This is a genomic window from Metabacillus malikii (assembly GCF_030813355.1).
In the GTDB taxonomy this organism is placed as follows: Bacteria; Bacillota; Bacilli; order Bacillales; family Bacillaceae; genus Metabacillus; species Metabacillus malikii.
The window spans coordinates 57,672-138,948 of record NZ_JAUSUD010000012.1; the positions used below are offsets into that span (position 1 = coordinate 57,672).

Here is an 81,277-nt window from a genome sequence, read left to right on the forward strand (position 1 = left end):
ATTTAGGTCTTGCAAATGATGAGCCAATTACAAAAGAAAAGTTAGCTGATTTAACACGTCTTTTTGTCGCAGATTCGAATGTTACTAGCTTAGAAGGTTTGGAGAATGCAATTAATTTAACAAACTTGACGTTAAGTGAGAACAACATTTCAGACGTTAGCCCACTTAAGGAATTAGTTAACTTAGAGCATCTAGACTTAGAAAACAATGAGATTACATCAATTGAACCATTAAAGAACCTAGCAGTACAGACGCTCTTTTTAAGTCATAACCCAATCACTTCCCTTGAAGCACTTGGGGAAATGGATACACTAGTCTATTTAATGGTAGATGGTACAGAGATTGCCTCCATACAAGAACTAGAGCAGTTAGAAGGATTACAAGAAGTATATCTTACAAATACTCCTTCTTTAGAAATGAATGGACAATCTGCTGCATATGCAGTTGTGCAAGCACTTGAAAACCGTGGCGTTTATGTTGAATATGATTTTGCAGAAGGAGTACCAGCAACAATTGATGTTTCTGCAAAGCAACTGAATGAAGATTCGAATACTATATCATGGACGTATTCAGGTACGACGGTCGTTTCTTATTATCGTGTTATGACATATAACACAGATTTTAATACGTCAGAACATGAATATACAGTCTCTGGCTTAGAAGAAGGACAGACATATGATGTAACGATTCAGGCTTATGATGAGAATGACCAGCTTATTACAGAGGTTAATCATAGCTTCCAACATCATCCTGCTCCAGAAGGTGAGATTGTTTCATTTGCCGATGAAAACCTTAAAAATTCAGTAAAAGCTGCATTAGGTATTTATGAGCGAGAGATATACGAAAGTGATATGGAACAATTAATTTCACTACATGCTTCCTATCAAAATATTACGAGCTTAATAGGCTTGGAGTTTGCGAAAAATTTAGAAAGTTTATCTATTTACGGTAATCAGATTACTGATTTAACACCACTTAAAGATTTAACGAATATTTCTTATTTAGATATTGAAAGAAACGAAATTACTTCAATTGAGGCGCTTGCAAACTTAACAAAGTTACAAACGTTATGGCTTGACGACAATCCAATTGAGGATATTTCAACTCTAGCTCAATTTAACAATTTAACAACATTATATTTGCATTATACAGAAATTGATAATATTGATGTTCTATTAGAGCTGGATTCATTAACGTATGTATCTCTAACTGCGACCAATTTATCGTTTGAACCTGGTTCAGCAGATATGAATGTGATTCAGGAACTATTTAAGCGAAATGTAAGAGTCGATTATACGAATAATGTTGACATTTCGATTGATATGGGTCAAATAACAAAGAACTCAATTTCGTTATCGTGGACTACTTATTCTGAGGATGAGTACTCTTATGTATTGTACTTAAATGGAGAAGAAGTAGCTTCAACGAAAAATAATGCCTATACATTTGAAGGTCTTACACCTGAAACAGACTATCATATTGCTATTCACGTATTAAACGAAGAAAATCAAGTAATTGATTTATTGAGTGTTAATGCAACAACAGAAATGGAGTTAGGTGAAGTTGTTCAATTTGCTGATAATCGTCTAGAGAAGGCAGTTAAAGATTTCCTAGGTATTTATGATGGGGATATTTATGAAAGAAATCTTCAAGACATAACATACCTTAACCTTCCTGAGATGAATATTAGTGACCTTACTGGTCTTGAACATGCGACAAATTTAGAAAGCTTATATGTATGGAATAACAACATAACAGATGTTACACCATTACAAAATCTAACGAAATTAATGTATGTTGACATTTCAGACAACAATATTACCGATATTAACCCCTTGAGCGGGTTAACGAATATTGAACAGCTCACTCTTAATGGAAATGATATTCAAGACATTTCTAGCCTATCCCAATTAGAACATTTGAAGCATTTATCATTTGAGCATACGAATGTTGATGATATATCAGCATTGCTTGAAATGGAAAACTTAGAATCTGTCTATATGGAAAATTTATCAACAGATATTAGCAGCGAAATGTATGAAGTCATTCAAACGTTACAGAGTCAAGATGTGTATGTAAGTTATACGAATCCGTATGAGAATTTTCCGATTTGGCTTGATGCAAAAACAGAAAGCCTGATTAGAATTTCGTGGAGCTTATATGATGAGAGTCCGTCTCGTTTCGCTATTTATCTCAATAATAAAAAGATAGAGGATATAAATAATTGGCAATACGAATTTACCGGACTAGATGCAAAAACTAGCTACACTATACGCGTTGACGCCCTAGATGAATCAGGAAACGTGCTACGTTCACATCCAATTACAGTAAAAACAGATGAAGCACCATCAGGAAAAGTTGTTGACATCCCTGATAGTGAATTGAAAAATATCATCATGAACCATTTAGGTATTTACGGCCGTGATGTATATGAAAGCGACATGAACAAGCTAGATTACTTAAATATTTATGAAGCAACGATTAATGATTTAACAGGCTTGGAATACGCTAAAAACTTAGAATCGTTATCGATTCAAAATAGTGGAATAACGAATATTGAGCCATTAAAAGGTTTAGTGAACCTTCGCCATTTAGATTTAGCAAATAATGAAGTGAAGGACCTAACTCCATTATCAAGTTTAATTAATCTTGAATATTTATGGATATCGAATAACCCAATCGAGAACATAAATGCTTTAAATACTTTAGAGAATTTGTATGGACTTGATATTACGTATACAAATGTAGAAGACATCACAATATTACCTACATTGCCTTCTTTATCATGGGTAGCTCTATACGGCTCTAAAGTAGATTTGGACCGTAATTCCGATGATTGGTCAATTATTGAACAATTACAAGATGATCATGTAGACGTTGAATATGAATATCACACGATTAATAGTCTAGATATTTATGCAACAGAAGATTCGGCAACAATTAATTGGGCATATCAATCTGATGTTGAGCGTTTAGGTTCATATCGTATTTCTATTGAAAATGGTGAAACATTTACAATAGATAAAGAAATTACGGAGTATGTATTGAAGGATTTAGAAGCAGATACCGGTTACTATGTAGAAATCGCAGCCCTTGATGAAGCGGGTGAAGTCCTTGCATATACGAATACGTATTTTCATACATTAGGTGAGCCAACTGGAGAAAAAATTGAATTTAAAGATAAAACTCTTGAAGAGGCACTAAAACGAGAACTTTATTTAACACATCGTGACCTCTATACGGGAGACCTTGAACAAGTAACAGGACTTAGTTTAGGATATGAGGGAATTACTGAATTAACAGGCTTAGAGTCTGCAGTGAATTTAGAATTCTTATATTTATCAGGTAATCAAATTACCGATATTAGCGTATTAAAAAGTCTTGAAAATCTACACGATTTATATATAGATAACAATAACATCAAGAATATTGAAGCATTGGCACAGCTTACGAATCTAGTAAATGTATCGATTGCTTACAATCCAATTGAAACCATTACAGATTTTGAATTGCTGCAAAAGCTTGAGTATATTGATACAAGTGATACATTAATCGATGATATTCAAGTATTAGCTAATCTACCTGTTCTTAAATATGTCTATCTATATAATCTGCCAAATGTAGACCTTTCAGCAGATTCAGAGAATCGAAGCGTGATTAAATCGTTACTAGAGCGAGATGTTGAAGTGAGCTACAGTTATAGTACGATTATTGATATCGGCTTGGAAACTGTAACAGATAACAGCATTGCGATTCAATGGTCATACACTGGTATTGAAGAAGTGGATGAGTATGTTGTTTATTTTGAAGGGGAAGAAGTAAGTAGAGGGCTAGAAACGTCATTCGTGTTTGAAAACCTTGCTCCTTCAACAGAGTATTATTTTGAGATTATTGCATTTAATAAGGATGGCTTTGATATTGGCTCAACTACTTATTATGTCATGACAAATGAACCACCAGCAACTGGTGAAGTTGTAACATTTAAAGATGAAAATCTTGAAGCTGCGATTAGAAATACACTGTATATTTATGATCGTGATATTAGAACATCTGATATGGAAAACTTAACATATCTTTACCTATCTAATGTAGCAGGTGTATCAAACTTATCTGGATTAGAATACGCGATTAATCTATATACATTAGATGCGGCATTTAACGAGATTGAATCTGTTGAACCGTTAAAGGATTTACAAGCATTACAAAGCTTAACATTATGGGGGAATCCAGTTGCGGACATCTCTCCATTGGCTAACCTGACTAGCTTAACACACTTAGATTTAGATGATACAGCTGTAAGCTCAGTAGATTCCTTAAGTAAGCTTGTCAATTTGGAAACTCTCTATTTAGCTAACAATGACGTGAACGACATTGCTGCACTAGAAAGCTTAACAAATCTTGATTATTTAAATATCTCTGGCAATCCAATTGATTTTGCAGAAGGCACAGCATCATACAATGTTTTAAATAGTCTAATGAATCAAGGCACATATGTGTACTATGACCAACAATTTGATATGGTTGACAGCTATGTGTATGTAAATGAAGTTCGTGATACAACAGCAGCTATCGAATGGGGAATTGAATTAGAAGCTTCAGAAATTGAATCTGTTGGCGTGTATGTCAACGATGCATATATTGAATTACCTAAAGAAGCATATGCAAGCTATACACTTGAGCAATTAGTGGCAAATAAAGAGTATGAAGTTATGCTTGAAGTTGTTGCAGTAAATGGTTCTCACTACACGTCGTGGACAAGCTTCCGAACAGAACGTTCTCTCGAAGAGTTAACGACTGCTTCATTTGAAGCAACAATTAAAGATGAAATAAATTTAACAGGCTTAGAATTTACAATTGAAGGTATTGAAGCGAGCAATCAAGATATCTTCTACTATGGTAATCTGGCAAAAGATGGCCAATTTAGAAAAGGATATCGTACAAATAATGAATTCAATCTCCCTTATGGAAAATATGAAGTCATTGTTCATGGTCAAGGTATCATTAAAAGTAAAATCGAAGAAGTCGAAATCACAAAAGATGCTTCTTACCCGATTTCAATTGCGCTCGAAAGCATTGAAAAAGAAATAGGTGAAGCGATAATCAAGGTAGTTGATGAAAATGGAGAGCCGATAACAGAGTTAGAATCTTTATCTCTTTATAGTCCATCAATCTATCAAGCCTTTGATTATTCGGTTGGATCTTATTATGAATGGGGCATCACAAACGCAAATGGTGAGTATACAATTGCAGATTTTGTTTACGCAGATGATTATTATGTGAACATCGGTGCGGAAGGATATAAGCCATTTTATAATGAAGCATCCATCTCTAAGGAAAATAATGAACTTACGATTACACTGAAACAAGGCGCAAAACTTGAATTAGAGGTCATTGATGCCAATACAGGTGCGGCACTAGGTGCAACCTATAACGTATACGGTAATCAGTCCTATGCATATGGCGAAGTTCAAGCAGGTTCATATACAATCGGTGGCCTTGAAGAAGAAAATCTTACAGTTGAAGTAAGCATGGAAGGCTATCAAACTGAAACATTAAATGTCACTAAATCAGATTTCGTTGATAAAAAGGCTGATTTAGGAATAGTAGAATTACAAAGAGAAAAATTCATTGAAGGTAAGCTTTATAAAGCAGACCGCACAACACCAGCAACCTATGTTTATGTCTATCTGTATGATGAACAAGGAAACTATGCTGGTTCAACAAGAACAGATACGTCTGGCTACTTCAAGCTTCGTAATGTGGAAGCAGGTAAATATACTCTAAAAACAGAGGATTATTACTTGCCAAATATTGAAGCAAAAGTAAATACAGATGAGTCTTACTACACGTTCTACCTTGAAGAAAAGCAAGAAGGTTCTTTCTCAGGAGATGGTAACCTCTTTGCATCGTCAACTCGTACCGTTGTTCCAGGTAAAACGATTAAATATCGTTTTGATTATAAAAATAATGGCGACGAAGCGGTAGATGACGCATCATTTAAGATTGAATTACCTGACGGTGTGACATTAGTAAAAGAATCAATCTTAGTAAATGGAGAGCCTGCCGTATATAATAAAGGTCTCGATTTACCAGAAGTTGCTGCTGGCGCTACAGGAGAAGTAACATTTGAAGCGACAGTTGTAGCAGAATATACAAGTCCAGTTGTTGCTGCAAATGCTGTTTTAGAAACAAATGGTCAGCAATTTGTAAAATCAGCTTCAACAAATGTATTATTTGTTACAATAAATGCACCTAAGAAAACAGCTACATCAACAATTAAAGTATATGGTGAAGCAAAAGCTGGCGGTAACGTAACGGTTGAAGTATATGATGGAACAGTTAAGTTAGCATCAACTAAAGTTTCAGGTCGATGGTGGTATGCTGATGTTGCCCTTCCAGTTAAAAAGGGAGAAGAAAGTTCACATCGACTCTATGCAAAAATTATTGATGGTGAAACGTCAAATGTTACAGAGCATGTTGAAGTAGCATATGAACCATCAATCCCTACGCTTGAAGACGTTACGATTCAAGCAGGCTGGAACAAAGATATTAAACCAAATCCTTATACTGGGATCGCAACGTTTGCCATTACCGAATTTACACAAGTAGATTTTGAATTGAAGTTCGATAAACATGTCGAAAAAGCAAAAATTCACTTTATCGGTAAGGAATATGAACTTTCATCAGAGGATGGACTACATTTCACCGGATATATTCCAGGAGACTGGAGCTCATATGGTGAGCAACTAATGGAAATTGAATTTGATGGAATAAAAATTCCACTTATGGAAGTCATTGTGCTAATCGACCCTTCAGGTTATGTCTTTGAAGGTAGCATCGACAACAAACTATCAGGTGTCACAGCAGTTGTCGAAGAAAAACAAAACAATGTATGGAAAAACTGGAACGCGCAAAATTTCGGACAAATCAATCCGCAAGTAACTGGTGAAGATGGAAGATACGGCTGGGACGTACCACAAGGCCAATGGAGAGTTATCTTCAGTAAAGATGGCTATAGCACTCACATAAGCCGAATTGTCACTGTTCCACCACCAGAAACAGAACTAAATGTACCATTAATTCGTGAGGACGACCCAATCGTCACAGCTGTAACACCAGCAAACAAATCTGCTGATGCAGCTGTAGACAACAGCATCAGCGTTGAATTCGATCGCCTCATGAACCAAGAACATGTAAATGAAAACATCCAAGTCATCAATAAAGCAACCGGTAAGACAATAGAAGGAAGCTTCACATATGAAAATCTGTCTGGATACAAAACACAAAAACGTGCAGACGGCTACATCGACTATGTTGAAGACAGTACTAAAAAGCTATCAAGCTGGTTCGAATTCACACCAACTGAACCACTTGCAAACGATACAACCTATCAAATCGTCATCAAAGCTGAAATGGCCGATTATGACGGTAAAACACTTGGGGAAGACTATGCAACTGAATTTACGACTGCAGTAGCTGTTGAAGAACCAGATGCAGGAGAAACTCCAGGCGAAGGAACAGACGAACCAGACGCAGGAGAAACTCCAGGCGAAGGAACGGAAGAACCAGATACAGGAGAAACACCTGACGAAGGAACAGACGAACCAGGTAAAGGAGAAACTCCAGGTGAAGGAACGGACGAACCAGATACAGGAGAAACACCTGACGAAGGAACAGACGAACCAGGTACAGTAGAAACTCCAGGCGAAGGAACGGAAGAACCAGGTACAGGAGAAACTCCTAACGAAGGAACAGACGAACCGGATGCAGGAGACAAACCAGATGATGGAACTGCAAAGCCACAGCCAGGTGAAGAGATAGAGAAACCGGCAGATGAACAGGAGCAAGATCATAATAAAAGTGAAGGCTTAATCGAGAATGTTTCAGCATTCGAGAAGCAAGATGACATTTATGTCTATCATAAAGCTGGAGATACATTTACAATTAAAGCTGCTGTACTAGATAAACTGGATAACAATTCAAAAATCCAATTAACAAATGGTAACGTAAAGGCATTAATACCAGTGGCACTCATGAAAAATAGGGCAGATGCAACATTTACATTTGGGGATGTAACGCAACATGTTGCAAACAAAAATAATGATGCGTTAACTGAATTAATTGACTTTACATTATTAGTTGATGGTAAACAAATTACTAATTTCGCTTCTACACCGATTACGCTAACATTTAACGTAAATCCAAGCGAAATAAATAATTGGGATCACCTCCGTGTATACTATATAAATGAGAATGGTGATAAAGCTGAAGAAATAGAAACAAGCTTTAACCTATCAACAAATGAAGTATACGCAACTGTCACACACTTTAGTGTATATGGTGTATTTGAAGTTAACTCAGCAACACCTGTAGAAGATACTCAAACACCTGATGCTGATAAAGCGACAAACACTGATAAAACACAAACTATAGATAAAGTGCATCCAGTGAAACAAGATACTGAAAAACAAACTGAACTTCCGAACACAAGTACAAATATGTTCAATCTAATTTTACTAGGATTCATCATCTTGTTAATTGGTACTGCAATCGTATTTATACAAAAAAGAAAAAATGCATAAATAAAGAGGGGGACTGGCATCAACATGATTGCCAGCCCTCTTGCTATTAATCATGATAAAGAAAGCGTGGAAATTATGTTAAAAAAGAAAATAGTAGCTATCGGTATGATATCTGCAGCATTGCTTACTTCTGCTGTAGGATGTTCAAATGAAGAAGAAAAGGCAAAGGAAGAAGCAAATAGCACAGAATTGAAGAAGGAAATACAAGATTTGAAATTGGAAAATAGTGAATTGAAGACTGAGAATGAGAAGTTGAAGAAGAAGGTTGAGATTTTGCAGAAGAGTAAGTGAGAAATAATTTCTAGGAAAATACATTTCACCCACAGTCAAGGCTTCTGTGGGTATTTATTATTTTGTTGTATATTTATAATGGATCTATTATCCAGTATCATTGTCTTTTTGATTAAAGTTAAGTATATTATACTAAGGTTTTGTTTTAAAAAGGATGTGTATATATGACGATATCAGTTGTAATTCCAACTTTTAACAGAGCTCATATAATTGAGAGCTCTATTAAAAGTGTACTAAATCAAACAGTTCCACCAGAAGAGATTATTATCATTGACGATCATTCAACAGATCATACGTTAGACGTCATTAAATCTATTAAAGATGTAAGAATAAAATATGAGTTAAATAAAGGCATTAAAGGAGCGAACGGTGCCCGAAATACAGGAATTAAAATGGCAAAAGGGAAATATATAGCATTTCAAGACAGTGATGATGTTTGGTTACCTACTAAGCTGGAGAAACAAAAAAACTACATGATGGAAAATCCAAATGTTGATATGGTTTTTTGTAGTTTAAATTTAAATAAGGGTGAAAGAGAAATACCATCTCGTAAAGTTAGAGGGAACGAGATACATGACCAATTAAAACGTGGTAATTTCATAAGTACACAAACCATCTTTATAAAGAGAGATGTTGCGTCAGAAAACCTATTTGACGAATCACTTATGCGCTTCCAGGATTGGGACTTTTGCCTAAGGGTAGCAAAAAACTATACTATTGAACATTTAAATGAAGCATTAGTTATGGTAGAACAACAAACTGACAGTATCTCTAAGAAAGTAAATGGAGCAAAAGCACTTGAGGAGTTATTTGAGAAACATCCAGAGTTAGCTAATTATGATTTAAATATCAAAGCAATGTATATTAATGAATTGGCTCACAAAAATAAGCTTGAAGGAAAGCTGATTAAGTCAGTTTCACAAGAAGTATATTCAAACTTATTGAAAATATATGAAAGAATATTTATTCGAAGTCCAAAAATATAATATTTCTAAAAAATCTTTTCAAAAAAGTGTTATTAGAATTTACTTTGATTAGCCGAATATAAAAAATTCAGTATTGTAGAATGAAGCAAACTTTATTTAAGTGTGATTTATCACTTTAATGTAAATTATTTATTCCTGAAACGGGTTAATATTTTGTATTTAACCAAATGTCATTATTTGAAAAGTATCATATTTATTAATGTTTCCTTTGAAAAAAACTTCAGTTAGGGAGAGTATGCAATGGATAAGGTAGATATTCTGCTGCCAATATATAATTCATATGAAGAAACGAAAAACTGTATTGAAAGTATATTGGCACATACTTCAGAAAACAGTTATAACCTATTTTTATTAGATGATAAAAGTCCGGATGTAAGAATTGAGCAGTTAACAAAAGAGTATTCGAAGCTACATGCTAATATATTTGCTGTTAGAAATGAAACTAATCTTGGGTTTCCTGGTAATGTCAATAACGGCTTTAAAATAAGCGAAAATGATGTGATTGTGTTAAATAGTGATACATTAGTTTCACCGGGTTGGTTGGAAGGCTTATGGACAATAGCTAATAGCGATGAAAGAATTGCTGCAGTTAATCCTATGAGTAATTATGGTATTATCTCGGGTTTACCAACAGCTAACTCAGAAATTAACAGTCTTTTCACTTTTGAAGAGATTTACAAATTGTACATAAAGTATAGTAGTGTACAAAGGTCTGTTGAAAGTCCGTTATTAATTGGTTATTGTATGTATATGAAGCGATCAGCATTAAATTCTGTAGGCTTATTTGATTCTGAAACTTTCAAAAGAGGTTATGGGGAAGAATCCGACTGGTGTATGCGTGCTAGAAAACAGGGTTTGAAATTAGTAGTAGCTACTAATGCGTATGTTCATCACATTGGTGGTGTTTCATTTGGTGCTGAAAAAGAAAAGCTAAGAAGTACATCCAGGGAAATTCTTTTAAAAAGGTACCCTAACATTGACTTTGAATTAGAACAATTTGTAAAAAATAATTATTTTAAAGATATGAGAAAAGGAATTATTAAGGAACTTGGGTTTGTTAAAAGGAAAACAACCGTACCACTAAAACTGAAAATGATAAAACATTATTTTCTAAATCTTAAAGGATAATATGTAAAAGAAAATAAAATAAAGGTTTGAAAAAAATCAATGAAGAAACTAATTTCAAATTATCTATATACTGTATTGTATCAGCTATTATTAATGCTCACACCCTTTATTACTACTCCATATGTTGCTAGGGTTTTAAAAGCTGAAGGTGTAGGGATAGATGCCTATGTATTATCTATTGTACAGTTATTTATCGTTTTTATCGTATTAGGTATTCCTTTATACGGAAGTAGACAGATAGCTGTTAAAAATAATAAGGAAGAAACATCGAAGGAATTTTGGTCGATTTTTTCATTTCAGGCGATTATTTCGCTTTTGAATATAGTCGTGTTCTTACTATTTATCCTATTACTAGATAATTATACAAACTTATTTTACATACACTTTTTAACACTTCTAGCATACAGCTTTGATATTTCATGGTTTTTTATAGGTAAAGAACAAATTAAGAAAATCTCTATAAGAAATATGATCGTGAAAGTTTTGGGGATTATTTTAATTTTTTCTTTTGTGAAAGATGCGGATGATTTACCCTTATATGTCCTGATTAACGGTGGGACCCTATTTTTTGGCCAACTTATTATGTGGATCCCTTTATTAAAAGAAGTGAAACTTGTAAAAATAAGTTTTGATGATATGAAAAAACATGTTAGTCCAATAATGGTGTTGTTTATACCACAGCTTCTCATACAAGTTTATGTATTGGTTAACCGAATTATATTAGGGAATATCGCTGGAGAAATTGAAGTCGGCTATTATAATCAAGCAAATAAAGTAATAAAAATTGCATTAGGGGTAATTAGTTCAATTGGTACAGTGTTATTACCAAGAATGGCGTCAGAATTTTCTAAAGGGAATCAGGATATGGTTAAAAAGTATACAACATATACTCTTCAATTCGTATTAATGATTACCTTACCTATGACACTCGGTATGATGGCAATAGCACCAAACTTTGTAGTTTGGTTTTTAGGTGATGAATTTTTAGATGTATCGACTATTTTGATATTAATGAGTCCGGTGATTTTTTTTGTGGGGCTAGCAAATGTTTTTGGTATTCAAGTATTAGTGTCAACGAATCAACAAAAAAAGTACTCATTATCTATAACAATTGGCGCTTTATTAAGTCTAATTATAAACTATTTATTAGTATCTAAATATGGTAGTATTGCGACAACAATTGCATTGTTAATTGCTGAAGCAACTGGTGCTCTAATCCAAATGTATTTTGCAAGATCTTATTTTATATTCAGAGAATTTATTACGTTGTTTATAAAGTACTTCATTCTAAGTGGATTTGTTTATGTTTCTGCAAGTACAATCGGAGAATTTGTTGAGATAACACCGGTTTTATTAACACTGCTACAAGTCTTTGTAGGAGCGATGATATACCTACTAGGTTTATTTGTTATTAGAGATACATTAGTATTAAAATTAATAGGGTCAATTCAACATAAAATAAGAAAAAAAGTAAATGAATAATAACATTATGTATTGTTGGAACAGTATTTTATAAGTATTAAGTTATTTTGACAGGTTATTGCTGAGTAGATAGGCTCTGTAGGAATCGAGATTTCTTATTATTGAAAGAGGTGCTTATTTTGAAAATAAAAAAAGCTATTATTCCAGCTGCTGGTTTAGGTACTAGGTTCTTACCAGCCACAAAAGCGCAACCGAAAGAAATGTTACCTATTGTTGATAAGCCAACTATTCAATATATTGTAGAAGAAGCTGTCGAATCTGGAATAGAGGATATCATTATTGTAAGTGGACGCGGGAAAAGAGCAATAGAAGACCATTTTGATAAATCATACGAACTCGAGGAAACTTTGGAAAAAAAGGGAAAGTTAGATGTTCTAGAGGAGATGCGTTCAATTTCTAATATGGCAAATATTCATTATATTCGCCAGAAAGAACCGAAGGGACTTGGACATGCTATATATTGTGCAAGAAGATTTATAGGCAACGAGCCATTTGCTGTAATGCTAGGTGATGACATCGTCCAAAATGAAAGTGAACCATGTCTAAAGCAGTTGATAAATATGTATAATAAATATTCCTGCTCGGTTGTAGGTGTACAAAAGGTTCCAAATGAAGACGTGTCAAAGTATGGAATTATCGGATTGGATTCAGAGAGCAGTGATGATCGTTCTTTTTATATAAATACGCTTGTTGAAAAACCTAGCCTTGAAGTTGCTCCATCAAATTATGCTGTCATGGGCCGGTATATTCTGGAACCCGAAATCTTTAGTATACTTGAAAATCAATCGCCTGGTGCGGGCGACGAAATTCAATTGACTGATGCTCTAAGAACATTAAATGAATCTAGACAAGTTATAGGTTATCATTTTGAGGGAAAAAGATACGATGTTGGTGATAAGCTTGGTTTTATAAAAGCACAACTAGACTTTGCACTTGATAGAAAAGACTTAAGAGAGAACTTAATAGAATATATTAAAGAAATCCATAATTCTTATAATTAAGATATAAAAGAAAAGTCACACCTGTAATTACTAGGTGTGACTTTTCTTTTTGTTCAGATAATATAAATATTGAAATTTCATGCATATTTTGAGTATAATTTCCTAAAAAGAGGATAATGAAAATGTCTAAATTTGTGTTATTATGTAGAAGTAGATATATTTTAATATATCGATTTAACTATAAATTAATAATCTAGTATATTAGAAGGGTGTGATTCATAGTTTGTACAAAAACCTTATAAAATATGTCAGTATGTTTCTACTACTCGTAAGTTTCATGTTTTTATCATCAAATGGAACTGTGAAAGCTAATACTGACAGGTCTATATATCAACCATCGCCAAAAAAAGAAGTCGAGTATAATTGGGGAAATAGTGGCCCGCCTGGGATGCCTGTTGATAATTTTGAAGCGATATTTGACCAATCAGGGTCCTATAGTGGAGATTATTTTGTTCAGACACATGCAGACGATGGGATTAGGGTAGAAGCAGATGGAAAGTTACTAATTGATCGTTGGAGCAAGTATACTGGATCGATAGATAAGGCATTGTGGTTAAATGTACCTAAAAAAAATCATGCAGTTAAAACTCATTACTTTGAGGGTGGGTATGGAGCTGCTGTTTTTTCGCATGTCGTTCCATTAGATTCATGGCTTGCCTACTATTATCCGAATCAATCATTATCAGGTATGCCAACATCAGCAAAAGTTATCTCACCAGTTGGAAGTTTTAAAAAGCTGTATGAAGATCATGGAACTAAAAGTCCCGGTTCAGGTATACCCACAGACCATTTTTCAGCTCGATATACAACTGCGAAGAAAATAAATGCTGGGGAATACATTGTAAGGGTTAAAGCTGATGATGGAGCACGTGTATATATAGATGGGAAATTAGTAATAGACCAGTGGAAAAATGGAGGTTATAGAGAAACTGCTACGAAACTGGCAATTTCAGACCAAAAAAATGCTCCAGCAGAAGAAAAGGATATTCATTGGATAGAAGTACAATATTATGATTATACAAGTGCAGGTAAAGTAGAATTTTCACTAGAACCAGTTGAGAAGGCCACTGAAAATACATGGCTAGGTGAATTTTACTCAAACAGCAACTTTGAGGGAAATCCAATAATTGTTGGTGGGGCCAATGCTTTATCAAAGGTGCATAATATTCAATATAATTGGGGGAATGGTTCTCCATTATCTAGTGTACCAACTGACTATTTTACAGCTAGGTTTACGAAAGTGGAAAACTTTGAAGAGGGGACCTATCTCTTCAATGCCCTCGCTGACGATGGTGTTCGCGTATATATTGATAATAAGTTAGTGCTAGATGCATGGCCTAATAGTGATTATAAGGATAAGAAAACAGCAATTGATATTTCTAAAGGTAAACATGAAATAGTAGTTGAATACTATGAGAAAACGTATGCAGCTTATTTAACTTTTAATTATACTAAAATGGCTGAAAGAAAAACAGAAAAGGTAAAGAATGTTCAGTATAACTGGGGAAATGGTAGTCCCTCAGGAATGCCAGTTGATAACTTTACAGCAAAGTTTGACCAGTCTGGGACGTATAGCGGAGATTACTTTATTCAGTCATTTGCAGACGATGGTATTAAGGTAGAAGCAGACGGAAAGTTCTTAATTGACAGATGGGGAAAATATGCGGGCTCGGTGGACCGTGCTTTATGGCTTGATGTTAGCAAAGGTACACATAATGTAAAGACGCATTATTTTGAAGGTGGATATGGTGCAGGTGTTTTCTCGCATATCGTACCACTAGACACCTGGCTTGCATATTACTATCCAAATCAGTCACTGTCAGGAATGCCAGTAGCAGCAAAAGTATTAACCTCTGATAAAGATTCACATAGACTTTATGAAGACCACGGTACAAAGAGCCCTAGTGCGGGTGTACCAGCAGACCGATTCTCTGCTAAATATACTACAGCAAAGCGTGTAAAAGCTGGAGAATATATTGCTAGAATAAAAGCAGATGATGGAGCACGTGTATATGTAGATGGAAAGCTAGTGATTGATCAGTGGAGCAACGGTGGGTATAGAGAAAAGGCTATTAAGTTATCAATTTCTGATAATAAAAATGTACAAGCTAATGAAAAAGATATTCACTGGATAGAAGTACAATACTATGATTATATTAGTGCAGGAAAAGTAGACTTTTCCTTGGAACCAGTCAAAGAAGCCACAGAAGCCACATGGTTAGGTGAGTATTATCCTAGCAATAATTTTAAGGGGACACCAGCGATAGTTGGTGGAACGAATGCTTTAACAAAGGTGGACAATATTCACTTTAATTGGGGAAATGGTTCACCATTATCCGGGATACCAACGGACCACTTTTCTGCTAGGTTTACGAAAGAAGATATCTTTGAAGAGGGAACTTATCTTTTCAATGTTCTTGCAGATGATGGAGTTCGTGTATACCTTGATGATAAAATAGTGCTGGATGCATGGCCTAATAGTGACTATAAGGATAAGAAAACAGCAGTAGATATTTCACAGGGAAGACATAAAATTGTAGTAGAATATTATGAAAAGACATATGGGGCCTATTTAACATTTAACTATACAAAAATGTCCGAAAGACAAATTGAGAAGGTAAAAAATGTTGAATACAACTGGGGGAATAGTGGTCCTTTGGGGATGCCTACAGACAACTTTACTGCATTATTTGACCAATCTGGCACATATAATGGTGATTACTTCATTCAATCGTTTGCGGATGACGGTATTAAGGTAGAAGCAGATGGCAAGCTTCTTATTGACAGATGGGGTAAATATACTGGATCTGTTGATCGAGCCTTGTGGCTTGGAGTAAGTAATGAAAACCATACAGTTAAAACTCATTACTTTGAGGGAGGATATGGTGCAGGAGTATTTTCTCATGTCGTTCCTCTTAACTCATGGCTTGCATATTATTACCCTAATAAGACATTAGAAGGAATGCCGACAAAGGCAAAAGTGATACAACCAAGTATAGACAATCAGAAATTAGTAGATGACATAGGGAATGCAAGTCCTGGAACTGGGGTGCCAACTGATAACTTCTCAACTCTCTATAGCTCTGCACAAAGATTAAAAGCGGGCGACTATGTATTAAGAGGGCTTGCAGATGACGGTATTCGTGTTTATGTTGATGGAGAACTTGTCATAGACCGTTGGACAAACTCGGCGGAAGCTAAAGAAGATGCTGTCAAAGTTAAAGTTGCAGACTTGAACGGTGCACCGAGCGGACAAAAAGATATTCATTGGATTGAAGTTGAACACTATGACAATACAGGTGCTAGCAAACTAGAATTTTCTATACAACCTTTTGAGGATGAGAAGGTGAATACTTGGATTGCGGAGTTTTATCCAAATGATAGCTTTACAGGTACTCCTTATGTAATTGGTGGGAAGAGTAGTACACAAACTAGTCTTACAAATATTAATTTTGATTGGGGAAATGGCACACCACATCTAAAAATACCTAAAGATAATTTCACTGCGAAATTTACTAAAACTGTAAACTTAGAAACAGGAACATACATCTTTAGTGCAAATGGTGATGATGGAGTACGTGTTTACCTGGATAATAAGGTAGTATTAAATGCATGGCCTAATACAGATTCTAATGGAAAAAAAGAAGCAGTATTTGTAAGCGGTGGTGAGCATACAATTGTTGTAGATTATTTTGAAAAGACCTCTTCTGCCTATTTAGCTTTTGACTATAAAAAGATAAGGTCAAATAAAGTATTCTATCAATATGCAAAAGAAATTCAATATAATTGGGGGTCTGGGGGCCCTGCCAACTTCCCTGCTGATGGTTTTGAAGCAGTTTTTGACCAATCTCAATTTTTATCAGGAGACTACTTTATACAGACATTTGCGGATGGTAGAGTATCGATGGATATTGATGGTCAGGAAGTTATTAATCGAACAACTGATTCAAATGGACAATTAGACCAAGTTTTATTATTGGGTAAACCAACAGGGAATCATGAGATTGAAACAACTTATTATGAAGAAAAGGGCAATGCTATGATTTTCTCTAACATAGAACTCTTGGATACATGGATTGCCTATTATTATCCTAATAAAACATTAACGGGGCAGCCAGTAGCATCAAAATCGATTGCTCCAGTTGGGAACTATAAAGCGTTAGTAGAGAATAATGGTACAGAAAGCCCTGTAGTTGGTAAAGTGCCAACTGATAATTTCTCTGCTGTTTATCGTACAGCGAAGAGATTAGCTGCGGGTGACTATATATTACGTGCGAAGTCAGATGATGGTATAAGAGTTTATGTAGACGGTAAACCAGTGCTAGACAGGTGGGTTGATGGAACTGGTGAAGAAACTGCAATTTCTCTAACTATTGAGGATAGGAATGTAAATAAACCGAATGAAAAGAATATCCATTGGATAGAGGTCCATTATTATGATGGAACTGGTGCAAGTAATGTAGACATTGAGTTCCAACCGATTGAAGATGTTTATAATACTGACCATTGGGTTGGTTTTATTTATCCAACTAAGGAATTGACCGGTAATCCAGTTATTTTAGGTGGTAATGGTTCTGAACTTGAAATAAAAGATCTTAATTTTACATGGGGGTATAATAGCCCACATAAATTAATTCCATTAGATAATTTCTCAGCAAGATATGTTAAAAAGACACATTTCGATGCAGGTAATTATCAAATAAAGACAGTATCAGATGATGGTATTAGAGTATATGTGGACGGAATTAAAAAAATTGATTCATGGATTGACGGTGGTAATAATTTACAAGAAGCGGTGTTTTCACTTAGTGAAGGGGTTCATGAAGTAGTAGTTGAGTACTATGATAATACGTCAAGTGCACAATTAAATGTGGATATCATCTCGTTAACTACTCATGGTTCGAAAGTGGTTACTTCAATTAGGCTTCCAGTCTATCGAAGCTTTGATGAATTATCGAATTATGCTTTGCATATACCAATGTATAACCCTTCTTATACAAGGTTATTCGAACTGCATTACGGAGACAATGTTACAGTAGTTGATGAATATTTATATGCATCAAAAGTTAGAACTGAAGATGGAAAACAAGGGTGGGTTCATAAAGATTATTTAGAAAATAGTGTCCTAGATGATAGTTGGATTGTTAAAGAAGGACGAGTTCTAAGGGGGACGCCTTCTGCTTCCGGCGCAAATCTTGGCTCATTACCGTCTGGTGCTAAAGTGTCGCTTTTAGAACATGTTACAACAATTGATAAGACCTATTCCGAATGGTATAAAGTCATTACAGATACAGGAAAAGTGGGTTGGATTTGGGGAGCGAGTAACCCTGGTGGAAATGAAGGATATAATGTCATTAAATATGAGTTTGAAAAAGCAAATAAAGTAACAAACCAAGTAGGAGTATTTACTCCGTTATATTCCAAGGCAAATGTTACAGCTGACCAAATTAATCGTTTCATAAGTCTGAAAACGAACGGTGAGAAAACAGTGATGACTAATATGGGATATGCATATTTGAAGGCTCAAGAACAAACAGGAGTAAATGCAATTTATCTACTAGCTCATTCAGGACTTGAAACTGGATGGGGGAAATCTGCAATTGTGAATACGAAATATAATTTTTATGGCATAGGAGCAATTGATTCTAAACCTGCTGAAGGTGCGTATGATTTCAACACACCAGAGGGAGGAATTATCGCAGGAGCTTCATGGATTAAACGTAATTACATTGACCGATCTTGGGATACGAATACAACATTCCCATATTCTAGTAAACCAACTCTTGATAATATGAGAAATGACAATAGTTGGCATCAATATGCGACAGATGAAGCTTGGGCAGTTAAAATTGCATATTTTTCAAACCAATTTTACCAATTTATTGGTGGGAAATAATTGAACTAAAATAAAAGCTGTAGCAAAACCATAAGGTTTTGCTACAGCTTTTATTGCTTTATCCATTGTCATCTATTTTGAATAAGAGCCCTTATTTCTCATACTATTAACAATAAAAAACAACATCCGATCTCGGATGTTGTTTTTTTAATAATTACTTATATTAATTTCATCAACGGAATCAGCACTTAAACCCAAATGTGTTCTTAACTCATCAGATAAAGTTTGTCTAACTTCGTCTTCAACTAAAAAGTACCAGATACCATCATTTAGACGTTTTCCTTCACCTTCAATTTCAAGTTTCTTAATCGTTTTAGCAGCTGACTTATATTCCATTTGTATACCAATTATCTCATTAAGTGTCAAATTAGTTTTTATGTTATCTTCTAAAGCATCCAAAATATCGTCGTAATTTGTAAGAGTTGATAGGGAAGCACCCTTATCAATTACTTTAGAAATTACTTCGCGTTGCCTTTCTTGTCTTCCGAAGTCACCAAGAGGGTCCTCATTTCTCATTCTAGCATATTGTAATGCTTCTTCACCGTCTAAATGATGCTTACCTTCTGAGAGATACGTACCATCTAATTCGAATTCATGTTTGTTATCAACGTCAATACCACCCACCGCATCGACGATATCCCTAAATCCTTCCATGTTTACCTCTGCGTAATAGTCAATGGGAATGTTTAAGAAATGTTCTATTGATCGTATTGTCATTTCTATCCCACCAAATGCATAGGCATGATTCATTTTATCGATTTCAATATCTCCATCTTCATCGATAAGCTCTGTCCGTGTATCACGAGGTATACTAACAATATTTGTTGATTTGGTATCAGGGTTTATAGTTAGAACTAACATTGAATCTGTTCGACCAGAATCACCTTCACGTTCATCGATACCAACGACTAAAATTGATAATGGATCTTGTAAATCGAATTGTACCTTTTCTTCTCTTTTTTCTGATTTTTCTCTATCTAAAGATTTATGCATTTTATCAACAGCATTTGCGATATCATTATATACATTGACTCCGTATATACCTCCGCCTATTAGTAACAGAACAAATAGCAATAAAATAATGCGCAAAATTCGTCTTTTTTTGTTCTTTTTTCTATTTAATCGATTATTCATTTATTATCCCTACTTTATTGTAGTTTCTTTTATAATCCCTTGACTATCATATCAAAGATTATAGTTTTAAACCATGATATTTTCAAGGCATTTATTATAATGACCTTAATAGTACATGAATTATTATACGAATTTTCGAGGAGAGGTTAGTCAATTACGTATAGAATGGAAAGATAATGACAATGGGTACAAAAGTATGATGGAAGGTGTTATAATTTGTCTTTGGGGATAAAAATGTCGAATTATACTATAAAGAATGTCAAATAATAATATTACGTCAGATTGTTATGACAAATGAAAGTGTGGGAAAATAGTGGGAATTGTGAAGGTAGCTATAAGTATCGTTACATATAACAGTAAGCATATTTTTAATGTACTTGAACATTTAAAAAAGGAATTTGCAAACGATAATCAATTTAGATTTCTCATTTTTGATAATAACTCAACTAGTGAATATAAAGAACGATTAAGTGAATACAAGGATTTTGCAAAAATTACTTTTCATCATGAAAATAATGGTTTTGGTTTTGGACATAATTATAATTTATTACAAGCTGAAGAAGATTTCTTTCTTATTTTTAATCCTGATGTAATATTGCTGAAAAATGACCTTATAACTATGTTAGCACAGTTTGAAAAGGATAACACTATCTCAATGTTAGTACCTAAGGTTATTAATGAGGACGGGTCTACGCAATATTTGATAAGAGACCGTGTAACTGTTTTTGATTATGCATTACGATTTATTCCATTTCAATTTGTTAAGAGAATATTTGATAAACGATTAGCATCGTATGAATGTCGAGATTTGCCGGATGACCAAAATGTTGATATACGTATTGGTTCAGGCTGCTTTATGTTAATGAAGGGAGAAGTCTTTAAAGAAATTAAAGGTTTTGACGAGCGTTATTTCATGTACTTTGAAGACTATGATTTATGCCTGGAATTAGAAAAACGAAAAAAACGAATTGTTTATACACCATTCACAAAGATTATTCACTATTATGAAAGAGGAGCTCATAAAAACTCAAAACTATTTAAGATATTTATGAAATCAATGTATAAATTTTTTAATAAATGGGGTTGGCGCTTTTTTTAAGATTGGATAGATGTAAAGTTAGTTTTGTTTATTTAAGTAGGGGAGAGGATTGGTTTGAATAAATTCGAGAAAATTTTACTTACTATATTCTTCATCGAGGTATTTGTTGGTGGTGGAGGGAGGCTAATTGACTTTGGGATTTTGTCAATTCGCCAAGTTATTTTCTTAATACTTCTAGTAACATACTGTATAAGAGTACTTAAAATGAAAGCATTCCTAGATAAAGAGGTAAATACATTTATAAGATTTAACCCTTTGACAATAGGGGTTTATTTATTAATAGGTTGGTTTGGAGTAAGTGCTGTTATCGGGTTAATAAATAATCATCCCATATCTATTATCGTAATGGATTTCTTTAGAGTATCTTACTTTTTAGTTTATTTTCCGCTTGCTTACTATATTTCAAAGGATAAATTTTCAATTAATCGTATTTTAGGAATTCTAAAGTATAGTGCTTTTGCTGTAGCTTTATTTACGATTGCTGTCTCATTGCTTGGTAAAACAGTGTTTAGTGCTAATTTTTCCGTTTTTTACGATTTCATGAATACTATTATGAACGACGATTTATTCTTTAGACCAAGTAACAGTGTCTTTTATAAAAGTCATCTTTTTGTTGTGATTGGTTTGGTATTATCTCTTAATGCTGTACTTAGCAAAAAACACTCTTGGATAGATATTGCAAATTTAGTATTTTGTTCTTTCTCAGCGATATTATCTGAAACAAGAGGCTTTTTATTAGCATTCATGATTAGTATCTTGATGATTATTATCATTGATACAAAGATAATAATTGACCCAGTAAAAGGGTTTATCGAGAAGTGTCAGACGTTATTTCGTACGAAACAATTTCTTAAAAAAATGGTTATATTAGTGTTTGTATTTATTTCTGTTCCGTTTTTATATGAGCATATGACATTAGACCGCTTTGAGGAAGAAGTGGTTGTTGAAGAAGAACCTGCGGATACGACGCTAGAGGAAGATGCAGGGAATGAGGAAGGAAATTCACCAAAAAAAGAGGTAAAGAAAGAAGTAAATGACATTAGCGTTAACGCTAGAATGAGTTTTATTTTAGCATCAAAAGAGATACTTCTAAGTGATGTAAAGAATTTAATTATTGGAACAGGATATGGTACAGAAATTGATGGAAGAGTGAATGGTATTGAAATGAGTTTCCTAGATATTTTAGTTGAACAGGGATTAATTGGATTCACATTTTGGCTATTTCTATTTTTGTTACCTTATTTCAATTATTATTCTATATTCAAACGTGGAGCAAAATTATCTGCGGTCGATATCTCATTAATGTCAGCATTTATGGGCTTGTTATTATTAACAAATATAAATCCTTTCATTAACAATCCGATAGGTATAAGCTTTTTCCTAATTGTATTAATTGTTTCTCAAGCCAAAAGGACTGAATTTATGAACAAATCCCGTAATGAGGTTAGACAATGAAAACAGCAGTCATTGTTTTATATAAAGTCAAAGTAAATGACAGCAAGACTATTCAATCATTAAGTAAAAGTTTGTTAACTCATAAAGATTTAAATAATAAAATTGAGTTCATTATTTATGATAATAGTCCAGAAAAACAAGAAATCGACCCTAATTTGTTTGGGGATTGTAAATTAATTTATGTCCATGATGAAAGAAATGAAGGAATAAGTACTGCCTACAATTATGCCTTAACTGTTGCTAACAATACTAAGAGTAAGTGGCTTCTCCTACTGGATCATGATACTAATCTAACTAACGATTATTTAGATATGATTATAGATTATAATGAAGCGGATAGGCATGTTGCTGCAATTGTTCCGACAATTTATTCAAGTGGGAAAAAAATATCCCCTGTCTTTTCTAATACTTTTAAACCATTACAAGATGAACAACCAGGTGTTGGAGTTCAATCCGATCCTGTTATGGCAATAAATTCCGGGTCATTGATAAAAGTTGATTTTTTAAACAAAATAAGTGGGTTTAACAGAGAATTCCCTCTTGATTACCTTGATCATTGGCTATTTTATGAAGTCTATAAATCAGGTTATTTTGTAAATGTGTTGAATGTAGAATTAGAACACGACTTATCTGTAATGGATTATAATAATGTATCATTTACCAGATATAGAAGCATCTTAGATTCAGAATATACATTTTATAAAAAGTATAAAAAGGAACTATATCCTGCATATAAAAAGCAATTAGTGAAGCGACTATTAAAGCAGTTTATTCTGGTGAAAAATAAAAAGATAGCACTTTATACGTTAAAGCAAATCTTATTGAGTTAAAGGGAGTAATAATATGAAGGTATCTGTTGTAATTGCTACCTATAATGGAGCGAACTATATTCAGAGGCAATTAGATACAGTTATTAAGCAATTGTCTGAAAATGACCAAATAATTATTGTGGATGATTGTTCTAAAGACGAAACAGTTTCGGTAGTGAAGGAAAATTATGGTGACGGAGTAGAAGTATATGTAAATGAGAAAAATTTAGGGGTCATAAAGAGCTTTGAAAAGGCTATTTTACTTGCAGGAGGAGATGTTATTTTCCTTTGTGACCAGGATGATGTTTGGGAAGGCAATAAAGTTGAACGCATGTTAAAAGCTTTCCAAGATGAAAATGCTTCTTTAGTTGTTCATGATGCTACAGTAGTAGACGGTAACCTTGAAACGTTGCATCCTTCATGGAATGAGTACAATGGAAATAAGAAAAAAGGTTTAATTGGCAATGTGATAAAAAACTCTTTCACTGGTTGTTGTATGGCTTTCAAAAAAGATTTAGTGTCAGAAGTAACTCCATTCCCAAACTCTATTGAAATGCATGACCAATGGATAGCGCTCGTTTGTTTAAAAAGGAAAAAGAAAATAGTCTATATTAATGAGCCTTTAATAAAGTATGTAAGGCATGGGGGCAATGTAACAGGCGTGAAAAAACGTTCACTATCTACAAAGATAAAGGGGAGATTAGGGACAATATCTGCTTTAACTCGAGATAAATAGGATGTAGTATATTTAAAGATTGATTGTCATTTTCAAAAAAACATGATTATAATAAGGATTGAAAAATATTAGCACTAATTAAAGAGGAGCTGATTTTCTTGAAAGGTATTATTTTAGCTGGGGGAAGTGGAACGAGACTTTACCCATTAACAAAAGTGGTATCCAAACAGTTATTACCTGTTTACGATAAACCGATGATTTATTATCCACTATCTGTCTTAATGTTAGCTGGTATTAAAGATATTCTAATTATTTCAACTCCACAGGATATATCACGTTTTGAACAAATTTTAGGTGATGGGTCAGATTTAGGAGTTAACTTTACTTATGAGGTACAACCTGAACCAGGTGGACTAGCCCAAGCATTTATAATCGGTGAGGATTTTATCGGTGATGATAATGTTGCACTTGTACTTGGAGATAATATTTTCTACGGGCATGGTTTAACAGAGTTATTACATAAGTCTGTCTCAAGAGACAAAGGGGCTACAGTGTTTGGTTACTATGTAAATGACCCTGAAAGGTTTGGGGTTGTTGAATTTAATCAAGATGGCAAAGCTATATCTATTGAAGAAAAACCAAATGAGCCAAAGTCTAGCTATGCAGTAACTGGCTTATATTTCTATGATAATCGTGTTGTTGAGATTGCGAAAAATATTGAACCATCAGATAGAGGAGAGCTTGAAATAACAGATGTAAATAAAAAGTATCTAGAAATGGGTGAACTTAATGTCGAGTTACTTGGCCGTGGTTTTGCATGGTTAGATACTGGTACACATGAATCGTTACTAGAGGCTTCACAATTTATTGAAACTGTTGAAAAAAGACAATCATTAAAAATTGCTTGTTTAGAAGAAATTGCATATAAAATGGGATACATATCTAGAGAGAAATTAATTGAGCTTGCAGAACCATTAAAGAAGAATCAATATGGACAATACCTTTTAAAGATAGCTAACCAAAATTTATAGGAGAGGGTGAGAGCATGAATATAATAAAAACTAAATTAGATGGTGTTCTAATTCTTGAGCCAAGTGTGTTTGGAGACAATCGTGGTTATTTTATGGAAAGTTATAATCAAGAATTATTTGAAAAGAATGGATTGAAGTATGACTTTGTTCAAGATAATCAATCCCTGTCTAGTCAAGTAGGGACTATTCGTGGACTACACTTTCAACTTAATCCAAAGGCACAAACAAAGGTAGTCAGATGCCTAACAGGTGCTATTTATGATGTAGCAGTGGATATTAGATCAGGTTCACCAACTTATGGAGAATGGGTTGGAGTAATATTATCTGAGCATAATAAGCGGCAGTTAGTAGTTCCAAAAGGGTTTGCACATGGATTTTGTACAATAGTTCCGGATACAACAGTTGCTTATAAGGTAGATGAATATTATTCTCCAGAACATGACGGTGGAATTTTATGGAACGATCCTGCATTGGGGATTGATTGGCCGACTAATAAAGCAGTTCTTTCTGAAAAGGATGCAAAACAACCAACTTTAGCTGAAGCAGAGCTTAATTTTATTTATCAATAATAGGAGGATTCAAATGAATATTTTAATTACAGGTGGCGCAGGGTTTATTGGAAGTAACTTTGTTCGTTACATGGTAAATAAATACCCAAATTATCAAATAACAAATTTAGACGCGTTAACATATGCAGGAAATTTAGAAAATTTAAAGGATGTTGAAGATTCTTCAAACTATGAATTTGTAAGAGGGGATATTGCAGACAGAGATTTTATTCAGAACCTCTTTGAGTCAAAAGAATTTGACTATGTAATTAATTTTGCGGCAGAATCACACGTTGATAGAAGTATCACACACCCGGACGTTTTTATTAAAGCGAATATTCAAGGAACTCAAGTACTATTAGATGCTGCGAAAAGTATTAATGTAAAAAAATATCTACAAATTTCAACTGATGAAGTATATGGAACATTAGGAGAAACGGGCTATTTTACAGAAGAAACACCTCTTGCACCAAACAGTCCATATAGTGCAAGTAAAGCAGGTGCGGATTTATTAGTACGTGCTTACCATGAAACATATAATTTACCAGTTAATATAACACGTTGTTCAAATAATTATGGACCATATCATTTTCCAGAAAAGCTTATACCATTAATAATCATTAATGCATTAGCTGACAAAGATCTGCCAGTATATGGTGATGGTTTAAATGTTCGTGATTGGCTGCATGTTGAAGACCATTGTCAAGCTATTGATTTAGTACTTCATAAAGGTGTTAATGGAGAAGTTTACAATGTAGGTGGAAATAATGAACGTACTAATATTGATATTGTTAAAACGATATTGAAACAATTAGGCAAACCAGAATCATTAATTAAATATGTAACAGATCGTCCAGGTCATGATAGACGCTATGCCATCGATGCGACCAAGCTTCGTAATGAACTGGGATGGAAACCTAAATATACATTTGAAACAGGTATTGAACAAACGATAAACTGGTATTTAGAAAATCAAGATTGGTGGAAAAATATTATATCAGGCGATTATCAAGAATATTTTGAGTCTCAATATGGTAAAAGATTAGAGGAAGAAAAATGATTGTTGTCGTTACAGGAGCAGCTGGACAATTAGGTCAAGACGTTGTCATAAACTTAGAGAAAAGTAACCATGTAGTTTATGGAGCAAATCGTGAAACTCTAGATATTACAAATGAGGATAATGTTAAACAATATATAGCTAATATTAAACCTGATGTTATCATTCACTGTGCTGCTTACACTAATGTTGATAAGGCAGAGGAAGAACCAGATGTTGCGTATGAGATTAATGCTCTAGGTTCTAAATATCTTGCTGAAGCAGCTAGTTCAGTTGGTGCTAAGATGTTATATGTGAGCACTGACTATGTATTTGATGGAAGTGCAAATGAACCGTACGAGGTTAACCATCCAACAAATCCACTAGGTGTTTATGGAAACACAAAGTTAGCGGGGGAAAAATTTGTTGCAGGCACTCTAGAGGAGCACTTTATTATACGTACTGCGTGGGTTTATGGCACTAAAGGAAATAACTTTGTTAAAACGATGATAAGGTTAGGTGCCGAACGAGGGCAGGTTGGTGTTGTAAGTGACCAAATAGGTTCACCTACATATACTGTCGATTTGGCTAATTTTCTTATTGAGTTAATGGTTACAGATAAATACGGGATATATCATGCAACTAATGGAGGAGAATGTTCATGGTACGACTTCGCAAAGGAAATTTTCAGACAAGCAGATTTACAAGTAATTGTGAACCCATTAACCACAGAACAGTTTCCACGTCCTGCTAAAAGACCAAGTTATTCTGTGCTAAGTAAACAAAGAATTGAATCAGAAGGATTAAAACCTTTGAGGCATTGGACTGAAGGTTTAACAGCGTATTTTAATGAATGATTTTATAAAACATTAAGTAAACCCCGTAGGTTGAACATCTACGGGGTTTTATTATTAATAAGAGATTTACAGGGAATAGATGATAATTGCGATATTATTTCAATATAGTTTTACTATAATATGCATTTAATACTTTCATTTTAAATTAGAAAATATATCTTCTGTATCTATTAAGTCATTAAGAGTAGTACTTGAGATTTTTATAATAGTCAATAACTTCAAAATATTAAAATTTTACGATGAAAATATTCACTAGAATGAGAGTTCGAAAAATTGTAACAATTAACAGGTGTATAAATTTTATATTGCATTTAATGATTAGGATTAGGTTTTGGTTCACTAATTTCTTCGATATTTGGTTTATCTATGTTTTTCCTATTTGTGCGCTGACCTATTTGGATATAAATGCATAATAGAAATATATAGATGAATAAAAAAACTGTCCAAATCATAGGGCTGAGAACGTAACTACTCTTGAATATAATTAGTAAAGCACCAGTTAAAAAGACAGCTCCGATATATATTAAAAGTCCATAATTAAATAACCATCTCACTTTGTTATACCTCCCTTATTACGAGAACTAAAAATATTACATACTCCCAAAGTATTAACAAAATGAACAAAATTAATGCAAATTTTCCATTAATATGTTGAAACTTTATATATATATAATCTGTCTAATAATATAAGATGAAGTACAAGGGTAACTTCATGTTACAAAAAACCATTTCAATAATATATTGGATTGTGCTATAATTTTATAGGATTTGTGATTTGTGGAATAATTAGTAACAACAGATTATTCATTAATCTAGGGAATCATATTTGGAGGTCTTTGGCTATATGTTACTGTTAACAATATTAATATGTTTTGTCTTATCCATACTATTAACACCTATTGTAAAAAAGTTAGCGTTCAAAATAGGTGCCACAGATAAGCCAAATCAAAGAAAAGTCCATCAAAAGATTATGCCTAGATTAGGTGGATTGGCCATTTTTTTAAGTTTTTTAGTTGGTGTAATTATTCATCAACCTCAGAAAAATTATGATTTACCTTTTATTCTTTTGGGGGAAAATGTCCATATACCAATTATCCTAGGTAGTTTAATTATTGTAATTACCGGTATTATTGATGATATGAAAGAAATTTCAGCGAAGTTTAAACTTTTTGGTCAAGTTGCAGCAGCCTCCATCGTGGTGATTCTTGGGGGAATAAATGTAGAGTTTATTAACTTGCCATTTGGTGGCGAAATAAACTTTGGGATATTTAGTATTCCTATTACAATCATATGGATTGTGGGGATAACAAACGCTATTAACTTAATCGATGGTTTAGATGGATTAGCTGCAGGCGTATCTACTATTGCTTTATTTTCCATAGCTGGTATGGCTTTATTGATGGGAAATCCATATGTCATGGTGATGGCGTTACTACTAGCCGTGTCTACACTAGGATTTTTAATCTTTAATTTCCACCCGGCTAAAATTTTCATGGGAGATACAGGTGCTTTATTTTTAGGCTTTATGATTTCTGTACTTTCATTATTAGGCTTTAAGAATGTTACATTTGTTTCTCTCATTATCCCGATTATCATTTTAGGTGTCCCAATCTCGGATACAATATTTGCTATTATAAGAAGGATTGTAAATAAACAACCTTTATCATCACCAGATAAGTCACATTTACATCATTGCTTAATACGAATTGGATATAGCCACAGACAATCAGTATTACTAATTTATGCAATGAGTGCAACATTTGGATTAGCAGCATTTATATTCTCTCAAGCAACTTTATGGGGATCGCTTATTATCCTGCTTACTTTAGTGATTGCAATAGAAGTGATTGTTGAAAAAGTTGGTTTAGTAAGAGATGATTATCGACCACTATTAAACCTTTTAAAGGGTAAAAAGCCAGTTGGCATTAGGAATAAGTGAAAAATAAATAAAAAATCCATAATAAACACAAAAAGATGACTTTTTTAAATAAAAAGTCATCTTTTTGTGTTTATCTAAATTTATTCAAGCAAACGTAAATGTAATTATAAGTTACTTAATTTACATTTTTGATAATTCAGTTTCGAGATATATGTTGTTGCCCTCAACACTCTCACACTGCCCATTCGTCATCTCCGTCATCCAGGCAGCAAACTCATCCTTTTTCTCTTCTTCTACATATACTTCCACTTCTACATCATTTAAATAATGAATTTCCTTTATTAAATATATGGAAGCTCTTAATTCATTTTCCACTTTCCCAAGCCACGTGTAGTCAATTTTCGTATGCATGACACGCATTAGCTTCCGTTCGACAATTCCTGTCGCGTTCAGCCCTTCTGAGACCGATTTGCCGTAAGCGCGTATTAAACCTCCTGTGCCAAGCTTAATTCCCCCGAAATAACGTGTCACGACAACAACTGTGTCTTTCAAGTCACGCTTTTTTAAAACTTCTAGCATCGGAACTCCGGCAGTGCCGCTTGGTTCGCCGTCGTCATTTGCTTTTTGGATTTGGTTGTTTTCACCAATTAAATATGCAGAGCAATTATGATTTGCATTAGAATGCTGTTTTTTTATTTTTTGAATGAACTCTTGAGCGGCTTCTTCGGTTGTGACGCGCTCGGTATAGCAAATAAAACGTGATTTTTGGATAATTAGTTCATGCTCTCCATAGCCTTTTACGGTATAATAATGTGAAAGCATGCTTGTACACCTCCTGACAAGCAAGCAAAAGTAAATAACACATTCTTATATTATAAAACGACATATTTCTTACTTCAATCGTTATTAGAAAAGATTTACGTAGTGAAATGTAAATTTTTGTAGAAAATATAGATAAATACATAATGTTTGACATAAAATCGGAGGGAAGCAGATGAACCCCCAAAAGCTTGATAGCAAAATTTTGGATGAAATATTAGATAAAATGATTCAAACGGTCGACTCGAGTAAGGGTGAGATTTTTCAAATTGGTGAGCAATCAAGACAGCAATATGAGTCTCTCGTTGAAGAGCTTGAAGATATAAAAAATCAAGTGAGTACCGTCATTGATGAAGGTGATAAGTTAGAAGTATCGACAAGACAGGCTAGAAACCGTTTAGCTCAGGTTAGTAAGCATTTTAAGCAATATAGTGAAGAAGAAATACGAGAAGCTTATGAAAAGGCGCATAAGCTCCAGGTCGAACTATCGATGATTCAACAGCATGAAAAGCAATTGCGCGTACGGCGCGATGACCTGGAGCGAAGACTATTAAGTTTCCAAGAAATAATCGAGCGTTCAGAAACACTTGTCAGTCAAATTACTGTCGTTTTGAACTATTTGAATCGAGATTTACGCCAAGTCGGCTTGCTTCTAGAAGATGCACAGCAAAAGCAGGATTTCGGCTTACGAATTATTGAAGCACAGGAAGAGGAGCGAAAACGGGTTTCAAGAGAAATCCATGATGGTCCTGCTCAAATGCTCGCAAATGTGATGATGCGCTCAGAATTAATCGAACGGATTTTCCGGGAGCGGGGTGCAGAGGAAGGGTTTAATGAGATTCGTACTCTTAGAAAAAATGTGCGTAACGCGTTGTATGAAGTACGACGAATTATTTATGACTTAAGACCGATGGCGTTAGATGACTTAGGGCTTATTCCGACACTTAGAAAATATTTACATACGATTGAAGAATATGATGGCTCAACAAAAATTACCTTCCAAAGCGTTGGCTGTTTAAGTGACAAAAGATTGCCACCGCGCTTCGAAGTTGCCCTATTCCGGTTGGCCCAAGAAGCTGTCACGAATGCATTGAAACATGCTGAAGCAACCGAAATTTCGGTCAAAGTCGAAGTAGTCGAAGAACTGATTACGATGGTGATAAAAGATAATGGAAAAGGCTTTAATATCAAGGACGTTAAAATGAATAAAGATAAAAAATCATTTGGTATCATTGGCATGAAGGAACGTGTCGAGCTACTCGAAGGAAAGATTACAATTAACTCTAAAAAAGGTCTAGGAACGTTTATTATGATAAAAGTACCTTTAAGCGTAGGAAATTCGTGATTTTTGTAAGATAATAAAGGATTTTTTGGTATAATGTAGAAAATGGATGCTAAAGACTTATTGACACAATAGATGCCTAATAGACTAGAATATAATGGGGAGGCGTGAACATATGAAAACAAAAATCGTTATCATAGATGATCATCAATTATTCCGTGAAGGTGTAAAAAGGATTTTAGATTTTGAACCAAGCTTTGAAGTCGTTGCTGAAGGTGACGATGGGGAAGAGGCATTAGAAATTGTCGAAACACATAAGCCGGATGTTGTAATCATGGACATCAATATGCCAAAGGTTAACGGTGTTGAGGCGACAAAGCAATTAATTGAAGCAAATCCAGAAACGAAAGTTATCATTTTATCAATTCATGATGATGAGAACTACGTCACACATGCGTTAAAGACAGGTGCAAGAGGCTACCTACTAAAAGAGATGGATGCCGATACACTTATTGACGCAGTCAAAGTTGTTGCAGACGGTGGTTCATACTTACATCCACGCGTAACACATAACTTAGTGAATGAGTTTAGACGTTTAGCGACTGCGAATGGACAAGCATCGAGCCAGCCATTACAGCCGGAAATTCGCAGACCATTACATATTCTCACACGCCGTGAATGTGAAGTATTGCAAATGCTTGCAGACGGAAAAAGCAACCGCGGCATCGGTGAAGCACTTTTCATTAGTGAAAAAACAGTTAAAAACCATGTGAGTAATATTTTACAGAAGATGAATGTAAACGACCGTACACAAGCTGTTGTTGTAGCGATTAAAAACGGCTGGGTTGAAGTAAAATAAACCTGCCAGAGATTGTCTAAAAAGGGTCTGACCCCTCCAATTTACACATATAGATAGGTAGGCTTTTATAATCTATATGTTGTGTTTGAGGGGGTCTGGCCCTTTTTGGTTTTGAGCCAGTCTCTATTTAAGGGCCATTCCTCACGCGGTTCCCAACAATAATTAGTGAATTTCCATACATTATCCGTTAAAATGATAGTACAATAATAGAAAGCTGATGTTCAGGGGGCTACTTGAACACATAATAGGCTATCGAAATAAGGAAGGACACGATTGCTATGAAAACGGCTATTTTAACAGATAGTACCGCATACATCCCGAAAGAATTACGTGAACAACACGATATTTATATGATCCCACTTAGTGTTATTTTTGGTTCGGAAACGTATCAAGAGGAAGTTGAAATCACAGCAGAACAATTTTTTGCAGAAATGCGAACGAAACAAGAGCTACCAACGACTTCACAACCACCGGTAGGGGAATTTGTTGAATTATTTGAAGAGCTTGCGAAAACGTATGATGCCGTCATCTCAGTGCATCTATCAAGCGGTATTAGCGGTACATACAATGGGGCTGTCACAGCTGGAAATATGGTCGATAACATTAAAGTATATCCGTTTGATTCAGAGCTTAGCTGTATGGTACAAGGCTTTTATGCACTGGAAGCAGCTGATATGGCAAAGCAAGGACAAACACCTGACGTGATACTCGACCGATTAAATGAAATGAAAAAAACAATCCGCGCGTATTTCATGGTCGACGATTTAACAAACTTGCAACGAGGAGGCCGCCTAAGTGGCGCACAAGCACTAATCGGAAGCCTCTTACAAGTGAAGCCAATCCTACACTTCGAAGACAAAGTAATCGTTCCATTTGAAAAAATTCGTACAAAGAAAAAAGCGTTGAATCGTGTGTTCGAATTATTCCATGAAGATGCTTCAAAAAATGTTCCGATTCGAGCTGTAATCATCCATGCGAACCGTCCCGATGAAGCAGCAGAAATCCAACAGGAACTAGAACAGAAATATTCAAATGTTGAGTGTCTAATAAGCTATTTCGGACCAGTTATTGGTACTCACCTAGGTGAAGGTGCAATTGGCTTAGGATGGTATCAAAAGTAACAGATTTGATAAGGAGAAAGTATGATTGCTTTAGTACTTTCCTCCTTATTTAAATGAGGAGCATAGACAGATGTAACATTTACCTTCATAATATTTTTGTATAAGATTGAAAGAAGGTATGATAGTGATGTCTATGACTTCGGGTTATGAATCCAAGGTTGAAGAAAAGAAGAGAACTTATCGACATTGGACAACCTTAGAAGACAGGAAGCTACTCGAATTACGTAATAGCGGCTTGAAATTTAAACAAATTGCAACACAATTAGAAAGAACCGCAATTAGTGTCGAAAAACGTTATCGGAAAATTGTGAATAACTAGTAATAAGAGGGATACATACATATGAGATTTGTCTTACAAGATGAACGACTGATACCAACGTTTTCCGTTCATGAAGGTTTGCCGATATCTCAACATCAAACGCTTCCACATACTCCATTGAATAAACAATTTAACTATTCCACACAACTCCAACAGCATCTATATGGGAAGGAATTACTCCTTGCAGAAATCCCGTTCCCATTAGAAACCCTTCATGAACATGTCAATCACGGCTACGTCCAACTTTCACACGGTATTACGAAACAAAATTATATTTACATATGCAAGCGGTGTGGTAGTGACACACAATCATTATTTGCTTCTTTTGCATGCTCACGTTGTGGTGAGGACCATTGTCACTACTGCAGGAATTGCATCATGATGGGGCGTGTTAGTGAATGTACGCCGTTCTATCGCTGGGTAGGTCCAGAAATTACTGAAAAGACAGAAGTCTTGTTCGATTGGGAAGGAGAGCTTTCTCAAGGACAAGCCTATGCATCGAAGGAAGTAGTCACAGCGATTCAGGGAAATAGAGAACTGCTCGTATGGGCTGTCTGTGGTGCTGGGAAAACAGAAGTACTTTTTAAAGGGCTGGAATACAGTCTGCTTCAAGGGAAACGGGTATGCATCGCTACCCCTCGTACAGATGTTGTATTAGAACTAACGCCGCGTTTAAAAAAAGTATTCCCAAACACAAAAATTGCAGCACTATACGGTGGCAGTGAAGATAGGCAGCGATATGCAAATCTTTACATCTCGACAACACACCAGCTTTTACGTTTTAAAGAGGCCTTTGATGTCATCATTGTCGATGAAGTTGATGCCTTTCCTTATTCAATGGACAAGTCGCTCCAATATGCTGTACAAAAAGCGCGCAAGCAAATAAGCTCGCTCATCTACTTAACAGCGACCCCTTCAAAACAATGGAAAAAAGAAGTTCAGCAAAATAAGCGACAAGCAGTCAAAATCCCAGCAAGGTACCACGGTCATCCTTTACCTGTACCAACATTCATTTGGTGTGGTAATTGGCAAAAACGGCTGAAAAAGAAAACTCTCCCACAAATTGTCCTCAAATGGCTAGAAAACCAACTCAATAGTAAGAAACAAGCATTTCTCTTTGTACCGTCTGTAGCAATCATTGATAACGTCGTCGACATTTGCCGTCACTATGATGAGCGAATCGAAGGAGTCCATGCCGAGGATAAACAACGGAAAGAAAAGGTTCAACGGTTCCGTAACGGCGAGATACCGATAATCGTGACATCGACAATATTGGAACGGGGTGTAACAATTCCGAACAGTGATGTTGCTGTATTAGGCAGTGAGGATGATATATTCACTGAGAGTGCATTAGTCCAAATTGCAGGCCGTGTCGGCAGAAGTGCAAAGTATCCAACTGGTGCCGTGCTGTTTTTCCACTTTGGTAAAACAAAGGCGATGGTCGAGGCGAGAAAAAATGTCAAACAGATGAACGAAATGGCAAGGAAATCAATGGAAACGATGGATTCATCTTTCAATAAATGAAAGTTTATGTCATAATCTTAGTAAATACTCATGTCAGGGGCTCGTACACATGGTCATTAATGCAATGGAAAAAATCATGCAAGACTTATTAGATGAATACAAAAGCCGATTACAATTATCATGTACGTGTGAGCAATGTTTAGAGGATATTATGGCACTGACATTGAATAAAACGAAACCCCGTTATGTAACAAACGTAGATAAAATTATGTACATTAAGGCTGACTATGTCGATAAACAACAAATGACCTCGTTATTAGTGACACTCGCTGAATGTGCAAAAATCGTTTCAGACCGCCCACTTTGCGAGAACTCTGTAAAAAAGGTGAAAGGAAATGAGATGTCTTATATGTAAACAGGAAATATCCGTTGAACCGTCGTGGACGAGTTTACTTTTACTAAAAGATTCAAATACTTGCGAATCATGTGAGCAACAATTCGAACGAATCACAGGACCGACGTGCCCTGGATGTTATCGCCCCCAACAAACATCTGATATATGCCCCGATTGTGAAAAGTGGGAAAAAGACCCGCAATGGAAGCAAACCCTCCAAAAAAATGTTTCAATCTATAAGTACAACGATGAGATGAAAGAGGTCCTCTCTCTATATAAATTTAGAGGAGACGCAGCATTAGCTCAGGTTTTTGCAAAGGAAATCCGACACACATACAAAAAGCATTACACAACTTCAGCTATAGACTACACAATCCCGATCCCATTAAGTAAAGAACGCCTCTACGAACGCGGCTTTAATCAAGCGAAGCTACTCGCAAACTTTATACCTCTCAACCAGCTAGATATCCTGCAACGAGCCCACCATGAAAAACAATCAAAAAAATCAAGACAACAGCGACTCAGCTCAGAAAATGTGTTTTTTCTATTAGAATCAAGTAAAATAGTAGGTAAGAACATACTATTAATAGATGACATTTATACAACAGGAACGACTTTAAGACATGCAGCGAAAATCCTAATACAGGGCGGTGCTTCAAAGGTTTTCTCCCTAACATTAATTAGAAGCTAAAAATAGGAAACAATCTGCCGATATATAAGGTAGATAAAGATGATAGGAGAATGAGTATGGGAGAATTATCGAATTGCCCAAAATGTAATACATTATTTGTAAAAACACAATTTCGCACTGTATGTGATGCATGTTTTAAAGAAGAAGAGTTAGCCTATGAAACGGTATATAAATTTTTACGTAAGCGTGAAAATCGCAAAGCACTTTTACACGAAGTAGTAGAGGACACGGGAGTAGCAGAAGAACTAATTTTAAAATTTATCCGCAATGGAAGAATCCAATTATCGAACTTTCCAAATCTAGGATATCCATGTGAAAAATGTGGCAAGGTAATAAGAGAAGACAGACTTTGTAGTTCTTGTAAAATAGATATCAATCAACAACTGCATCAAATGGATGAGGAAAAAAGAATCATTGAACGAAATAAACCTGCAAAAGTTCAATCAACTTACTACTCCCAAAGTACTAAAAAATAGAAAAACACTAAAAACTTATTCATGTAAACCGATATATATAGTATAAAACTGGTGAGTCAACAGAAAGTGGGGAAAACTCATGAAAATCAATCATATAGGATCTATGGGAGTTAATCCATATAAACGCAATTTAGAAAAAAATATAGCAGCACAAAAACCGCAAACGAGAGAAGACAAAGTGGAAATTTCCTCAAAAGCAATTGACCTCCAACAAACAAACGAGGTAACAAAAGCAAGACAGGAAAAAGTCCAAGCATTAAAAGCACAATTAGAGAACGGCACATATACGATCGATCCGAAGGCAATTGCAACGGGATTAGTGAACTTTTATAAAAAGTAATGAAAATCAGGAGGGTTATTCTTGTCAGCAGAGAACGTTATTCAATCATTAGAAAAACTACTACAACTTCATAAAAAACTCTACGAAATAACCCTTCAAAAAACTGAACTATTAAAGTCTGAGGATGTCGAAGCATTAAGAGAAATGCTGAAGAAAGAGCAGATGTTTGTGAAGGCGATTAGTCAGGTAGAGAATGAACGGATTAAGCATACTACTGAGTACTTACAGCGTGATGATGATTTGACTTTATCAGCTTGTATTGAGAAAGCCGTTGGTGAAGAAAAAGACAGATTAGTGACGATTTCAAGCCAGCTTAAAGAGACAATTGAAGCCTTGAAACAGTCAAATCATCTTAATCGTGAACTTACTAAGCAAGCTCTACAACTAACAAACTTAACATTGGATATGATTATGCCTCAGGAAAAAGATTATAACTATAATAGTAAACCAGCAAATACTCAAGTCGAAACGAAACGTCGCTCGTTATTCGACTCGCAAGCATAAGGAGAGGAAAACATGCGCTCAACATTTATGGGATTAGAAACGGCACGTCGTGGAATGTTCACACAACAAAGCGCCCTCCACACAACAGGTAATAATATTGCAAATGCTAATACACCTGGTTATACGCGTCAGCGTGTTAACTTTCAAAGCACAAGTGCGTACCCGGCAATTGGCCAAAATAGTGCAAAAATTCCTGGTCAAATGGGGACAGGGGTAGAAGCAGGGAGTGTGCAGCGAATCCGTGAGGGCTTTCTTGATACGCAATATCGTTCAGAAAGCAACAAGCTTGGATATTGGGAAACGCGTGCTAGCTCATTAGAGAAAATGGAAGAGATTATGAATGAACCGTCTGATACAGGCTTAGCCGCAACGATGGACCAATATTGGCAATCACTTCAAGACTTAGCGGTAAATCCGACAAACGCCGGTGCCCGTGCTGTTGTAAGAGAACGTGGGAAGGCTGTCGCTGAAACATTTCAATATTTATCAACTTCTTTAAAATCTGTGCAAACAGACTTGAAAAGCGAATTAGATATTTCCGTAAAAGAAATCAATTCGATCGCAAAGCAATTAAATAATATTAACCAACAGATTGCTAGAATCGAACCAAATGGCTTTCTGCCAAATGACTTGTACGATGAACGCGATGTTTTACTTGATAAATTGTCTTCTTTAGCAAATGTAAAGGTAACTTATGAAAAATCAGGTGGAAATGCTTTAGAAATCGCAGAAGGTACAGCAACAGTGCAAATTGTTGATGATAATGATAATCCGATTGGCACGCTCGTCGATGGCACTACGCAAACAGTAAATTCTTTATCTGTAGGCTATAATAATGCAAATGGCTACGTCGAATCTGTACAAATAGGAACAGACGCACCTATTAATGTATTAAACTTCAACAGCACTGGTAAGATTAGTAGTTTAATTGATTCATATGGCTACACTTACCCAGAGAATGGCCAAATGGCTGAAGCAGGTCTTTATTCAGAAATGCTTGATAAGCTTGACGTCATGGCATATAGCTTCGCAACTGAATATAACAACGTACACAGTGCCGGCTGGACATTAGCCGATTTTGATGCGAACAATCAGCCAATGGCAAAAACAGACGTTAACTTCTTCTCGTTCGGTGTTGATGCAGCAGGAAATGATACGTATTTAACTGACCATAAAGGTGCAGCTAGCAAAATTCAAATCACGACTGCTATAAAAGCATCAACTAATAATATCGCAGCATCATTTGCTGAACCTGGACAAGCCGCTGAAATCGGAAATGGCCAAAATGCGATAAATCTAGCAGAAGTAAAAAATAAACTAATGGATATCGGTGGCACAACAACAACATTCCAAGAGTTTTATGAAAGTGTCATCGGTGGTATGGCCGTGGATGCCCAAGAAGCAAACCGCCTAACAGCGAACAGCACTGTACTCCGTGACTCTGTTGACCAAAGAAGACAATCAGTCAGCGCCGTTTCATTAGATGAAGAAATGACAAACATGATTCAATTCCAGCATGCATACAATGCATCAGCGAAAATGATATCGTTACAGGATGAATTATTAGATACAATTATCAATCGGATGGGAATATAATCGAACGTTAGGTAGGTGAAATAAATGCGAGTAACACAAAGTATGTTAGCGGGTAACTCATTAAGCAATTTAAGTAAAAGTTATTCGAATATGGGGAAATATCAAGACCAGCTTGCGACAGGTAAGAAAATTAATCGTCCGTCAGATGACCCGGTCGTTGCGATAAAAGGGATGTTTTATCGGACGAATTTAACTGAGGTTGAGCAGTATAAGCGGAATCTTTCTGAGGCGTATACGTGGATGGAGAACTCGGAGGATGGGGTTGCGCATGCCTCTGATGTGCTTCATCGTGTAAGGGAGCTTGTTGTGAAAGGAAATAACGGATCGAATAGCCCGGAGGATTTAAAAGCAATAGGTGCAGAAATTGCACAACTTAAAGAAGATCTAGCAGGTGTTGCGAATACACAGGTTGCTGGTAATTACATTTTTAACGGTACACAAACGAAAACAAAGCCGGTAACGATAGATGCGAACGGTGTAGTTGATACAAGTGCAATGACTTCAACTGCCTATAATATTGAAGTATCAAAAGGCGTTCAATTAAGAGTGAATGCTAATCCAGCAAATGTGTTTAGTCCGGAGCTATTTGATACATTACAAAAGTTAGAAGCAGGTTTATTAGATGGAAAGGGCTCTCTTGAAGATGGTGATGAACTTCTAGGGAAGCTTGATAAACATATAGATACAATACTTTCTGAGCGCTCTGAAATGGGTGCGCGCTATAATCGACTTGAGCTAATTGACAGTCGTTTAGGCAACCAAGAGGTAATTGCAAGTCGAATTTTATCTGACAATGAGGATGCAGATATCGAAAAGGTCATTACAGATTTAACGATTCAAGAGAGCATTCATCGAGCATCACTCGCAGTTGGAGCAAAAATTATTCAACCTTCGTTAGTAGACTTTTTAAGATAAAATCTAATACATCACAGGTCTGACACATACCAATGAGTCAGACCTTTTTACTAGGAGAGATAACATGAACGTCCCACAAATTCGTTTGCAAAGTATATCAGGACAAATAAGTATTCATACTACTAAAGCACAGCAAACAATGGAACAACCAAAGGCAAGCTTATCAATCGAACAACCGAAAGCCGAGTTATCAATCGAAACAACACCTTCCAAATTATCGATTGACCAAACAGAGGCTTGGGCTGATATGGATCTGAAGCATATTTCAAGGAGAATCCAAGAGGCAGCTGAACAAGGGAAACAGGATTTACTTGAGGGGATTGCAAGAAGAGCACAGGAAGGAGAGCAATTAAAGAAAATTGAAAATGGAGGAACACCTATCACAGACATTGCAAAAAGGGGTAGTAGTAAGCCGATTCAGCCGATAAATATTGCCTTCATACCCTCGGCTGGAAGTGTCAAGATAGATTATCAACCAGCAAAAGTAGAAATTGATATTACAGCAAATAAACCGAAAATTGATGTTGAAATCAATAAACCGATTATTGGTTATGAAGCAGGCAGGGTTGATATCGAGTTAGCTAGACGAAATGAACTTCATATTGACTTCGTATCAGAAGATAAGGGAGAATAAATAAATGAAAATTTCAACAAAGTATCATGGTAATATTGAAGTATCAGAATCAGATATTGTGACATTTGAAAATGGAATTCCTGGCTTTCTAGATGAAAAGTCATTTGTCTTATTACCATTGGATGATGAATCACCGTTTACAATTTTACAATCAACGATAACAGCAGAATTAGGCTTCATTATCGTTAATCCATTTATCTTTTTCCCGACCTATGAATTTGAACTATCGGATAATGAAAAGCAATTACTTAACCTTACATCTGAAAAGGATGTAAATGTATTTACTATATTAAACATAAAAGACCCTTTTCAACAATCAACTGCAAATTTACAAGCACCAATTATACTTAATACTAAAAATAATAAAGCGAAACAAATCATTTTAAATGATGCGAGATATAAAACGAAACACACACTAATTCAAGAGAATATAGGGAAATAGGAGGTGGAAGTATGCTAGTTCTTACGAGAAAGCTAAATGAATCGATCCAAATCGGTGATGATATCGAAATAAAGATAATCTCTATTCAAGGTGAACAAATAAAAATCGGCATAAATGCCCCAAAGAATGTAGAAATTCATCGTAAAGAAGTGTATTTATCCATACAAGAATCAAATAATGAAGCAGCTTCCACCCCGCAAAACCTCCTAGAACTCTTGAAAAATAAGACACCAAAACCTTAAGTTAAAAAAACTTGAGGTTTTTTTATTTTTTTCTTCAAAAACTATTAAACATTTCAAACGAGCGACGATATATAAAGTAAGAGGTTGAACAAATGGCGGCCGACATGAGTGAGACCTTAATCAAACTAAAAAAATAATAGATTCACAAGGACGTGAATCACTTAATTCAGGGAGGAAATTTATAATGAGAATCAATCACAATATCGCAGCTTTAAACACTTACCGTCAATTAAACACAGCTTCAACTGCACAATCTAAATCAATGGAGAAATTATCTTCTGGTCTTCGTATCAACAAAGCTGGAGATGACGCTGCTGGTTTAGCAATCTCTGAGAAAATGCGTGGACAAATTCGTGGTTTAGATATGGCAGCTAAAAACTCTCAAGATGGAATTTCACTAATCCAAACTGCAGAGGGTGCTTTAAACGAAACTCATGATATTCTTCAACGTATGCGTGAATTAGCTGTTCAAGCTTCTAATGATACAAATACAACATCAGACCGTGAAGAAATACAAAAAGAAATTAACCAAATGACATCTGAAATTAATCGTATTGGTAATACAACAGAGTTTAATACACAAAAACTTTTGGATGGTAATAAAGCATCTGATGCAAAAGCTTCAGTTACTGGTAAAGACATTTCTAGTTCATTTGCAACTGATATTGCTGCAACATCTATTGAATTAAATGGTCAAAATATTGCTTTAAATGCTACAAATACTTTAGATGCAACTACTGCGGTAGATATTAATGCTATTGTTACTGCATTACAATCTGATATTAACGCTGTATATGATGGTACTGCACATAATGCATTAACATTTACTGTTAAAAATGATGGAGATGCTCTTGTAATTGAATCTGATAAGGCTGGGGCTGGCTCTGCTGTTCAAATTAAAGCTAATGCAGATACAGCAGCATTAGGGTTAACAAAAGATGCAACAACAGATGCTAGTAAATCTGCAGGATCACTTCAATTCCAAATTGGGGCAAATGAGAACCAAAGTTTAACATTAGATATTGCTGATATGAGAGCAGAAGCGTTAGGCATTTCAACTGCGAATACGTCTGCTGACTCTAAATTAGCTGTAACAGATGGTACTAGTAGTGCTACTTCTGAAGAAGCTCTAAGTGTTTTAACACATGAAGATGCTTCTGCTACAGTAACAAAAATTCAATCAGCAATTGACAAAGTGTCTGCTGAACGTTCTAAACTTGGTGCAAACCAAAACCGTTTAGAGCACACTATCAACAACCTAAGCACATCTTCTGAAAACCTAACTGCTGCGGAATCTCGTATCCGTGACGTAGATTATGCTTTAGCTGCATAAGCAGTGACAAGCACAGTCGTCCTAGCTGGTAACGGCTAGAGATCATTATCGGGTGAATTGCTGGAAACCCCTTAGAGCTTTTCTTACCACAACGTAGTTGGAAACGACAAGCGTGATGGTTTGAAAAAAGAAAAGATATGGGCAATCAGCAGCCAAGCTCCTGTCTCGAAAGAGTGGAGAAGGTTCAACGACTAGGATAAACCATCTAAAAGCTAAGCTCAAGATGATGAAATCCATAGGTGAAACAGTGTACATCAGCATTGTGAATCCGAAGTGCCCGACCCCTACTAGAATAATAAAGGGTGAAGATATAGTCTGGTCATTTGTGAAAGCAAATGTTCGCACGATGGCGAAAGAAATGATGAACCAAACTAAGAATTCTATTCTTTCTCAAGCAGCACAAGCAATGTTGGCTCAATCTAATCAATTGCCTCAAGGTGTATTACAACTTTTGAGATAATGATTAAAGGGCGTCTAGCTTGGTAACGAGCTAGAGGATAACTGGGTGAATTGCTGGAACTTCCTAAAGCTTCATCAACTACAACGTAACTGGAAACGGTCAGCGTGAAGGTCTGAAAATGATGAAGATTGTAACAATGGATAATCAGCAGCCAAGCTCCTGTGGGGAAACTCTGGAGAAGGTTCAACGACTAGAGAACACGGTCTAAGGTGAAGACTATGACTATGAATCTCGTAGGGCAGTGCAAACTGTTCGAAGTGCTCAGCTCCATGAAAGTTATGGATGAAGATATAGTCTATTCTGTAATCGAAAGATACAGTCGCAAAGCAAGCGAACCAACAACCACAAGGAGTACTTCAATTACTTCGTTAATATTAGTGGGGGATACCGGAGATATTCTTCGGTATCCTTTTTTGTGCATTTGACCGTAAAAGGAGAATAGAATAATGAGGATTAATCATAATATTCCTGCATTAAACACATATCGCCAATTAACTAGTGCTACTGGTGCACAGTCAAAGTCAATGAGTAAATTATCGTCAGGTCTGCGTATTAATCAAGCGGGTGATGATGCAGCAGGTTTAGCAATTTCCGAAAAAATGCGAGGGCAAATTCGCGGCTTAGATATGGCTACAAAAAATTCACAAGACGGTATTTCATTAATTCAAACTGCCGAAGGGGCTTTGAATGAAACACATGATATATTACAGCGAATGCGTGAACTAGCAACACAAGCAGCTAATGACACAAATACCCAAACTGATCGTAAGGAGATTCAAAAGGAAATTAATCAATTAACATCAGAGGTTAATAGAATTGGTAATACGACTGAATTCAACACAAAAAAAATATTAAATGCAGGTGTCAGTGATGCTACTACTGTTAATAATATTTTGGACGGAATAAAGAATAAAGGCTGGTTAACACAAGCAGAAGATCGTATCTTTGCTGAATATGGATTAAAGGGGAATGGTGAAAACCTTAAAATTATCCTAAAATCAGATTCACCAGGAGGAACAGCTGCTTACGTAACAGGCTCGACAGGTACGACCGACCAATCCTTAACAATAGATATCAATGATTTTACCCCAAGTTCCGGTGATAGCGGTGATAATGGATCAGGCGGTGGGAACTATAGTGATCGAGTTCTTGCGCATGAAATGGTCCACGCAGTTATGAATTCAGAATTTGGTGTAGAAGCTACAATCGACATGGCAAAGTGGTTCAAGGAAGGTTCAGCTGAGTTTATACATGGTGGAGACGAGCGTTTAGAATATTATATTTCTGACGGTGCTGGTGGGTTTGATTCTGCAAAAGTAAATGATATGGTTACAAGAGCAACAGCGCTTCTAAATGGTGCTGAATGGAATGGTGACAGTAAAGATTACGCTGCAGGCTATATGATTGTAAAGTACTTAAATTACGAGATAACCGCAAACGTTGGAAGTACTAATATTAAGGAATTAATGACTGATATTAAAGGCTTAGTAGGTTCGAATACAGGAAATGATGCACTAAAAACAGCGATAGCTAATACTACAGGTGAAAACTATTCTGATTTTGTTTCCAGTTTTTCATCTCTAGATGCAACATCTGTTGCAAATTTCATTAATTTCACAGCTGGAGATGAGGCTGACACAGGTGCAGTTGGTGGCTCTGACTACGGGAACCCAGCTTTAAATGCGGAAAATGTTTTTGATAATACAACTGGTGTAACTGCAGGTCAAATATCAAAGAATTTTAATGCAACACTCCCTGACGCAAATAGTGTTTCTTCGTCGATTGTATTACAAGTAGGTGCGAATGCTGGACAGAGCTTTACAATCGACCTAAAGGATATGCGGGCTGACGCTCTAAATATTAGTGGTGGTTCAGGAGAGCAAGTTACAGCTGATGATGGCATTACAAAAGCGTATTATACTGCAATTGACCAATCTGATACCTCTAATGGTGTTACAAATGGAACAGATAATGAGATTGTTGAATATGCGTTAGATGTAAGTACACATGAGAAAGCGACAGCGGCGATTAAAGTATATGATGATGCGATAAAGTCAGTGTCTTCTTTCCGTTCGGAATTGGGGTCATATCAAAATCGGTTGGAACATACAATTAACAACTTGACTACATCATCAGAGAACCTTACTACCGCGGAATCACGAGTACGTGATGTAGATTTGGCAAAAGAAATGATGACTCAAACGAAGAATTCAATTCTTTCTCAAGCAGCACAAGCAATGTTGGCTCAATCAAATCAGATGCCTCAAGGAGTTTTACAGCTTCTTCGTTAAATTTGAATACCGGAAAGGAACTCTAGTTTATCTATAGCTCCTTTCCTACTTTTAGATTACTATTGGCTTTAAAGAATGTGTACATTTGGAATTTGTACAAAAGTAGACTGAATGGCTTATTGCAATCTTTCTTTTTAAGATTAATAGATGACCACATTTAGTACACTTTTCGTAAAGTGAGACACTCATTGAATTCAACTCCTTTTATAAAAACGTTACAATGTAAATTATATATGTTATAGCTTGAAACAGTCATTTTGTATACAACCTCTTGAATGTACATCTGCTAACTTCTCGTATGAAAAGCATACTATATTCTTCAAGAAATCACAGAATTACGATGGCTTTCTTCTATTTACTGATAAATTGAACTAATAGAGAAAATAAAGTTATATATTGAACAGATGGTGTAAGAATGCTTATATTTGTTTTAACTTTTGTGACGATGACTTTCCATGTTTATGAAAGATTAGATAATGGAAAGTAACAATGGCCAAATTATGAAAACGTGAAACCAGGATACGAATAAAAAGAGTATTTCTTCTTATCAACATAATCCATAAGGTATATACTTTATTAGTTCATAGAAGACCATTTTTCCTCAATTCTTTTATCTTATAAACAATTGACCAATAACTTCTTCCCAACTCTTTAGCAATTTCGTCATCAGTATAAGCTAGTTGTTTTAAAGCAATTAATTTTGTTATTTCCTCATTTGTATAATTTTTAAATCTAGTTGAATTTGACTCAATAACATGATAATCAGGATATAAAGCCTGCAGTTTTTCTTTTTCAATATGAAATCTGTATTCCCAGTCAAATTTATACTTCATACTTCTACAATGATGCATAGCTTTTTTTACTGTGTTTAAGAATTTATATACATCCCTTGTTTTGGTCATCTTTAAAATGTATCCATAACCATCATTTCTTTTATTAAGCTTTAATTCATACTGAAAAGTTTGTAGGATAAACTTCTGAAGTATTTCTAATTCATCTTTTCTATAGCATTGTAGATAGAAAGCAATTGAGGGCATTAAATATATGAGTTTCTTTCTTTTATTTATTCTTTTACTCAATATGAGTGATCCATCATCTAAATATAGGACGATTAAGAAGTAGATTGAGGTACAATGTTCGAGTAACTTTGGAGGTATATGTTTCAGTCCATCCTTATCATAAAAATACGGATATAAATCTGTAAACAATGGTAGAGACTTTGAACGAAGTGTTTGACTCCTATTAGTAATGTATAAATAATTTGAAAGTTGTTCGCATTTCCACATGCGATATTCTAGTTGCTTAGGACTGAAATGTTCTCTATAGCTATTGTTCTTTCTTCGAGAACCTTTATATATCTTAGTTATTTCGCCATCGCCAATAATACTTGCAAGCAAAATACCTTTTTCTTTATTGTTTAACACATTTAAAAACTCCATGTCATAACACCTCGATAAATAGTCGTAGACCTATCCTATATCTATAATATCAAACGAATGTTCGCCTTTAGTTACAGATAAATTAAATTAGTGTAAATGATTTTTAATTGTGTTAATAAATGTTAATGGTTATTAATGCAAATGCTAACTTAAAACCCATGTAGAATAGAAACTGGATGAATTGGAAAAAAGCATAGCATCCAGGATAACGTATTAATGATTTTTTAATAAATAACACATGAAACGGATGGTGCCACATGAACAAAGATAGCAATCAAGAAAAAGATTTCTTAAAGGAACAGCTTGAATGGACAAAAGAACAAATTCAAATATTAGATAAAATAGATAACAAGCTCCACGAAATGAAAGCAATTGCAGTCTATGTAACTGAACATTCACTCATACATGAGGAAACTAAGAAATTTCAAGCCCAGTTACTAGAATTACAAAACGATGTAAAACTATTAGAAAAGCAGCTCTATTATAATCAATTACCAAATTAATTCATCAACTTCCCTCCAAAGTTCCACCAAACTATTAAACATCCCCATCTACTAACCGATATAAACACTAGATAAAACTTACGAGGAGTGTTCCTATGTCGGTAGATAAACTAAATTCACTGCCAGCACTTCACAACTATGAAACGACAAAACAGACCAGTGAAATTCCAGCACCAGAATCAACTAGAGTTGATAGCACACAACTACCATATAAACAACCATCTAAAGAAGAGATGGAAGGAGTCATCGCTGGGATAAACGAGATGCTCCAACCAGCTAACACACATATTAAGTTTGAACTACATGAAAAACTAAATGAATACTACGTAACAATTGTCGATAACAACACAGACGAAGTAGTCAGAGAGATTCCATCGAAAAAATGGCTCGATATCTATGCAGCGATGACAGATTTTGTAGGACTCATCGTCGATAAAAAAATCTAGGGAGGTCCTATTATGGCGTTAAGAATAGGTGGACTTGCTAGTGGAATGGATACAGATTCAATTGTAGCCGATTTAATGAAGGCAGAACGAATTCCACTAGATAAATTAACAAAAAATAAAACAACAATTGAATGGCAACGGGATGCCTACAGAGAGATGAATACATTACTATTAAACTTTCGTAACCAAACATTTGATACGAAGCTATCATCTACTTTTGCTGCGCGGACTGTTACATCGTCAATGGAAAGTAAAGTGACTGCAGTTGCAAAAGGTGCAGCAGGACTGTCATCATTTAACATCTCACAAATTAGCCAATTAGCAACAGCGGCTACTAAAGTTAATGCCGGTGCGGTATCTAAAACAGGTTCAAAGATTGATGCATCTGCAAGTCTATATAGTATGAAGGATAATTTTCAATATCCTAATAACTTTGGCTGGAAAACAGGTAGTGTAGAGTCACAATCTAAAACAGCTGAAGCAGATGGTAAAGTACACAATTTGACACTAGCTGAAGGAATTACCATTCAAGATATCGCTACTAGTGCTTCAGTCAAAGTAAATGGTAAATCTTTTACTGTTAATACGGACATAAACACGCTTAAAACAGGTGAAGTTCATCTTGCTGAAAATGGAACTTTAACATTTTTCGATGACGTTAAAAAGGGAAGCACGATAAAGGTTGATTACGCAGCATCTAACCGTGTCGAAACTTTTAAACGTACAGAAAGTTTTAAAGAAATACAATTATCGAGAAAATTACCAGCATTAGCAGATGGTACGGAAGTGAAGATAACTGTAGGTGGCACAACTTATACAAATAGTGGCACAAATAAAAATGAGATACTAGATTCAGGTGGAAATGTTTTTGCTAAAATTGATAATGATGGAAAAATTACATTTGAAGCGCAACAGCCTAAAGACACAGAAGTTAAGGTATCATATCAACAAAAATACTTTTCATTTGATGTCGGTTCTCATACATCGAAAGGACTTGTAAATGAACGAATCCTTGTCCAAGATACAGAATCTCTTAATACAGCATTAAATAAAATTAACTCTTCGAATGTTGGCTTGTCTGCATTTTATGATGAGTATAAAGACCAAGTAACGCTAACGAGAAAAGAAACTGGTGATTTTAATAACGGTGGAGCTGAAATTATTACGACTTCAGGGTTCCTAAATGATGTTTTACGATTTAAGAGTGGCACTGAATCTGGTGGGACAAACGCTGAATTCACAATCAACGGCCTCACAACACAGCGGACATCGAATACCTTTGAAATGAACGGCGTAACCTTCACATTAAAGGATAAATTAAATGCTGCAGGTGGAACAGATGAGCCTGCTATTTCAATTAACGTTGCGAATGACACAGATAAAGTCATTGAAAACATTACGAAATATATCAATTCATACAATGAACTTGTTGATAAAATTCAAAAGAAGGTTAATGAGGAAAAATATAAAGATTATCAACCTCTAACAGATACAGAGCGAGAAGGTCTAACAGATAAGCAACAAGAAAAGTGGGAAGAAATGTCTAGAAGTGGCTTGCTACGCAGAGATTCTATGCTAACAAATCTACTTACAAATATGCGTACTAGCATATATACACCAGTTAGTGGCTCTAAAACTGACTCTAACTATAAACAAATGTCAAGTATTGGAATTACAACTACTGCAAATTACAATGATGCAAAATTAGTTATCGATGAAGATAAATTACGTGCAGCAATAGAAGATAATCCAGATGCAGTTCAACAGCTATTTACAAGCGATGGCTCGACAACTGGCGAAAAGGGAATCTTGAACAGACTTTATGACAACCTAACTACAACTATGAACAACATCAAGACAAAAGCAGGGAATGCGAATGCAACGAACGATACGTTTACATTAGGAAAGAATTTAAACAGAATTGAAAGCTCCATTGATCGCTTTGAAGACCGTCTAACAAAAATTGAAAGCCGCTATTGGGCACAATTCACAGCAATGGAAAAAGCAATTCAAAAGTCAAATTCACAAATGTCTTACTTATCATCGTATTTCGCACAATAAAGGAGTGAAACGAAATGGCAATGAATAACCCATACGCAGCATATCAACAAAACTCAGTCACCACAGCATCACCAGGTGAAGTGACATTAATGCTTTATAACGGCTGTATTAAATTTATTAAACAAGCAAAAGCCGCAATGGAAAATAAACAAATTGAAGAGAAAAACACAAACATCCAAAAGGCACAAAAAATCATTACAGAACTAATGGTTACATTAAACATGGATGTTGAAATTTCAAAAAACTTATCAGTGATGTATGACTATATAAACTATCGTCTTACTGAAGCAAATGTTAAAAATGATGATTCAATCTTAGTTGAAATAGAAGGTTTAGTTGTTGAGTTCCGTGATACGTGGAAAGAAGTCATCAAAATGAACCGTCAACTGCAACACGGTCAAGGTGGACAAGCGTAGTGAGTGCACTCGAAAAAGTTTACTCTATAACAGAGCAGCTTTTTCAATTAGTCTCAAAATCAGTAAACAAAGATTCGAGAGATGAGGTTATTGAAGAAATAACCTCGCTTCTTGATACAAGAGACGAATTGATAAAAGCCGTTCAACCCCCATTCACTGCAAATGATAAACAGCTATACAACCAAATCACTACATGGAATGACATTATCGATGATAAAATGACCGAAATCAAAGCAAACATCCAGCAAGACATGATGCAATTAAAAAAATCAAAATCATCAAACCAACAATACATCAATCCATACCAAAATGTTAATTCATCTGACGGTATGTTTTACGATAAACGAAAATAGGTGACACCATGGTTTCGCTCACAAACCAACAAGTCGAATTGCTTCACTTTTACTATTATTTATTAGACACAATTGAAGACGGCTTTGACTACATCACAGCCAGCTATACAAACCTAGAACTTAACGAAAGCGAACGTCTATTTAAAGACATCCTATCTGCTTTCTATCATATAGACTCATCTCACATCGTCATTGAGGCAATTTTTGAAGACGACGATAAAATACGCACATCAATCCACCATTTTGATGTCATCATCAACATCTTAGAAACAGAACCAGTCAACACCCAATCATACACAAACCCACACTTCATCAAAAACGAACTAATCCCAGCCTACCAAGCCTGGAAAGAACCAATCCAAACAAACTTAAGCAAATACATCATCCAATAGGAAGCTAGGGGACGGTTCCTCTGCTTCATTTTGGGTGCTTCACTTTAATGCATTACCGTATCGGGGGACTGTCCCCAACATTTGTCCTCCTACTTTTTACCACCCCCAATTTCAACATTTTCTCACAAAATTTTCACATTTTTTTCTCTCATAAGCAGGAGATCACCGGGACAAAATAGAATATTGTATACATAGCTTTATCAAAAAGGAGGAGTTCTATCATGAGATTTAACGTCAGAGGAGAAAACATTGAAATAACTCCAGCATTAAGAGAATATGCAGAAAAGAAAATTGGTAAGCTTGAGAGATACTTCGAGGATTCAGTTGATGCAAATGTAAACATTAACTTAAAGTATTACAATGAACAGGATTCTAAAATCGAAGTAACAATCCCGATGACAGAGCTCGTGTTACGTGCTGAGGAACATAATCAAGACATGTACGCAGCGATTGACCTTGTAGTAAATAAATTAGAACGTCAAATACGTAAACATAAAACAAAAGTAAACCGTAAATTCCGTGAAACAGGTGCACCGAAATTTGTGTTCAATAATAATGTACCTGAAGGAAATGCATCAGAGGAAGAAGATACCCAAGAGCTCGTTCGTACGAAGCGCTTTAACCTTAAGCCGATGGACAGCGAAGAAGCGATTCTTCAAATGGACATGTTAGGCCACAACTTCTTCGTATTTACAGATGCGAAAACAAATAAAACGAACGTAGTATACAAACGTAAAGATGGTAAATACGGCTTAATTGAGCCTCAAGTATAAGATAAATCTACAAACAGCGCCTGCTACAATGGGCGCTGTTTTTCATAAGGAGCGAATCAATGAAACGGCCTAAAATCACTGTCATTGGCAGCATCAATATGGACCTTATCACAAAAACAACGACCATCCCAAAAATAGGAGAAACCGTCCTTGGTCAATCGTTCCATACAATCCCTGGAGGAAAGGGAGCAAACCAAGCAGTTGCTGCTGCAAGACTCGGTGCCGACATTACTCTTATTGGCTGTGTAGGGAACGATGAGTTTGGCAAAACCCTTAAAGAACATCTATTAAATGAACATATCAACACTACATACATAAATTCAGTCGAGGATACATCAACTGGAATAGCATCAATTACTGTCGCAAACGGTGACAACAGCATCATCGTTGCACCCGGAGCAAATTATCAACTAACTGTATCTCACGTGAGATCACTAGAACATGTAATTGCAAACAGTGACATGATTCTATTACAGCTTGAAATCCCACTTGAAACTGTTGAGGAAGCAGTGAGGCTTTCAGCAAAACATCAAGTTCCTGTTATTTTAAATCCTGCGCCAATTCAAAAACTATCTAGAAATTTACTTACACAAGTTAACTATATAACGCCAAATGAGCATGAACAACACGAACTATTATCCTTATTAAATAGTGATGAGTTGGAACAAATACGACAAAAATGCATCGTCACAAAAGGGGCATCGGGTGTAGCAATTCATCAAAATGGTGCAGAGCAACTGATTCCAAGCTATAAAGTAGACGTCGTCGACACAACCGGTGCAGGCGATACCTTCAATGGAGCCCTTGCAGTTGCACTAAGCAGTGGAAAATCCCTCAACGAAGCCTGCCATTTCGCAAACGCTGCCGCATCCCTATCTGTCACAAAGCTCGGTGCTCAAAGTGGGATGCCAACCCTTGATGAGGTACAACAATTTATGGGGGACAGTCCCCCGCTATGATAGTGCGTTAAAGCGTCGGGGGACTGTCCTTCACTACGCTAACAAGTTAAAGCGCTGCGGGACAGTCCCCATAAAAAGTAGTGAGAAAAATTCACTACTTTTTTTGCTCTCAATGCCAAATTTCCTACACAAAAATGCACGTTCCACACCCCAACCTCCATCTAGTCCCTACCATTAAATTGAAAAAATGCAAGATATTTCACCAGAAAGGTCTAAAAACTTTCACCCAACCGGTTTAATTTTAATCAAATCCCCTATATAATTAAAAAGACCTATGTAAATTTAATTATATCTATCTATTAGAACGAACATTATAGTTCTAATTACACAACTAGAAGAGGGGAGCAAACAGGTGTCGGAAAAAACGAGGAAAGTTCTTACGAAACGGAATATTACAATTTTTAGTATTCTCGCAATTATTCTATTATCACTAGGTACATATTTTACAATTCAATATGTAAATGCGGAGACGATTAAAGAGCAATTAGCCCTAGGGGATCGCTACTACCAGGAACAGAAATATGAAGAAGCGATTATTGCTTACGAAACGGTTCTTGAAATCGATGAGGAAAATGTTGAAGCACGCATTGGTTTAGCAAAGTCTTATCAAGCACTTGAAAAAGTCGAAGAGGCAAAAGAGGTTTTAACAGCTGGGATAAAAGTCGTTCCTAAAGAACCGAGCTTTTATCTAGAATTAAGCAATATGCAAATTATCCAAAAGGATATTGTTGGTGCAGTTGAAACGCTTGACGATGGGATTAGAAATACGAAGGATGATCGACTCAAAAACGAGTTATCAACAATCGACTCACAAATCGAACTAGTCTCAGACCGTAAAGAGGTTCAAGTAGAAAAAACTGCACAATTAAAGCTAGTCTACATAAACAAGAATGAACAGGCAACAGAAACTGAGGAAGAAGCGAATAAAGCCGACTCAGAAGAAAGTTCAGAAACACAAGCAAAAGATGCTGATTCAGAAGAAAGTACTGAAGAACAAACAGAATCTCAAGATGAAACTGCAGATTCTCCAGAACAGAGTGAATTAAATACAGATGCAGAAGATACAGAAACAAACGATGACTCAACTTCAACAGAAGAAACTCAAGAAGAAGAGGATCAAACGAAATCCGAAGTACTCGTTGAAGGAAAATGGTCACTCACACCAGGTGAATCAGGACAGCTCCAAGACGAAATAGCGTCAACAAATGTGTTCACAGCGAACTCACCAGGACGTGAAACAGTCGTTGCGACAATCGGTTCACTTGAGAAACAAGCAACACTTACTGTAAAAGAGCATGTATTAGAAAATATTGAAATCGTAGCATCCGTTAATAAAAATACGGTTGGCAATGGAATTGAACTGAAGGCAATCGGACAAGATGCCAACGGAGAAGAAATGGAAGTTTCACCAGATTGGTCAATTTTAGAAGGTGTTGGCACACTAGCTTTAGAAACAGGGGCGACGAACACATTTCTTTCAAATGAACCAGGTAACTCGACGATTGTTGCAAGAATAGAAGATAAAGAGTTTAAAATATCACTTGAAACAATTGAACAAACGTTTAATTTAAACAAAGAAGTGAGTGGACAAGGGTCCATTGTGACGAGTGCAGCTGGTACACAATTTAAAGACGGCCAAAATGTTTCCTTGAAAGCAATTCCTGCTGAAGGTTGGGAATTTGTCGGCTGGGAAGGAAGTGTCGACGGTACTGCGGATCAAGTATCAGTCGTAATGGATACGGATAAAGCCGTTCGTGCACTATTTAAACCACAAACGAAGTATTACACACTTCAAGTAAACAGTGAAGGAAGCGGCGCTGTAACAAAATCAATTAAAGCGAACAAATACCGTGAAGGCACTATCCTTACTTTAACAGCAAGTCCACAGTTTGGCTGGGAATTTTCACATTGGAAAGGCAGCATTAGTAGTAAAAATGCTCAGGTTCAAGTAACAATGAACGGCTCAAAAGACATAGTTGCAGTATTTGTGAAAAAGGCAGACACAGCAAAACCGGTTAAAAAGCCAGCAGCGAAGCCTTTTCAAAAACCGGCACAACAAACATCTGAACCAAAACCGGTACAACCAGAACCGACACCTACACCACAACCTGAACAAGAGCAACCAGCAAAACCTGAAGCTGAAGTACTAGGTAATCTTGGCGGTATCATCAAAAATGCTCGTACAGGTGAAGTGATTCCGGGTGCACTCGTTAAATTGAGAGAAGGTGTTGATACACAGTCAGGAGAGGTTATTCAAAGTGGTTCAACGGCGCAAGATGGAAACTACTCACTTATCGGTATATCACCAGGGAATTACACATTAGAAGTAGCGAAAGATGGCTTTTCAACAAAATATGTAGCCGTTGAGGTTGGTGTAGGCGAGAGAAAAGTGAAAAATGAAACATTAATGCCTATTGAGAAACCAACAGAAACAACTGACTTCCAAGTTGTTTTAACATGGGGACCAACTCCGTATGACCTTGATGCACATTTAACAGGTCCGACAGTTGAGCAAGAAGGTCGTTTCCATGTCAGTTATCGCAATGACAATTATGTAGCTCCTGATGGAACGGTATATGCACAGTTAGATACAGATGACCAAGATGGAGACGGACCTGAAACGATTACGACCTTTAAACAAACAGATGGTGTGTATCGTTACTTTGTTCATAATTTCTCAGGTGAACCATCGATCACAACATCTGAAGCAAAAGTTGAGCTCTACCAAAATGGAGTATTAAAGCAAGTATTTAACGTGCCGACAACTGGTACAGGCCAATATTGGAATGTATTTGAAATCGAAAACGGCCAAGTACGTGTAAAAAATCAGTTGTTAGCGAATGAACCTGAATAATTCATTCGTTGCGCTCTTTAGGGTCTTACAACTCTAAAGAGCGCAAATCCAGTATAAAGGGGACACACCATGATGAAAAAGGCATACATATTGCTCTTTACTTGCATCTTGCTGCTTCTTCCAATCGGTCATGCTTCAGCTGAAGAAGCATTGACTTTTGAAGACAAGCAGCTAGAAGAAGCAATTCGCAAAGAAATTGATAAACCAAGTGGGGATTTGTTTAAATCAGACGTAAAAGATATTACATCACTTGATGCAACAAATGAAAGAATTCAAAACCTTAAAGGGATCGAAAATTTAACAAGTCTAACAGAACTTAGAATAGCGGACAATCTTATTTCTAACTTAGCACCGTTAGAAACGTTAACGAATTTAAAAGTAATTAACGCATCGAACAATAAAATTAAAGATATCGCTCCATTAAAAGACCTTGTTAAACTTGAACGCCTATATTTGAGCAACAATCAAATTGAAAAAATTGATGACGTAAGCTTGTTAACAAAGCTTGAAGTATTAATGCTTGATGACAATGACATCGAAGTCATTAACGGAATTAATGATTTAAAAGCGTTAAAAAACTTACGCATTGACCATAACGCTATTGAAAATATTTCACCGCTTAAAGCATTGGCAAACTTAGAAGTAATCCGGTTAAATGATAATGAAATTTCTGATGTGACAGCCGTTTCTAATTTAGCGAAAACAAAGGTATTGAGCTTGTCTAATAATCCGATTAGTTTTATCGGACCACTTGGGAATTTAACGGAGCTTGAAGTGCTTGAATTGAGTGATGGTAAAGTAAAAGAACTCGACCCATTACGGAGCTTAACAAAACTACAAGTGCTGCATTTAGACAATAACAATATTTCTGACATTGACCCTCTTGAAAATTTGGAAGAACTACATGAACTTCAATTAGGTGGAAATGACATTGACGAATTTGCGCCAGTGGAAAGTGTATATGACACATTAATTACGAAGGATTTTTCTTTAAATGATGAAGAAGAAAATGAGTCAACGGAGAAAGGGAACGATGAATCCGGACAAGGTAATTTGTTACTATACGTCCTGCTCGGAATTATCATCCTGCAAACAGGTGCATTATTCTTCGTGTTAATGAATGCGAAAAAACGAAACTAAAGAGAGGGCATTTGCTCTCTCTTCTCATATGGAGGTTAATATGTCTACTAAAGGTGAGAAGAAGCATCTCTTAAATGTTTATATCAACAAAGAATTAATCACGACCTTTGACATGCAAACGGCTGGCTCAAGCAAGTATACGATTGGCCGTGCAAAGGACAATGACCTTGTTATCCATTCCCCGATTGTATCTGCACACCATGCAACAATCCATGTAGAAAATGGTCAATGCAAAATTATCGACGAAAACAGTACGAATGGCATCATCATTGATGAACGAAAGGTAACCGAACAAGTTTTAGTAAATGGGATGCACATTTTAATCGATGATATGAACAATCCACACGATGAAGGGATTTTCATTCTTTATTCTGAGCTTGAAAATGAGCAGGATGAAAAGTGGAATGAAGTATATTTTAAGGACAAGCCATCGATTACAATTGGGCGTGAAAGCTCGAATGATATTGCACTTGCTCATAGCCTTGTGTCGAGAAAACATGCGCAAATCTTTGTCGAGAAAAATGACATTTTTGTAAAAGACCTGAACAGTACTAACGGGACATTTTTAAATGGAAAACCAGTGAAGCAAGTAACAAAGCTAAAGCCCCTTGATATGATATATATCGGTCAAACGAAATTTATCGTTCAAGAAAATAAGATTCTTTACAATGTCCACGTGAAAGGACTCCAAATTGATGCCATAAACATCTCAAAAACGGTTGTTGATTCATCTGGCGGATTGTTTGCTGCGAAAGCAACAAAGAAAATACTCGATAATATTAGTATTAGCATAAAGCCAGGTGAACTTGTGGCCTTAATTGGTGGAAGTGGTGCTGGTAAATCAACCTTTCTTGATACGTTAAACGGGTTTCGTCCTGCAACAGATGGCACTGTGCTTGTGAATGGTGACGATTTTTATGCGAATTACAATGCGTATAAAAATATATTGGGCTATGTTCCACAGCAGGATATCGTCTACGACACATTAACAGTACAACAAATGCTTATCTATGCAGCAAAACTTAGAATGCCTGAGGATTCAAGTGAAGCAGAAATTCTTGAGCGTGTTAAAGAAGTGATTGAGGATGTTGAACTAGAGGGAAGAGAAGACCTCGTGATAAGCCAGTTAAGTGGCGGACAACGTAAACGTGCCAGTATCGCGGTGGAATTACTAGCAGACCCGAAACTATTTTTCCTTGATGAACCGACTTCAGGTCTTGACCCAGGTATGGAGCGAAACATGATGAGATTGTTGCGCAAGCTATCGAATAAAGGAAAAACGATTATTCTTATTACACATGCAACAGCAAATCTCCACCTTTGTGACAAGGTAGTATTCCTCGGATACGGGGGACGTCTTTGTTATTTTGGCCCTCCATCAGGTGCACAAAAGTTCTTTGAAGTAACAGACTATACGGATATTTACGATTTGATTAATAAGCAAGCGGAGAAATGGCAAGCAAAATTTGTCCAGTCCCACTACTATTCCTATTATCAAACTCTTACAGGAAAACAAGCTGAGAAAAAACCGCTTCAAAAAGGACCGAGTCGCAGCTCACTTAAGCAATTTGCAATATTATCTGCAAGGTACTTAAAGCTATCACTCGTCGATAAGCAGCGCTTTTTCTTCTTAATGATCCAAGCACCTATTATTGCAATTTTAATGGGGTTAGTTGCTGAAACTGATTCATTTGAGTATTTTGAAACATCGAAACAAGTGATTTTTACTGTTGCAGCCTCTGCGGTTTGGATCGGATTGCTGAACTCCATTCAAGAGATTACGAAAGAAAAGACGATTTATAAACGAGAACGTACTGTCAATTTAAAGCTAGGACCTTATATTTCTTCAAAAATTGTCATTTTAGGATTAATGGGACTTATTCAATCAGTTATATTTGTGGCAATTTTTACAGCAATCATCGAGCTACCTACAGAAAATCTTTTAGGTTATGTACCTATTGAAATCTTTATGACGTTTTTCTTAAGTGTACTAGCATCAACCGCGATGGGGCTTGTTGTATCGTGTCTTGTTGCAAATTCAGATCGGGCCATGGGATTGGCACCGATATTACTAGTTCCCCAGCTTATTTTTAACGGACTTGTGTTTGAGCTTGAAGGGGTAACGGATTGGTTATCAAATCTTGCTATCGCTAAGTGGACAGCACGGGCATTTAGCATTTCCTTTGACTTGAATGACAAACCAATGGAATTGGAAACAAAGGTCGCCTTACCACAACGCGACTTACCAGAATACTACGATCATAGCTTGTCCCTGCTTTATCAAAATTGGGGAATTTTACTCGGCATTACCGTTTTATGTACAGTGATTAGCATCGTGATTTTGAAACGGAAGGACCGTCAATAACAAATAAGGAGAGACGTCACAATGGACTCAACCGTCATTTATCTTTTTCTAGGAGTCATCCTGCTCTTTAACATCGTCTTCATGGTCGTTTTCATGAAAAATAAGGCGAAAAAACCAGTAGCAGCACAGCCTGTCGGACAACCTCGTTTTGAACAACAAGAAGCTGCGGCAGATGAAGAAGCAAAAACGCAAGCGCTCGGAAGCAACCAGCCACAAAATCAGCCTGTCCAGGAGCCTGTTGAGGAAAAAACAGAAGTACTTAGTATTGCAAATCTTACGCCACAGGAAAAAGCGATGCTCGGCAAAGAAGCTGATGAAACGATGATTTTAGGTGCAGCAGAGCCAACTCCAGTCGTTCATCAGAAGGTATTACGAAGTGTTATCTATCAATCGAATGGGACCGAAGAAGTATACAAGTGGGATGAAGCAGAGGTTCTTGTCATCGGCCGTGACCCACAGCAATGTGACCTGACAATTACAACTGACAAATTTATTGGCCGCACACATGCTTTAGTCTATCAAAAGCACAGTCGCTATTATTTAGTAGACTTGGATAGCAAAAATGGAACGTATATTGACAACCTTGCTCTCAAAGGGCAACAGGAAATTAGCTTGGACGAAGCGTTTAAGCTGGGGCAAACCGAAATTGTCGTCAAGTAATGGAGGTGTGGAATGTTGTCACATCAAGAAATGGAAGAAACGATGCAGCTCATCCCTTATGTACGTTATGGAAGCTGGACGGAAAAAGGGAGACGCAGTGAAAACCAAGATTCGTTGCTTATACATCTAGACCCGCTTGTAGCCTCCTTTGCAGTTGCTGACGGTGCAGGAGGCCATCAATTTGGCAAGCAAGCGAGTGAACTAACCGTAAGTGCGATTAAAAGTGAGTTAGCATCAAATACAGATTATACACCTGACTATTTTCAGCTTCTTTTTAAGAAAAAATATGAACAAATCAATTCATATCTGTTTCAAGAAAGTCAGAAACGCAATGTGATTATGGCGACAACACTTTCAATGATTCATATTTTTGCGAACGAATTAATTGTAAGCAATGTCGGTGATACACTCATTTACCGACTGAGAAACGGCATTCTCGAGCGATTGTCAGCGATTCATACAGTCGCTTGGACAGAGTACGAACAAGGAAAACTGACAAAAGAAGAGCTTCAGCATCATCCGTCCCAGCATGTGCTCACAAAGGCAATCGGTGCGAAGGATACAATTGAACCATACTATGAAACATTGAAAACGAACAAACGTGATATCTACCTTCTTTGTTCGGATGGCGTCACTAACTTTATTACTGAAGACAGGCTTAAACAACTTTTTCATCAACTTAAGCAATTTACTAATGAAGAACTGACAGAGCTTTGTTCAACGTGTGTGCACGAAGCATTAACAAATGATGGCAATGATAATGCAACAATGATTGCGATACAAATTGTGTAAGAAAAGGGGGTGCAACGATGGACTTAAAAATCGGCCAGCTATTTGATGAGAAATATAAAATTTTAAATGTGTTAGGTAAAGGTGGAATGGGGAAGGTCTATCTTGCCCAAAATGTGAAGCTTGGTACGTTGTGGGCAATTAAACAAGTATATAAACGACCTGACTCACCTGTTGACTTTTTAGCCGAACCAAACATTATGAAAAAACTCAACCATCCCTCATTGCCGAGAATTTTTGACATTATTGACGATGATAACTCGATTTTTATCGTTCTTGATTATGTTGAAGGTGTGTCATTGGACAAAGAGCTTCGAACGGTAGGACATTTTTCTGAGCAAGAGGTAGTTGAATGGGCCAAGCAAATATGTGACGTCTACATTTACTTGCATGAACATAAACCGAATCCAATTATTTACCGCGATATGAAACCATCGAACTTAATGAAAGCTCCGGATGGCACGATAAAGGTTATTGATTTCGGGATTGCTCGTGAATATAAGGAAGAATCAGCTGGAGATACGCAAATTCTCGGTACACCTGGGTATGCAGCACCTGAACAAAGGCAATCACAAACGAGTGAAAGGTCAGACATCTATAGCCTAGGTGTTACACTGTACCATTTGGTAACTGGACTTAGCCCAAGTTCAATTTACGAGTTCAAACCGATTCGTGACCTTGATGCCACCTTATCTGAAGGACTTGAAGAAATTTTAGAAAAAATGCTTCGCAATGACCCAGCAGAACGCTATCAATCTGCAAGAGAACTGTTAGATGATTTACAAAACATTGAGAAGAAATCAACAATTTATAAAAAGGCACGGCAAAAGCGACGGATTAATCTCGTTAGCTCCTTAGTTAGTCTTTGTTTGTTCTCATATTTAACGTTGACTGGTTTTGATGAAATTAAGGCGGAAAGAATAGCAGACTACGAGAAGCTCGTTGAAATCGGAAACAGTTTGACAGATAACTTCGAATTTGAAAAGGCAGATAAGGAATTTGCAAAAGCAGTTGAGAAACTCCCTGAAAAATTGGACGCATATATTGGATCGGCAAGAAATCAATATATGAAAGGAAATTATCCAAAAACAATCACTATGCTGCAAGATGTTTTGGACAAGGTACCTGGTGCTAGTAGCCACGCAGATATTGCTTATTTAATCGGTTCCGCCTATTTTGAACAAAATGACTATAAACAAGCTGCTGCACAATTGAATAAGGCGAGTTCGCTTAATCCAAATGAGGAAACGTATTTGCGAGATTTAGCTGTCGTTCTCGCGAAGGATGAACAACTGGCGGAAGCAGAAAAGATTCTCCAAAGCATTACAGATAAAGGGATTGACGAAGAGGGAACATGGTATGTAAATGGAGAAATTCTCACAGCACAAGGTGAATTTGAAGCAGCAGTCGAGAGTTTTAACAACGTATTAACGAACGGGAAGGACCCTTCATTAAAAGCGAAGACAGCATTAACAATGGCTCAGCTTTATAAGGATAATAAAGGACCGTTGAATGATGAAGCAATTGATAAACGATTAAATGTATTAGCGATAGGACTCGAGCAATCTGTCAAAACGTACGAATTGTTATTAACTGAGAAGCAGGCTGAGGCTTATTATGAAAAGGCTATTTACGAAGGAAATGATGAAACATATTTTGTGAAGGCAATCGACCAATTTCAAAGCTTAATAGATAGAGGCTATGAACGTTCGTATTTGTATAAAAACATCGCCATCATGTATCAAGTGATGGATGATTACGCAAAAGCGGAGCAAACACTTGAAGCGATGAAAGAAAAATATCCAACCGACTATACTGTCTATTACCAGCTTGCTATGCTTTACGCGGATATGGAAAATGAAAAACCGAACAACGAGCGAAACTATGAAAAAACAGTTGAAAACTATGAACTCGCCCTTCGCTACAGTCCGGAAAAGGCAGCGACACCAGAGCTTCAGCCTCTTATTAAATTAATCGAGGAGCTTAAGGAAAACAACTTCATAGAATAGGAGGGATTGCATGACGAAAGGTTTTTTAATGGTTTCTATTGGTATTATTGGGATTATCATCTCGCTTATATTTTTGTTAATACAACTATTGAAGACAGAACCAAAAATAAGAAAAACAGAAGCGGAAGCAACAAGTATACGTTTAACTGAGACAACAAAGGCAAGCACAAGTGCACAACCAACTGAAACAATGATTCTCCATACAAATCAACACGATGAATCACGCGGTATAATACCAGAAAAACAAAGCATTAAACTCCAGCCAATCCCACAACTGGCAACAGCAAGACCGAAGCAACAGACAAAACACGTCACAACCGAGGAAACAATGCTTATGAACAATGACGAGACAGCCATACTAGGAAATCCCTCCTCTTCCTCAGCTGTTGAAGAAACTGAGATCTTGCATAAGTGACGGGGGACAGTCCCTCACTCAGTTAGCGCGTTAAAGTGATGGGGGACAGTCCCCCGACACATTAAAGCGTTAAAACAGCGAGGGACTGTCCCCCAACTCACTACCACGTTAAAGCACCGGGGGACTGTCCCCACACCCCACACAACCTCCACATACGTCCCTGTTGTACCACATCCCAAATAGTGCTAAAATAAATGTTAGACTAAACCAATAGATATAGTAATTTCACTCTACACACAGAGGAGCGTTATAAATGCTTGGTATTTTAAATAAGGTGTTTGATTTTAACAAACGTGCATTAAATCGTTACGAGAAAATGGCGAATCAGATTGATGCGTTAAGTGGCCAAATGGGTGGCTTATCTGATGAGCAGCTAAAAGCAAAAACAGAGGAATTCAAGGGAAGAGTTGCAAAAGGTGAATCTCTTGATGACTTATTAATAGAAGCATTCGCAGTAGTACGTGAAGCGGCGAAGCGTGTATTAGGATTACATCCATACAAGGTTCAGCTCATGGGGGGGATTTCTCTTCATGAAGGGAATATCTCTGAAATGAAAACAGGTGAAGGGAAAACCTTAACATCAACAATGCCTGTTTATTTAAATGCGTTATCTGGTGAAGGTGTTCATGTTGTCACAGTCAATGAATACTTAGCAAGCCGTGACGCAACTGAAATGGGTCAGCTTTTTGAGTTCCTCGGCTTAACTGTTGGCTTAAACTTAAACTCACTAAGCAAAGATGAAAAGCGTGAAGCATATGCATGTGACATCACTTACTCAACAAATAATGAGCTAGGGTTCGACTACTTACGTGATAACATGGTGCTTTATCGTGAACAAATGGTGCAACGACCATTAAACTTTGCCGTCATCGATGAGGTTGACTCAATATTAATTGATGAAGCGAGAACACCGCTTATTATATCTGGACAAGCAGCAAAATCAACAAAACTGTATCTTCAAGCAAACGGCTTTGTGCGCCAGTTAAAGCAAGAAGAAGATTTCACATATGATGTGAAAACAAAAGCAGTTCAGTTAACAGAAGATGGGATTACAAAGGCTGAAAAAGCATTTGGCATTGACAACCTATATGACATTTCTCATGTGTCATTAAACCATCATATTAACCAAGCATTAAAAGCACATTTCGTCATGCAAAAAGACGTAGACTATGTTGTTGAAGAAGAACAAGTTGTTATTGTTGACTCGTTTACTGGACGTCTTATGAAAGGTCGTCGCTACAGTGATGGACTTCACCAAGCAATCGAAGCAAAAGAAGGCTTAGAAATCCAAAACGAAAGCATGACACTTGCGACGATTACATTCCAAAACTATTTCCGTATGTACAAAAAGCTTTCAGGGATGACTGGTACAGCGAAAACAGAGGAAGAAGAATTCCGTAACATCTACAACATGCAAGTTATCGCGATTCCGACAAACCGTCCAATCGCTCGTGATGATAGAGCAGATTTAGTCTATCGATCAATGGAAGGGAAATTCCGTGCAGTTGTTGAAGAAATCAAGCAACGCCATGACCTAGGTCAACCTGTGCTCGTTGGTACAGTTGCCGTTGAAACTTCAGAATTGATTTCACAGCTTCTTAAGAAAAAAGGTGTACCGCATCACGTCTTAAATGCGAAAAACCATGAAAAAGAAGCAGAAATTATCGAAAACGCTGGTCAAATCGGTGCCGTAACCATTGCAACAAACATGGCTGGTCGTGGTACAGATATTAAACTTGGTGCAGGTGTTGTTGACAAAGGCGGACTTGCCGTTATCGGTACGGAACGTCATGAATCACGCCGAATTGATAACCAGCTTCGTGGACGTTCTGGTCGTCAAGGAGATCCAGGGATTACGCAATTTTATCTTTCAATGGAAGATGAATTAATGCGCCGTTTCGGTTCAGACAATATGATGAATATGATGGACCGCCTCGGAATGGATGATACACAGCCGATTCAAAGTAAAATTGTTTCACGTGCTGTTGAATCAGCGCAAAAACGTGTGGAAGGAAATAACTTCGATGCACGTAAACAGCTTCTACAATATGACGACGTATTACGTCAGCAGCGTGAAGTCATTTACAAACAACGTTTCGAAGTATTAGACTCGGATAATCTTCGCAACATCGTTGAAAAAATGCTTGCTTCAACCATTGACCGGATCGTTGGAAACTTTACTCCAAAAGATGAGGTTGAGGAAGAGTGGAACTTAGAAGGCATCGTTGACTATATGAATGCGAATATCCTTCAAGAATCAGAACTTACAGTGAAAGATCTTCGCGGTAAAGACCCTGAAGAAATGGCTGAATTCATTAACAAAAAAGCACTTCAGCATTACGATGCGAAAGAAGCAGACTTTGGCGAAGAGCAAATGCGTGAATTTGAAAAAGTTATTCTTCTACGTGCAGTTGATTCGAAATGGATGGATCACATTGATGCAATGGATCAACTCCGTCAAGGTATCCATCTCCGTGCTTACGGTCAAAACGACCCGTTACGTGAGTATCAAATGGAAGGTTTTGCAATGTTTGAAAACATGATTGCTTCGATTGAAGAGGACGTTGCGAAGTACATTATGAAAGCTCAAATTCGTAACAACCTTGAACGTGAAGAAGTCGCAAAAGGTCAAACAGCCGTTCATCCAAAAGAAGGCGATGAACCTGTTAAGAAAAAACCGGCTCGTAAAGTCGTTGAAATCGGCCGCAACGACCCATGTATTTGCGGCAGTGGAAAAAAATTCAAAAACTGCTGTGGTCAATAAACGGATTCTTGAATATAAAATAAGGCGCACTTTTCTAAATGGAGCGTAAGTGCGAGACTCCTGCGGGATGTGGGAAGCGAGTACTGTAGCGGCAACTAACCCTAAACGAAAACTTTGTAAAACACAACGTCCTTTACAAAAAGAGTCTTATGTTAAAATAGTTTAAATGGTGTAGGACAGAATAAACGGTAACAGAACGAGAGAGGTGACAGCCACCTCTCTCTTGTTACGCTAAAAAAATATAGAGGTGACGGCAATAATGGAATTAGTAGAAATCAGACAAGAGCTTGAAAAAACAGCTAAACGTTTAGCGGACTTTAGGGGGTCTCTTTGACCTCGATATAAAAGAAGCTCGAATTCAACAGCTAGAAGGTCAAATGACTGCCCCGGATTTTTGGGATAATCAAAACGCAGCACAATCGGTTATTAATGAAACAAATGCACTTAAGGAAATGGTTGACCAATTCCATGACTTAAACGAATCATATGAAAATCTTCAACTAACATATGACCTTGTCAAAGAGGAAGAAGACGAGGATTTGCAAGCAGAGCTCTCTTCAGAAATGAAAGAGCTGATTGAACAGCTTAATGACTTTGAACTACAACTTTTATTAAGTGAACAACATGATAAAAATAATGCAATTCTCGAACTACACCCAGGTGCAGGCGGTACCGAGTCTCAAGATTGGGGTTCTATGCTCCTTCGCATGTACACTCGTTGGGCTGAGAAAAAAGGCTTTAAAGTGGAAACACTTGATTATTTACCTGGTGATGAAGCGGGGATTAAAAGTGTGACACTGTTAATTAAAGGCCATAACGCATACGGTTATTTGAAAGCAGAAAAAGGGGTTCATCGTCTTGTGCGAATCTCACCATTTGATTCTTCAGGCCGTCGCCATACATCGTTCGTTTCTTGCGAAGTTATGCCAGAATTTAATGAAGAAATCGATATTGAAATCCGTACAGAAGACTTAAAAATCGATACGTACCGTGCAAGTGGTGCTGGTGGTCAACATATTAATACAACGGACTCTGCGGTACGGATTACCCACTTACCGACAAACATCGTTGTTACATGTCAAACGGAACGTTCACAAATCAAAAACCGTGAGCAAGCAATGAAAATGTTAAAGGCTAAGCTTTACCAAAAACGGATCGAAGAACAAGAGGCTGAGCTAGCGGAAATTCGTGGAGAACAAAAGGAAATCGGCTGGGGAAGTCAAATCCGTTCTTATGTGTTCCACCCATATTCAATGGTGAAAGACCATCGTACAAACACAGAAATCGGTAACGTACATGCTGTGATGGATGGAGAACTAGACCCGTTCATTGACGCATACTTACGTTCAAAATTATCTTAATAAAGTATAAAAAAGCAGTTGAAATTTGTTTCGCTGCTTTTTTGTATGTTTTTCACTACTAACGTCAACATAATTTGAACGAATAATTCACACAAAATAACAAAAACTAACGTAAAAATTCAACCTAACAGGAGCATCAATATGACGATCACATTTCTAGTCGTTTCTTATATTTTGCTCATAGCATTTATCCTTTTCATGCCCAAGAAAATTACGATACAGGAAATGTATATTACGTTTATCGTTGTCGCTCTTCATACACTTGTTGCAGACACATTATTTGCAGGAATTTTTAAACTATATGTTGTCATGGGTGAACCAGGTCCACAACTTATTGATTTATTTACAGAATTAACGTTACCAGCGCTGTTTGGCATTATCTATATAAATTTTATTCCTAACGGCTTAAAGAAAAAGCTTGGCTATATTATAATTTGGGTCGTCCTCTCAGTCTTATATGAAATCCTCTCAAGATATGTTGGCTATATCACATTTAAAGGCTGGGAAAATTGGTTATCAGTTTTATTTTATCTATATGCTTGTACATTTATGATTTTCCATCAGTCTTTTATTCGTAAACTGAAGAGGGATCGTCGTCATCATTGAAGAATTCACAAAATTGCTATAAATAGCGGGAACTGTTGCTACCATTCTGTTTCACGTGTTTTTCAATAAAAACTCACCTGTTATCCTCGTTTCAATTCAAAGTAGATAGGATATAATAACATTGGCACGAGATGCGATCATACATAAAACGAAAATATTAGAATTGAGAGGAGAAAGAATCGTGAAAAAGAAATTAGTTATGTTATTGCTCGGTACGTCACTTTTGTTGGCAGCATGTGGTGGTGGAGACGAGGCCAGTGATGGTAACACAACAACAGCTGGCGGCGATGCTGAAAAGATTATCCAACAAAACTGTATCGGATGTCATGGTGACAACTTGCAAGGAAGGTCAGGAAAAGACTTAACAGGCGTTGGAGACAGATATTCGCGTGAAGAAATTATTGATATCCTTGTTAATGGAAAAGGCAGCATGCCGAAAATGTTAGGTGAAGCGGATGCAGAAATCGTTACAGATTGGTTAATTGAAAATAAATAAGCTCACTCAAAGGATGATCCGACAAAGGTCATCCTTTTTCTATTTTTTCTTGCATTTTTAGTCAGAAAGTTCTAATATTTAATGAGTAGAGCGCTTACAATCATTTTCCCTAAATGTTACTAAAATCCATAAACCTACATAAAAAGACTTATATAACAACAGTTTTGCAAATAATACAGAGCTGAAATAAACTTGTAACACAAATTTAGTCTATTAATGACGAAAATTGATGGTATAATGTAGTTTGTAGTTCGGAGGACAAGGAGATCGTCTGTTTATAGTGTCGACAATTTATGACACATACTGACATTACTCCCCAAATAACAACTATATAGGTGGTTTTTTTATGATTGAAATGTCAGAAGTATATAAAACATACCCGAATGGTGTACTCGCTATAAACGGGATCGATATAGTCATTAATCCTGGTGAATTTGTATATGTCGTTGGTCCTAGTGGTGCTGGGAAATCAACCTTTATAAAAATGATGTACCGTGAAGAGAAACCGTCAAGCGGTAAAATTATTATCAATGGAATTGATCTTTCTACATTAAAAGAATCAAAGGTTCCATTATTAAGAAGAAGTATCGGTGTTGTCTTCCAAGACTTTAAGTTACTACCAAAACTAACAGTCTTTGAAAATGTCGCATTTGCACTTGAGGTCATTGGAGAGAATCCTCGTAATATACGAAAAAGAGTATTAGATGTACTAGATTTAGTACAGTTGAAACATAAAGCACGTTTCTTCCCGAATGAGCTATCAGGCGGGGAACAGCAGCGTGTATCGATTGCACGTTCAATCGTAAATAATCCTTCTGTCATGATTGCTGATGAGCCTACCGGTAACCTTGACCCTGATACGTCATGGGAAATCATGCATCTTTTCGAAGAAATCAATAACCGGGGAACAACAATTGTGATGGCAACGCATAACAAAGAAATCGTTAATACGTTGAAAAAACGTGTTATTGCAGTTGAGGATGGAAAGATTGTACGTGACGAAGCAAGAGGGGAGTATGGAATTTATGATTAATACCCTTGGTCGTCATTTCCGTGAATGTTTAAAAAGCTTAACGCGAAATGCCTGGATGACGTTCGCCTCTATCAGTGCAGTAACGGTTACGTTGATATTGGTTGGAACATTTATCGTGATTATGATGAACTTAAATCATGTAGCAGATAATTTAGAAAATGATGTTGAAATTCGAGTTTTAATAGATGTAACAGCAAAAGAGGATGCACAAGCCAAGCTGAAAACTGAAATTGAAAAACTCGAACAAGTAGATAGTGTTGTATTTTCTTCAAAGGAACAGGAATTAAATAACTTAGTGGAAAGCTTAGGTGAAGAAGGAAAATCATTTGAGCTGTTTGAACAAAACAATCCATTAAATGACGTGTTTATTGTTAAGGCAAAGGAACCTCAAGATACAAAAGAGGTTGCCGCGAAAATTGGGAAATTTGAAAATGCCTCAAAAGTTAAATATGGACAAGAAGAAGTTGAAAAATTATTTAAGGTCATCTCGGTATCTCGTAATATCGGTATTGCGTTAATTATCGGGCTTATATTTACCGCGATGTTCTTAATTTCCAATACTATTAAAATTACTATTTTCGCTCGTCGACGTGAAATTGAAATTATGAAACTAGTAGGAGCAACAAATGGCTTCATTCGCTGGCCATTTTTCCTTGAAGGACTATTCCTAGGTGCTTTAGGTGCGGTTATTCCGATTGTTCTTATCGTAATTGGATATCGTTCATTGTATGCTTATGCACTGCCGAAGCTTCAAGGATCGTTTGTAGAATTTTTACCATTCTTCCCATTTGTATTCCAAGTGTCAGCTATTCTGATATTAATTGGGGCATTAATCGGTGTTTGGGGAAGCTTAATGTCAGTACGTAAATTCTTAAAAGTGTAAACTAGTAACTTATGTTGCTAGTTTGATAGAAATGATTTTATGAAAAATAAAAAACAACATGGGGGTACTCAAATGAGGCACCCTCTTGTTGTTACATAACCTGGGGGAGGAAAAAGTAAACATGAATAGAAGAATTGTCATCTTAGGTTTAGCGACTGTTCTTGGAACAAGTGGGCTTTTACTACCATCCCAAAATCTTGCCCTCGCACAAACATTGCAGGAAAAAAAGCAAGAAATCCAAGAAAAACAATCAGATGTAACCGAGTCGATTGACCAAAAAGAAAATGAGATTACGAGTTTAGAAAAAGAAAAGTCAAAGTTAAATGAAGACATTGCAACAATTGATGCACAAGTATCAGATACGAGTGCAAAAATTAGAGAGAAAAAGGCTAACATCGAAGACACAAACAAAAACATCGAAAAAAAGAAAGCTGAAATCGAAACGATTAAAGAGAGAATTGCGGAACGGAATAAATTACTAGAGGACCGTGCGCGCTCGCTACAAGAAACAGGTGGCATGATTAGCTACCTCGAAGTGCTGTTAGGTGCCCAAAACTTTGGTGATTTTGTCGGCCGAGTTAATGCTGTCTCAGCAATCGTAGAAGCAGACCGTGATATTTTAAAAGCACATGAAGATGACAAAACGTTGCTAGAGCAAACAGAGGCAGACTTAACAAACCAGTTAAAAACATTAGAAACGTCTCTAGCAGACTTGCAAAACTTAGAAAGTAAACTAACCGTTCAAGCGAAACAAAAACAAGAACTGATGAAAAAAGTAGAAGCGCAACAAGAAGAAGCACTTCATCATGTTCATGAGTTAGAAGATGAAGCAGCCTTTTTAGAAGAGCAGAAAAAAGCGATTGAGCTTGAAGAACAACGTCAACGCGAAGCCGCTGAAGCAGCAAAACGTGCAGCAGCAGAAGAAGCAAGAAAACAAGCTGAAGCACAAAAAGCTGCTGAAGCAAAACGTCAAGCTGAAGCGAAAAAACAAGCAGCGGCTGCAAACCAATCTAAGGAAGCAACAAAACAAAAAGAAAATAGTAGCAGTTCAAGCTCATCATCAGCTGGAACAGAAGCAGCTTCAGCACCGTCAACTGTAACAGAAGCACCTGCATCATCATCAGGCAGCTTTATGTGGCCGGCATCTGGACGTCATTCATCTGAATACGGTTATCGGACACACCCAATAACAGGACAACGCAAACTGCATGGTGGTATTGATATTGCAAACAGTGCAGATGTACCGGTTGTTGCAGCTGCAAGTGGGACAGTCATCCGTTCACACTATTCAAGCAGCTATGGTAATGTTGTTTACATTACACATAATATTAATGGACAAGTCTATACGACTTTATATGCACATTTAGAAACGCGCTATGTAAGCACAGGAGATTCTGTATCAAAAGGCCAGCAAATTGGTATCATGGGAAATACTGGACATTCAACAGGTCAACATTTACATTTTGAAATTCATAAAGGACCTTGGAATGGAACGGCAAATGCGGTTAATCCAAGAAATTACCTACCTTAATATAATACCCAAAGCAAAAAACCTTAAAACTATCAATGTTTTAAGGTTTTTTTTGTTAATAGAAATATAGTATATTATAGATTCTTTCCCTTTTCTGTTTAATTTTCCTTTACTCCGCTCTGATTCTATCCTATTTCTATACCAAATTATAACCCCTGCACTTTTACTAATTACATATACACAGGTTTATCAAGGCATCTACGCTTGAAAGATAGAACAGCAGTTAACGATAATATTGAAAATGATAAATGATAATCAAGTCATAATATAAAATGGCTTGATTTTTTCTTTAGATTTAAGAAAGAATATTAAACTCATATTTATTTAATAGTCGAAACTACTCAAGTGCAAATTAGGCAATAAGAAGTATTGAGGTTGCATAAATATGGAAGTACCATTTTACTATAAGCAGAATTTAGCAATGATAGATTCTTTTACGCCAATAGTATTACTGGAAATGCAACAAATCGGAGACGACATGTTTTTAGAAATTATCAACACATCTCAGCCTTTTAAGCCGTCCACTATAAATATAATATTAGCCCATTCATATAGAAAGGACGTGGAACTATTTGGCGAAAGCAGAAATTAAACTAGATATAAATGAATTAAAGGCTGCATTAGACTCACTGCAACAGGGTATTGATGACTTTACAAGCTACACGACATCATTCCGCAATGGCACACGAGACCAGCTAAAAAGCTTTAACTCAGACTTCATCGATAAACTAGACGCCCTCCTAGACAACATGAACGATGACATCAATACAAGTCTATTAGAAAATTTAAACTCGATAAAGAAGGTCGGCGAACAAATTATTGAACAAATGCAAAGTACCGATGAACAAATAGGTCAGAAGATGAAGAGTGGTACCTCATCATGAAACAGGACCTTAAAATAAACTACGGAATATTGGACGGGATTATCGAACAGCTTCGCACATATAAAAATGCCCTAGATACAATGGACTCATCACTCGAAACATTAGTGGGCTTCATCAACAACAACTACGCCGATAGCATCGATGCCTGGGACGAACTTGTCAAGGATTCAAAGAAGCATATAAAAGAATACCGTGAACAAATCGGCGACCTACTCTCCCTATTTGAAGGATATGTAGACGACACCACCGCACATATATCACCAATTGCCAGGAATGCGATGATGCGAGTCGACCGCAGGGACATCTGGGCGAACTTATGCCAGTTAGAATCGGGAATTAACAACAACGTCCCAAAGGCTATCCGAATAACAAAAAATGAACCTTTTTCGCTCGCTTTCTGGGACGACCCAACCGATGAGGAAAAAGAAAAAAGTCGCTCAAACAAAGCAAAGCTCGACTACATTCGCGGTGAGATCTCCTCAACCCAAACAATACTTGACCGAAAAATGGACGCGTTATGGAACATTTTTGATAATAAAATCGTCCCATATGAAAACACCGACGATGCTTACAATAACAAAGCTGCAGCCGTCAAATCCAAATACACAAACTTCTTTGAAGGAATCATCGACCAGTTTGAACAAGATATAAAAGTAGCAACAAGCTTTATTAAAGGCCTAGTCGAAGGCCTAGTCGATATCCTCGTTGGCATCGTTACAATCGTCGTAGACGCCAGCATCGTCGCAGTTTCCAACCACATCCCAGACACAATCGAGCCTGACTTCATCAAAAACCCGGCCAATGAAGTCAAAGCTAAATACGGAAAAATGATTAGCGACGCCATCGAAGACCCATTCGGCATCTTTGAATCAATCGGCCAAGGCATCTCAGATACCGTCGAAGAAGAAGGAATCGCCTACATTGCAGGAAACGCAGCACCATCGCTAATCCCATATGTCGGAGTAGTCGGCAAGGCGAAGTGGCTAAAAGTAGTTGATAACGGCGATGCACCAAAGACAAACTCCGTAACCGAAGCTCTAAAACCAAAAGTAAATGACCTCGTACGAGACAACAAAGCATTTGAAGGAATCAAGCAGCGTGGTGTAGAAGTAGTAACGAAGACTGCGAACGGTGCGCTTCATGTGGTCAAACAGTTGGATAAAGGGATTAACAGTGTAAGAAATGGATTAGTATATGTTGCTGAAAATGTGGTTGGTGGTATGGACGTCTTTATAGATATAATGAGAAGAAATGGTAACATAGACAATAATGCAGTGTATGTAAATGTACCTAATAAACCTAATGTGCCGTGGAATGTTTTGGATAATAAGGTTATTCAGGAGAATATAGTTGCTCCTTTGAAAGTGATGTTTAGTAAGTTGAGAGGTGGGGGGAAAGGTGATAAGGTTGATGATAAGGGTACGGTTAATACTGTAACATTGAGTGAGAAATCCCTGGATCATGCAAATGTTGGTGACTTTACAATAAATCCTAAAACAGGAAAAATCTCTAAAATGAGTGGTGGTGGGCATGGTCAAGATAATATAGATTTTCTTAAACAGAATGGCATCGAATACAATATTGAAAAAGTTTATCCTAACGGGGTAAGGGTTGGCAATGTACCAGACCACAAGTCAAAAGGGAAGCGAACAGGTACTGGTCAAGCATGGTTTCCTGAAAATTGGTCTAAGGAAGATATAAAAAAAGCTGGAGAACATGTAATTAATATGCCTGAACACAAGAATATTGCTGATGGTGTAACAGTATTCGGTGATTACAATGGTGTTAGGGTAGGTGTAATCAAAACAAATGGAGAGATAGGAACTATTTTTCCAGATAGTATGTTACAACCGTAGTTATAAAGGGAGGTATTAACAATGTTTGAGGAAAAAGTTAGAGCAGTCTTAGGTGCACGAGCATTACTAGATGATAATGATCCAAGAGTTGAGCAAAAATGGAAAGAGCTAATTGTATTACTAAGTGAAGATGAAAACTTAACTCTGAATTTCTTACAGGTTTGTACAAAAACAGAACTTTCATTTTTAAGTGAGATTTTTGAAGAAGTGGCATATAATTTGCAAAGTAAAAAGTATATTGAATTACTATATTTACTAGATCAAAGATATCCAGACTTAAACTTAAAGAGAAGTATTCAAATTGCTGAGGAGTACATGAATTAGATGGGGATTTACTTAATTTAGACTAATTACTTATTTAGAAGAGGAAACGAATAATGATATTTTGTATCGAGAGAGAGAGAAATCCTGATTTCCAAACAACCTTGATTGGCTAAATGCCTTTCAAGGCTTTTTATTTTAATTATATTAAAACAGCTGATAATGGAGTGAGACAATAAGAAAATGATTTACTTGAAAATCGAAAGCCCATGATGGTTATACCATCATGGAGTATCATTTTAATACTTGGATAGTAAAAAATTACGATAATTAGGCGAGATGACATTTAATATGGTAGGGGTAGTTATGACATGGATTGGCTAACAAACTAACGACAATGACAAAGCTCGTGGCGATAAAAGGTAGGTTACGTAAAAAGGTTACTAGTTTAGCAACAGGGCAGACAAAAATTGGGTTGTATTTTTACAAGAGACGGTCGTATAATACTCGCTATTCGCTAAAAAGCGTTACAAAAATTAAAATTTATGTAACGGGAGGGTGAAAAGTTGAACGTTGTTGGGTATATACGAGTCTCAATTCAAGGGCAGGCAAGAGATGGATATAGCTTGAAATATCAAGAAGAGGAAATTAAAGCATATTGTAAGGAACAAGGCTTAAACTTGATTCATATTTTTAGAGACGAAGGAATTAGTGGCGCAAAACTAAATGAAGAAGCATTAGAAATAGACAGGGTGGGCTTACAGGAGATGTTGGCTCACCTTTCGTCTGTCCAAGTTGATTATGTGGTAGTACTGAACACAAGCCGATTATGGCGGTCGGATATTGTGAAGTTGCTGATTCAACGAGAGCTGAAGAAATATGGCTGTGACATTAAAAGCATTGAACAGCCCTTTTACAGTATCCATAAGAAAGACCCTAATGATTTTTTGGTCAACGGGTTAATGGAGTTATTAGACCAATATCAACGGCTTGAGATAGCGCTGAAGCTAACGAAAGGAAGAAATAAAAAGGCGAAGGAAGGTGGGTATGCAGGAGGAAGGGCGACATTTGGCTATACCAAACAAAAGGGTGAAAAAGAACTAATAATACATAACGGGCATGCAGAAGTAGTGAAACGGTTATTTGAGTTGAAATACTTACATAGAAAATGGTCACTGTCTAGGTTGGCAGAAGCATTGAATAAAGAAGGCTATCAAACAACTCAAGGGAAAGCATTTACGAAAGTACAAGTGAAGCGAATATTAGACCGACAGAGCTTTTATCAAGGGATCTATACATACGGATAAATACAAGCAAATGGGAAACATGAAGCAATAATTTAAGAGGTTACTTAAAAAAGGGATTCATTTTCTAATAAGTTCTTATGAAGCGATGAAAATGGATAGGCTTTCGTACCAATGCGCACCAATTGGTGAACGCTCGAACTAAGGTTGCCGGCATTTTCATTCAATCATTGACAACTGAATAGGAGGATGAACCATGCATGAAAAACAGAAACACATTTATGTGGGTGTAGACTTACATAAACATCAGCATGTGGCAGTGATTATTAATTGTTGGCAGGAGAAGCTTGATGAAATAAAGGTTGAAAATAAACCGCCCGCTTTCTCAACATTTTTACTAGATATTGATAAACTGACAGAAGGAGGGTTGAACCTGTATTTGGTTTAGAAGATGTGGGTGGTTACGGTCGAGCACTGGCACAATATCTAACGGACCATGGACAAGTTGTAAAAGAGGTTAACCCAGCACGCTGCTGGATGGGAGAGAAATGCTAAAAAATTCTTTAATTCACTCTTGAAAAGTAATCCGGAGTTTTGGAGTGTTGAAAATACGACTTTGATAAAGAGGGGGCGTGTTCCCAAAGTTGATGAGCAGTTTTTAGAACACTTCCCTCAATACAGGGAGTATATTCAAGAACCAATGCGGCATCATCATATTGGAGAAGGTGGGCAAGCTGCTGCCCTTCCAAAAAGTCTGCATCCTGGGTATGGTGGTATACATAATGTGGAGAAGGACTGGGGTATTACTGGAGTAGATGATGAAATTGCAAGAAGATTAGATACCTTTATAAAAGATTCAGGAAGGTGAGAGAATGATAACGCCAGAAGAATTTATTGATAGATGGGATGTTAATAAGTATGGCCCAATATATAAATTTAATAGACAAGATTTAAAGGTTACAAAACTTTCAGATGATGTTAAAAGATTTTTGTTATTAGGAGGTCTACCAGAGACTCCACCACCGTATTTGGAACTTTCTTCGCCACAAATAAGACCTATTACCGATGTATTTGATATGCCGCAACATTTTCAAAAGTACTGGTTTTTTGGTTCAACTGGCTCCGGTGATCCAATATGTATAACAGAAAAGGAAGAGAATATAGTGTTACTTAATAATGGGGACAATTATAAAGAAGTATTTGTTAACTCGTCCATAAATCAATTTGTAGAGTGTATATTAGCTTATGTATCCATGATTGATAAAGCAATAGAGGTTAACGGGGAGGATGCCTTTATTGATAACGATATACCTGAATCGGTAGTAGACTGGTTAAAAAGGGAACTAGAGAGAATTGATAGTAGGTGTATGCAAGCAGGATTCTTTTGGTCTACTGAGTATGAAAATCTATTTGAATAGTCTCGGAAATGTTGAAAATATATAAAAATGAATGAAAACACCTATGTGTAAAGAAAGAGGTAAAACAATGAAATTGGTACAGAACACTATAGTAAGGCCATTGCCTTCAGATGAATTAATAAAAAACCATGAAAAGTTTTGGAGACTTTCATTACCAGAGTCTTTCTTAGAATTTATTAAAAAAAATAATGGTGTAGAGGTTGAGGAAGCAACATTTGAGTGTAACAACCGTGGATATGCGATAGAAAGGTTCTTGTGTATTTTAGATGATACTGAAAATCATCCAAAAGGAATTTATGACATAGATGTTGTATTTTCACAAATAGGTGAAAGGTTAACTAATAACGAAGACCTGTTAGGGGCTGAACTATTGCCTTAAGCTACTGTATTTACGGGTGATTTTTTATGCTTAGATTTTAGAACAGATAAAAGCTATCCATCAGTTTGTATATGGTCTCATGAAGAATCCGGTGAGTTTGAGCCTGTTACATATAATGTGGCAAATAACTTTACGGATTTTTTAAAGATACTTGAATAGAAATAAAAGAGTACAAGTTAAAAATATATGAAATTTAATGTGAAATTAATTTAGTTAAAGTTTTAGATTTTAGTCAACATTGATGGTACGCTAATGAAATAAATAATTTATGAAGGTTGCCATCAAGGTACTCTGCTTTAATATTTGTTCTGCGAAAAAAGATGTACGATAAATAGGAGAGATGATTTAAAGGTTTATGGAGGAGTAGAAAATGAACTTTGAGATGAAACCTGAAATAAAGACAGTATTAGAAAAAATTGAATTTGTTAATAGGTATAAAGTATTATCTGAACAATTTAGAGGTAATCCCAATGATATAACTGATAGATTAGAGAATTACGATATAGAAAAGGTTAATGAAATATTTACAAAGTTTGGATATGATGCTGCTTTTGATAACAAGGAGAAATTTTTCAAAGTAGGAGTTGTGGATAATTCACCGAATTATACGATATGGTTTAATATAATTTTAGAATATGGAACGACGGAGTTTATTTGGGTTGTTTATCATAATAATGAGGTAAGATTAGGAAGTCCTTGGAGTGTTTACTCTAGATTATTAATTGATCCAAGTGTAAGAATAAAAAAGCCAGTGTATCGAAGCTATGAAGAATTAGAAGACATACTAAAAGAGGCATTTTTAATGTATGAAGATTTTAAAGTTAATTTAATCAATGTGTATAATAATCAATAATAGCTAGACCAAAATTTGCTAATTTGATATTAAGTAATACCTTGATAGGCTTGAGTCCTCTCAAGGTATTTTTATTTTAAGAGTATGATTCTGTTAAGGAAAAATAATAGGTATTATTAAGTAATGACAAGAAGAATGCTGCGAATAATAAGGAGCATTAAAAAATGGGATTAATACAATCTTTACTATCGATTTGGACTGGTAAAAGAGTGTTAACTAGAAAATAACAAATTAAAATTCTAAATCTAAAAGATAATTTTGTTGGTCTTTGCAAATCTTCGTATGCATCTAAGGGAGCTTATAGTTGGACTGTTTGGAAAGGGCATTCTAAGTGGGAGAGGCTTGTTGATGTTAGAATGGAAATGCTAGAAAAAGAGAAACAAGCTAGAGAAGCTCTAAAAATAGCTATAGAAGAGAGGTTGAGGAAATGAAGAAATTTGAAAAGCGTATTATGGGTAGAACCATTATAGTGACTGCTGAAAAGGAATTAGAGCCTCAAGTAGAAATTTTGTTCGCTATTTTAGAACAGGTAGACTCTAATAAATTAATTCATGGATTCTCTTTACAAGTTGGTTGGTCAGTCTATTATTTACATGAGAAAGAAACTGGCTATTTTTTGCTGACTACTGCTGATTACGCTAAAAATCCATTTGAAGATATAACAGAAGATTTAACCTTATCATTGTGGGTCCAACTAGAACAAAGTCATTTTTTAAGAAAGATGAATGCGGATGGTTTATCAATTAAATTTAGTGATAAAATCATACTTACTAAAGGTGTACTAGAACTCGAGAAAATATATTTACAAAGAAATGCAGATGTTGAAAAAGGAGATTCAGGTTGGTATATAGGTCCGGTAGAGGATAATAATACGACAGAGTTGTATGATCTATATGCTTATCAACTACTAAAAATTAAACCAGAAATTATACAAGTTCTTGCTTTACCAAATGACTATATGGTTGTTTTTAAAGGTAATGAAATAAAAGCAGTATTAAACGAAAATGATGTAGATGTTTTTAAAGACTCTTTATAGATTTTATTTACAGAGATTTTAAGTTACACAACTAAACTATACAGGAAGTAAAACATGGAGAAAAAAGTAATAGCTGATATTAGAAGACAGAATGTATCAAATGAAATATTAGATGAATTGACTGAAAAGATTATGAATCAAACAAATGGTAAGGTAGATATAAGATTTAAAACAAATTGATCGAGGTGAGAAAAATGGCTGTGGGATTTAAGGTTAAATATTATTGGTATCAAGTTGGTCATGGTGATTTCGTACATTCTTTTTTCTCTACAATAAGCTATCATTTAGAGCAAAATGGGTGGGGATCTGAATTTCCCTATTTATTAAATGACCTCTATCACGGAAAACTTGAAAATAAGAATATTGATAGTGCAATAAATGAATTAGAAGAAATAAAAAAGAAATTACAGAATTATAGTCCATCACAAGTAATATGGGATATTGACAACCTATCTAAAAGACCACCTTGGGGTGATAATATTAGTATGGATATCAAAAACTTATCAAATTACTTTGTCACAAGTGAGGGAGAAGACTTAATAGATATGTTAATGAAAGCATTAGAGAAAGGAATAAAAACTAATTCAGATGTTTATATAGAAAGTTGTAACTAATAACCTTCAATAGGTATGCCTTATTTACCCTTATTATGTTAAACGAAAGTCTATAATATTATCAGTTACCACCATTTCAATTCTTCAAACGGAATGCCCAGACTTTTCTCCATTTTCCAGGTGAAATTAAATTAGAAAATATGACTAATGATAGAAAATTAAACTTTGCGACTACTGATGAAGAATTGGCTAAGAAGTGGAGTACACCAGAACATAAATGGACAGCAGAAAATATAGCTGATTGGCGAGAAGTTGGAGAATATAATTGTAATCGAGCACATTATTCCAGATACTTGTTTACACATTAATCCAGGAGGAAATCTGAAATAATGTGCTACTTTTTCCACTATATTTCGGAATGTGCAAAAATTTGTTCATATTACTCCAGCTTATAATAAAGAAAATAAAACCC

The 81,277-nt window shown here is 36.1% G+C and carries 70 protein-coding genes and 3 pseudogenes (1 of these 73 running past the window's edge); 69 read left to right on the forward strand and 4 right to left on the reverse strand.

Annotation, left to right across the window (positions count from 1 at the left end; genetic code table 11):
* The 7 genes from J2S19_RS12690 to J2S19_RS12720 form a co-directional block, all read left to right on the forward strand.
* Window positions 1-8,582 carry the 3' portion of a leucine-rich repeat domain-containing protein gene (locus J2S19_RS12690; RefSeq protein ID WP_307342352.1) on the forward strand. 592 nt of this gene lie to the left of the window's left edge, so only the last 8,582 of its 9,174 coding nucleotides appear in the window; the start codon falls outside the window, past its left edge; its stop codon occupies window positions 8,580-8,582.
* Between the two features lie 24 nt (window positions 8,583-8,606).
* Complete coding sequence (locus J2S19_RS12695) at window positions 8,607-8,873, forward strand: hypothetical protein (RefSeq protein ID WP_307342355.1); 267 nt, start codon at window positions 8,607-8,609, stop codon at window positions 8,871-8,873.
* A 164-nt stretch (window positions 8,874-9,037) separates the two neighbouring features.
* Window positions 9,038-9,859, forward strand: coding sequence for a glycosyltransferase family 2 protein (locus J2S19_RS12700; protein WP_307342357.1), 822 nt, complete (start codon window positions 9,038-9,040; stop codon window positions 9,857-9,859).
* Between the two features lie 240 nt (window positions 9,860-10,099).
* Window positions 10,100-10,987, forward strand: a complete 888-nt coding sequence (locus J2S19_RS12705) for a glycosyltransferase family 2 protein (protein WP_307342360.1) — start codon at window positions 10,100-10,102, stop codon at window positions 10,985-10,987.
* 39 nt (window positions 10,988-11,026) lie between these two features.
* Window positions 11,027-12,469: a flippase gene (locus J2S19_RS12710; RefSeq protein ID WP_307342361.1), complete on the forward strand. Its 1,443-nt coding sequence runs from the start codon at window positions 11,027-11,029 to the stop codon at window positions 12,467-12,469.
* 119 nt (window positions 12,470-12,588) lie between these two features.
* On the forward strand, window positions 12,589-13,470 hold the full coding sequence (gene galU / locus J2S19_RS12715; protein WP_307342364.1) for a UTP--glucose-1-phosphate uridylyltransferase GalU: 882 nt from the start codon (window positions 12,589-12,591) through the stop codon (window positions 13,468-13,470).
* Between the two features lie 223 nt (window positions 13,471-13,693).
* A complete protein-coding gene (locus J2S19_RS12720; RefSeq protein ID WP_307342367.1) occupies window positions 13,694-19,366 on the forward strand; it encodes a PA14 domain-containing protein in 5,673 nt (1,890 codons plus the stop codon).
* A 147-nt stretch (window positions 19,367-19,513) separates the two neighbouring features.
* Here the strand turns inward: J2S19_RS12720 and J2S19_RS12725 are convergent, their stop codons facing one another.
* Window positions 19,514-20,500, reverse strand: a complete 987-nt coding sequence (locus tag J2S19_RS12725) for an LCP family glycopolymer transferase (protein ID WP_307342370.1) — start codon at window positions 20,498-20,500, stop codon at window positions 19,514-19,516.
* A 313-nt stretch (window positions 20,501-20,813) separates the two neighbouring features.
* On the opposite strand from J2S19_RS12725, the gene J2S19_RS12730 reads away from it, so the two are divergent.
* The 8 genes from J2S19_RS12730 to rfbD all read left to right on the forward strand — a co-directional run bounded on the left by J2S19_RS12730 (window position 20,814) and on the right by rfbD (window position 28,011).
* Complete coding sequence (locus tag J2S19_RS12730) at window positions 20,814-21,599, forward strand: glycosyltransferase (protein WP_307342372.1); 786 nt, start codon at window positions 20,814-20,816, stop codon at window positions 21,597-21,599.
* 54 nt (window positions 21,600-21,653) lie between these two features.
* Window positions 21,654-23,054, forward strand: a complete 1,401-nt coding sequence (locus J2S19_RS12735; RefSeq protein ID WP_307342374.1) for a hypothetical protein — start codon at window positions 21,654-21,656, stop codon at window positions 23,052-23,054.
* Window positions 23,051-23,884 carry a glycosyltransferase gene (locus J2S19_RS12740; RefSeq protein ID WP_307342376.1) on the forward strand — a complete coding sequence of 278 codons (834 nt, stop codon included), beginning with the start codon at window positions 23,051-23,053 and terminating at the stop codon, window positions 23,882-23,884. Before J2S19_RS12735 ends, J2S19_RS12740 begins: the two co-directional genes overlap by 4 nt.
* 13 nt (window positions 23,885-23,897) lie before the next feature.
* On the forward strand, window positions 23,898-24,599 hold the full coding sequence (locus tag J2S19_RS12745) for a glycosyltransferase family 2 protein (protein WP_307342380.1): 702 nt from the start codon (window positions 23,898-23,900) through the stop codon (window positions 24,597-24,599).
* A 98-nt stretch (window positions 24,600-24,697) separates the two neighbouring features.
* Window positions 24,698-25,570 carry a glucose-1-phosphate thymidylyltransferase RfbA gene (gene rfbA, locus J2S19_RS12750; RefSeq protein ID WP_307342383.1) on the forward strand — a complete coding sequence of 291 codons (873 nt, stop codon included), beginning with the start codon at window positions 24,698-24,700 and terminating at the stop codon, window positions 25,568-25,570.
* A 14-nt stretch (window positions 25,571-25,584) separates the two neighbouring features.
* Entirely contained in the window at window positions 25,585-26,139 is a 555-nt protein-coding gene (gene rfbC / locus J2S19_RS12755) for a dTDP-4-dehydrorhamnose 3,5-epimerase (RefSeq protein ID WP_307342387.1), read from the forward strand.
* A 13-nt stretch (window positions 26,140-26,152) separates the two neighbouring features.
* Window positions 26,153-27,178 (forward strand): dTDP-glucose 4,6-dehydratase, encoded by a 1,026-nt coding sequence (gene rfbB / locus J2S19_RS12760; RefSeq protein ID WP_307342390.1) that lies wholly within the window; start codon window positions 26,153-26,155, stop codon window positions 27,176-27,178.
* Window positions 27,175-28,011 (forward strand): dTDP-4-dehydrorhamnose reductase, encoded by an 837-nt coding sequence (gene rfbD / locus J2S19_RS12765; protein ID WP_307342393.1) that lies wholly within the window; start codon window positions 27,175-27,177, stop codon window positions 28,009-28,011. Before rfbB ends, rfbD begins: the two co-directional genes overlap by 4 nt.
* A gap of 311 nt (window positions 28,012-28,322) precedes the next feature.
* Here rfbD and J2S19_RS12770 read toward each other — a convergent pair whose 3' ends face one another.
* Entirely contained in the window at window positions 28,323-28,565 is a 243-nt protein-coding gene (locus tag J2S19_RS12770) for a hypothetical protein (RefSeq protein WP_307342397.1), read from the reverse strand.
* Between the two features lie 290 nt (window positions 28,566-28,855).
* Between J2S19_RS12770 and J2S19_RS12775 the strand changes: the two genes are divergently transcribed.
* Complete coding sequence (locus J2S19_RS12775) at window positions 28,856-29,950, forward strand: glycosyltransferase family 4 protein (RefSeq protein WP_307342400.1); 1,095 nt, start codon at window positions 28,856-28,858, stop codon at window positions 29,948-29,950.
* 120 nt (window positions 29,951-30,070) lie between these two features.
* Here the strand turns inward: J2S19_RS12775 and J2S19_RS12780 are convergent, their stop codons facing one another.
* Window positions 30,071-30,712: a YigZ family protein gene (locus tag J2S19_RS12780; RefSeq protein ID WP_307342403.1), complete on the reverse strand. Its 642-nt coding sequence runs from the start codon at window positions 30,710-30,712 to the stop codon at window positions 30,071-30,073.
* Window positions 30,713-30,884: 172 nt separating this feature from the next.
* Between J2S19_RS12780 and degS the strand changes: the two genes are divergently transcribed.
* From degS to J2S19_RS12870, 18 genes and pseudogenes are all read left to right on the forward strand, one after another.
* Window positions 30,885-32,054: a two-component sensor histidine kinase DegS gene (degS, locus tag J2S19_RS12785; RefSeq protein ID WP_307342407.1), complete on the forward strand. Its 1,170-nt coding sequence runs from the start codon at window positions 30,885-30,887 to the stop codon at window positions 32,052-32,054.
* Window positions 32,055-32,166: 112 nt separating this feature from the next.
* Window positions 32,167-32,850: a two-component system response regulator DegU gene (degU, locus tag J2S19_RS12790; RefSeq protein ID WP_307342410.1), complete on the forward strand. Its 684-nt coding sequence runs from the start codon at window positions 32,167-32,169 to the stop codon at window positions 32,848-32,850.
* A gap of 278 nt (window positions 32,851-33,128) precedes the next feature.
* Window positions 33,129-33,971, forward strand: a complete 843-nt coding sequence (locus J2S19_RS12795) for a DegV family protein (protein ID WP_307342413.1) — start codon at window positions 33,129-33,131, stop codon at window positions 33,969-33,971.
* 127 nt (window positions 33,972-34,098) lie between these two features.
* Window positions 34,099-34,290 (forward strand): hypothetical protein, encoded by a 192-nt coding sequence (locus tag J2S19_RS12800; RefSeq protein WP_307342416.1) that lies wholly within the window; start codon window positions 34,099-34,101, stop codon window positions 34,288-34,290.
* 21 nt (window positions 34,291-34,311) lie between these two features.
* Complete coding sequence (locus tag J2S19_RS12805) at window positions 34,312-35,814, forward strand: ATP-dependent helicase ComFA (protein ID WP_307342419.1); 1,503 nt, start codon at window positions 34,312-34,314, stop codon at window positions 35,812-35,814.
* A gap of 49 nt (window positions 35,815-35,863) precedes the next feature.
* A complete protein-coding gene (comFB, locus tag J2S19_RS12810; RefSeq protein WP_307342421.1) occupies window positions 35,864-36,169 on the forward strand; it encodes a late competence protein ComFB in 306 nt (101 codons plus the stop codon).
* Entirely contained in the window at window positions 36,150-36,839 is a 690-nt protein-coding gene (locus J2S19_RS12815) for a ComFC family protein (RefSeq protein ID WP_307342423.1), read from the forward strand. Before comFB ends, J2S19_RS12815 begins: the two co-directional genes overlap by 20 nt.
* A gap of 56 nt (window positions 36,840-36,895) precedes the next feature.
* A complete protein-coding gene (locus tag J2S19_RS12820; RefSeq protein WP_307342426.1) occupies window positions 36,896-37,315 on the forward strand; it encodes a TIGR03826 family flagellar region protein in 420 nt (139 codons plus the stop codon).
* A 79-nt stretch (window positions 37,316-37,394) separates the two neighbouring features.
* Entirely contained in the window at window positions 37,395-37,655 is a 261-nt protein-coding gene (flgM, locus tag J2S19_RS12825) for a flagellar biosynthesis anti-sigma factor FlgM (RefSeq protein WP_307342430.1), read from the forward strand.
* Between the two features lie 21 nt (window positions 37,656-37,676).
* Window positions 37,677-38,159, forward strand: coding sequence for a flagellar protein FlgN (locus J2S19_RS12830; RefSeq protein WP_307342433.1), 483 nt, complete (start codon window positions 37,677-37,679; stop codon window positions 38,157-38,159).
* Window positions 38,160-38,171: 12 nt separating this feature from the next.
* Window positions 38,172-39,755, forward strand: coding sequence for a flagellar hook-associated protein FlgK (gene flgK / locus J2S19_RS12835; RefSeq protein WP_307342435.1), 1,584 nt, complete (start codon window positions 38,172-38,174; stop codon window positions 39,753-39,755).
* Between the two features lie 24 nt (window positions 39,756-39,779).
* Entirely contained in the window at window positions 39,780-40,670 is an 891-nt protein-coding gene (gene flgL / locus J2S19_RS12840; protein WP_307342437.1) for a flagellar hook-associated protein FlgL, read from the forward strand.
* A 64-nt stretch (window positions 40,671-40,734) separates the two neighbouring features.
* Complete coding sequence (locus tag J2S19_RS12845; RefSeq protein ID WP_307342440.1) at window positions 40,735-41,304, forward strand: DUF6470 family protein; 570 nt, start codon at window positions 40,735-40,737, stop codon at window positions 41,302-41,304.
* A gap of 4 nt (window positions 41,305-41,308) precedes the next feature.
* Complete coding sequence (gene fliW, locus J2S19_RS12850; RefSeq protein ID WP_307342443.1) at window positions 41,309-41,746, forward strand: flagellar assembly protein FliW; 438 nt, start codon at window positions 41,309-41,311, stop codon at window positions 41,744-41,746.
* A gap of 11 nt (window positions 41,747-41,757) precedes the next feature.
* On the forward strand, window positions 41,758-41,988 hold the full coding sequence (gene csrA, locus J2S19_RS12855) for a carbon storage regulator CsrA (protein ID WP_307342446.1): 231 nt from the start codon (window positions 41,758-41,760) through the stop codon (window positions 41,986-41,988).
* 184 nt (window positions 41,989-42,172) lie between these two features.
* On the forward strand, window positions 42,173-43,321 hold the full coding sequence (locus tag J2S19_RS12860) for a flagellin N-terminal helical domain-containing protein (protein WP_307342451.1): 1,149 nt from the start codon (window positions 42,173-42,175) through the stop codon (window positions 43,319-43,321).
* A 346-nt stretch (window positions 43,322-43,667) separates the two neighbouring features.
* Window positions 43,668-43,781: pseudogene (locus tag J2S19_RS23790) on the forward strand (flagellin); the annotation flags it as partial.
* 446 nt (window positions 43,782-44,227) lie between these two features.
* The gene (locus J2S19_RS12870) at window positions 44,228-46,072 is read left to right on the forward strand and encodes a flagellinolysin (protein ID WP_307342453.1); all 1,845 of its coding nucleotides are present in this window, start codon (window positions 44,228-44,230) and stop codon (window positions 46,070-46,072) included.
* A 581-nt stretch (window positions 46,073-46,653) separates the two neighbouring features.
* Here J2S19_RS12870 and J2S19_RS12875 read toward each other — a convergent pair.
* Complete coding sequence (locus J2S19_RS12875) at window positions 46,654-47,496, reverse strand: DNA endonuclease (protein ID WP_307342455.1); 843 nt, start codon at window positions 47,494-47,496, stop codon at window positions 46,654-46,656.
* A 272-nt stretch (window positions 47,497-47,768) separates the two neighbouring features.
* Here J2S19_RS12875 and J2S19_RS12880 point away from each other — a divergent pair, with 272 nt between their 5' ends.
* The 35 genes and pseudogenes from J2S19_RS12880 (at window position 47,769) to J2S19_RS13045 (ending at window position 81,173) form a co-directional block, all read left to right on the forward strand.
* Window positions 47,769-48,014 carry a hypothetical protein gene (locus tag J2S19_RS12880; RefSeq protein WP_307342457.1) on the forward strand — a complete coding sequence of 82 codons (246 nt, stop codon included), beginning with the start codon at window positions 47,769-47,771 and terminating at the stop codon, window positions 48,012-48,014.
* Between the two features lie 95 nt (window positions 48,015-48,109).
* The gene (gene flaG, locus J2S19_RS12885) at window positions 48,110-48,460 is read left to right on the forward strand and encodes a flagellar protein FlaG (RefSeq protein ID WP_307342460.1); all 351 of its coding nucleotides are present in this window, start codon (window positions 48,110-48,112) and stop codon (window positions 48,458-48,460) included.
* A gap of 12 nt (window positions 48,461-48,472) precedes the next feature.
* Entirely contained in the window at window positions 48,473-50,521 is a 2,049-nt protein-coding gene (gene fliD, locus J2S19_RS12890) for a flagellar filament capping protein FliD (protein WP_307342463.1), read from the forward strand.
* A gap of 14 nt (window positions 50,522-50,535) precedes the next feature.
* Window positions 50,536-50,937 carry a flagellar export chaperone FliS gene (fliS, locus tag J2S19_RS12895; protein ID WP_307342466.1) on the forward strand — a complete coding sequence of 134 codons (402 nt, stop codon included), beginning with the start codon at window positions 50,536-50,538 and terminating at the stop codon, window positions 50,935-50,937.
* A complete protein-coding gene (fliT, locus tag J2S19_RS12900; protein ID WP_307342470.1) occupies window positions 50,937-51,290 on the forward strand; it encodes a flagellar protein FliT in 354 nt (117 codons plus the stop codon). The genes fliS and fliT overlap by 1 nt, the downstream gene beginning before the upstream one ends.
* A gap of 8 nt (window positions 51,291-51,298) precedes the next feature.
* Window positions 51,299-51,682 (forward strand): DUF8042 domain-containing protein, encoded by a 384-nt coding sequence (locus tag J2S19_RS12905; RefSeq protein WP_307342474.1) that lies wholly within the window; start codon window positions 51,299-51,301, stop codon window positions 51,680-51,682.
* Window positions 51,683-51,903: 221 nt separating this feature from the next.
* Complete coding sequence (gene hpf / locus J2S19_RS12910) at window positions 51,904-52,455, forward strand: ribosome hibernation-promoting factor, HPF/YfiA family (protein WP_307342478.1); 552 nt, start codon at window positions 51,904-51,906, stop codon at window positions 52,453-52,455.
* A gap of 59 nt (window positions 52,456-52,514) precedes the next feature.
* On the forward strand, window positions 52,515-53,414 hold the full coding sequence (gene rbsK / locus J2S19_RS12915; RefSeq protein WP_307342481.1) for a ribokinase: 900 nt from the start codon (window positions 52,515-52,517) through the stop codon (window positions 53,412-53,414).
* A gap of 352 nt (window positions 53,415-53,766) precedes the next feature.
* Window positions 53,767-56,268 carry an InlB B-repeat-containing protein gene (locus tag J2S19_RS12920; protein ID WP_307342484.1) on the forward strand — a complete coding sequence of 834 codons (2,502 nt, stop codon included), beginning with the start codon at window positions 53,767-53,769 and terminating at the stop codon, window positions 56,266-56,268.
* 69 nt (window positions 56,269-56,337) lie between these two features.
* On the forward strand, window positions 56,338-57,408 hold the full coding sequence (locus J2S19_RS12925; protein ID WP_307342487.1) for a leucine-rich repeat domain-containing protein: 1,071 nt from the start codon (window positions 56,338-56,340) through the stop codon (window positions 57,406-57,408).
* A gap of 40 nt (window positions 57,409-57,448) precedes the next feature.
* Window positions 57,449-59,773: an FHA domain-containing protein gene (locus tag J2S19_RS12930; RefSeq protein ID WP_307342490.1), complete on the forward strand. Its 2,325-nt coding sequence runs from the start codon at window positions 57,449-57,451 to the stop codon at window positions 59,771-59,773.
* A 21-nt stretch (window positions 59,774-59,794) separates the two neighbouring features.
* Window positions 59,795-60,433: an FHA domain-containing protein gene (locus J2S19_RS12935; RefSeq protein ID WP_307342493.1), complete on the forward strand. Its 639-nt coding sequence runs from the start codon at window positions 59,795-59,797 to the stop codon at window positions 60,431-60,433.
* A gap of 12 nt (window positions 60,434-60,445) precedes the next feature.
* Complete coding sequence (locus J2S19_RS12940) at window positions 60,446-61,225, forward strand: PP2C family protein-serine/threonine phosphatase (protein WP_307342496.1); 780 nt, start codon at window positions 60,446-60,448, stop codon at window positions 61,223-61,225.
* Between the two features lie 17 nt (window positions 61,226-61,242).
* Window positions 61,243-63,231 carry a serine/threonine-protein kinase gene (locus J2S19_RS12945; protein WP_307342499.1) on the forward strand — a complete coding sequence of 663 codons (1,989 nt, stop codon included), beginning with the start codon at window positions 61,243-61,245 and terminating at the stop codon, window positions 63,229-63,231.
* A 10-nt stretch (window positions 63,232-63,241) separates the two neighbouring features.
* On the forward strand, window positions 63,242-63,646 hold the full coding sequence (locus J2S19_RS12950; RefSeq protein ID WP_307342502.1) for a hypothetical protein: 405 nt from the start codon (window positions 63,242-63,244) through the stop codon (window positions 63,644-63,646).
* Window positions 63,647-63,899: 253 nt separating this feature from the next.
* Window positions 63,900-66,410, forward strand: coding sequence for a preprotein translocase subunit SecA (gene secA, locus J2S19_RS12955; RefSeq protein WP_307342504.1), 2,511 nt, complete (start codon window positions 63,900-63,902; stop codon window positions 66,408-66,410).
* Window positions 66,411-66,669: 259 nt separating this feature from the next.
* Window positions 66,670-67,771, forward strand: a protein-coding gene (gene prfB / locus J2S19_RS12960) for a peptide chain release factor 2 (RefSeq protein WP_307342507.1) whose coding sequence is annotated in 2 segments (ribosomal slippage) — window positions 66,670-66,741 and window positions 66,743-67,771 — 1,101 coding nt in all. Because the reading frame shifts where the segments join, the coding sequence is not laid out codon by codon here.
* Between the two features lie 141 nt (window positions 67,772-67,912).
* Complete coding sequence (locus J2S19_RS12965; protein WP_307342511.1) at window positions 67,913-68,377, forward strand: hypothetical protein; 465 nt, start codon at window positions 67,913-67,915, stop codon at window positions 68,375-68,377.
* Between the two features lie 181 nt (window positions 68,378-68,558).
* Window positions 68,559-68,873: a c-type cytochrome gene (locus tag J2S19_RS12970; RefSeq protein WP_307342513.1), complete on the forward strand. Its 315-nt coding sequence runs from the start codon at window positions 68,559-68,561 to the stop codon at window positions 68,871-68,873.
* A 346-nt stretch (window positions 68,874-69,219) separates the two neighbouring features.
* Window positions 69,220-69,906, forward strand: a complete 687-nt coding sequence (gene ftsE / locus J2S19_RS12975; RefSeq protein WP_307342515.1) for a cell division ATP-binding protein FtsE — start codon at window positions 69,220-69,222, stop codon at window positions 69,904-69,906.
* Window positions 69,899-70,789, forward strand: a complete 891-nt coding sequence (gene ftsX, locus J2S19_RS12980; RefSeq protein ID WP_307342555.1) for a permease-like cell division protein FtsX — start codon at window positions 69,899-69,901, stop codon at window positions 70,787-70,789. The genes ftsE and ftsX overlap by 8 nt, the downstream gene beginning before the upstream one ends.
* A 121-nt stretch (window positions 70,790-70,910) precedes the next feature.
* The gene (locus J2S19_RS12985) at window positions 70,911-72,320 is read left to right on the forward strand and encodes a murein hydrolase activator EnvC family protein (protein ID WP_307342517.1); all 1,410 of its coding nucleotides are present in this window, start codon (window positions 70,911-70,913) and stop codon (window positions 72,318-72,320) included.
* A 572-nt stretch (window positions 72,321-72,892) separates the two neighbouring features.
* Complete coding sequence (locus J2S19_RS12990; protein WP_307342520.1) at window positions 72,893-73,204, forward strand: hypothetical protein; 312 nt, start codon at window positions 72,893-72,895, stop codon at window positions 73,202-73,204.
* Entirely contained in the window at window positions 73,201-75,060 is a 1,860-nt protein-coding gene (locus tag J2S19_RS12995) for an EndoU domain-containing protein (RefSeq protein ID WP_307342523.1), read from the forward strand. The genes J2S19_RS12990 and J2S19_RS12995 overlap by 4 nt, the downstream gene beginning before the upstream one ends.
* A 21-nt stretch (window positions 75,061-75,081) precedes the next feature.
* Window positions 75,082-75,384: a hypothetical protein gene (locus tag J2S19_RS13000; RefSeq protein ID WP_307342526.1), complete on the forward strand. Its 303-nt coding sequence runs from the start codon at window positions 75,082-75,084 to the stop codon at window positions 75,382-75,384.
* 503 nt (window positions 75,385-75,887) lie between these two features.
* The gene (locus J2S19_RS13005; RefSeq protein ID WP_307342528.1) at window positions 75,888-76,628 is read left to right on the forward strand and encodes a recombinase family protein; all 741 of its coding nucleotides are present in this window, start codon (window positions 75,888-75,890) and stop codon (window positions 76,626-76,628) included.
* Between the two features lie 193 nt (window positions 76,629-76,821).
* A pseudogene (locus J2S19_RS23720) lies at window positions 76,822-77,114 on the forward strand (IS110 family transposase); the annotation flags it as partial.
* A gap of 25 nt (window positions 77,115-77,139) precedes the next feature.
* Window positions 77,140-77,433, forward strand: coding sequence for a hypothetical protein (locus J2S19_RS23725; protein WP_370875144.1), 294 nt, complete (start codon window positions 77,140-77,142; stop codon window positions 77,431-77,433).
* Between the two features lie 4 nt (window positions 77,434-77,437).
* Window positions 77,438-77,983: an SUKH-4 family immunity protein gene (locus tag J2S19_RS13015; RefSeq protein ID WP_307342530.1), complete on the forward strand. Its 546-nt coding sequence runs from the start codon at window positions 77,438-77,440 to the stop codon at window positions 77,981-77,983.
* Window positions 77,984-78,050: 67 nt separating this feature from the next.
* A pseudogene (locus tag J2S19_RS13020) lies at window positions 78,051-78,521 on the forward strand (SMI1/KNR4 family protein).
* Between the two features lie 211 nt (window positions 78,522-78,732).
* Window positions 78,733-79,215 (forward strand): hypothetical protein, encoded by a 483-nt coding sequence (locus J2S19_RS13025; RefSeq protein WP_307342533.1) that lies wholly within the window; start codon window positions 78,733-78,735, stop codon window positions 79,213-79,215.
* Between the two features lie 427 nt (window positions 79,216-79,642).
* Window positions 79,643-80,251 carry an immunity protein Imm33 domain-containing protein gene (locus tag J2S19_RS13030; RefSeq protein WP_307342536.1) on the forward strand — a complete coding sequence of 203 codons (609 nt, stop codon included), beginning with the start codon at window positions 79,643-79,645 and terminating at the stop codon, window positions 80,249-80,251.
* 54 nt (window positions 80,252-80,305) lie between these two features.
* Window positions 80,306-80,431 (forward strand): hypothetical protein, encoded by a 126-nt coding sequence (locus J2S19_RS13035; RefSeq protein WP_307342538.1) that lies wholly within the window; start codon window positions 80,306-80,308, stop codon window positions 80,429-80,431.
* A 14-nt stretch (window positions 80,432-80,445) separates the two neighbouring features.
* Window positions 80,446-80,865 carry an immunity 70 family protein gene (locus J2S19_RS13040; protein ID WP_307342541.1) on the forward strand — a complete coding sequence of 140 codons (420 nt, stop codon included), beginning with the start codon at window positions 80,446-80,448 and terminating at the stop codon, window positions 80,863-80,865.
* A gap of 140 nt (window positions 80,866-81,005) precedes the next feature.
* Window positions 81,006-81,173 (forward strand): hypothetical protein, encoded by a 168-nt coding sequence (locus tag J2S19_RS13045; protein WP_307342544.1) that lies wholly within the window; start codon window positions 81,006-81,008, stop codon window positions 81,171-81,173.
* The last annotated feature ends 104 nt before the right edge of the window (window positions 81,174-81,277 follow it).

Excerpts from the sequence above, each read along its gene's own strand:
- J2S19_RS12925 (WP_307342487.1), top strand. The coding sequence starts at position 56,338 with ATGATGAAAAAGGCATACATATTGCTCTTTACTTGCATCTTGCTGCTT.
- degU (WP_307342410.1), top strand. The coding sequence starts at position 32,167 with ATGAAAACAAAAATCGTTATCATAGATGATCATCAATTATTCCGTGAA.
- ftsX (WP_307342555.1), top strand. The coding sequence starts at position 69,899 with ATGATTAATACCCTTGGTCGTCATTTCCGTGAATGTTTAAAAAGCTTA.
- J2S19_RS12870 (WP_307342453.1), top strand. The coding sequence starts at position 44,228 with ATGAGGATTAATCATAATATTCCTGCATTAAACACATATCGCCAATTA.
- J2S19_RS12795 (WP_307342413.1), top strand. The coding sequence starts at position 33,129 with ATGAAAACGGCTATTTTAACAGATAGTACCGCATACATCCCGAAAGAA.
- flgM (WP_307342430.1), top strand. The coding sequence starts at position 37,395 with ATGAAAATCAATCATATAGGATCTATGGGAGTTAATCCATATAAACGC.
- J2S19_RS12805 (WP_307342419.1), top strand. The coding sequence starts at position 34,312 with ATGAGATTTGTCTTACAAGATGAACGACTGATACCAACGTTTTCCGTT.
- rfbD (WP_307342393.1), top strand. The coding sequence starts at position 27,175 with ATGATTGTTGTCGTTACAGGAGCAGCTGGACAATTAGGTCAAGACGTT.
- J2S19_RS12740 (WP_307342376.1), top strand. The coding sequence starts at position 23,051 with ATGAAAACAGCAGTCATTGTTTTATATAAAGTCAAAGTAAATGACAGC.
- J2S19_RS12775 (WP_307342400.1), top strand. The coding sequence starts at position 28,856 with ATGTTACTGTTAACAATATTAATATGTTTTGTCTTATCCATACTATTA.
- fliD (WP_307342463.1), top strand. The coding sequence starts at position 48,473 with ATGGCGTTAAGAATAGGTGGACTTGCTAGTGGAATGGATACAGATTCA.
- J2S19_RS12935 (WP_307342493.1), top strand. The coding sequence starts at position 59,795 with ATGGACTCAACCGTCATTTATCTTTTTCTAGGAGTCATCCTGCTCTTT.
- flgK (WP_307342435.1), top strand. The coding sequence starts at position 38,172 with ATGCGCTCAACATTTATGGGATTAGAAACGGCACGTCGTGGAATGTTC.
- J2S19_RS13015 (WP_307342530.1), top strand. The coding sequence starts at position 77,438 with ATGATAACGCCAGAAGAATTTATTGATAGATGGGATGTTAATAAGTAT.
- J2S19_RS12950 (WP_307342502.1), top strand. The coding sequence starts at position 63,242 with ATGACGAAAGGTTTTTTAATGGTTTCTATTGGTATTATTGGGATTATC.
- J2S19_RS12725 (WP_307342370.1), bottom strand. The coding sequence starts at position 20,500 with ATGAATAATCGATTAAATAGAAAAAAGAACAAAAAAAGACGAATTTTG.
- flaG (WP_307342460.1), top strand. The coding sequence starts at position 48,110 with ATGTCGGTAGATAAACTAAATTCACTGCCAGCACTTCACAACTATGAA.
- J2S19_RS12845 (WP_307342440.1), top strand. The coding sequence starts at position 40,735 with ATGAACGTCCCACAAATTCGTTTGCAAAGTATATCAGGACAAATAAGT.
- J2S19_RS12930 (WP_307342490.1), top strand. The coding sequence starts at position 57,449 with ATGTCTACTAAAGGTGAGAAGAAGCATCTCTTAAATGTTTATATCAAC.
- hpf (WP_307342478.1), top strand. The coding sequence starts at position 51,904 with ATGAGATTTAACGTCAGAGGAGAAAACATTGAAATAACTCCAGCATTA.
- fliS (WP_307342466.1), top strand. The coding sequence starts at position 50,536 with ATGGCAATGAATAACCCATACGCAGCATATCAACAAAACTCAGTCACC.
- csrA (WP_307342446.1), top strand. The coding sequence starts at position 41,758 with ATGCTAGTTCTTACGAGAAAGCTAAATGAATCGATCCAAATCGGTGAT.
- J2S19_RS12710 (WP_307342361.1), top strand. The coding sequence starts at position 11,027 with ATGAAGAAACTAATTTCAAATTATCTATATACTGTATTGTATCAGCTA.
- J2S19_RS12705 (WP_307342360.1), top strand. The coding sequence starts at position 10,100 with ATGGATAAGGTAGATATTCTGCTGCCAATATATAATTCATATGAAGAA.
- J2S19_RS12780 (WP_307342403.1), bottom strand. The coding sequence starts at position 30,712 with ATGCTTTCACATTATTATACCGTAAAAGGCTATGGAGAGCATGAACTA.
- J2S19_RS13000 (WP_307342526.1), top strand. The coding sequence starts at position 75,082 with ATGTTTGAGGAAAAAGTTAGAGCAGTCTTAGGTGCACGAGCATTACTA.
- J2S19_RS12815 (WP_307342423.1), top strand. The coding sequence starts at position 36,150 with ATGAGATGTCTTATATGTAAACAGGAAATATCCGTTGAACCGTCGTGG.
- comFB (WP_307342421.1), top strand. The coding sequence starts at position 35,864 with ATGGTCATTAATGCAATGGAAAAAATCATGCAAGACTTATTAGATGAA.
- fliW (WP_307342443.1), top strand. The coding sequence starts at position 41,309 with ATGAAAATTTCAACAAAGTATCATGGTAATATTGAAGTATCAGAATCA.
- J2S19_RS12745 (WP_307342380.1), top strand. The coding sequence starts at position 23,898 with ATGAAGGTATCTGTTGTAATTGCTACCTATAATGGAGCGAACTATATT.
- secA (WP_307342504.1), top strand. The coding sequence starts at position 63,900 with ATGCTTGGTATTTTAAATAAGGTGTTTGATTTTAACAAACGTGCATTA.
- degS (WP_307342407.1), top strand. The coding sequence starts at position 30,885 with ATGAACCCCCAAAAGCTTGATAGCAAAATTTTGGATGAAATATTAGAT.
- J2S19_RS13025 (WP_307342533.1), top strand. The coding sequence starts at position 78,733 with ATGAACTTTGAGATGAAACCTGAAATAAAGACAGTATTAGAAAAAATT.
- J2S19_RS12905 (WP_307342474.1), top strand. The coding sequence starts at position 51,299 with ATGGTTTCGCTCACAAACCAACAAGTCGAATTGCTTCACTTTTACTAT.
- J2S19_RS12945 (WP_307342499.1), top strand. The coding sequence starts at position 61,243 with ATGGACTTAAAAATCGGCCAGCTATTTGATGAGAAATATAAAATTTTA.
- rbsK (WP_307342481.1), top strand. The coding sequence starts at position 52,515 with ATGAAACGGCCTAAAATCACTGTCATTGGCAGCATCAATATGGACCTT.
- J2S19_RS12940 (WP_307342496.1), top strand. The coding sequence starts at position 60,446 with ATGTTGTCACATCAAGAAATGGAAGAAACGATGCAGCTCATCCCTTAT.
- J2S19_RS13030 (WP_307342536.1), top strand. The coding sequence starts at position 79,643 with ATGAAGAAATTTGAAAAGCGTATTATGGGTAGAACCATTATAGTGACT.
- J2S19_RS12965 (WP_307342511.1), top strand. The coding sequence starts at position 67,913 with ATGACGATCACATTTCTAGTCGTTTCTTATATTTTGCTCATAGCATTT.
- J2S19_RS12800 (WP_307342416.1), top strand. The coding sequence starts at position 34,099 with ATGTCTATGACTTCGGGTTATGAATCCAAGGTTGAAGAAAAGAAGAGA.
- J2S19_RS13035 (WP_307342538.1), top strand. The coding sequence starts at position 80,306 with ATGGAGAAAAAAGTAATAGCTGATATTAGAAGACAGAATGTATCAAAT.
- J2S19_RS12860 (WP_307342451.1), top strand. The coding sequence starts at position 42,173 with ATGAGAATCAATCACAATATCGCAGCTTTAAACACTTACCGTCAATTA.
- J2S19_RS12695 (WP_307342355.1), top strand. The coding sequence starts at position 8,607 with ATGATTGCCAGCCCTCTTGCTATTAATCATGATAAAGAAAGCGTGGAA.
- rfbB (WP_307342390.1), top strand. The coding sequence starts at position 26,153 with ATGAATATTTTAATTACAGGTGGCGCAGGGTTTATTGGAAGTAACTTT.
- rfbC (WP_307342387.1), top strand. The coding sequence starts at position 25,585 with ATGAATATAATAAAAACTAAATTAGATGGTGTTCTAATTCTTGAGCCA.
- J2S19_RS13040 (WP_307342541.1), top strand. The coding sequence starts at position 80,446 with ATGGCTGTGGGATTTAAGGTTAAATATTATTGGTATCAAGTTGGTCAT.
- J2S19_RS12820 (WP_307342426.1), top strand. The coding sequence starts at position 36,896 with ATGGGAGAATTATCGAATTGCCCAAAATGTAATACATTATTTGTAAAA.
- ftsE (WP_307342515.1), top strand. The coding sequence starts at position 69,220 with ATGATTGAAATGTCAGAAGTATATAAAACATACCCGAATGGTGTACTC.
- J2S19_RS12880 (WP_307342457.1), top strand. The coding sequence starts at position 47,769 with ATGAACAAAGATAGCAATCAAGAAAAAGATTTCTTAAAGGAACAGCTT.
- J2S19_RS13045 (WP_307342544.1), top strand. The coding sequence starts at position 81,006 with ATGACTAATGATAGAAAATTAAACTTTGCGACTACTGATGAAGAATTG.
- flgL (WP_307342437.1), top strand. The coding sequence starts at position 39,780 with ATGCGAGTAACACAAAGTATGTTAGCGGGTAACTCATTAAGCAATTTA.
- J2S19_RS12985 (WP_307342517.1), top strand. The coding sequence starts at position 70,911 with ATGAATAGAAGAATTGTCATCTTAGGTTTAGCGACTGTTCTTGGAACA.
- J2S19_RS12995 (WP_307342523.1), top strand. The coding sequence starts at position 73,201 with ATGAAACAGGACCTTAAAATAAACTACGGAATATTGGACGGGATTATC.
- J2S19_RS12700 (WP_307342357.1), top strand. The coding sequence starts at position 9,038 with ATGACGATATCAGTTGTAATTCCAACTTTTAACAGAGCTCATATAATT.